Source organism: Amycolatopsis azurea DSM 43854 (genome assembly GCF_001995215.1).
Lineage (GTDB): Bacteria > Actinomycetota > Actinomycetes > Mycobacteriales > Pseudonocardiaceae > Amycolatopsis > Amycolatopsis azurea.
In genome coordinates this window covers 291,334-406,676 of the sequence record NZ_MUXN01000011.1, presented here as the reverse complement: position 1 = coordinate 406,676, position 115,343 = coordinate 291,334, and the positions used below count along the sequence as shown (strand labels likewise).

Annotated in this window: 104 protein-coding genes and 2 pseudogenes (2 of these 106 only partly in view); 63 read left to right on the top strand and 43 right to left on the bottom strand. The window is 68.5% G+C overall.

What is annotated here, in order from left to right; genetic code table 11:
* On the bottom strand, positions 1 to 637 hold the 5' portion of the coding sequence (locus B0293_RS16520) for an anti-sigma factor family protein (RefSeq protein WP_005159187.1). The gene continues 74 nt to the left of window position 1, outside the view; the window shows 637 of its 711 coding nt (coding positions 1-637); the start codon lies at positions 635 to 637; its stop codon lies off the left edge, out of view.
* Positions 634 to 1,185 (bottom strand): sigma-70 family RNA polymerase sigma factor, encoded by a 552-nt coding sequence (locus B0293_RS16515; protein WP_005159188.1) that lies wholly within the window; start codon positions 1,183 to 1,185, stop codon positions 634 to 636. The genes B0293_RS16520 and B0293_RS16515 overlap by 4 nt, the downstream gene beginning before the upstream one ends.
* A gap of 259 nt (positions 1,186 to 1,444) precedes the next feature.
* Between B0293_RS16515 and B0293_RS16510 the strand changes: the two genes are divergently transcribed.
* Positions 1,445 to 2,083, top strand: coding sequence for a fibronectin type III domain-containing protein (locus tag B0293_RS16510; RefSeq protein ID WP_005159189.1), 639 nt, complete (start codon positions 1,445 to 1,447; stop codon positions 2,081 to 2,083).
* Between the two features lie 25 nt (positions 2,084 to 2,108).
* Here B0293_RS16510 and uvrA read toward each other — a convergent pair whose 3' ends face one another.
* Positions 2,109 to 4,964, bottom strand: a complete 2,856-nt coding sequence (uvrA, locus tag B0293_RS16505; protein ID WP_005159190.1) for an excinuclease ABC subunit UvrA — start codon at positions 4,962 to 4,964, stop codon at positions 2,109 to 2,111.
* Positions 4,965 to 5,041: 77 nt separating this feature from the next.
* A complete protein-coding gene (locus tag B0293_RS16500; RefSeq protein ID WP_005159191.1) occupies positions 5,042 to 6,265 on the bottom strand; it encodes an acyltransferase family protein in 1,224 nt (407 codons plus the stop codon).
* 108 nt (positions 6,266 to 6,373) lie between these two features.
* Here B0293_RS16500 and B0293_RS16495 point away from each other — a divergent pair, with 108 nt between their 5' ends.
* Complete coding sequence (locus B0293_RS16495; protein WP_005159192.1) at positions 6,374 to 7,051, top strand: MBL fold metallo-hydrolase; 678 nt, start codon at positions 6,374 to 6,376, stop codon at positions 7,049 to 7,051.
* Positions 7,052 to 7,105: 54 nt separating this feature from the next.
* On the opposite strand, the gene B0293_RS43075 is transcribed toward B0293_RS16495, so the two are convergent.
* Both B0293_RS43075 and B0293_RS44860 read right to left on the bottom strand, forming a co-directional pair.
* The gene (locus B0293_RS43075) at positions 7,106 to 7,330 is read right to left on the bottom strand and encodes a hypothetical protein (protein WP_143254577.1); all 225 of its coding nucleotides are present in this window, start codon (positions 7,328 to 7,330) and stop codon (positions 7,106 to 7,108) included.
* Positions 7,331 to 7,344: 14 nt separating this feature from the next.
* Positions 7,345 to 7,596 carry an HNH endonuclease gene (locus B0293_RS44860; RefSeq protein ID WP_407640099.1) on the bottom strand — a complete coding sequence of 84 codons (252 nt, stop codon included), beginning with the start codon at positions 7,594 to 7,596 and terminating at the stop codon, positions 7,345 to 7,347.
* 479 nt (positions 7,597 to 8,075) lie between these two features.
* Here B0293_RS44860 and B0293_RS44295 point away from each other — a divergent pair.
* Together B0293_RS44295 and B0293_RS16480 are read left to right on the top strand one after the other, a co-directional pair.
* Positions 8,076 to 8,267 (top strand): annotated as a pseudogene (locus B0293_RS44295) (MBL fold metallo-hydrolase); the annotation flags it as partial.
* 445 nt (positions 8,268 to 8,712) lie between these two features.
* Positions 8,713 to 9,879: an HAF repeat-containing protein gene (locus B0293_RS16480; protein WP_143254575.1), complete on the top strand. Its 1,167-nt coding sequence runs from the start codon at positions 8,713 to 8,715 to the stop codon at positions 9,877 to 9,879.
* A gap of 216 nt (positions 9,880 to 10,095) precedes the next feature.
* Here the strand turns inward: B0293_RS16480 and B0293_RS16475 are convergent, their stop codons facing one another.
* Entirely contained in the window at positions 10,096 to 11,334 is a 1,239-nt protein-coding gene (locus tag B0293_RS16475; RefSeq protein WP_052014487.1) for a hypothetical protein, read from the bottom strand.
* A 173-nt stretch (positions 11,335 to 11,507) separates the two neighbouring features.
* Between B0293_RS16475 and B0293_RS43720 the strand changes: the two genes are divergently transcribed.
* From B0293_RS43720 to B0293_RS16440, 8 genes are all read left to right on the top strand, one after another.
* Positions 11,508 to 11,675, top strand: a complete 168-nt coding sequence (locus B0293_RS43720; RefSeq protein WP_005159197.1) for a hypothetical protein — start codon at positions 11,508 to 11,510, stop codon at positions 11,673 to 11,675.
* A 44-nt stretch (positions 11,676 to 11,719) separates the two neighbouring features.
* A complete protein-coding gene (locus tag B0293_RS16470) occupies positions 11,720 to 12,739 on the top strand; it encodes a DUF6734 family protein (protein ID WP_245191976.1) in 1,020 nt (339 codons plus the stop codon).
* A 78-nt stretch (positions 12,740 to 12,817) separates the two neighbouring features.
* Positions 12,818 to 13,312 (top strand): AMIN-like domain-containing (lipo)protein, encoded by a 495-nt coding sequence (locus B0293_RS16465; RefSeq protein ID WP_005159201.1) that lies wholly within the window; start codon positions 12,818 to 12,820, stop codon positions 13,310 to 13,312.
* A 190-nt stretch (positions 13,313 to 13,502) separates the two neighbouring features.
* On the top strand, positions 13,503 to 14,228 hold the full coding sequence (locus B0293_RS16460; protein WP_005159203.1) for a HEAT repeat domain-containing protein: 726 nt from the start codon (positions 13,503 to 13,505) through the stop codon (positions 14,226 to 14,228).
* A gap of 36 nt (positions 14,229 to 14,264) precedes the next feature.
* Positions 14,265 to 14,951 (top strand): hypothetical protein, encoded by a 687-nt coding sequence (locus B0293_RS16455; RefSeq protein ID WP_005159205.1) that lies wholly within the window; start codon positions 14,265 to 14,267, stop codon positions 14,949 to 14,951.
* Positions 14,952 to 15,109: 158 nt separating this feature from the next.
* Positions 15,110 to 18,010: an alpha-L-fucosidase gene (locus tag B0293_RS16450; RefSeq protein ID WP_005159207.1), complete on the top strand. Its 2,901-nt coding sequence runs from the start codon at positions 15,110 to 15,112 to the stop codon at positions 18,008 to 18,010.
* Positions 18,011 to 18,056: 46 nt separating this feature from the next.
* Positions 18,057 to 18,860, top strand: coding sequence for a MerR family transcriptional regulator (locus B0293_RS16445; protein ID WP_005159209.1), 804 nt, complete (start codon positions 18,057 to 18,059; stop codon positions 18,858 to 18,860).
* Positions 18,857 to 19,852 (top strand): BtrH N-terminal domain-containing protein, encoded by a 996-nt coding sequence (locus B0293_RS16440; RefSeq protein ID WP_005159211.1) that lies wholly within the window; start codon positions 18,857 to 18,859, stop codon positions 19,850 to 19,852. Before B0293_RS16445 ends, B0293_RS16440 begins: the two co-directional genes overlap by 4 nt.
* On the opposite strand, the gene B0293_RS16435 is transcribed toward B0293_RS16440, so the two are convergent.
* Together B0293_RS16435 and B0293_RS16430 are read right to left on the bottom strand one after the other, a co-directional pair.
* Positions 19,834 to 20,631 carry a DUF1684 domain-containing protein gene (locus tag B0293_RS16435; RefSeq protein WP_005159215.1) on the bottom strand — a complete coding sequence of 266 codons (798 nt, stop codon included), beginning with the start codon at positions 20,629 to 20,631 and terminating at the stop codon, positions 19,834 to 19,836. The genes B0293_RS16440 and B0293_RS16435 overlap by 19 nt on opposite strands.
* A gap of 81 nt (positions 20,632 to 20,712) precedes the next feature.
* Complete coding sequence (locus B0293_RS16430; RefSeq protein WP_005159217.1) at positions 20,713 to 21,009, bottom strand: antibiotic biosynthesis monooxygenase; 297 nt, start codon at positions 21,007 to 21,009, stop codon at positions 20,713 to 20,715.
* Positions 21,010 to 21,248: 239 nt separating this feature from the next.
* On the opposite strand from B0293_RS16430, the pseudogene B0293_RS44290 reads away from it, so the two are divergent.
* The 11 genes and pseudogenes from B0293_RS44290 to B0293_RS16370 all read left to right on the top strand — a co-directional run.
* A pseudogene (locus tag B0293_RS44290) lies at positions 21,249 to 21,626 on the top strand (hypothetical protein); the annotation flags it as partial.
* A 99-nt stretch (positions 21,627 to 21,725) separates the two neighbouring features.
* Positions 21,726 to 22,979, top strand: a complete 1,254-nt coding sequence (locus B0293_RS16415) for an HNH endonuclease signature motif containing protein (protein ID WP_039918655.1) — start codon at positions 21,726 to 21,728, stop codon at positions 22,977 to 22,979.
* A gap of 196 nt (positions 22,980 to 23,175) precedes the next feature.
* Positions 23,176 to 23,805, top strand: coding sequence for a hypothetical protein (locus tag B0293_RS16410; RefSeq protein WP_039918589.1), 630 nt, complete (start codon positions 23,176 to 23,178; stop codon positions 23,803 to 23,805).
* Between the two features lie 22 nt (positions 23,806 to 23,827).
* The gene (locus B0293_RS16405; RefSeq protein ID WP_005159224.1) at positions 23,828 to 25,789 is read left to right on the top strand and encodes a UvrD-helicase domain-containing protein; all 1,962 of its coding nucleotides are present in this window, start codon (positions 23,828 to 23,830) and stop codon (positions 25,787 to 25,789) included.
* A 69-nt stretch (positions 25,790 to 25,858) separates the two neighbouring features.
* Positions 25,859 to 26,236 (top strand): DUF1801 domain-containing protein, encoded by a 378-nt coding sequence (locus B0293_RS16400; RefSeq protein WP_005159225.1) that lies wholly within the window; start codon positions 25,859 to 25,861, stop codon positions 26,234 to 26,236.
* A 19-nt stretch (positions 26,237 to 26,255) separates the two neighbouring features.
* Entirely contained in the window at positions 26,256 to 26,642 is a 387-nt protein-coding gene (locus B0293_RS16395) for a YchJ family protein (protein ID WP_005159226.1), read from the top strand.
* A gap of 132 nt (positions 26,643 to 26,774) precedes the next feature.
* On the top strand, positions 26,775 to 29,873 hold the full coding sequence (locus B0293_RS16390; RefSeq protein WP_005159236.1) for a glycosyl hydrolase 2 galactose-binding domain-containing protein: 3,099 nt from the start codon (positions 26,775 to 26,777) through the stop codon (positions 29,871 to 29,873).
* A 61-nt stretch (positions 29,874 to 29,934) separates the two neighbouring features.
* Complete coding sequence (locus B0293_RS16385; protein WP_005159237.1) at positions 29,935 to 30,402, top strand: helix-turn-helix transcriptional regulator; 468 nt, start codon at positions 29,935 to 29,937, stop codon at positions 30,400 to 30,402.
* A gap of 5 nt (positions 30,403 to 30,407) precedes the next feature.
* A complete protein-coding gene (locus B0293_RS16380) occupies positions 30,408 to 30,803 on the top strand; it encodes a VOC family protein (protein WP_005159238.1) in 396 nt (131 codons plus the stop codon).
* Between the two features lie 10 nt (positions 30,804 to 30,813).
* A complete protein-coding gene (locus B0293_RS16375; RefSeq protein ID WP_005159239.1) occupies positions 30,814 to 32,712 on the top strand; it encodes a Na+/H+ antiporter in 1,899 nt (632 codons plus the stop codon).
* A gap of 18 nt (positions 32,713 to 32,730) precedes the next feature.
* Positions 32,731 to 33,417, top strand: coding sequence for a histidine phosphatase family protein (locus B0293_RS16370; protein ID WP_005159241.1), 687 nt, complete (start codon positions 32,731 to 32,733; stop codon positions 33,415 to 33,417).
* Here the strand turns inward: B0293_RS16370 and B0293_RS16365 are convergent.
* From B0293_RS16365 to B0293_RS16355, 3 genes are all read right to left on the bottom strand, one after another.
* The gene (locus B0293_RS16365) at positions 33,380 to 34,147 is read right to left on the bottom strand and encodes an ABC transporter permease (protein WP_005159243.1); all 768 of its coding nucleotides are present in this window, start codon (positions 34,145 to 34,147) and stop codon (positions 33,380 to 33,382) included. The genes B0293_RS16370 and B0293_RS16365 overlap by 38 nt on opposite strands.
* Positions 34,148 to 34,164: 17 nt before the next feature.
* Positions 34,165 to 34,659, bottom strand: a complete 495-nt coding sequence (locus tag B0293_RS16360) for an MmpS family transport accessory protein (RefSeq protein WP_039918593.1) — start codon at positions 34,657 to 34,659, stop codon at positions 34,165 to 34,167.
* Between the two features lie 201 nt (positions 34,660 to 34,860).
* A complete protein-coding gene (locus B0293_RS16355; protein ID WP_005159246.1) occupies positions 34,861 to 35,265 on the bottom strand; it encodes an NUDIX hydrolase in 405 nt (134 codons plus the stop codon).
* Positions 35,266 to 35,295: 30 nt separating this feature from the next.
* On the opposite strand from B0293_RS16355, the gene B0293_RS16350 reads away from it, so the two are divergent.
* Positions 35,296 to 36,012 carry a helix-turn-helix domain-containing protein gene (locus B0293_RS16350; RefSeq protein WP_085939684.1) on the top strand — a complete coding sequence of 239 codons (717 nt, stop codon included), beginning with the start codon at positions 35,296 to 35,298 and terminating at the stop codon, positions 36,010 to 36,012.
* On the opposite strand, the gene B0293_RS16345 is transcribed toward B0293_RS16350, so the two are convergent.
* Positions 35,955 to 37,442, bottom strand: coding sequence for an FGGY-family carbohydrate kinase (locus B0293_RS16345; protein WP_039918666.1), 1,488 nt, complete (start codon positions 37,440 to 37,442; stop codon positions 35,955 to 35,957). The two genes, B0293_RS16350 and B0293_RS16345, sit on opposite strands and share 58 nt — an antisense overlap.
* 130 nt (positions 37,443 to 37,572) lie before the next feature.
* Here B0293_RS16345 and B0293_RS16340 point away from each other — a divergent pair, with 130 nt between their 5' ends.
* The 3 genes from B0293_RS16340 to B0293_RS16330 all read left to right on the top strand — a co-directional run bounded on the left by B0293_RS16340 (position 37,573) and on the right by B0293_RS16330 (position 40,224).
* Positions 37,573 to 38,553, top strand: coding sequence for a LacI family DNA-binding transcriptional regulator (locus B0293_RS16340; protein ID WP_005159249.1), 981 nt, complete (start codon positions 37,573 to 37,575; stop codon positions 38,551 to 38,553).
* 334 nt (positions 38,554 to 38,887) lie between these two features.
* On the top strand, positions 38,888 to 39,469 hold the full coding sequence (locus B0293_RS16335; protein WP_005159250.1) for a hypothetical protein: 582 nt from the start codon (positions 38,888 to 38,890) through the stop codon (positions 39,467 to 39,469).
* 98 nt (positions 39,470 to 39,567) lie between these two features.
* Positions 39,568 to 40,224, top strand: a complete 657-nt coding sequence (locus tag B0293_RS16330) for an RES family NAD+ phosphorylase (protein WP_005159251.1) — start codon at positions 39,568 to 39,570, stop codon at positions 40,222 to 40,224.
* Between the two features lie 220 nt (positions 40,225 to 40,444).
* Here B0293_RS16330 and B0293_RS16325 read toward each other — a convergent pair whose 3' ends face one another.
* Both B0293_RS16325 and B0293_RS16320 read right to left on the bottom strand, forming a co-directional pair.
* On the bottom strand, positions 40,445 to 42,406 hold the full coding sequence (locus tag B0293_RS16325) for a S9 family peptidase (protein WP_005159252.1): 1,962 nt from the start codon (positions 42,404 to 42,406) through the stop codon (positions 40,445 to 40,447).
* A 30-nt stretch (positions 42,407 to 42,436) separates the two neighbouring features.
* Positions 42,437 to 43,411 carry a TerC family protein gene (locus B0293_RS16320; RefSeq protein ID WP_005159253.1) on the bottom strand — a complete coding sequence of 325 codons (975 nt, stop codon included), beginning with the start codon at positions 43,409 to 43,411 and terminating at the stop codon, positions 42,437 to 42,439.
* A gap of 317 nt (positions 43,412 to 43,728) precedes the next feature.
* Here B0293_RS16320 and B0293_RS16315 point away from each other — a divergent pair, with 317 nt between their 5' ends.
* The 5 genes from B0293_RS16315 to B0293_RS16295 all read left to right on the top strand — a co-directional run bounded on the left by B0293_RS16315 (position 43,729) and on the right by B0293_RS16295 (position 50,598).
* On the top strand, positions 43,729 to 46,638 hold the full coding sequence (locus tag B0293_RS16315) for an alpha/beta fold hydrolase (protein WP_005159254.1): 2,910 nt from the start codon (positions 43,729 to 43,731) through the stop codon (positions 46,636 to 46,638).
* Positions 46,631 to 47,590: an ABC transporter permease gene (locus B0293_RS16310; protein WP_052014488.1), complete on the top strand. Its 960-nt coding sequence runs from the start codon at positions 46,631 to 46,633 to the stop codon at positions 47,588 to 47,590. The genes B0293_RS16315 and B0293_RS16310 overlap by 8 nt, the downstream gene beginning before the upstream one ends.
* Before the next feature lie 258 nt (positions 47,591 to 47,848).
* Positions 47,849 to 48,271 carry a hypothetical protein gene (locus B0293_RS16305; protein ID WP_005159275.1) on the top strand — a complete coding sequence of 141 codons (423 nt, stop codon included), beginning with the start codon at positions 47,849 to 47,851 and terminating at the stop codon, positions 48,269 to 48,271.
* 44 nt (positions 48,272 to 48,315) lie between these two features.
* The gene (locus B0293_RS16300) at positions 48,316 to 49,086 is read left to right on the top strand and encodes an enoyl-CoA hydratase/isomerase family protein (RefSeq protein WP_005159279.1); all 771 of its coding nucleotides are present in this window, start codon (positions 48,316 to 48,318) and stop codon (positions 49,084 to 49,086) included.
* A gap of 102 nt (positions 49,087 to 49,188) precedes the next feature.
* Positions 49,189 to 50,598, top strand: a complete 1,410-nt coding sequence (locus tag B0293_RS16295; RefSeq protein WP_005159286.1) for a S28 family serine protease — start codon at positions 49,189 to 49,191, stop codon at positions 50,596 to 50,598.
* Between the two features lie 72 nt (positions 50,599 to 50,670).
* Here the strand turns inward: B0293_RS16295 and uvrB are convergent, their stop codons facing one another.
* On the bottom strand, positions 50,671 to 52,827 hold the full coding sequence (uvrB, locus tag B0293_RS16290) for an excinuclease ABC subunit UvrB (RefSeq protein WP_005159288.1): 2,157 nt from the start codon (positions 52,825 to 52,827) through the stop codon (positions 50,671 to 50,673).
* Positions 52,828 to 52,881: 54 nt separating this feature from the next.
* Positions 52,882 to 54,192 (bottom strand): DUF5685 family protein, encoded by a 1,311-nt coding sequence (locus tag B0293_RS16285; RefSeq protein WP_005159290.1) that lies wholly within the window; start codon positions 54,190 to 54,192, stop codon positions 52,882 to 52,884.
* 142 nt (positions 54,193 to 54,334) lie between these two features.
* Here B0293_RS16285 and B0293_RS16280 point away from each other — a divergent pair, with 142 nt between their 5' ends.
* From B0293_RS16280 to B0293_RS16260, 5 genes are all read left to right on the top strand, one after another.
* Positions 54,335 to 54,850 (top strand): DUF402 domain-containing protein, encoded by a 516-nt coding sequence (locus tag B0293_RS16280; RefSeq protein WP_039918670.1) that lies wholly within the window; start codon positions 54,335 to 54,337, stop codon positions 54,848 to 54,850.
* 138 nt (positions 54,851 to 54,988) lie between these two features.
* Complete coding sequence (locus B0293_RS16275) at positions 54,989 to 56,521, top strand: ArnT family glycosyltransferase (RefSeq protein ID WP_005159309.1); 1,533 nt, start codon at positions 54,989 to 54,991, stop codon at positions 56,519 to 56,521.
* An 89-nt stretch (positions 56,522 to 56,610) separates the two neighbouring features.
* A complete protein-coding gene (locus tag B0293_RS16270) occupies positions 56,611 to 58,131 on the top strand; it encodes an ArnT family glycosyltransferase (protein WP_005159310.1) in 1,521 nt (506 codons plus the stop codon).
* A complete protein-coding gene (locus B0293_RS16265; RefSeq protein ID WP_005159311.1) occupies positions 58,128 to 59,390 on the top strand; it encodes a sensor histidine kinase in 1,263 nt (420 codons plus the stop codon). The genes B0293_RS16270 and B0293_RS16265 overlap by 4 nt, the downstream gene beginning before the upstream one ends.
* On the top strand, positions 59,387 to 60,013 hold the full coding sequence (locus B0293_RS16260; RefSeq protein WP_005159312.1) for a response regulator: 627 nt from the start codon (positions 59,387 to 59,389) through the stop codon (positions 60,011 to 60,013). Before B0293_RS16265 ends, B0293_RS16260 begins: the two co-directional genes overlap by 4 nt.
* Here the strand turns inward: B0293_RS16260 and coaE are convergent.
* On the bottom strand, positions 60,010 to 61,194 hold the full coding sequence (coaE, locus tag B0293_RS16255) for a dephospho-CoA kinase (RefSeq protein ID WP_005159313.1): 1,185 nt from the start codon (positions 61,192 to 61,194) through the stop codon (positions 60,010 to 60,012). The genes B0293_RS16260 and coaE overlap by 4 nt on opposite strands.
* Positions 61,195 to 61,391: 197 nt before the next feature.
* Between coaE and B0293_RS16250 the strand changes: the two genes are divergently transcribed.
* Complete coding sequence (locus B0293_RS16250) at positions 61,392 to 61,616, top strand: hypothetical protein (RefSeq protein WP_039918600.1); 225 nt, start codon at positions 61,392 to 61,394, stop codon at positions 61,614 to 61,616.
* Positions 61,617 to 61,759: 143 nt separating this feature from the next.
* Here B0293_RS16250 and rpsA read toward each other — a convergent pair whose 3' ends face one another.
* Positions 61,760 to 63,259, bottom strand: coding sequence for a 30S ribosomal protein S1 (gene rpsA, locus B0293_RS16245; RefSeq protein WP_005159322.1), 1,500 nt, complete (start codon positions 63,257 to 63,259; stop codon positions 61,760 to 61,762).
* A gap of 304 nt (positions 63,260 to 63,563) precedes the next feature.
* Between rpsA and B0293_RS16240 the strand changes: the two genes are divergently transcribed.
* From B0293_RS16240 to B0293_RS16215, 6 genes are all read left to right on the top strand, one after another.
* The gene (locus B0293_RS16240; protein ID WP_005159325.1) at positions 63,564 to 64,415 is read left to right on the top strand and encodes a class I SAM-dependent methyltransferase; all 852 of its coding nucleotides are present in this window, start codon (positions 63,564 to 63,566) and stop codon (positions 64,413 to 64,415) included.
* Entirely contained in the window at positions 64,412 to 65,314 is a 903-nt protein-coding gene (locus B0293_RS16235; RefSeq protein WP_005159328.1) for a GNAT family N-acetyltransferase, read from the top strand. The genes B0293_RS16240 and B0293_RS16235 overlap by 4 nt, the downstream gene beginning before the upstream one ends.
* A gap of 32 nt (positions 65,315 to 65,346) precedes the next feature.
* Positions 65,347 to 66,276, top strand: coding sequence for a GNAT family N-acetyltransferase (locus tag B0293_RS16230; RefSeq protein WP_005159331.1), 930 nt, complete (start codon positions 65,347 to 65,349; stop codon positions 66,274 to 66,276).
* A 156-nt stretch (positions 66,277 to 66,432) separates the two neighbouring features.
* Complete coding sequence (locus tag B0293_RS16225; RefSeq protein ID WP_005159335.1) at positions 66,433 to 67,140, top strand: ATP-binding cassette domain-containing protein; 708 nt, start codon at positions 66,433 to 66,435, stop codon at positions 67,138 to 67,140.
* Entirely contained in the window at positions 67,137 to 69,032 is a 1,896-nt protein-coding gene (locus B0293_RS16220; RefSeq protein WP_005159339.1) for a YhgE/Pip domain-containing protein, read from the top strand. Before B0293_RS16225 ends, B0293_RS16220 begins: the two co-directional genes overlap by 4 nt.
* Complete coding sequence (locus tag B0293_RS16215; protein WP_005159342.1) at positions 69,029 to 69,607, top strand: TetR/AcrR family transcriptional regulator; 579 nt, start codon at positions 69,029 to 69,031, stop codon at positions 69,605 to 69,607. Before B0293_RS16220 ends, B0293_RS16215 begins: the two co-directional genes overlap by 4 nt.
* Here B0293_RS16215 and B0293_RS16210 read toward each other — a convergent pair.
* The 8 genes from B0293_RS16210 to polA form a co-directional block, all read right to left on the bottom strand.
* The gene (locus tag B0293_RS16210; RefSeq protein WP_005159345.1) at positions 69,604 to 69,933 is read right to left on the bottom strand and encodes a CU044_2847 family protein; all 330 of its coding nucleotides are present in this window, start codon (positions 69,931 to 69,933) and stop codon (positions 69,604 to 69,606) included. The two genes, B0293_RS16215 and B0293_RS16210, sit on opposite strands and share 4 nt — an antisense overlap.
* 10 nt (positions 69,934 to 69,943) lie before the next feature.
* Entirely contained in the window at positions 69,944 to 71,233 is a 1,290-nt protein-coding gene (locus tag B0293_RS16205) for an ABC transporter substrate-binding protein (RefSeq protein ID WP_005159347.1), read from the bottom strand.
* A complete protein-coding gene (locus B0293_RS44285) occupies positions 71,230 to 71,775 on the bottom strand; it encodes a hypothetical protein (RefSeq protein WP_005159353.1) in 546 nt (181 codons plus the stop codon). Before B0293_RS44285 ends, B0293_RS16205 begins: the two co-directional genes overlap by 4 nt.
* Positions 71,772 to 72,317: a hypothetical protein gene (locus B0293_RS44280; RefSeq protein WP_245191977.1), complete on the bottom strand. Its 546-nt coding sequence runs from the start codon at positions 72,315 to 72,317 to the stop codon at positions 71,772 to 71,774. Before B0293_RS44280 ends, B0293_RS44285 begins: the two co-directional genes overlap by 4 nt.
* Positions 72,314 to 73,726, bottom strand: coding sequence for a VWA domain-containing protein (locus B0293_RS16195; RefSeq protein ID WP_005159357.1), 1,413 nt, complete (start codon positions 73,724 to 73,726; stop codon positions 72,314 to 72,316). The genes B0293_RS44280 and B0293_RS16195 overlap by 4 nt, the downstream gene beginning before the upstream one ends.
* A 57-nt stretch (positions 73,727 to 73,783) precedes the next feature.
* Positions 73,784 to 76,006 (bottom strand): serine/threonine-protein kinase, encoded by a 2,223-nt coding sequence (locus tag B0293_RS16190; RefSeq protein ID WP_039918603.1) that lies wholly within the window; start codon positions 76,004 to 76,006, stop codon positions 73,784 to 73,786.
* On the bottom strand, positions 76,003 to 77,607 hold the full coding sequence (locus B0293_RS16185) for a S1 family peptidase (protein WP_005159362.1): 1,605 nt from the start codon (positions 77,605 to 77,607) through the stop codon (positions 76,003 to 76,005). The genes B0293_RS16190 and B0293_RS16185 overlap by 4 nt, the downstream gene beginning before the upstream one ends.
* A gap of 64 nt (positions 77,608 to 77,671) precedes the next feature.
* Positions 77,672 to 80,416 (bottom strand): DNA polymerase I, encoded by a 2,745-nt coding sequence (gene polA, locus B0293_RS16180; RefSeq protein WP_005159365.1) that lies wholly within the window; start codon positions 80,414 to 80,416, stop codon positions 77,672 to 77,674.
* Positions 80,417 to 80,478: 62 nt separating this feature from the next.
* On the opposite strand from polA, the gene B0293_RS16175 reads away from it, so the two are divergent.
* Together B0293_RS16175 and B0293_RS16170 are read left to right on the top strand one after the other, a co-directional pair.
* The gene (locus B0293_RS16175; RefSeq protein ID WP_005159367.1) at positions 80,479 to 80,907 is read left to right on the top strand and encodes a PaaI family thioesterase; all 429 of its coding nucleotides are present in this window, start codon (positions 80,479 to 80,481) and stop codon (positions 80,905 to 80,907) included.
* Between the two features lie 75 nt (positions 80,908 to 80,982).
* Entirely contained in the window at positions 80,983 to 81,951 is a 969-nt protein-coding gene (locus B0293_RS16170; protein ID WP_005159376.1) for a LysR family transcriptional regulator, read from the top strand.
* On the opposite strand, the gene B0293_RS16165 is transcribed toward B0293_RS16170, so the two are convergent.
* Complete coding sequence (locus B0293_RS16165; RefSeq protein ID WP_005159378.1) at positions 81,917 to 82,738, bottom strand: alpha/beta fold hydrolase; 822 nt, start codon at positions 82,736 to 82,738, stop codon at positions 81,917 to 81,919. The genes B0293_RS16170 and B0293_RS16165 overlap by 35 nt on opposite strands.
* 470 nt (positions 82,739 to 83,208) lie before the next feature.
* Here B0293_RS16165 and B0293_RS16160 point away from each other — a divergent pair, with 470 nt between their 5' ends.
* The 5 genes from B0293_RS16160 to B0293_RS16140 all read left to right on the top strand — a co-directional run bounded on the left by B0293_RS16160 (position 83,209) and on the right by B0293_RS16140 (position 88,058).
* Positions 83,209 to 84,363, top strand: a complete 1,155-nt coding sequence (locus B0293_RS16160) for a branched-chain amino acid ABC transporter substrate-binding protein (RefSeq protein WP_039918605.1) — start codon at positions 83,209 to 83,211, stop codon at positions 84,361 to 84,363.
* A 114-nt stretch (positions 84,364 to 84,477) separates the two neighbouring features.
* Positions 84,478 to 85,449, top strand: coding sequence for a branched-chain amino acid ABC transporter permease (locus tag B0293_RS16155; protein WP_005159385.1), 972 nt, complete (start codon positions 84,478 to 84,480; stop codon positions 85,447 to 85,449).
* Entirely contained in the window at positions 85,446 to 86,585 is a 1,140-nt protein-coding gene (locus tag B0293_RS16150; RefSeq protein WP_005159388.1) for a branched-chain amino acid ABC transporter permease, read from the top strand. The genes B0293_RS16155 and B0293_RS16150 overlap by 4 nt, the downstream gene beginning before the upstream one ends.
* Positions 86,582 to 87,355 carry an ABC transporter ATP-binding protein gene (locus tag B0293_RS16145; protein WP_005159390.1) on the top strand — a complete coding sequence of 258 codons (774 nt, stop codon included), beginning with the start codon at positions 86,582 to 86,584 and terminating at the stop codon, positions 87,353 to 87,355. Before B0293_RS16150 ends, B0293_RS16145 begins: the two co-directional genes overlap by 4 nt.
* On the top strand, positions 87,345 to 88,058 hold the full coding sequence (locus tag B0293_RS16140) for an ABC transporter ATP-binding protein (RefSeq protein ID WP_005159391.1): 714 nt from the start codon (positions 87,345 to 87,347) through the stop codon (positions 88,056 to 88,058). The genes B0293_RS16145 and B0293_RS16140 overlap by 11 nt, the downstream gene beginning before the upstream one ends.
* A gap of 47 nt (positions 88,059 to 88,105) precedes the next feature.
* On the opposite strand, the gene B0293_RS16135 is transcribed toward B0293_RS16140, so the two are convergent.
* Entirely contained in the window at positions 88,106 to 88,636 is a 531-nt protein-coding gene (locus tag B0293_RS16135; protein ID WP_005159393.1) for a DUF4352 domain-containing protein, read from the bottom strand.
* Entirely contained in the window at positions 88,633 to 89,226 is a 594-nt protein-coding gene (locus B0293_RS16130; RefSeq protein WP_005159395.1) for a DNA gyrase subunit B protein, read from the bottom strand. Before B0293_RS16130 ends, B0293_RS16135 begins: the two co-directional genes overlap by 4 nt.
* Positions 89,227 to 89,257: 31 nt before the next feature.
* Between B0293_RS16130 and B0293_RS16125 the strand changes: the two genes are divergently transcribed.
* Entirely contained in the window at positions 89,258 to 90,136 is an 879-nt protein-coding gene (locus B0293_RS16125; protein ID WP_005159398.1) for a LysR family transcriptional regulator, read from the top strand.
* 88 nt (positions 90,137 to 90,224) lie between these two features.
* Positions 90,225 to 90,527 carry a DUF6506 family protein gene (locus tag B0293_RS16120; RefSeq protein WP_005159401.1) on the top strand — a complete coding sequence of 101 codons (303 nt, stop codon included), beginning with the start codon at positions 90,225 to 90,227 and terminating at the stop codon, positions 90,525 to 90,527.
* Here B0293_RS16120 and B0293_RS16115 read toward each other — a convergent pair.
* The gene (locus tag B0293_RS16115) at positions 90,524 to 91,003 is read right to left on the bottom strand and encodes a MarR family winged helix-turn-helix transcriptional regulator (protein ID WP_005159404.1); all 480 of its coding nucleotides are present in this window, start codon (positions 91,001 to 91,003) and stop codon (positions 90,524 to 90,526) included. The genes B0293_RS16120 and B0293_RS16115 overlap by 4 nt on opposite strands.
* Positions 91,004 to 91,086: 83 nt before the next feature.
* On the opposite strand from B0293_RS16115, the gene B0293_RS16110 reads away from it, so the two are divergent.
* Entirely contained in the window at positions 91,087 to 91,728 is a 642-nt protein-coding gene (locus tag B0293_RS16110) for an FMN-dependent NADH-azoreductase (protein ID WP_005159406.1), read from the top strand.
* Between the two features lie 74 nt (positions 91,729 to 91,802).
* Positions 91,803 to 92,273 carry a hypothetical protein gene (locus B0293_RS16105; RefSeq protein ID WP_005159408.1) on the top strand — a complete coding sequence of 157 codons (471 nt, stop codon included), beginning with the start codon at positions 91,803 to 91,805 and terminating at the stop codon, positions 92,271 to 92,273.
* A gap of 110 nt (positions 92,274 to 92,383) precedes the next feature.
* Here the strand turns inward: B0293_RS16105 and B0293_RS16100 are convergent, their stop codons facing one another.
* The 10 genes from B0293_RS16100 to B0293_RS16055 form a co-directional block, all read right to left on the bottom strand.
* Complete coding sequence (locus tag B0293_RS16100; RefSeq protein ID WP_245191979.1) at positions 92,384 to 95,515, bottom strand: TIM-barrel domain-containing protein; 3,132 nt, start codon at positions 95,513 to 95,515, stop codon at positions 92,384 to 92,386.
* A gap of 198 nt (positions 95,516 to 95,713) precedes the next feature.
* Positions 95,714 to 96,499, bottom strand: a complete 786-nt coding sequence (locus B0293_RS16095; protein ID WP_005159412.1) for a DeoR/GlpR family DNA-binding transcription regulator — start codon at positions 96,497 to 96,499, stop codon at positions 95,714 to 95,716.
* Between the two features lie 126 nt (positions 96,500 to 96,625).
* Positions 96,626 to 98,482 carry a DUF5107 domain-containing protein gene (locus B0293_RS16090; RefSeq protein WP_005159422.1) on the bottom strand — a complete coding sequence of 619 codons (1,857 nt, stop codon included), beginning with the start codon at positions 98,480 to 98,482 and terminating at the stop codon, positions 96,626 to 96,628.
* Positions 98,479 to 99,546, bottom strand: coding sequence for an ABC transporter ATP-binding protein (locus B0293_RS16085; protein WP_005159424.1), 1,068 nt, complete (start codon positions 99,544 to 99,546; stop codon positions 98,479 to 98,481). The genes B0293_RS16090 and B0293_RS16085 overlap by 4 nt, the downstream gene beginning before the upstream one ends.
* Positions 99,547 to 99,552: 6 nt before the next feature.
* On the bottom strand, positions 99,553 to 100,482 hold the full coding sequence (locus B0293_RS16080; RefSeq protein WP_039918609.1) for a carbohydrate ABC transporter permease: 930 nt from the start codon (positions 100,480 to 100,482) through the stop codon (positions 99,553 to 99,555).
* 19 nt (positions 100,483 to 100,501) lie between these two features.
* On the bottom strand, positions 100,502 to 101,449 hold the full coding sequence (locus tag B0293_RS16075; protein ID WP_005159430.1) for a carbohydrate ABC transporter permease: 948 nt from the start codon (positions 101,447 to 101,449) through the stop codon (positions 100,502 to 100,504).
* Positions 101,449 to 102,840, bottom strand: coding sequence for an ABC transporter substrate-binding protein (locus tag B0293_RS16070; protein WP_005159432.1), 1,392 nt, complete (start codon positions 102,838 to 102,840; stop codon positions 101,449 to 101,451). Before B0293_RS16070 ends, B0293_RS16075 begins: the two co-directional genes overlap by 1 nt.
* An 81-nt stretch (positions 102,841 to 102,921) precedes the next feature.
* Positions 102,922 to 103,803 (bottom strand): class II fructose-bisphosphate aldolase, encoded by an 882-nt coding sequence (locus B0293_RS16065; RefSeq protein WP_005159435.1) that lies wholly within the window; start codon positions 103,801 to 103,803, stop codon positions 102,922 to 102,924.
* 10 nt (positions 103,804 to 103,813) lie between these two features.
* On the bottom strand, positions 103,814 to 104,716 hold the full coding sequence (locus B0293_RS16060; RefSeq protein ID WP_005159437.1) for a 1-phosphofructokinase family hexose kinase: 903 nt from the start codon (positions 104,714 to 104,716) through the stop codon (positions 103,814 to 103,816).
* Between the two features lie 7 nt (positions 104,717 to 104,723).
* On the bottom strand, positions 104,724 to 105,605 hold the full coding sequence (locus B0293_RS16055; protein WP_005159439.1) for an SIS domain-containing protein: 882 nt from the start codon (positions 105,603 to 105,605) through the stop codon (positions 104,724 to 104,726).
* 142 nt (positions 105,606 to 105,747) lie between these two features.
* Here B0293_RS16055 and B0293_RS16050 point away from each other — a divergent pair, with 142 nt between their 5' ends.
* The 5 genes from B0293_RS16050 to B0293_RS16035 all read left to right on the top strand — a co-directional run bounded on the left by B0293_RS16050 (position 105,748) and on the right by B0293_RS16035 (position 109,805).
* Complete coding sequence (locus B0293_RS16050) at positions 105,748 to 106,596, top strand: cobalamin-binding protein (RefSeq protein WP_005159442.1); 849 nt, start codon at positions 105,748 to 105,750, stop codon at positions 106,594 to 106,596.
* Between the two features lie 78 nt (positions 106,597 to 106,674).
* The gene (locus B0293_RS16045) at positions 106,675 to 107,148 is read left to right on the top strand and encodes a carboxymuconolactone decarboxylase family protein (protein WP_005159447.1); all 474 of its coding nucleotides are present in this window, start codon (positions 106,675 to 106,677) and stop codon (positions 107,146 to 107,148) included.
* A 102-nt stretch (positions 107,149 to 107,250) separates the two neighbouring features.
* Positions 107,251 to 107,700, top strand: coding sequence for a MoaF C-terminal domain-containing protein (locus B0293_RS16040; RefSeq protein ID WP_005159450.1), 450 nt, complete (start codon positions 107,251 to 107,253; stop codon positions 107,698 to 107,700).
* Between the two features lie 121 nt (positions 107,701 to 107,821).
* Positions 107,822 to 108,061, top strand: a complete 240-nt coding sequence (locus B0293_RS43535; RefSeq protein ID WP_039918611.1) for a hypothetical protein — start codon at positions 107,822 to 107,824, stop codon at positions 108,059 to 108,061.
* 292 nt (positions 108,062 to 108,353) lie between these two features.
* Entirely contained in the window at positions 108,354 to 109,805 is a 1,452-nt protein-coding gene (locus tag B0293_RS16035) for an APC family permease (RefSeq protein WP_005159456.1), read from the top strand.
* Here the strand turns inward: B0293_RS16035 and B0293_RS16030 are convergent.
* A complete protein-coding gene (locus B0293_RS16030; RefSeq protein WP_005159457.1) occupies positions 109,785 to 110,534 on the bottom strand; it encodes a GntR family transcriptional regulator in 750 nt (249 codons plus the stop codon). The genes B0293_RS16035 and B0293_RS16030 overlap by 21 nt on opposite strands.
* A gap of 110 nt (positions 110,535 to 110,644) precedes the next feature.
* Between B0293_RS16030 and B0293_RS16025 the strand changes: the two genes are divergently transcribed.
* Both B0293_RS16025 and B0293_RS16020 read left to right on the top strand, forming a co-directional pair.
* Positions 110,645 to 111,514, top strand: a complete 870-nt coding sequence (locus tag B0293_RS16025; protein WP_005159460.1) for a Cgl0159 family (beta/alpha)8-fold protein — start codon at positions 110,645 to 110,647, stop codon at positions 111,512 to 111,514.
* A 20-nt stretch (positions 111,515 to 111,534) separates the two neighbouring features.
* Positions 111,535 to 113,019: a CoA-acylating methylmalonate-semialdehyde dehydrogenase gene (locus tag B0293_RS16020; RefSeq protein ID WP_005159462.1), complete on the top strand. Its 1,485-nt coding sequence runs from the start codon at positions 111,535 to 111,537 to the stop codon at positions 113,017 to 113,019.
* Positions 113,020 to 113,076: 57 nt separating this feature from the next.
* Here B0293_RS16020 and B0293_RS16015 read toward each other — a convergent pair whose 3' ends face one another.
* Positions 113,077 to 114,468 (bottom strand): amino acid permease, encoded by a 1,392-nt coding sequence (locus tag B0293_RS16015; RefSeq protein ID WP_005159465.1) that lies wholly within the window; start codon positions 114,466 to 114,468, stop codon positions 113,077 to 113,079.
* A gap of 171 nt (positions 114,469 to 114,639) precedes the next feature.
* On the opposite strand from B0293_RS16015, the gene B0293_RS16010 reads away from it, so the two are divergent.
* Positions 114,640 to 115,343, top strand: the 5' portion of a protein-coding gene (locus B0293_RS16010) for a glutaminase (protein ID WP_005159466.1). 202 nt of this gene lie beyond the right edge of the window; the window shows 704 of its 906 coding nt (coding positions 1-704); it begins with the start codon at positions 114,640 to 114,642; its stop codon lies off the right edge, out of view.

Sequence of the window (115,343 nt, the reverse complement as noted above, 5' to 3'; positions counted from 1 at the left end):
CCAAAGCGGAACCGTCGATCCCGGTGCCTTCCTTCTCACCCTTCGCCGAGACCAGCCAGCTGCCCGCGTTGACGCGTTCACCGCTCTTGGTCACCACGACGAGCTGGCACTTCTCGCCCTCACGGACACCTTCAGCCTTCGCGTGGAGCCGGACCCAGCCCGCCGCCGGGACGACCCGGACCGCCAGCTGCGCGCCGGTGTCCCGGTTGGTGGCCGCGAGATCGCGGGTGCCGGGGACCGGGGCGGTCGCCGTCGGCACCGGCAAGGCCACCGTCGACGGTTCGGGCGACGTCTGCCGTCCGACCAGCACCCCCGCGCCCAGCGCCACGACCACCAGCACGGCCGCACCGGCCAAGGCCAGGGCTCGCCGCGGTTTGCGCTCCTGGCTTCCTTCTTCTTCACGAACCTGACGCAGCGTGCGCTGCAGGAGCAGGTCGCCTCCGTCAGGAGGTCCTTCGAGGAACGCCTCCGGCGGAACCTCGTCGAGGTGGTACCGCAGTTCCGAGAGCTCGCGCACCTCACGACGGCACGCGGGGCAGCTCGCCAGATGTGTCTCGAACGTGGCCGCTTCCGCCGGGGTGAGCCCGCCGAGGACGTAGGCGGCGAGCTGGCCCTGGTCGTGTCCCACCGCACTCATCGCGCTACCTCCTTCCCGGTTCCCGACATCACGGCTCTGAGCGCCCGTAACGCGTAATAAGATCTCGACTTAACGGTACCCGGGGCCACTCCCAGGGATCGCGCCGCTTCGGCCACCGTCCGGCCCCGGTAGTAGATCTCCACCAGGACGTCACGATGTTCCGGGGAGAGGCCGTCCATCGCCCCGAGCACGGCCATGGAATCCACGACGCTCTGCGCGTGGTCCCGCTCCACCGCCGGGGTCGGCGCGCCTTCCTCGGGCTCCGGCACTTCCGGCGGCCGCGCCGCCCTGGCCCGCGCACGGTCGGTGATGATGTTCCGGGCGACCGTGAGCAGCCAGCCCCGCACCGATCCCTTCGCGTCGTTCTCCAGGTCCTCGGCATGTTTCCACGCCCGGACCAAGGTTTCCTGCACGACGTCCTCCGCGGCCGCGCGGTCCCCGGTCAGCCTCGTCGCGTACGCCAGCAGGCTTCGCCCGTGTTCGGCGTACAAGTGCCGGACCAAGTCCTCGCCTTTGGCCTTTTTGGGCCGCCAGCCTCCGATCGCCACTCGTGTCCTCCCGACGGTCTTCTGGGTCGGCGAGGACAGTACTGCAACCCGCAGGGGCAGAGTGGATCGTTCGGCGCCCGCCGCGATCGAACTGTGCATCGGCACCGGCCTCTCCTCGGTTCTCCATGGCCGCCTCCTCTTGCCTCCCACACGGACGGCGCGGGGATCCGGTTCAGCCGGGTCTTGTCGATCACCGGACGCGCTCGTATGCTGGCGCCTCCGGATCCCGCCGCCGCCTGATTCCCGGGAGGGACGAGGCGTGCCAAGGAAACTCGCGGCCGTTCTGCTGGCGGTCGCCTTCGTGTCGGGATGCGGACAGGAGCCCGGTTTCACCGCGACGCTGACCGATCCGGTGAACGTCGACCTGAGCTGGCCGGACGACGATCCGAACGTCGCGGGCCGGATCGTCGAGTACACCACCGATCCGCATGGCGAATACACGATCCTGCGGTTCGTGCCGCCGCGGCAGACGACCTACCGGCATCCGGATCTGATGCCGGAAACGCGGTTCTACTACCGGATCCGGCCCTTCTACGGTGTCGTGTCGGACGCCGTCACGGTTTCCGGAGCCGGCACTCCGGCGGAGTCCGGGCCTGCCGTGTCGCTGCGGACGGGCGATCGCTCGGCCGCTCCGGCGGCGTTCCGGGCCGAGCCCGCGCCGGAGGCGATGGTGCGGTTCAGCTGGGCGGACCACTCCAGCGACGAGGACGGTTTCCTCGTGGAGATCAAGAAACCCGGCGCGGACGGGTTCGTGCCGATCGAGGTCGCGGATCCGGGGACGACGTCGGCCGGGCTCGCCACGATGCCGGGTGAGGAAGGCGCCTCGTACAGGCTGCGCGCCTTCTACTACGGGCCCGCTTCGCCGGTCCTGGACCTCGTGAGTGGTAAGTCGCGTTAGAACGCGACTTACCACTCACGAGGCCTCACGCGAGAACGGTCTTCAAGAACTCGCCGGTGTAACTCTCCGCCACCGAAGCGACGTGCTCCGGCGTGCCCTCCGCGATCACAGTGCCACCGCCCGAACCGCCTTCGGGGCCCATGTCGATGATCCAGTCGGAGGTCTTGATGACGTCGAGGTTGTGTTCGATGACGATCACCGTGTTGCCCTTGTCCACCAGGCCGTTGATCACGCCGATCAGCTTGCTGATGTCCTCGAAGTGCAGACCGGTGGTCGGCTCGTCGAGGATGTAGACCGTCTTGCCGGTGGACCGCTTCTGGAGTTCGCTGGCGAGCTTGACGCGCTGCGCCTCACCGCCCGACAGGGTCGGCGCGGGCTGCCCGAGCCGGACGTAGCCGAGGCCGACGTCGACGAGCGTGGCCAGGTGCCGGTGGATCGCCTTGATCGGCTCGAAGAACTCGGCCGCCTCCTCGATCGGCATGTTCAGCACGTCGGAGACGGTCTTGCCCTTGTAGTGCACCTCGAGGGTCTCGCGGTTGTACCGGTCGCCCTTGCAGACCTCGCACGGGACGTAGACGTCCGGCAGGAAGTTCATCTCGATCTTGATCGTGCCGTCACCGGCGCAGGCCTCGCACCGGCCGCCCTTGACGTTGAAGGAGAACCGGCCCTGCTGGTAGCCGCGCACCTTCGCCTCGGTGGTCGCGGCGAACAGCTTGCGCACGTGGTCCCAGACGCCGGTGTACGTCGCCGGGTTGGACCGCGGGGTGCGGCCGATCGGTGACTGGTCGACGCGGACCAGTTTGTCGACGTTCGTCAGACCGTTCACGCGGGTGTGACGGCCGGGCACCTGGCGGGCACCGTTCAGCTTGTTCGCCAGCACCGTCGCGAGGATGTCGTTGACCAGCGTGGACTTCCCGGAACCCGAGACACCGGTGATCGACACGAGGCAGCCGAGCGGGAACGACACGTCGAGGCCGCGCAGGTTGTGCTCGCGCGCGCCGACGACGGTCAGCTGACGCTTCTTGTCGATCGGGCGCCGGATCGCCGGGACCTCGATCTTGCTGCGGCCCGACAGGTACGCGCCGGTGATCGAATCCTTGTTCCGCAGGATCTTCTTGTACGGTCCACTGTGGACGATGTGGCCGCCGTGCTCACCGGCGCCGGGGCCGATGTCGACCACCCAGTCGCTGGAGCGGATGGTGTCCTCGTCGTGCTCGACGACGATCAGCGTGTTGCCGAGGTCGCGCAGCCGGACCAGCGTCTCGATCAGCCGGTGGTTGTCCCGCTGGTGCAGGCCGATCGACGGCTCGTCCAGCACGTACAGCACGCCGACCAGACCGGAACCGATCTGCGTGGCGAGCCGGATGCGCTGCGCCTCGCCGCCGGACAGCGTCCCGGAGGCGCGGTCGAGCGAGAGGTAGTTGAGGCCGACGTCGAGGAGGAAGCGCAGCCGCGCCTGGATCTCCTTGAGCACCGCGCCGGCGATGACCTGCTCGCGCTTGCCGAGCTCCAGCTCGTCGAGGAACTGCGACGCCTCCGCGATCGAGAGGGCGCAGACCTCGGCGATCGACCGGTCGCCCTGCGTCTTGTGCTCCAGGGTGACCGCGAGGATCTCGGGCTTGAGCCGGGTGCCCTGACAGGCCGGGCACGGCACCTCGCGCATGTAGCCCTCGTAGCGCTCGCGCATGTACTCGGACTCGGTCTGCTCCTGGCGCCGCTCGAGGAACGGGATGACGCCCTCGAAGCTCGCGTAGTACGACCGCTGGCGGCCGTAGCGGTTCTTGTAGCGGACGTGGACCTGCTCGTCGACGCCGTGCAGGACGGCCTTCTGGACCTTCGCCGGCAGCTTGCGCCACGGGGTGTCCATCCGGAAGCCGATGGTCTCCGAAAGCGATTCGAGGAGCCGGATGAAGTAGTCCGCGCTCTGGCCGCCCGCCCACGGCGCGATGGCGCCCTCGCCGAGGGACATCTCGTCGTCGGGGACCACGAGTTCCGGGTCGACCTCCTTGCGGACGCCGATGCCGGAGCATTCGGGGCAGGCGCCGTAGGGAGCGTTGAAGGAGAACGAGCGCGGCTCGAGGTCCTCGATCGCCAGCGGGTGGCCGTTGGGGCAGGCGAGGTTCTCGGAGAAGCCGCGCACGCGGTGCGGGTCGTTCTCCGGCAGGTCGACGAACTCCAGCTCGATCAGGCCGTCGGCCAGCCGCAGCGCGGTCTCGACCGAGTCGGTGAGCCGCTGCCGCGAACTCGTCTTCACCGAGAGCCTGTCGATGATGACGGCGATCTGGTGCTTTTCCTGCTTCTTCAGCTTCGGCGGGTCGGTGAGCGGGTGGATCGTCCCGTCGACCACGACGCGCGCGTACCCCTGCTGCTGCAGGTTCTCGAAGAGGTCGAGGTACTCCCCCTTGCGCCCGCGCACGACCGGCGCGAGCACCTGGAAGCGGGTGCCCTCCTCCATGGCGAGCACCTGGTCGACGATCTGCTGCGGGGTCTGCTTGCTGATCGCCTCGCCGCACTGCGGGCAGTGCGCCTTGCCGGCGCGGGCGTAGAGCAGGCGCAGGTAGTCGTAGACCTCGGTGATGGTGCCGACGGTCGAGCGCGGGTTGCGCGAGGTGGACTTCTGGTCGATCGACACCGCGGGCGACAGGCCCTCGATGAAGTCGACGTCCGGCTTGTCCATCTGGCCGAGGAACTGGCGCGCGTACGCCGACAGCGACTCGACGTAGCGGCGCTGCCCTTCGGCGAAGATGGTGTCGAAGGCGAGGCTCGACTTTCCGGACCCGGACAGACCGGTGAACACGATCAGGCTGTCGCGGGGCAGGTCGAGATCCACACCGCGGAGGTTGTGCTCGCGGGCGCCGCGAACAACGAGGCGATCAGCCACGCCAGGGTCCCTTCAGGTTTCATTCTCAGCTGCGGTCGCCGTCCCGGTCGAAAGCTGCACGGGCGGCCGCCTCCATGCTACGAGGGACCACCGACAGAAACTGGTTCCGAGTCTTTGACCTGCGGTTTTCCAGACTTCTCGCGTCGATCCCGGCGAGTGGTGAGCCACCGGTGGACCGGCCGCTCCACGCCCGCGGTGACCGCCCAGCCCCCGAGTACGGCGGCGGCCAGCACGATGGGGAGACGCAGCCAGCCGGGGACGCCGACGTTCAGCAGGGCACGGGCCAGGATGTACCCGAGTTCCTGGTGCACCAGATAAAGACCATACGAGATGCCCGCGAGCCAGGTGACAGCCGGGGCGATCCGGGACAGCCCGGGGAACCGCCAGTCCGGCCCGCGCGCGGCCAGGCACACCAGCAGCAGCATGATCGCGAACCCGATGAGCGAAGGCCAGCGCTCGGGATCGTTGGGCAGGACCTGGTGGAACGGGAAGACCTGCAAGTCCTGCGCGGCGCAGGCGGCGAGCACGAACAGCGCGACGTGCCAGTGCGCCAGCCGTCGTTTCGCCCACAGCCAGATCGCGATCCCGATGGCGAACACGTGCACGCGATGCAGGCCCAAGCCGTAGTAGAAGGTCTCGACGAGCTTCGGCGTGGAAACCGGGTCGAACACGACGAACCGGAGGAAGAGCGGGACCAGGATCAGCGCCCAGAGCAGCCCGACGGTGAGCCGGTGGGTGCGCCAGCGGCGGGGCCACAGCAGGGCCGCGGCGGTGAACGCGAGGAGCTGGACCGGCAGCGTCCAGTAGGCGCCGTCGAGGTAGTAGAAGAGCTCGTACCGCCAGCCCCATTCCTGGACCATGCCCAGGTTGGCGAGCAGATCGGCGCCGGTGGGGATGTACCAGGGCGACGGGTCGGTCGGCGGCCCCTGAGGGACGCCGAACAGGAATCCGGAGAGGCCGGGCGGGAACGGCAGGCCGCTGAACCGGATCGTCGCGTACCGGGCGACGACGTAGGTGACGGTGACCACCACCAGGTACGCGGGCACCAGCCGCGCGACCCGGTTCCACCACCACCGCCGAGGTTCACCCTTTCGAAGGCTCGCGCACACGAAGAAGGCGGAGATCACGAGAAGGATCGCCGCACCGAACTGAGCGGTGACCCGAAAGGGGTACCCCACCAGTTCTGGGTGCAGGAGGGCACCCTGGTGGGTGATGTGCCCGAGCATGACCGCGAAGACGGCCACAACGCGAAGGACGTCCCAGCTGATCTTGCGCGGGGCGCGCGGCGAGGCGTCGGGCACGGGCGTCCTGTTGGTTCGTCTGGCGGGGCGACGCGAGCCTACGGCCTGCTCCTGTGCGCCGCCTGTGCGGGTGGAACCGATTGCAGGCGAACGACTACCGTGTGCGCTGTGAACATCGTCGAGACCTACACCGGGCACGTCGAACCCGGCGGTGACGCCACCCGTCGCACCCTGGACGCGCTCACCATCACGAAGCTGTCGGTCGGTCCGATGGACAACAACGCGTACCTGCTCGTCTGCCGCGCCGAGAACGAGGCGCTGCTGATCGACGCCGCGAACGATCCGGAACGGATCTCCGACCTCATCGGCCACGGCCCCGACCGTCCCGCGCTGAGGACCGTCGTGACCACGCACCAGCACCAGGACCACTGGCAGGCCCTCGGCGCCGTCGCCGGCGCGAACGGCTCGAACACCGCCGCCCACCCGCTGGACGCCGGACCGCTGCCGATCCCGCCGGACTTCCTCGTCGAGCACGGCGACACGGTCAAGGTCGGGCAGATCGTCCTCGAGGTGATCCACCTGCGCGGCCACACCCCCGGCTCGATCGCGCTGCTGTACCGCGACCCGGCGGGACACCCGCACCTGTTCACCGGCGACTCGCTGTTTCCAGGCGGTGTCGGGAAGACGGGCTCGCCTTCGGATTTCACGTCGCTGCTGGACGACGTCGAGTCGCGGATCTTCGGCGAGCTGCCGGACGAGACTTGGTTCTACCCGGGGCACGGGGACGACTCGACGCTGGGTGAGCAGCGCGGGCACCTCGCGGAGTGGCGCGAACGCGGCTGGTGAGCTGCGGATCTACTCGGATGGGCCACCCACGAACGGCAGGTGGCCCATCCGAGTTCACCGTTCAGGCCGGCGCAACAGTAAAGTCCGAAGTACCTTGATCGCCGCGTTACGACGCGCCTTCTTATCGGAGAACATCGCAACAGCTGCACTGAAGGCAATCATCGCCAGGTAGCAGGCACCCGCACAGAAAATAACCAAGGCCGACGTTGGTGTCTGCATAGTGCTCAGGAACCCGATCAAGTAATCACCAGTGAGCTGCGAGCCTGAATCGGCAATCACAGACCGACAGAAGCTCATTCGTGCCCTCCCCCAACAAGGGCGGCCGACTGCACGCGCTGCCACGGCACAAGTCGTTCAACGGAATAGCTCGCAACGTCACTATCGATGAGCCGGTGACAACTCGGGCACAACACGATCAAGTTTTCAACTACGTCACGACCACCCACAGGGCCGAACCGGGGCCCGAAGGGCGAAAGAGACTGGATATGCGCGACCTCGCCGAGGAAACGTGGATGACCGTCACACACAACGTGTAGTGGCGACATGCAATGTGGATTGGCGCACTGAGCGGCCCGCGAAAAATATTCAATCAGCCTTGAATGACGCCTGATGCGGCCCCTGCGAGGCGTCACCATCCGCAGCGCTTCGGTGTATGAACATCCATGCTTGGCCTGGTACACCCTGGCCTGCCGTTTGCGCGCGCGGTCCATGCCCGGTTTGCGCGACTCGTCACCCATAACGACCTCCACGAGGTTCCACGCCCCTCATACGAGGTGTGTGGCGCTGAGTCGGAGACGTCTTGTCCTCTACGCCACCAGCAGCGTGGATGCCTGTGGCTCGGAGTGGGGCCTGCGCTGTGCCCGGCCTGAGCTTAGCAACTCCGCGTCCAGCACTGGCAGTCCCACCCGTGAGCTCGTCCCGTTCGTAGCATCACCGCGCACAAGCCTCAACAACCTGCTCGTCGCGGTCGCGGGCGCGATCGCCTTCGGACACGCGGGCACGTGGACGTGTTCACCGTTACCGTGATTCCCTGCTCCCTGGCGGCGTCGGGTAAACCGGTTCGCCTTCGGACTTCACGTCGCTGCTGGACGACGTCGAGACGCGGATCTTCGACGAACTGCCGGACGAGACGTGGTTCTACCCCGACCACGGCGACGACTCGACGCTGGGCGCCGAACGCCCGAAGCTCGCGGAGTGGCGCACCCGCGGCTGGTGAGCTGAAACAGCCTTCATCCCGAGCGCGCCTGACCCGGACGCCCTGAAGGCCCCACTTTGAGACGATGAACGTCCCGAAGGGGCCTTCACGGCATCGCTGTGACTACCCGGTGTCGCCAGAGTCCACACGGTCCTCAGTAGCTACGTGTAGCTCACTGAGTCGCGCCGCCTGCTTGCTGCCGTGACGCACCGATATTTCTCGAAGTTCGCGTACCGCCGACCTATCCTCACCTTTTCCGGCGACATCCTTCATATTTACCAGCTCTCCCTTGTTTCGGGTGCGTTTTTCCTACTCACAACGTGCCCACCTGAATCACAAAGCCTTGGACAGCAAGGAAAGTACGTCGTCTTTTCGTGTGGACCACCGCCGCGTGAGCGCAACTCGCGAAGCGGCTGCGTTACCGTTCTTCAGATCTGGATGACCACATCCGACGCAGGGAGAAATCATGTTGAGAAATCGTGTACACGGCCGCCGAAGACCGGCGTTGTCGCTATTGGCGGCTCTCGTCATGTCCACCGGCACGGTGACCGGGACCGCACAGGCGGACACGGTCGGGCCGGTGGCGCTCGATCCGTTGCCCGGCGACGACTACAGCTCGGTCAGCGCGGTCAACGACGCCGGTGTGATGGTGGGGATGTCGCACAAAGGCCGCGATCCGCGGGTCAGTCATCCGGTGCGCTGGGACGCCGACGGCAGGATCACCGCGCTGCCGACACAGGGCGACGGCCAAGGGATCGTGAGTCACATCAACCGGCACGGGGTTTCCGCGGGCATCGCGGCGACTCCGACCGGTTCCGCGCCCGCCCGCTGGGACACCGAGGGGCGGGTGACCACGATGCAGCTACCGCCCGGCTATTACGGCGCCGGCCCGATGGGGATCAGCGACAACGGTGTCGTCGTCGGCACTTGGATCACGTCGGGTTACTGGATGGGCAGCTTCCGCTGGGACCCGGACGACAAGGTCACGGACCTGGGCACGCTGCCCGGCGGCGACTGGACCTGGGCCAAGGACATCTCCGATGACGGCCGCATCATCACGGGCGTGGCCGCCGGCCACGACAAGGTCCATCATGCCGTCCGCTGGGTGGACGGCCGGCCGATGACCCGGCTGGCGCCGGACTACCTGGCGAGCTCGCCGGACCGGACAAACGGGCACGGTGTCTCCGCGGGTTTCATCAGCGAGAACCTCGGCGCCCGCGACACGCCGGTGACCTGGGATCGCGACGGCACGATGCGCCGTCTGGAATGGAGGGAAAACCAGCTGCTCTGGATCAACGCCGTCAGCAGCACCGGCTATGTGATCGGGAGCAACAATCGCTATCCCCCGGACGACCGTTGGCTGTTGCTGTGGGCCCCCGACGGCACCCTCACCGTCCTGCCGGACGACCAGCTGAGCGCAGCCGCCGAAGGGGTCGACGCGGAAGGCACCGTGGTCGGCAGCATCCGAGGCGAGGCGACCGTCTGGTTCCGGAACGGTGAACGCAGGCGACTCGCCGGCCTGCCCGGCGGCAAGGAGAGTAAAGCCCACTTTATCAACGACCGGGGCCGCGTCGTCGGGAGCGTCACCGACTCCCAGTGGAAGACCCGTGAGGTGTTCTGGGATCTCAAGTAGCGCCCGGGCAGGGCCGCGAGGTCCAGGCGGCCGAGGTCCAGAGGGGAAACGTCGCAACAGTAGCGGATCACAGATCACGTAAAGACACGACCCGCTACTTTAAGTTGCCGTGGTCACTGTATGTAGTTTTGCCGCGTTCACATTCATTGACCCAAGGAGGTTCTCGATGGCGATACGCGGCGGCGACGACGGCAAGGGCGGCGGAAACACCGGCAACTAGCCGGAGACCGAGGCGGGCCACGTCGGGCTCCGATGTGGCCCCGCTTCGAGCGGCCAACGGAAAGCAATGCCGTACTCCTCTCGCGGATGACAGGGTTCGAGGAACGTGTGCTCGACGACGCCTCGCCGGATCTCGAGCAGATGCCGATCGCCGGCGGGCGGGCGGACCATGCGTTCGTACTCGGTCTGTTCCGCGTACCACCAGCAAGCATCGGGGACGCAATCGTCGAACGTGACGCTGACGCTCAGACCGCCGGTCACCCTGCCATCACCATCGACCACACCCGGCGCGATCCCGTGATGGTCGACGTCGACGTTGATCCATTTTCGCTCCTCGTCGAGATCGTCATCGCAGGCGAGGGAGATGAACTCGTGACGCTCGCCTTTTCGCAGCGGTTTCGGGAACCGCAACTCCACGACCAGCGGATCTCCTGGCTGCGCCCCGAGCGAAGTCTCGACGTGGCAACCGAAGATCGCTTTGATCGGGATCGACGCGAGGCCATCGTCCTCTCCGGTGAGAGCCCGCGCCATGTAACCATCGACGCCGTCCCCCCGAGCGACGACGTTCCGCACGGTCAGCCGGCGATACGCCGTTCTGCGCCGCATTTCCACGGCCACCAGCAAGCGTTCCACGAACACGGGCTGCGCTCCGTCCGACGGCACGCGGCCGCGGGGCGCCCGCGGTTCCGGGAACGCGTTCGAGTCACGGGCGATCTCGACATAAGCCCGCCAGGCTTCACCATCGAGAACCTCCAGATTCCTTGCCAGGCAAGGAGCGAGCTTGTCGCTCACCGCGCGTCGCCACGCCTTGTGCATGGGCGTGGTAGTGCTCGGCGGCGGATCCCCGAAAACCCCGGGCAGGTGTTTCAGCTGGCCGAAACGGTCATCGAGGGTCGATCTCCACGCCGCCGGGCCCAACCGGAAAGCGGCGGCCAGAACGTTGCGGCGCCGGGACTCGCTCGTCGAGCCGATCTTCTCGATCTCATCGAGCATCAGGCCCCAGACCGCGAGCGCCCGCACCTCCGGGGGCGCCGTGATCATCGACTCCGTCGGCCGGACCAGGCAACCGAGGACGGCGGCCGACTCGCTCGCCGGGTCTTCGATCGCGTACCGCAAGAACCTGAGCGGCTTTCCGTCCTTGCGGATCGCGAGCCACCGCAGCGCGGCTTCGACGTCGGCCACAGAACAGGAAACACGGTCCCTCTCCAGCTGGATTGTCACGATGCCCTCCACCATTCGCGGCAATGATCGACAATTCGCGGCGCGGCAGGACAACGACCGGCTATCGGAGAGCCCGCCCTCGACGACAAGAAACTCCTCCTGACCGTGAAAGATCAGAACCGGCGAGGGTTTTCGCCGGTCGTCGCGCCCTACGGTGTACTAGTACACCACACACGAAGGGTTCGACAATGGCCAAAGACCGCTCCGGCAGAGAACACGAGGGAATTGTCAAGCTGATCAAGACTTCATTGGCAGGCATCGGCGGCCTCTATCTGCTCACCGGATCCTTCATCGTGACGACACTCGGCACGGCAACAGTGGTCGCGGTGCTCTGCCTCAGCGGATTCCGCCGCTAATCCCGCCGTAACGTTCCCGCGCCACGACCCGAAACCACACCGCGATGCCGTACTACGGATATGGCTCCTTCCCCGCGGTCGCCATAGGCGGCCATCTGCTCGCGCCCACTACTCCGGTGCGCAGCGGATACGGCGAGATCATCGAGCCGGATTGGCGGCCCCCGCACGTCCGGGTAGTCCGTCCGGGCGACAAGGTCGCGCGGCCGATCCGCCGAGCGGTCTGGTCTTTCTGGAGCACCCCGTACCGGCGACGGCACGGCAGGCATTGGCCGAGCGACTTCTTCCACGCGCTTTCCTGGATCCTGTCGTTCCGGCTCGCGTCCCGCCTCTTCCCCACGACGGCGCTGGTGACCGACGACCGGGGCCACGAGCTACTCGTCGACAGGCTGGAGCTGCCCTTCGACGACGTCTCGCTCTCGCTGAACAGGCTCACCGGCCAGGCCCCGTCCTGGTGGGCGCTCGGGAAGCTGCACGCGTACCGCGAGCAGCGCGAACCGTTCCTGCACATCGACAACGACGTGTTCCTCTGGCCCGGCTTCCCCGCCGAAGGGCTCGACGGGGAGATCGTCGCGCAGAACCCTGAGCACGCACCTGGTTCGGACGCGGGCTACTACCGGCCGGCGGCCGTCGCCACGGCGATCCGGAACACGGGCGGATTCCTGCCGAAGGAATTCAGCGAGTACACGGGGAGACAGCGTTGTGCACCGGAGTCGTCGGAGGCACGGCGATCCCGCTTCTCCGCAGCTACGCCGACCTGGGTATCCGCATGGTGGAATCGGCCGAGAATCAAGCGGCCTGGCGACGGCTCGCGCCGCTCGAGGACTACAACCTGGTCGTCGAACAGTATCTGCTCGGCGCATTGTGCCGGGGTGGCGCGACGACGGACGTGCAGTGCGTCTTCGGCCTCGCAGGAGGACAGCCACCGGGACGATGACCGGAGATTCACGCATCTCATCGCGTCCGCGAAAAGCGATCTCCACTACACGCGTTTACTCGCGCGGCGAGTGAGAAACCATTTTCCCGCCGACTTCGAGATCGCTCGACGTCGATTCGACGATCAGTAACGATAAAGCGAAGAATACAACCTCTCCTGCGTCCCGGGCGTCTTTCCGGCACCAACTCTCCGGCAGGAGGTCGTCGCCATGACCCTCACCCTCCGGCGCGCGCTCGGGGCGCTCGCCGCCACCGCTCTCATGCTGACCGGCGCCATCGCCGCGGTCGCACCAACTTCCCTTGCGGCCCAGATGATCCCCGCGATGACGGGGATCCGCACCGGCCAGAACCCCGGATTCGACCGGGTCGTGCTCGACCTGACCGCGGGGCCCGCCCCCGCCGTCCGGTACGACCTCGTCGACGAGCTGATCGCCGACGGCTCGGGCGACATCGTCTGGCTGACCGGTGAATACTTCATCGCGGTCGCCGCGACTCCGGCGGCCGCGCACGACGACGCCGGGAATCCGACCTATCCCGGACCGCAGAAGTTCCGGACCCGGAATCTGCGCAATGTCATGGCGGTCGCGGTCACCGGTGACTACGAAGGCACGTTGTCCATCGGTCTCGGCGTCCGGTCCAGGACGCCGGTCAGCGTGTTCACCCTGACCTCACCGAACCGCGTCGTCATCGACGTCCGCCATTGATCACGAGCGGGAATCCGTTAAGGCTTTTCGTTCGTCGGACGGCTTCCGGTGATCAAAATCCTTTTCGGATTCCCGCGCTGAAAATCTCGTTCTGCCCCAACGGGCGATTTTTCCGAAATCCAGGTATCTGCCGCCCGGTATCGCGTTCCTTCCTTCCGTCAGCATCACCGCCGCTGCGAAGGAGAACCTCATGCCGACCCCACGCAATCCCGACACCCCTTCCTTGGGCCCGGGTGGCGACAACCTCGAAGCAGGCCCCGGCAGTTCGGGCCTGGGAAGCTTCTCGAACAGCGAAATCGGCGAACTGGTGACCCAGGCCGCCGAAACCATGGCCGCGTCCGGCGAGGACGCCGAGCGCAATTACCAGCGGAGCCTCGACCGGCTTCGTGAGCGCGCGGACGACGTCGTCCCGGCACTCGGCGAGCAGTACGGCGCCCTGTCCGAGGAGCAGTACCTGGAGCGCTGGGGCCTGGTCCAGTTGCTCACCGACCTGCGGCACGCGGCCGCCGTCCCGGTGCTCGAAAACGTGCTGCGCCAGCCGATCCCGCCGGAGCGTTCCGACGATCCGGCGCACGGGATCAGCACCGTCGGCGAAGAGGTGATCATCCGCACCACCGCCGTGGAAGCGTTGGCACGCCTGGCATCCGCCGGGGACAGCGCGGCCAAGGACCTGTTGCTGCGGCAGGTCCGGCACGAGGTGTTCACGGTGCGGCGCGCGGCGGTCCAGGCCATCGCCGAGACCGGTGACACCGAGCTCACCGCCCGGGTGCGCGAGGAGCTGAGCGGCACCGAGGACGAGCGTTTGCTGGACATCCGACGGGTCGACGTCCGCGGTGTCCCGCAGGCCGTCGGCGGCCGGTACGTGAAGGACAAGCAGACCGACGACGTGCCGCCGCCCGAACCGCCGCGCTCCTGAACCGAACGAATTCCTTCTACAGACAGGTGATCTCCGATGGCCACTTGCAGCTACACCGTGCCTGACAAGAATGTGACCGGGGACAATTTCTACGGCGCCTCGATCTGCAATCAGACCTACATCGACTATTTCTGGAACACCTACGGCTTCGCGGGCAACAAGGACTACTGGGACGACGGTTTCGGCTGGGAAGACGCGTGCAACACCGACAAGCCGCTGGCCCGGACGTTCAACGCGTGCTATCTGCTGACCTATTCGGCGCAGGACTACCAGAACGACGCCTATTCCGGCGCCATGCTGAACTGGGCACGCCGCTACGTCCGCGACAACTGCGACGACCTCCGCTCGCTCTGCGGTGACGGCAGCGCGATCGCGCGATCGTTCAAAGGGGCGTTCGTCGACGACCGGATCGAGTTGTACCTGGGTTTCTGGTACTCCAAGGACGTTCCCGGCCGCGCCGAGACGTTGATCCACGAGTCGCGGCACCAGGGCGGGAAGCCGCACAACGCGAACTTCCCGGCGGGTTCGGTGTTCGGCGCCGGCAAGAGCGGTGCCGACTCCACGTGGGGTTATGAGGGCGCCTGGATGTACGGCGCGCTTTACCTGTGGTGGTTCTTCGCTCAGGGAGCCCGGACGACGTCGGCGTTGCGTGAACGGGCCCGCCAGCGCGGGAACCTCGTGATCGACAACGCCTTCGCGACCCACCCCGGCTTCAACATCTGAGGCTCGATCCGACAAGCCCTCTCGCACTACCCGCGGGAGGGCTTCGTCGCGCGATACCTCCGATCACTAGAGCCGTGTCCCGCTCAACGGGGCTTGACCACCGGGATATCTGCCGCAATCATCGGATCTCTCGGCAACCATGCCCTGGATGAGAGCGGATGGTCATGAGAGTTCACCGCACCGCCTGGCTCGCCCTGGTCCTCGCCCTGGTGGCAGGCCTGCTCACCACGCCGACGGCGAGCGCGGAGGTGCACCATCCCCGCCAGAAATGGCTGCGCGAGGCCACCGCGGGGCTTTTCCTCCACTGGGGCATGTTCACCGCACCACGCCAGACCGACTGCGCCGCCTGGGAACGCGCCGTCACCGACGGCGGCTGGAGCGCCGACTACTGGGTGGACGAAGCCCGCAAACTAGGCGCCTCGTACATCGTGCTCGCCACCTTCCACAGCAGGCTGGGCTACGCGCGGCCGTGGCCGTCGGCGATCCCCGGCAGCTGCGCGACACAGCGCGACCTGCTCGGCGAACTCGTCAAGGCAGGCAACGCCAAGGGCGTCCGGACCATCCTCTACATGACCGACGATCCCCAGTGGCACAAGGAAACCGATGTCGAGTCGCTCGATTCCGCCGCGTACTCCGCCTACAAGGGCAAGCAGGTCGACCTGACCACCCGTCCCGGCTTCGGCGAATACAGCTACGACCTCTTCCACGAGGTCATGGACCGCTACTCGGACCTCGCCGGGTTCTGGATCGACAACGACAACGAGTACTGGGAGAAGAACAAGCTCTACGAACAGATCCGCGAGAAACGGCCGTCCTGGTTGCTGAGCAACAACAACGAGGACACCCCGATCATGGACACCGTCAGCAACGAACAGAAGACCGGCATCACCCCGCCGTACGACTACCCGCAGGCCGCGTTCACTCCGATGCCGCGGCTGACCGAGGCCGACTACAAGCTGCCGACCAACGGTGGCTGGTGGTACGACGGCACCGATCAGGCCGTCGACTTCCGGCTGTCGACCGGTCGCTACATCACCAACGCGGGTTCGTCGATGAAGTCGCTGATGGCCGAAACCCCCATGGTGAACGGGAAGTTCCCGCCGCAGCAGGAGGCGTACAACAACTTCATGGCGAGCTGGGTGCCGCCGATCAAATCCTCCTTGCAGGGCAAAGAGGGCGGCGGGTACATGTACGGCGGGATGCAGCCCGGTTTCTGGAACGACGGCGCGCACGGCGTCATCACCGTCGAGCCCGGCGCGGGAACGCAGTATCTGCACGTGGTCACCCGCCCGAGCACCGATCTGCTCCGCCTGCGCGACAACGGCTACCAGGTCACCAGGGTTTCCGACGTGCGTACGGGGAAACCGCTGCGCTTCAGTCAGTCCGCCGGGTATCTGACCATTGTGGACATCAAGGACTGGGACACCTACGACACGGTGTTCAAGGTGGAAACCGCCGGGCAGCGGCACTTCCTCGACTCCCGCACGATCAAAGCGACCGCTTCGTCCTCACGCGAGGGGCATCCGGCGTCGAATCTCGTCGACGGGAACTTCGAGAACTACTGGGACGCCGACGGCAAGGAACCGGTCTCGCTGACCTTGGACCTCGGCAGGCGGCGAACGGCGGCCTACCTCGCGGTGAACCAGCGTGAGATGTCACCGACGCACGCACGCGAATCGTTCGGCAGGCCGGAGGATTCGTCCCGGATCCAGGACTATCGCGTCTACGTCAGCGACGACGGGCGGAACTGGGGCAAGCCGGTGCGCACCGGCGCGATGCCGAGCGCTCGCGGCGTGCAGTTCATCGACTTCGGCGAACGGCAGACCCGCTTCGTCAAGCTGGAGGTGCTGAACACCTGGTCCGGACCGCAGGCGAAACCCTTCTACCGGCAACTGGCGATCGACGAGATCAAGGTGGCTTCCGGCTATCCGAATTCGATCTTGGGCGCCCAGGTTCCGCTGGAGGCGGAGTCCTTCCGCAACGACCACGACGGCCGTGCCCGCCTCGACTGGTGCTCGTCCTGCTCCGGATCGTTCCAGGTCACCGGGCTCGGTGGCGGCCCGCGCAACTCTGTCACCTATCCGGGTGTGACGGTCGCGGAAGCCGGGACGTACCGGCTCCAGCTCGACACCGCGGGCGGGCCCGCGACGTCGGTCGCGGTGAGTGTCGACGGCGGCGCTCCGGACGAGACCGCGATCGACGACGGCACACCGGGAACCGTGGTCTCGACAGCGATCCCCGTCGCTCTGAAGGCCGGCTCGAACACCGTCAAGGTGTTCAGCAACGCGACGTCGGGGCCGGGCCTCGACCGGATCGCGATCGCTCCCCTGCCACCGTCGTCCTACACACCGAAGACGACCCTGACCGTCGAGCCCGGCGGCGTCCAATGGCTTTCCCCGGGACGGCAGTCCTTGAAGGTGACCGCGAAGCTGCGGCTCGACGCCGATGACACGATCGGCAAGGTCACGATGGCGCCGGTCGTCCCGGCGGGTTGGAGCCTGCGGGGCGCTCCGGTGACGGCGGCGTCCATGCGCGTCGGGAACGAGCTCGAAGCCTCCTGGACGCTGGTCTCCCCCGAAGGCGTGACCGTGGCCGACATCCCGGTCACCGCGTCGTTCGACCTCCTCGGCCAGGCGAAATCCGTGAGCAAGCCGGTGCGGGTGAGCCCCCGGCCCGCGGACCGGGTCTTCATGCGGGAGGCCGAGGATTCGGCGAACGACGTCGGCAGCGCGGGAGTCACCGGCTGTGGGGTGTGCTCGGGCGGGCAGAAGGTCCGCAACATCGGCGGCGATCCGGACGCGTTCGTGCGGTTCGACGACGTGACCGTGCCCGAGGCGAAGCGCTACACCCTCTACATCGACTTCACCGTCAACGGACCGCGCTCGTACTTCGTCACGGTCAACGACGGCAGCCCGATCGAGGTGAAGGTCGACGGTGCCGGCAACAACACCGGGCTCACGACGTCGGTGCCGGTCGAGCTGAAGGCGGGGGCGAACACGATCAAGCTGTCCAACGACCACGCGTCCGCCCCGGATCTCGATAGGCTGTCACTGGGGTGAGGTACCGGCTTGACCCTCTCCCCGGGAGAGGGTTCAGGCTGATCCCATGACGACCTTGATGCCGATCGGCGTGTTCGCGCACGCCACCAGGCTGTCGGTCCGCGCGCTGCGCAACTACGACCGGCTCGGGCTGCTGGTACCCGCCAGGATCGACCCCGGCACCGGGTACCGCCGGTACTCGCTGGAACAGTTCGCGCGCGCGGGCCTGATCCGGCGGCTGCGGGAGCTGGAGGTGCCGCTGGCGGAGATCGCCGAGATCCTCGACGCGGGGTCCCCGGACGAGGTGAAGGCCGCGATCGAACGGCATCACGACCGAGTGGCGGCGCGGGCCGCGGAACTCGCGGCGATCAGCGGCGGGCTCGATTCCGTGCTCGCCGAGCCGACCCGGTGGCTGCACGTCTACGAGCGCGTGCGCACGCCGCAGCCGATCGCCTGCCTGACGATCGAGACTCCGCTGAGCGGCCTGGCAGAGCGGATCGGTCCCGCGTACGCCCGGCTGTTCGCGGCGCTCGACGCCCAAGGTGTCACGCCGGCCGGGCCGCCCGGGACCCGTTACCGCACCGATGATCCCGACGGGCTGTCCGTCGAACTGTTCGTCCCGGTGGACGGTCCGGTCCGGGACGACGGCGAGATCGGCGCCGGTGAGCTTCCCGGCGGCTTGCTCGCGGCGACGATCCACGAGGGCGGCTACGAAGACGTCGAGACCGCGTACCGATCGCTGGGCCGCTGGATCGCCGAACGCGACCGCGTCCCGACCGGGCCCGCCGAGGAGCTGTACCTGGTGGCGCCCGGCCCGTCGGTCGCGCCCGAGGGCTACCGCACCGAGATCGCCTGGCCGGTGACCGCGTGATCCTCGACGGCATCGAAACCCAGGGCGGGGAGCACTGCGAGACCAGCACCCTCGACGTCCTGCTGCGGCACGCCGGGATCGAGCTGTCCGAGCCGATGCTGTTCGGGCTCGGCGAAGGGCTGGGCTTCATCTACTGGGACGGGAAGAATCTGCCGTTCCCCTTCCTCGGCGGGCGTGCGAAACCCGCCGAGATCACCCGGAAGCTGACCGACCGCCTCGGACTCACCTTGCGAGTCAAGGAAACGACGTCGGCGCGCACGGCGTGGCGGAACGTGGCCGAGCAGATCGACGCCGGTGTCCCCGTCGGCCTTCAGCTCGACTCGTACCACCTCGACTACTTCACCTCGAAAGTCCACTTCGGAGGGCATTTCGCGGCCTTGTACGGCTACGACGACGAGAACGCCTTCCTCGTCGACACCGCACAGCAGGGTGGTTCCGTGTCGACGTCGTTGGCGAGCCTGGAGCGCGCTCGTGGCGAAAAGGGACCGATGACGGCGAAGAATCGTTCGTTCACCATCAGTGTGGACGCGCCTCCCGTCCCGCTCGCCGACGCCGTCCGCGCGGCCGTGCTGGCCAACGCGGCGGGGTTCCTCAATCCGCCCATCGCCAACCTCGGGTATCGCGGGATCGGCAAGGCCGCCGTCCAGGTGCGGAAATGGCTGGAGCGCAGCAGCGACCCGGCCCGCGACCTTCCGCAGGTCGCTGTCCTGATGGAGCGGGCGGGGACCGGCGGCGGGCTCTTCCGCCGGATCTACCGCGACTTCCTCGAAGAATGCACGACACTCGTCGACGACGCCGGTCTCCGCACCGCGTACGAGAAGTACCGCGAGATCGCTCCACTGTGGACAGAAGTCGCGCGGCTGTTCACGCAGGCCGGGGAGACCGGCGACGTCCGGCAGCTGGCCGACGCGTCCGCCGTCCTGTCCGAGCTGGCTCAGCGCGAACAGGAGGCGATGACTGCGCTGTCGACGGTTCAGTGTGAGCGTTCGTAGGGCAGCTTCTCCCCCGCTTCCACCGCGAAGGGCAGATCGTTGCCCGCCGGCGGCAACGGGCACGTGGCGAAGTCGGTGAACGCGCACGGCAGGTTCGTCGCCCGGGTGAAGTCGAGGACGACGGAGCCGTCTTCGGCGGGCGGGGGTACCGCGAGCGACCGGTTCGCCGCGTAGGTCGTGACGCCGCTCGTGGCGTCGGTGAACAGGATGAGCAGGCCGTCCTTCTTGCCGTTGAACGCGGTGAGCGTGTGCTCCACGCCATCGCGCTCGAAACGCACGATGCCCGGCGAGACGTAGACGTGGCTGAGGCCTTCGACGACCGCGCCGACCGTGGTCGGTTTCGGCTCGTCGAAGGCCTCGAAGGTCCCGGTCAGCACCCAGGCCGCGTCGGGCTCGTACGCCGGGACGCCGCGGAAAGCGTTCAGCACCGAGGCTTTCGGGTCGTGCGTCCGGATCAGGTACCCGCCGCGGCGCGCGACCTCGATCTCGATGTCCCCGGCGACGACCCGGGTCGTCGCACCACTGTTCACCAGCTCGAAGCGGCGGACACCAGTGAGTCGTTCGCCGTCGTGGGAGAGGTCTGCGCCCTGCGGGTCGAGGTACGCCGCGTCGGCGTCCTGCCACCACAGTCCGGACAGGCCCTCATACGCGCGCGGCTTGTCTTCGAGCCAGTCGAGCGAGACCAGGGCGAGCCAGCCCAGCGGGTCGGCGAGGTCGCGCTCGCGCTGGGTCTTCCAGCTCTGCCAGTCCTGCGTGAACGTGTCCAGGCTTGTGCTCATCGCCGATCCCTTCCGTGACCTTGCTCGTTCCCCCAGGTCAACGGTGTGCGGGCGGCGATATTTCGTGTCCCGGCATGTGGGCTAGGCGCGGTAGTCCTCGGTGGTGCCTTCTTCGGCGGAGATCAGCTCGGCGATGGGTGCGAAGAAGGCCTTGATCCCCGGCAGGTTCGCGCCCTTCTCCCGGGACGCGGCGAAGTCCTCGGACGACCGCCACCACACGACGTCGAGCCAGGTCTCGTCGTCGACCCGGATCAGCTGGGCGTCGAGGAAGCCCTCTCGGTCGGCCCGGAAGTCGGCGAGCATCGCGGGTCGGGCCTGGAGCAGTTCGGCCGCGCGGTCGGCGGGAACCTTGAAGCGGGTCAGTTCGACTGTCGTCATGGTGCCGATGCTAAGCGACCCGCTCCCGCAAACAGGTGACCAGTTGCGGCCTTCATGCTTCCTGGTGGATCACGACCGCGTTCAGTCCCCTCGATGCGATAGTTCGCGCTCGAATCACCGCATTTAGAGGACTAAGAGGATGATCGTGGGTGTGGGTTGATGCCGTGTCTCGTTGATCGTCTGTGAGGGGTGGGCTGAGTGGGGCAGCGGCGTCCGCGGGAGTTCCTGCCGCAGGAGATGGCTATGGCTCGGGCATGACGTGCTGGCGGCGGTTGCGGGACTGGACCGAGGCCCGGGGTGTGGCAGCAGCTGCACGAGCTGCTGCTGGCGGAGTCGCATGGGGCGAACCTGCTGGACTGGTCACGCGCGGCGGTCGACGGGTCTACGCCGACCGGGCCTACGACCACGACAAATACCGTCGCCTCGTGCGCGCCGCGGGAATCACACCCGTCATCGCCCGCCGCGGCGAAGGCGCCTTCGCGCTGCTGCACTGGTTCCGCCGCCTGCGCACCCGCTGGGAGATCCACGACGACCTCCACACAGGCTTCCTCACCCTCGGCTGCGCCATCATCTGCTGGCGCCGACTCAAAGCCCACTCATTCCGTCAGGACCCTTAGAGGACTAATTGCGACGTCACTCAAAAGTGGCGGATGCGCGGGGTTATGGTGACTTAAAATTACGAACACATGTTCGATTTCTGGGTGTATTCTGGAGAGATGTCCGAGACCTTCCTCCCCGAGTTGCCGCAGGAGTTGTGGCGTGCTGGCAAGCTGGAGCTTGCGCATGGTGTGCAGCAGTTCTTGCAGGTGATGCGGGTCGCGTCCGCCGGGTTGGGGCGATACCTGGCGGAGATCGAGTCCCGGGGCGCGAAGGACTTGTTCGGGTATGGCAGCACGATCACGTGGTTTGCCGATGTGGCGGGCCTTTCTCGCGGCGAGGCCCGGCCGGTGGTGAATCAGGCGATCGCATTGAATCCGACCCGCGCTCTCGACGGGAGTGAGGTTCCGGCTATCGCACCCACCACCGCCGCTGCGGCCGCCGAAGGGCTGGTTGGGGCTGAGCGGGTCCAGCAGGTCCTGGAGATTCTCGCGAGGATTCCTGCTGACACGTCGGTTGAGGATCGGGAGAGCGCGGAGAAGATCCTCGGCAACCTCGCCCGAGACGCCGGTCCCCGACAGTTGGCGGACGCGGAGGCGAACCTTCTCGCCTGGCTCGACCCCGACGGCAACGAACCGAAGGACCCAGAGCCGAAGGATCCGCGTCGCGAGGTCACTCTGGAGCGTCGCAGGGACGGGTTCTGGAAGCTGACCGGCCTCCTCGACGACGAGCTCGGTGCCCGGACCGCCGCCGCACTCGAGGCCTATGCGAAACCCCGCCCGGTCGATGAGTTCGGCCAGGCCGATCTGCGCATGAAATGCGAACGCCAGGGCGACGCGTGGGCTGAACTTCTCGATCTGGCCATCGCGTGCCCTGATCAACCCGGGACGAGCGGGTATCGGACCTTGGTACACGTCACCATCGGTCTCGAAGAGCTGAAGACCGGGATCGGGAAAGCCTGCCTGGACTTCGTCGGCACCATGACCGCCCGCGAAGCCCGCATGGCCGCCTGCGACTGCCTCATGCTCCCCGTCGTACTCAACGCCGCCGGAGAACCCCTCGACGTCGGACGACTACGACGGTTCGTCACCCCCGGCCAACGCCGAGCCCTCAACATCCGAGACCGGGGCTGCGCCTTCCCGGGCTGTCATCGACGACCCAAGAATTGTCACGCCCACCACATTCACCACTGGGCAGACGGCGGACCCACCGACCTCCGGAACCTCGTCCTCCTCTGCGGCTTCCACCACCGGCTGATCCACCACGGCGACTGGCAAGTCCTCATGGCGGCCGACGGGCTCCCCGAGTTCATCCCACCCCAATACCTGGACCCGCTACAACGAACCCGGCGCAACACCCTCCACCGCGCCTGACACCCCCTGCACCACCCGAGGAGCCCGCCACCCACCCGGCGACGGGCCCCTCACCATGCCCGGAACTGTTCGATACCGGCGGAAACCCGGAGATCGACTGCGCCATTCGGGCGTATTCACGCGCAAGGACTCGTTCCTTTATCTCTGTCCGGAGCAGGATCTCCCGTTCCGGACTTGGGAGGGAACGGAACGCATCATGGTGAATCAGCCACGTGGACCGGACGGTCGCTGGGTCAAATACAAGTACGGTGCGGGGGCACTGGCCACGGCAGGCGTGGTCGTGGCCGCCACCAGCGGAATCGGCGGAGGCAGCGCGGCCTCTTTGGACTCCGCCGCGAGCCAGGCACTCAAAGGCAAAAGCTCCAGTAAGAAATCCGCGCAGAAGGGCCGCCAATCCGAAGCATGGCAGCGTCTCGGCTGGCGTCAGCTCAAGAAAACCGCGAAACGGGAACTGAAATGCGGACCACATTCCTTCGGTGAGGTCCAGCGCTTCTTCCTGCGCCATCCGTGCGTCGACCTCGACCGCATGATCGTCACCATCGGCGACGGGGCCGGGAACACCCTCGCCGTGTCCGTCGCGTGGGTGAAGATGCCGAAGGCGAGCGAGGCGAGCGAGCTGAAACGGCTCATCGACAAGGACGGCACCGGCAATGTGTCGCTCTACGGCGAAGCACAGCACGGGACCCGCTTCACCGGCAAGAACTACGACTCCCGCCAGGCCAAGAAGCTGGTCGTGATCGCCGAGTCCGCTCCGGTGACCGGACGGCCGAGCGAAGCGACGTTGGAGACCGCTGTCGAAGTCGCCGTGGAATTCCCAGCACCTTGATCACCGACGGAACGGAACGCACGTGAGCAAGAGCGAACACGCCAGAAGGCGCCTCGAAACCCAAGCGAGGCAGCTGATCGAGAGCACCTTCACCGGCTTGGACTCGTTGCACCGCAACGTTCTCACCGGCCTTCTCAGCCGGACCGGCGCGGGCTGGCGGCTGCTGGTCAAAACGGCGCTGCCCTCGGACGACGGCCGGAGCGCGGACGCTTTCCTGATCGGCCGCACCGGCGTCCTCGCCCTCCTGATCACCGACAAGGGCCCGGACGGCGAAACCGCGAACCAGATCTTGCGCCAAGCGAAAGAGCGTTTCGCCGGGATACCCGGACCGCAGGGACGTTCCCTGGCCGAGAGCGCGATCCACCTCGTGGTGATCGGCTCGGGGGCAGGCGGTCCCCGGCAGGACGGCGTCTACTGGTCGCTCACCGAATCGAGTCTCGACCGCATCTTCCGGCGCGACGCGCTCCACCTCGACGGGAGGCTGGTCGCCCGCATCGCCGAGCAGGCGGAACGACGGCTGCACGGCTACCGTCCGCTGGCCGTCCGGCAACCGGATCGCGCCCCGGAAGCGGCGGGACTGCTGGACGCCGGCGAACTGATCGAAGACCAGCTCGGCGCGGCTCAACGGCGGCCGTTCGATTCCTGGCTCACTTTCCTGCACCCCCAGCAGAACGCGATCGTCAAACGCGACTACTCGGGTCCCGCGCGGATCAGCGGCCCGGCGGGCACCGGCAAGACGGTCGTCGCGCTGCACCGGCTCAGGCATCTGGCGCGGCTCAGCACCGGTCCGCTGCTCTACACCACCTACGTCCGCTCGTTGCCGCCGGTGATCAAGACGTCCTTCGACCGGCTGGCCCCGGAACTGGACGGTCGCGCCGAGTTCACGAACCTGCACGCGTGGGTCCGCCGGTTCCTCACCGAACGAGAGGTCCGGGTGAACGTGGACCGGGCCCAGATCGAGAACGCGTTCAGCTTCGCGTGGATCGCCCACCGGGACCGGCTCCAATCCATCGAGCCGAACGTCGACTACTGGCGCACGGAGCTGGACCGGGTGATCAAGGGCCGCGGGATCACGACGCTCGACGGCTACCTCGCGATCACCCGGCGGGGCCGGATCCTGCCGCTCAACGCGAGCCAGAAGGAACTCGTCTGGGGCCTGTACGAGCACTATCAACGGAGCCTCACCAAGAACGGCGCGCACGACCACTACGACCTGATCGAACTCGGCCGCGCCGAACTCGTGAGACAACCCCTCGAAACGCCGTACGCGGCGGTGGTCGTCGACGAGGTCCAGGACATCCCGCTGTGCGGCCTGCGGCTGTTACGCGAACTGGCGGGCGACGGGCCGAACAAGCTCCTGCTGGTCGGCGACGGACAGCAGCAGGTCTACCCCGGCGGCTGGCGGCTGTCCGACGCCGGCATCCCGATCCAGGGCCGCGGCGAGATCCTGAAGGTCAACTACCGCAACCGCGCCGAGGTGCTCACCTTCGCGCGGCGCTTCGACGCGACGAACCGGGTGGACGACCTCGACGGCGCGGACGGGGTCGCCCTGCGCGCGGCCGAATCCGCGAGCGCGGGCGGAACCACCGCCACCTGGCGCGGCGGCTCGCGCGATCTTCCCGACGCGCTGGTCGGCGCGGTCCGCGGGCTGCCGGTCCGCCGGGATCACTCGGCGCTGATCGTCTTCCAGCACAAGGATCTGGACCGGTGTCTCGCGATCCTGCGCGCGGCGGGGATCCCCACGCTGGCACTGGACAAGTACACCGGCGAAACCGACGGCAAGCTCAAGGTCGGCACCGTGCACCGCGCCAAGGGACTCGACTTCGAGGCCGTGCTCGTGCTGGAGAACACCCAGGAGAACGGGGCCGGGACACAGGCCGAGGAAGAACGCCGCGAGCTGCGCGGCAGGCAGCACCTGGTCGCGGCGACCCGGGCCCGCGACTTCCTCTGGTGGGGCGTGCTCGACGAACCCACCACCGAATAATTTTTTTGTCTTGACAACTTCAACCTTCGGACGGTTAGCTGAGCGCACACCGATCGAAGGGATCAAGTCATGGCCAAGTTCGCGAACGTCGACGACTACCTCGCCGCCCTGCCCGAGGGTCTGCGTGAGGTCGCCACCGCACTGCGCCCGATCGTCAACGCCGCCCTGCCGGGCTCCATCGAGGCGATGTACCACGCCTCCCCGACCTGGAGCGTGGGCGAAGCCGTGGGCAAGGGCCTCGTCTGCCTGGTGAAGGCGTACTCGTCGTACGTCACTTTCGCCCTCTGGAAGGGGCAGCTCGTCGACGACGAGTCCGGCAGGCTCGAGGCGAGCGCCCGGGAGATGGCGCACGTCAAACTGCGTTCGGTCGACGACATCGACGCCGAACTGTTCACCGGCTGGCTCAAGCAGGCACGAGACCTCGAAGCCCCAACAGCGGCACGGTGACACAATCGGCGGCGTGCCTGTGATCACCGACGAATCCCGTTGCCCGTGCGGCCTCGGCGAGCCCTACGGCGCTTGCTGCGGCCGTTTCCACCGGGGAGCCGCGACAGCGCCGACAGCCGAACTCCTGATGCGGTCGCGGTTCAGCGCGTTCGCCGTCGGCGACACCGCGTACCTCACGAAGACCTGGGATCCGACGACCAGGCCCGCGGACCTCGAACTCGACCCGGGGCAGCGCTGGACGTTCCTGGAGATCCTCGGCAAGACCGGCGGCGGCCTGCTGGAGAACGAGGGCACGGTCGAGTTCCGGGCCCACTACCGGCAGGATCGCCGGGCGGACAGCATGCACGAGAACAGCCGTTTCGTCCGCACCGGCGGGCAGTGGATCTACGTCGCGCCCGTCGCCTGACCACTGACGAACCCGGTGTAAGGGTCTGTTCTCCGCGCGAAGTGGCGGCTACTATCTCCCCCAACATTGTTAGGGAACTTTCTTAACAATTTCCGCCCAGGTCCGCCGCCGTGTGCCCAAGGAGGCGCGCTCGTGAGTTTTCGGCAGAAGAGAACCCGGATCCCGTTACTGGCCATGACCGTCACCGCGCTGGCCGCGGCGGTCTGCGGGGTGACCACCGCTCCCGCCGCCACCGGCGCGGAAGTGGCCGTCCCGCTGTCCGTCGGCGCCGCCGCGGGCAACGCCACCCCGATCCCCGGCTACGTGATCCAGTCCTCGGCACAGGTCAGCGACGACTCGGCGGTGTCGAAGCCGGGCTTCCCCACCGCCGGCTGGTACCCGGTGTCGTCGCGCTCGACCGTCTACGCCGGACTGCTGCAGAACGGCAAGTACGCCGACCCGTTCTACTCGACGAACATGAAGAACGTCCCGACGGCGCAGTTCACCGTGCCGTGGTGGTACCGCACCGACCTGAACGTCGAGGACACCTCGTCGCGGACGTACCTCGACTTCAGCGGCGTCCTCTCGAAGGCCGACGTCTGGGTCAACGGCACCAGGATCGCGACGAAGGACCAGGTCAACGGCGCCTACACCCGCCACGACCTCGACATCACCGAGCACGTCCGCCAGGGCGTCAACAGCGTCGCGTTCAAGGTGTACCCCAACGATCCCAACAACGACCTCTCGATGGGCTGGATCGACTGGGCGCAGACCCCGCCGGACCAGAACATGGGCATCGTGCGCGACGTCCTCGTCCGGCGCGGCGGCCCGGTGGCGCTGCGCAGCGCCCACGTGGTCCAGAAGCTGAACTCGGCGCTCAGCCACGCCGACCTCACGGTCAAGGCCGACGTCCGCAACGACTCGGCGAACGCGGTGCAGACCACCGTCGCCGGCACGGTCGCGGGAAAGCCGGTCAGCCAGACGGTTTCGCTGGCCGCGAAGGAACGCAAGACCGTCACCTTCCCGGTCGTCGGCCTGGACAACCCGAACGTGTGGTGGCCCGCCGGGATGGGCGGCCAGAACCGGTACGACCTCGACCTGACGGCGAGCGTCGGCGGCACGGCGTCGGACGCCTCGAAGTCGAAGTTCGGTGTCCGTGACGTCAAGGCGACGCTGAACTCCAGCGGCGGACGGCAGTACAGCGTCAACGGCAAGCCGCTGCTGATCCGCGGCGGCGGCTACACGCCGGACCTGTTCCTGCGCTGGAGCGAGACCGCGGCGGCCGACAAGCTCAAGTACGTGCTGAACCTCGGGCTCAACACGGTCCGGCTGGAAGGCCACATCGAACCGGACGAGTTCTTCGACATCGCCGACGACCTCGGCGTGCTGACCATGCCCGGCTGGGAATGCTGCGACAAGTGGGAAGGCCAGGTCAACGGCTCCGAGAAGGGCGAGCCGTGGGTCGAGTCGGACTACCCGATCGCCAAGGCGTCGATGTTCTCCGAGGCCGAGCGCCTGCGTGACCACCCGAGCGTCATCTCCTTCCACATCGGCTCCGACTTCGCGCCGGACAAGCGGATCGAGCAGGGCTACCTCGACGCGATGAAGGCCGCGGACTTCCAGCCTCCGGTGATCCCGGCGGCGTCCGCGAGGCCGTCCCCCATCACCGGTGCTTCCGGCATGAAGATGAACGGCCCGTACGACTACGTGCCGCCGGTGTACTGGTACGACAAGTCGCAGAAGGACCGTGGCGGCGCGTGGAGCTTCAACTCCGAGACCAGCGCCGGCGTCGACATCCCGACCATGGACACCCTGAAGCGGATGATGTCGGCCAGTGAGCTGGAAACGATGTGGAAGAACCCGTCGGCGGCGCAGTACCACCGCTCGTCGTCGGAGACCTTCGGCAACCTGAAGCTGTTCGGCAACGCCCTCACCAAGCGCTACGGCGCTCCGGCGGACCTGGCCGACTTCGTGCGGAAGTCGCAGCTCGCGCAGTACGAGAACGTCCGTGCGGAATTCGAGTCGCACTCCCGTAACTACACGGACTCGACCAACCCGTCGACCGGGTTGATCTACTGGATGCTCAACAGCCCGTGGACTTCTCTGCACTGGCAGCTGTTCGACGCCTACATGGACCAGAACGGCGCGTACTACGGGGCGAAGAAGGCCAACGAGCCGCTGCACATCCAGTACTCGCACGACAACCGCTCGGTCGTGGTGATCAACCAGACGTCGAACGCGGTGAGCGGGCTGACGGCGACCACGAAGCTGTACAACCTCGACGGCACCGAGAAGTACAGCAACACCAAGACCGGGCTGTCGGTCGGCGCGCTGGGCGCGAAGTCCACCGCGGTCACCGTCCCGGCGGTGAGCGGGCTGTCGACGACCTACCTGGCGAAGCTGGTGCTCACCGATTCCTCCGGCAAGGAGGTCAGCCGGAACGTGTACTGGCTCTCCACCAAGGCGGACACGCTGAACTGGGGCGGCAGCGACTGGTACTACACGCCGCAGTCGGCCTACGCCGATCTGTCCGGGCTGAAGAACCTCGGCCAGTCCGCCGTCAGCGCGACGGCGAAGTCGGTCGCCGGTTCCGACGGCACCACCACGACGACCGTGACGCTGAAGAACACCTCGGGCGGCAAACTCCCGGCGTTCTACGTCGACTCGAAGGTCGTGGACACCGCGGGCAAGCCGGTGCTCCCGGTGGAGTGGAACGACAACGCGGTGAGCCTGTGGCCGGGTGAAACGACCACGCTGACCGCGAAGTACCGCACGGCCGACCTCAAGGGCTCCAAGCCTTCGGTGCGGGTCTCGGGCTGGAACACCGGCACGCAGACCGTTCCGGCCGACGGCTCGGGCCCCGGCCCGAGCAACCCGGTCGACTACCAGGCCGAGGACGCCGCGGTCGTCCAGGGCGCGGTGGAGTCCAACCACGCCGGGTTCACCGGCAGCGGGTTCGTCAACTACGACAACGTGGCGGGCAGCTCGGTCGAGTGGACGGTGAACGTCGCGGCGGCGGGCACCTACGACGTGGTCGTCCGGTACGCCAACGGGACGACGGCGGACCGGCCGCTGGACTTCTCCGTCAACGGTTCGATCAGCGCGTCGGGTGTCGGCTTCGGCGCCACCGGGGCTTGGCCGAACTGGACGACGAGAACCGTCAAGATGACCTTGGCGGCGGGACAGAACAAGATCAAGGCGGTCGCCACCACGGCGAACGGCGGCCCCAACGTCGACAAGATCACCCTTTAGCACGGGGAGTCGCCAGAGGCCCCCTTCGCCGCCCGGCGAAGGGGGCCTTTTCCGTCACCCCGTGGGTTACGCTTTCCGGGTGACCGGACAGCGTGACCCAGGCCCGCGCCTGCGCGACCTCGCGATGCTGCGACGTGTCCGCGACCGGATCGACCGGGACTACGCCCAGCCGCTGGACGTCGAGGCGCTGGCACGCGGCGTGCACGTCTCGGCCGGGCACCTGAGCCGGGAATTCCGCGCCGCGTACGGCGAATCGCCCTACAGCTACCTGATGACCCGCCGGATCGAGCGGGCCATGATGCTGCTGCGGCGCGGGGACATGTCGGTCACCGAGGTCTGCTTCGACGTCGGTTTCTCGTCGCTGGGCACCTTCAGCACGCGGTTCTCGGAGCTGGTCGGCATCTCGCCGAGCGCCTACCGCAAGCAGGCGGCGGAAGAGGGCCGCGGTATGCCCGGCTGCGTCGTCAAACAGGTCATGCGACCGATCAGGAATAGAGAAGCGGCCTCCCGGCGCCCCGACCTACCTTGAGTCGCATGATCCTCTCGATTCACGCGTCCTTCCTCCCCGCCGACGATCTCGAGGCCGCCCTTTCCTTCTATCGCGACGTCCTGGGCTTCGAGGTGCGGGACGACGCTCCGCACCGGGTCGCCGTCGGCCCGCCGGGGCAGCCGCGGACGTCGATCGTGCTGCGTTCCCCGGCCGACGGCCCGGAGATCACCGACGAGGAACGCGCCACGATCGCCGAACTGATGGCCAAGGGCACCTACGGGGCCATCGTGCTGTCCACTTCGGACCTGATCGAGACGTTCGACCGGATCCAGGCGACCGGCGCCGATGTCGTCCAGGAGCCGATGGAACAGCCTTACGGCGTCCGCGACTGCGCCTTCCGTGACCCGGCGGGCAACCTGGTGCGTATCGAACAGCGGTAGCCGCCCCTCGATGCGCGCGCACCGAGGCCTTCGGGTGATGATGAGCGGCGTGGAGATCGCGGTAGAACTCGTGGCACTGGTGGTGGCCGTCCTCCTGGTCACCGCCGCGGCGCGGAAACTCGACTGGTCGGCACCCCTGTGCCTGATCGCGGTGGGGGTCGTCGCCTCGTACGTCCCGGGCATCCCGGAGTACGAACTGGACCCGGAAGTCGTTCTGCTGGGGCTGCTGCCCCCGCTCCTCTACGCGACCGCGATCCGCACGTCGCTGATCGACTTCCGCCGCAATCGCGGGCCGATCCTGCTGCTGTCGGTGGGGCTCGTCATCTTCACCACCGCCGCGGTCGGGGTCGTGGCGTGGCTGGTGATCCCCGATCTGCCGCTCGCCGCCGGGCTCGCGATCGGCGCGGTGGTCGCCCCGCCCGACGCGGTCGCGGCCTCCGCCGTCGCCCGCAAGGTCGGGATGCCGCGCAAGCTGACCCGGCTGCTGGAAGGCGAAAGCCTGTTCAACGACGCGGCCGCGCTGGTCGCGTTGCGGACCGCCATCGCGGCCATCGCCGGCTCGGTCAGCCTGCTTCAGGTCGGCGGGGACTTCCTGCTGGCCGCGGGCGGCGGGCTGGTGATCGGCTTCGCCGTCGGCGCGCTCGCCGCGCTCATCCGGACCCGGCTGGAGGATCCGGTCACCGACACCGCGCTTTCGCTGGTGGTCCCGTTCGTCGCCTATCTGGCCGCCGAGGCGATCCACGGTTCCGGCGTGATCTCCGTGGTCGTCGCGGGGCTGATCCTCGGGCACAAGGCGCCGAGCATGCTCTCGGGACGTTCCCGGCTGGCCAGCAGGCTGAACTGGCAGACCATCCAGTTCCTGCTGGAGAACATCGTCTTCCTGCTGATCGGGCTGCAGGTCCGCCGGATCATGACCGAGGTCGGCGACAGCGGGCTGAGCGCACTGGACCTGATCCTGATCTGCGCCGCCACGCTGGCCGCGACCATCGTCGCGCGGATCATCTGGATGGTGGGCATCGGCCTGGCGCGGCGGACGTTCCGCCGGCACGCCTGGCCGTGGCGGTACTCGGCGGTGATCGCCTGGGCGGGCATGCGCGGGGTCGTCACGCTCGCGGCGGCGTTCGTGCTGCCCGCGGACACCCCGCAGCGGGCCGTGCTGGTGCTGGTCGCGTTCGTCGTGGTGGCGGGAACGCTGCTGCTGCACGGGACGACGCTGCCGGTCCTGGTCCGCCGTCTGAAGCTGCCGCCGCCCGACCCGGCCGAGGACGCGCTGCAGGAAGCGGCCGTGCTCAACAACATGACCCGGGCCGCGCTCGACGAACTGGAGAAGATCCGGACCGTCGACGACCCGGACGACATCGTCGAACGCCTGCGCAGCCGGCTCCAGCATCGGTCGGACTCGGCTTGGGAGGAACTCGGCAGGCAGAGCACCCTGACCGAAACGCCGAGCGACGCCTACCGGCGGCTGCGGATGAGGCTGCTCGAAGTCGAGCGCGAAAAGTTCCTGGAGGCGCGGGACTCCGGGATGGCCGATGATGATGTCCTGCGGCGGATCCTCGAACGGCTCGACATCGAGGAATCCATGCTGGACAGGGAGGAGGAGACCGTGCCGGACTCCGATCGGGAACTGCGCACCCCAGCCGCGACGGCGGGATCCTGCAAACATCTGACCAAGGAGTGGCCGACCGTCGAACCCAGCTCTCCGGATGCATGCGCGATCTGCGTCGAGCACGGGATGACCTGGGTCCACCTGCGGCGATGCGTCAAATGCGGGAACGTCGCCTGTTGCGACTCCTCACCGGGCAAACACGCGACCGAGCACTTCCACGAGACGCTGCACCCGGTGATGCGCAGCCACGAGCCTGGCGAGACCTGGCGCTGGTGTTTCGTGGACAAACAGCTCGGCTGACTCGGTATCGTCCGGGGCATGAGCACGCCTGAGCAGGAAGTCGAATACCGCCAGCACCGGTTCTCTCCCCCGCCCGGCGCGACCGAGATCTTCCTTGTCCGCCACGGTGAATCGGCCCCGGCGAAGGGCAGCGATCCCTTCGACCTCGTCGACGGGCAGGCCGATCCGGACCTCGCGCCGGAGGGCCGGGACCACGCCGAACGGGTCGGCCGCCGCCTGGCGGACGAGCGGATCACCGCGCTGTACGTGACGACGCTGCGCCGGACGTCGCAGACCGCGGCACCGCTGGCGGCGAAGCTCGGGCTGACGCCGGAGGTCGAAGCCGACCTGCGGGAGATCCACCTCGGCGACTGGGAGAACGGGCTCTTCCGGCGCTACACCCACGAAGGTCACCCGATCGTCGAACAGCTGTGGCGGGAACAGCGCTGGGACGTCATCCCCGGCGCGGAGTCGATGGAGTCGTTCGGCGGCCGGATCAAGGCGGCCATCGGCAGGCTCGCGGCGGCCAACCCGGACCGCCGGATCGCCGTGTTCACCCACGGCGGTGTCATCGGCGAGGTCTTCGCCCAGGCCAGTGCCGCCGGAAACCGATTCGCGTTCCTCGGCGTGGACAACGGCTCGATCTCGCATCTGGTGGTGTCGGGCGACAACTGGATGGTGCGACGGTTCAACGACACGTCGCATCTTCAGTCGCCTTTCGGCTGATCCGGCCTGCCGCGACCAGGTGCACGACGACCAGGACCGCGACGGCCTCCGCCGCCAGCAGCCCGATGAGCACGAGCACCTGGGTCACCCCGGCCTGCAAGGGCCCGGCGCCACCGAGGAGGACACCGACGTAGGCGCCGGGCAGGGTCACCAGGCCGACCGTCCGCGTCTGGTCGAGCGCGGGGATCAGCGCCTGCCCCGCGGAGGGGCGGCAGATCTCCAGCGCGGCCGGGCGCCGGAGGAAACCCAGCGCCAGTGCGGCTTCGTACTCGCCGTGCCGGGACACGAGTTCGTCCAGGGCACGCCTCGCCGCCTGGGAGGTCGCGGACATCGCGCCGCCGATGACGATCCCGGCGATCGGCACGATCGCGATGGGCCGCCACGGGACCACCCCGGTCGCGAGCACGAGCGTCAGCACCGGCACCACACCGGACGCGATGGCGAGCGCGACCCACGCGAGATCCTTGGCCACACCGATCCGGCGTGCGGAGGTGACGGCCGCGATCGCGAACATCAGCAGCACGAAACCGCCGGTCAGCCAGCCCGATTTCAGGATTCCGACGATCACCAGCGACACGGCGGCGAGCTGCACGACGGCTCGCGCGGCCGCGAACAGCACCGCGTTGCCCTGCCCCAGCTGTCCGAACCGCACCACGGCCGCGCCGAAGATCGTCAGCAGGGCCAGGACCACGGCGAGCATCGGGCCGAAAGCGATCGCACCATCCGTCACGCGGACGATCCTGCCGTCTAGGACGTGCAGGTCACCGGCGCGCCCGGTGCGGGGGCGGTGCGGTCGCTGACGACCTCGCCGTCGACGAGGATCCGGCACCGCAACGCGCCGCTGCCCGAACCCTGCGCGGAGAGGCTGTAGAACTCGTCGCGGCCTTCCTGGCCCGTGCGCTCGAAAGTGGTGCTCCACGGCGTCAGCACGTCGGTCTTCTGCATCAGCTCCGAGCCCTGCGCGACATAGGTGACGTTCTGAGCGCCCTTCGCGCCGGAAAGTTCGTAGACGACCAGGTGGGTCACGGTGCGCACGGCGGCCGCGGCCTGCTCGACCTGTTCCACCGGCGGCGCGGGCGGGTTCTGCACCGGCCGCGAAGCCTTCGGCAGCACGTAACCGGTCAGGGTGACGGCGACGGCCATCACCCCCAGCACGACCACGATGGTCCCGAGCGGCTTCAGCCTGCCCGGGGCTCCCTGTCCCGGCGCCGATGCCGGAGGGGTCGCGGTGGGAACACCCATGGAGAGGTCTTCTCTCGTCCGAGCGCACTTCCGTCGAGTGCGTCGACTACTTCTCGTCGGAAGGTGACTCCGCGTTAGCCGTTATCGGGAAGAAACCCGATATTCACCCTTTTGGGTGTCCCGATGAGCGAAGACCGCCTGGTCATAGAGCGGTTGGCGTAAACACAGTGAGCCGAATAGCTCACTTTGAGTGATCCGGCCTCAGTCGACGAGATCCGCGTCGGCGAGCAGGCCGAGCATCCGCCTGCCCGCCGGCGGGCAGAGGTGGGCGTCGGCCGAAGACAACCAGGCGGACTCGGCGATCTCACGGCCGGGCGCGGGCTCACCACGATGGTCGGCGGTGTAACAGGTCATCCGGACGCGACGGCCGTCCGCGTAGCCGTCGGCCTGCTCGTTCAACACCGCGAAGAAGCGGAAACTCTGAGGGTCGAGCTCGACACCGAGTTCCTCCCTGATCTCCCGGCACAATCCACCGACGTCGCCTTCCCCCGGCTCACGCTTGCCTCCGGGCAAGTAGAACTTGGCCTTCCCCTCGGTCCGCACGGACAGCAGACGGCGGTCGCGGACGTGGATCCAGGCCAGTGAATCGATCTCGGCGTCGGGCACGGCCTGATTCTGTCGTAGGCCGGGGGCATCATGGCAACCGTGTATCGGGAGACGACGGCACCCGGCGAGCTGCGGGACGTGGTGCGCTGCCTGTGGGAGGACGCGGGCGAGGCACCGAAGCGGATCGTGCCCGACGGCTGCGTCGACCTGGTGGAATGCGGCGGCGAGGTGTTCGTCGCGGGGCCGGACACCACGGCGTGGACCTGGGAGACGCCGCCCGACGCCCGGGCTTCCGGCGTGCGGTTCGCCCCCGGCAGGGCGCGCGACGTCCTGGGGCTGGGCGCCGACGAACTGCGGGACCAGCGCGTCCCCCTCGGCGACCTCTGGGGAAGGGAAGGCGAACTGCTGGCCGAGCGGGTGCTCTGTGGCGGCGTTTCGCTGACCGACGTCGTCACGCGACGCCGGTCCGACGGCGCCGACCGGGAGATTTCGGAGCTGATCACCAGGCTCGACAGTGGTGTTCCCCGGGTTTCCGCCGCGCTGGGCCGGTTCGCGACCGGGGAAAGGCAGCTGCGGCGGCGGTTCACCCTCGCGGTCGGCTACGGCCCGGCGACCTACCTGCGGGTCACCCGGTTCCAGCGCGCCATCGGCCTCGCGCCCACGGCGCCGGATCTCGCCTCGCTGGCGGTCTCGGCAGGCTACGCCGATCAGGCCCACCTGAGCCGGGACTGCCGGGAGTTCGCCGGGATTCAGGCGAGGGAGTTCTTCCGCGCCAAGAAGTGCGCTATGTCCATTGTGGACCGGTAAAGGGCACGGTAGTGCGGATAGAACTCGTCGTAGACGTCGGCGTCCGCACCGGGACGGACGACCTCGGCGACCGGGTTCCAGGCTTCGACATCCGGCTCCAACCCCAGGGCGACGGACGCGAGAACGGCGTCACCGAACGCCGCGCCGACGGTTTCCACGGGAATCTCCTGGTCGATCCGCGCGACGTCGCTGACGATTTGCGTCCACACCCCGCCCTGCGTCCCGCCTCCGACGGCGACGAACCGGCGCGTGCCGCCGCCGGCCTCACGCATGGCTTCGAGGTTGTGCCGCACCCCGTAGGCCGTGCCTTCCAGTGCCGCGCGGTACAGCTCGGCACTGCCATGGGAAGTGGTGAGCCCGGCGATGACGCCGCGCGCGTCCGGATCCGGTATCGGTGTCCGTTCTCCGGCGAAGTACGGCAGCATCAGCAATCCACGGCTGCCCGCGGGGACCTCGCCCGCCGCCGCGGCCAGTTCCCCGAACTCGCCATCGACGAGTTCCCGCAGCCAGTCGGTGATCGCGCCGGACGTGGCCATCCCCGCCGCGAGTGAATAGGTGTCCGGGAACGCGCCCCTGGTCGTCCACAGCCCCGGTCCGGGGCGGGGGTCGGAGAGCACCTGGATCAGGAACATCGTGGTGCCGTACATGAGCATCGTGTCCCCGGGCGCGGTGACCCCGGCGCTCGTCGCCTCCGCCCAGGCGTCCACCGTTCCCGCCGTCACCGGGATTCCTTGCGGCAGGCCGGTTTCCGCGGCCGCCCCGGCGGTGACCGAACCGACCACCTCGGTCGGCCACGCGAGCCTGGGCAGTTCGACGCCGGGGGCGATCGCGGCGACCCGGTCCGGCGCCCACCGGGCCTCGCGCAGGTCGTACATCGGGTCGCATTGGCTCGCGGAATGATGGTCGAGAACGTATTCGCCGGTCAGCCTCAGCACAAGGAACGAACTCGCCATCAAGAACAGCTCCGCGCGTTCGAACACGTCCGGCTCGTTCTTGGCCAGCCACCGCCATTTCGGCCCGACGGCCTGCGAGCCGAGCGCGCTCCCGCCACGCTCCACAATGGATTCTTCGCCGAATTCCCGGTTGAGTTCACGGATTTCGTCGAACGCGCGGGTGTCGACGCCGTAAAGAATCGCCGGACGCAGCGGTTTCCCGGAAGCGTCCGCGGGCAGGAGCACCGGTCCGATTCCGCTGACCGACACTCCGATGATGGGATGATCCCCGGCGGCCGCCGAAAGTTCCCTTGTCAGTACCAGGAAGTCCTGCCACCAAACGGTTTCGGCGTCATGCTCGAACCAGCCCGGACGGGGCCGTGAGGTATCGTGTCGCCGGGATGCTCGCGCCGCCACGGCGCCCCGGGAATCGACGAGGACGCCTTTGGAACTCGAGGTGCCGATGTCGATGCCGAGCACCAGGCCCGGTTCGCCCACGACACCCCCGAACTTTCCAGCACCCGAACTTTCCAGCGCGAGTAGCGCGATCAGCGGATGGTAACGATTGTCGGTCAAGCTATTCTTCCCGTGCGAAGGTGTCAAGACACCTGCAGAAGGGGAGGTCACGGTGGCCACCATCAACGACGTGGCGGCGAAGGCCGGGGTTTCGACGGCGACCGTGTCGAGGACGCTCAACGGTAAGTCCACTGTGGACCCGGTGCTCGCGGCGCGGGTACAGGCCGCCGCCGCGGAATTGGGATATCACCCGAACGGGCTGGCGCGAAATCTGCGCCGTCAGGAAACCGCGGTTCTCGCGCTCATCATCTCCGACGTGGAGAACCCGTTCTTCACCGCGATCGCCCGCGGCGTGGAGGACATCGCGCAGACCGCGGGCTACTCGGTGGTGCTGTGCAACGCCGACGACAACGAGGAGAAGGAGCGGCGCTACATCGACGTCGCCCTCCAGGAGCGGGTCGCCGGCGTGGTGCTCTCCCCCACCGGCCGAGCCACCAACGTCGACCGGCTGACCGAACGCGGCACGCCCGTGGTCGCCGTCGACCGGCCGCTGCTGGAGAACACCGGGGACCAGGTGCTGGTCGACACCCGGCTGGCCGCCCAGGAGGCGACACGGCATCTGCTCGACGGCGGATACCGGCGGGTCGCCTGCGTCAGCGGTCCGCCCGGGGTGCGCACGGCCGAGGACCGGCTGGCCGGCTACACCGACGCCGTCGGCGTGGAGAACGCGCTCACGCGGCGCGCCGAGTTCCGCGCCGAGGGCGGCAGGCTCGCCGCGCTCAGCCTGCTCGACGAGCCCGAGCCGCCGGACGCGCTGCTGGTCGGCAACAGCACGATGGCGATCGGCGTCTTGGAGGCGCTGGCCTCGCGCGGCCTGCGATCGGGACAGGACGTGGGGATCGTGTCGTTCGACGACGCGCCGTGGACGACGCTGATCGATCCGCCGCTGACGGTGGTCGCCCAGCCCGCGAACGAGGTGGGCAGGGTCGCCGCCGAGCTGCTCTTGGCCCGGATCGGCGACAGCACCCGCAAGGCCACGACGACCACGCTTCAGGCGAAGCTGATCGTGCGCCGCAGTTCGCGGCGCGACTGACCCCGGAGATCCCAGGTGCACGACGTGCCTGGGCGACCGGTTCACACCGGCCGCCCAGGAACGCCCCACCCCCTTGTTCCCCCAAGCCGGCCCCACACCAGCCGGGTTCTCCGAAGCGGTGGGAAGAAATCGATTACCTTTCGGAAGGTAAGTTCCCGTATACGACCTGTCAAGCCGAATACCTGGACAAGCTCGCCCGATCCGGGCACACTGTTGCGATATTGCCTACTGCGCGTGTGTGATTCCGTGCACTCTGTGTTCGTCTCTGGTGAATTCCCCCACGAAACCGAGATGAGACCGCACGAACCCGCACAGACGAGTTACTCTAGGCGCTATGTCGATAGCGCTCGAGAACGTCCTCGCCAAGGCGGGCCTGAAGGTCGACGCCGACGAGTTCCTGACTCTCGTCGAGGACGCGGCGCGGAGGCTCTCCCCGCCGAACCCCGATCCGTCGCACTACTTCTCGGCCGACCAGCGGGCCGCGCTCACCGATGTCGGCCTGGACCTGTCCCCCCGCAGCGAGGACGAACCGGACTTCCGTGCCCGCACGGTCGCCGCGCACGCCGTGCTCGCCGATTCCGCGCTGAGCGTGCTGGAAGCGGCGAAAGCCCTCGGCGTGGACGACAGCCGCATCCGCCACCGCCTGAAGGAAGGCAGGCTCACCGGCTGGAAGGACCAGGGCTGGCGGCTGCCCGCCTGGCAGTTCACCGGCTCCGGGGTGCTGCCCGGCCTGGAGGTCGTGCTGCGCGCCGTCCCCGAAGACCAGCCCGCGCTGGTCGTCGCCGCGTTCATGAGCACCCCGCAGTCCGATCTGGTGATCAACGACCACCCCGCCACTCCCCGCCAATGGCTGCTCTCCGGCGGCGACCCCGAACATGTTGCAAGACTGGTGGCCACGCTCGGCCTCCCGTTCTAAGGTGTTCTGCCCGACGACGGAAAATTTCAGTCGGGGGTAGGCCGTAGGCTGACCCCATCGAGCAAGATCACCCGACAAGGACGGACGACTCCCGAGGTATGGCCCGGCTCCCCCTGCCGCCTGCGCGCTCTGTCCTGGTCAAGGAGCTGCACCGCACCAACGACGTGGTGACGGTGCACCCCGGTACCAGGCTGGTCAGGATCTTCACCGCGCACGGCAACCACCCCCAGCAGTGGAATTCGTTCCGCTACAGCGGCCCGCTCCCGCACGGCCGTTTCGACCCGCAGACACCGGGTCGCGGCGGACACCCGGTCACCGACCCCGGGAACGGCGTCCTGTACTTCGGCCTCACCGTGCGCACCAGCATCGCGGAGGTCTTCCAGACCACGTCGACGGTCGACCGCAAATCCCGCGGCCCGCGCCTGGTCGTCGTCCGGCCGACCCGCACGCTGCGGCTGCTCGACCTCGCCGGCCTGTGGCCGACCCGCGTCGGCGCCTCTCAGGAGATCTCCAGCGGCCCGAAGAAGATCACCCAGGCCTGGGCGCGTGCCATCCGCGCTGCCTTCGGCGACCTCGACGGCGTCTGGTACCGGTCTTCCATGGACTCCGGCGGGCCCGCGCTCGCGTTGTGGGACCCGCCCGCCGGGAACTCGCTGCCGGTCGCGCCGGACGTCCTTCTCCCCCTGGACCACCCGGGGCTCGACGTCCCGCTGGGCCGGGTGTGCGAGGAACTGAACTACACGCTTCTGTCGTGAGTGGTAAGTCGCGTTAGAACGCGACCGGTATTTACCTGCCCGCGCCTGAACTGCGCGAGGGTGGCGGTTCGATGGTTGCCCAGCCTCGGATCTTGATCAACGAGACCGAGCGTGGAGGATCTGGGACGTTCACCGTCCCAAATCCTCCACACACGACCGACGGCACACCAATCGGCAGGTAAGTACGAGTCGTGAGAACCGTCTTCACCACTCATGAGACTCAGAGGTGCCGGCCCCACCACTCCAGCACGGCGTCGAATCGCTGCACCCGGTGCCGAGGCTGCCCCGAACGCGTGAGTTCGTGCCCCTCGCCGGGGAACAGCAGGAATTCCGCCGCGACGCCGTTCTGCCGCAGCGCCACGTACATCCGCTGCGCCTGCTCCAGCGGGCATCGCCAGTCCTGCTCGGAATGCGCGACCATGAACGGGATGTCGATCTTCCCCGCGTAGTACAGCGGGCTGCGCTTGCGCCGCTCTTCGAGGTCTTCGCCGACATAACCGTCGGCGAAGAACCAGCCGATGTCGGAACTGCCGACGAACGAGTCCCAGGCGTTGACCGCGCGCTCGCTCCACGCCGCGCGGAACCGGCCGCCGTGGTGCGCGGCGAGCCAGCTGGTCATGAAGCCACCGTACGAACCGCCCATCACCCCGACGCGATCACTGTCCAAATCGGACAGTTTCAGCGCTTCGTCCAGCAGTGCCAGCAGATCGTCCGCGTCGACGGTGCCGAGGCCGTGGATGATGCTGCGACCGTGGCTCTCCCCGTAGCCCGCGGAACCGCGCGGATTCCCCAGAATCACCGCGTAGCCCGCGTCGGCGAGCACCTGCGCCTCGTCGAACACCTTCCATTCGTAGGGCGCGAACGGTCCGCCGTGGATCATCAGGACCACGGGATGCGGCCCCTCGCCCTCGGGCCGGACGACCCAGCCGTGCACCGGATAGCCGTCCGGCGCGGTCGTGTTCAGCTCGTCCAGCGGCCGGATGCCCTTGTCCCGCAACGCCTTCGAGTAATCGGTGAGCACGCTGGGCTTCTCGTCCGACAGCAGGACGACGTCGCCGGAGCTCTCGGGCGTCCCGATCACCGCGGCGATCCGGCTGCCGTCGACGACGAACGACTTCACCGCGGCGAGTTCGCCGGCCAGGCAGCGCAACGACTCAAGTTCGGCCAGTTCGCCGTCGAGCGGCACGGCGCGCAACTCGGCGGCACCGCGGGTGCGGACGACGACGAGGGCCTCGTCGCCGAGCACGACCGGAGGCCCGGCCGCGATGTCGCAGTCCACCGTTTCGACGGCGGTCAGCCGGCGCGCGGCCGAGGGCTCGTCACCGGGAGGCCACGGCGCGCGCCAGAGTCCGGTGTTGCGGGCGATCTCCTCCTGGCCCGGGAATTCGGTGCCGTAGAACAGGATCGACCCGTCCGGCGCGGTGACCGGTTTGGCCGCGGTGCCCCGGGTCCGGATCAGCAGCCGGGGTTCGCCACCCTCGGCGGGTACGGCGTAGACGTCCGTGCGGACGGTGTCCTCCGCGGCCCAGTCGCGAGGCGCGACGAACAGGACGGACTCGCCGTCGGCCGTCCACGAAGGATGCTCGACGTCGACCCGGTCGTCGGTCAGCGGCGTGAGTTCGGCGGGCTCGGCCTCGTCGAGCGCGGCGACCGCGTCCACGACGAACAGACGCTGTGGACGGTCGTTGAGGAAGCCGACGTCGTCGACACGATAGAAGAGGTTCGTGATGTGCCGCGGGGCTTCTTCGCTCGGCTCCGGGGTTTCGCCGTCCGCGTTCTCCGTGCCGTAGCGGCCCGGCTCGGGCACGCGCGCGACGAAGGTGATCCGGCGGGAATCCGGCGCCCAGACCGGGGCGCCCGCGCCGAGGGGCAGGTCGGTGATCCGCTTCGCGTCACCCCCGACCGCGGCGATCACGTGCACCTGCGGCTTGGCCTGGCGCCCGGAGCCCTCCCCCGCCCGGAGGAAGGCGACCCACCGGCCGTCCGGGGAGATGACGGGGGCGGAGTCCTTGGTCCCGTGGGTCCACGGCCCTTCCCCGCCACCGTCGAGGTCGACCCTGCGCAGGCCGCCGCGGTAGCTGTTCGTCTTCAGATCGGGCCTGCTCACCGCGGTGAGCAGCAGGTCGCCGCGCAGCGCGGGGATGCCGGGGACCGTCAGGGCTTCGATGTCAACGGGACGCACGGCCCCGACGGTACCCGATCCTTAGCAGGTCTAACTACTGATTGAAGACTCCTGATCAGCGGCCTCGTCCTTCTTCGCCTTCGCGAGGCTGGCCAGCGTCGTCACGGTCAGGACCACGACGATGACGCCCAGGGAGACCCAGTTGTTGATGTCCAGCCAGTCCGGCACGACGTGGTACTCGTGCAGCGCGTGCAGGAACAGCTTGGCGCCGATGAAGGCGAGGATCACCGCGAGGCCGTAGGACAGGTACACCAGCTTGGTGACCAGGCCACCGAGCAGGAAGTACAGCTGGCGCAGGCCCATCAGCGCGAACGCGTTGGCGGTGAAGACCAGGAAGGCCTCCTGCGTGATGCCGAAGATCGCCGGGATCGAGTCGACGGCGAACAGCAGGTCCGCGCTGCCGATCGCGACGATCACCAGGAACATCGGGGTGATCCAGCGCTTGCCGTCCTTCTTCACGAAGGATTTGTGCCCGTGCCACTCGTTGGTGACCGGGAAGAGTTTGCGCACCCAGCGGGTGAGCGCGTTCTCCTCGTATTCCTCTTCTTCGTCCTTGTTGCGGACCATGCTGATCGCGGTCCAGATGAGAACGGCGCCGAAGAGGAAGAAGACCCAGACGAACTGCGCGATCAGCGCGGCGCCCACGGCGATGAACACGCTGCGCATGGCGAGCGCGAGCAGGATGCCGATCAGCAGCACGCGGTGCTGGTGGATCGCGGGCACCTTGAACGACGTCATGATGATCATGAAGATGAACAGATTGTCGACGCTCAGCGAGTACTCGGTGATGTACCCGGTGAAGAACTCGACTCCCGGGTCGTGTCCCCCGAAGACCCAGACACCGATGCCGAAGGCGACGGCCACGGCGACGTAGAAGATGACCCACCGGGCGGCTTCACCGGTGGTGACCTCGTGCGGCTTGCGGTCGACGATGACCAGGTCGAGCGCGATCAGCGCGAGCAGACCACCGACCGTGGCGATCCATAGCCACAGGGGAACAGACATGTAACCAACCCTCCGGATAGTGCACAGCAGCAACTAACCGGAGGTCTCTTCCGCCGGTACGAAACCGGCCGACGGTGCCGGGGGCCTGTGAAGACCACCGTGCTGACGACACCGCCGCGAAGGAATACTCCCCTCACAGCTGGTCCAGTTTGACCTGTCTGTACGCATGACGCCAGTTAAGGTTGCCCTTGTCACCAAGATGGTCGCGTAACTCCCGTCACACTGACCTCTTCTCGCTCCTTGAGTACCCGTTCTGATGGCGTGGCAACCCACGCTTGTGTGGTCCGTGTGTGCTGAGGAAGCGACTCTCAGGTTCGGTGAAATACGGTCATTCCGTGCCCCGAATCCCGCTCCCTCGTACGCGAGGCGCGAAGCTCACCGCGCTCGCCGCGGTCGTGGTGGTCCTGGCCGCCGCGGCCGTCGTGTGGACGAACAGCGAACCCGCGCCGTCCGCGGTCAAAACCCAGGAAGCGACCCTCGACCTGCCCGAATCCCCGGGTTCGTCCGAGGTCGTCAAGATCGACACGACCACGTATCTCCCCGAGCGGACCCCTGCTCCGGCCGTACTGCTCGCCCACGGTTTCGGCGGTGACAAGAACAGTGTCGCCACCGAGGCCCGCGAACTCGCCGAAAAGGGCTTCGTCGTGCTCGCCTGGTCCGCGCGCGGCTTCGGCCGCAGCACCGGGAAGATCGCGCTGAACGACCCCGACCGCGAGGTCGCCGACGCCCGGAAGCTGATCGACGACCTGGCCTCGCGGCCCGAGGTACTCAGCGAGAACGGCGATCCGAAGGTGGCCGTGTCCGGCGCTTCGTACGGCGGTGCGCTGTCCCTGCTGCTCGCGGGGACCGACAAGCGGGTCGACGCGATCGCGCCGGTCATCACCTACAACGACCTCGCGCAGGGCCTCGTCCCGAACGCCGCCTCGGCCGCGCCCTCGACGGCGACCACTCCCGCCGCCGGCGCGTACACCGCGGACGGTGTCTTCAAGAGGTCGTGGGCGGGCATCTTCTTCTCGGCCGGTTCCGGCGCGGCGCAGAGCGGCTCCCCCGCCAACGACGCGCCCGAAGCCGGTGACGCGACGAGTGAATCCGGCGCGTCGCAGGGCACGGGCGCGGCGGGTGCCGCGGCGCAGTCCCTGCCGACCGGCGGCCCGAACGGGCAGCGGCCGCCGTCCGGACCGGCCGACCCTTGTGGACGGTTCACCGCCGACGTCTGCCAGGCCTACACCGAACTCGCCACCACCGGCAAGGCCAGCCAGAAGACCGTCGACCTGCTCCGCCGCGTCTCCCCCGCGTCCGTGGCGGACAAGATCACCGTGCCGACCCTGCTGGTGCAGGGCGAAAGCGACACTCTGTTCGGTTTGGACCAGTCCGACGCGACCGCCCGGCAGATCGCCGCGGCGGGCGGCAAGGTCCGCACGGTCTGGTACACCGGCGGCCACGACGGCGGGAAACCCGGGCAGAAGCTGCGGGCGCAGATCGCCGACTTCCTCAAGTTCTCCCTCACCGGGCAGGGCACCGATCCCGGCACCGGCTTCAGCTACGACATCCAGGGCACTCTGCGGGCCAACGGTGCCCCTTCGGTCCGGACCGTCACGGCGCCGGCGTACCCGGGAGCCACCGGGGACGCCACCGAACGGCGGCAGTTCACGTTGGAGGGACCGGCCCAGCCGGTCGTCCGGCCCGCGGGCGGCAACCCCGCCGCAGTGAGCGGGATCCCCGGACTGAACGGTGCGGTGGCGGGCTCGTCCCGGCTGTCCGGACTGTTCAGTGTGGACCCGCCCGGCCAGGCGGCGCAGTTCGCGACGCGACCGCTCGACGCGCAGACGATCGTGGCCGGTTCGTCCACCGTCCGCCTGCGGGTCTCGGCGGTTCCGTCCGCGGCAGCCCCACAGAAGGAAGCCGTCCTGTTCGCGAAGCTCTACGACGTCAACTCGGAAGGTGTCCGCACGCTTCCGGCCAACGCCGTCGCGCCCTTCCGCGTTTCCGGACTGCCCGCCGACGGCGGCCCGGTCGAGGTGACGGTGACCCTGCCGGGCATCGTGCGGCCGCTGGACGCGGGGCACACGCTCCGGCTGGTCGTCGGCACGACGGACCAGGCGTTCGCGACGCCGGTCGAACCGGCGGTGTTCCGCGTCGAACTGGCGGACGGCGGACAGCTCGGTGTCCCGGTCGTCCACGGCACTTCGGTCGGCGCGGGCGCACCCACCGCGCAGCTGCTCGGGATCGGCGGAACGCTGCTCGCGGGTATCGCGATCACGGTGATCGCCGCGTTCCGCCGCCGTCGCGCGCACGACGTCGACGAGAGCCTGGCGAAGACGCCGTTGGTGATCGAAGGACTGCGCAAGGCCTACGCGGGCGGCTTCGTCGCGGTGAAGGACCTGTCGTTCCGGGTCGAACCCGGTCAGGTGCTCGGCCTGCTCGGGCCGAACGGCGCGGGCAAGACGACGACCCTGCGCATGCTGATGGGACTCATCACGCCGACGGCGGGCACCATCCGGGTGTTCGGTCACCTGATCGCGCCCGGCGCGCCGGTGCTGTCCCGGATCGGCTCCTTTGTGGAGGGTTCGGGCTTCCTGCCGCACCTGTCCGGCAAGGAAAACCTGGAACTGTACTGGGCGAGCACGGGCCGTCCCAAGGACAAGGCGCATTTCGCCGAGGCGCTGGAGATCGCCGGGCTCGGCGACGCGGTGAACCGGCGGGTCCGCACCTACAGCCAGGGCATGCGGCAGCGGCTCGCGATCGCGCAGGCGATGCTCGGCCTGCCGGAGCTCATGGTGCTCGACGAACCGACCAACGGGCTCGACCCGCCACAGATCCACCAGATGCGCGAGGTGCTCCAGCGCTACGCGGCGACCGGACGCACCGTGGTGGTGTCGAGCCACCTGCTGGCCGAGGTCGAGCAGACCTGTACGCACGTGGTCGTGATGCACCGCGGCATGCTGGTCGCCTCGGGCGAGGTCGGCGAACTGGCCGCGTCCAGCGGCGAGGCGACGTTCCGGGTCGACAAGCCCGCCGAAGCGGCCGAAGCGCTGCGGAAGGTCGGCGGCGTCTCCGGCGTCGACGTCGACGGGGAGCTGGTCCACGCGGATCTCGACGGTCTCGCCCGCGCCGAAGCGGTCGCCGCCCTCGTGCGGGCCGGGGTCGCGGTCGAGCAGGCCGGGCCGCGGCGCCGTCTGGAAGACGCGTTCCTGCAGCTGGTCGGAGAGGACTCGAAGGGTGAGTAAGACCAATGGTTCCGGCCCGGCTACCCGGGCGGATCACGGCGTGCACACCGATCCGGCGGCGCTGCTGGAGCTGACCGAGGTCGCGTCGCACGAACGGACCGAGGTCGGTCCGGACGGGGCGGTGGCGGGCTACCGCGCCGACCGGACGCTGCGGCTCGGCGTCGAGCTGAAGCGGCAGCTCAAACGGCGGCGGACCCAGCTGATGCTGGGGTTCGTCGCGCTGCTGCCGTTCGTCCTGGTGATCGCGTTCGAGATCGGGCAGGCCAACCCGAACCGCCGCAGCGGCGGGTTCGTCGACCTTGCCACCGCGAGCGCGCCGAACTTCGTGGTGCTCGCGCTGTTCGTCTCCGGCACGTTCCTGCTCCCGATGATCGTGGCGCTGTTCTACGGCGACACGATCGCGAGCGAGGCGTCGTGGTCGAGCCTGAAGTACCTGCTCGCGATGCCGGTCCCCCGGCACCGGGTGCTGCGGCAGAAGGCGATCGTCTCCGGGATCCTGTCCGCGGCCGCGCTGATCCTGTTGCCGCTGGTGTCGCTGGTGGTGGGCGTCATCTGGTACGGCGCGGGCGACGCGATCAGCCCGACCGGGGACGCGGTGTCGTTCAGCGACAGCCTCGTCGCCATGGGGCTGGCCACGATCTACATCATCCTGCAGCTGGCGTGGGTGGCGGGCCTGGCGATGCTGCTCTCGGTCGCCACCGACGCCCCACTGGGTGCCGTCGGCGGCGCGGTCATCGTCGCCATCGTTTCGCAGATCCTCGACCAGATCACCGCCCTGGAAGGGCTTCGGGACTATCTACCGACGCATTTCGCGTTCTCGTGGATGGATCTCATCTCGACCGACATCGACTGGACGAACATGGCCAACGGGATGTTGTCGGCGGCGCTGTACGGCACGGTGTTCTTCCTGCTGGCGGGCCGCCGGTTCGCGACGAAGGACATCACCAGCTGAGAGCGTTTCCGCGCCGGAAAATCACCGGGGTCCACCGGGAAGACGAAATATTCTTCCCAGGTGGGCCCCGGTTTTCACTGGCCGTGGCGACCTTCACCCATTAGCGGCGGTAATCGGTGTTTCATGCGCATGCGACCATTGATTTTTCCGATCATCGACTCATTGGGTGAAAAGTTCGCATTCACCTTCGGCACTCCCTGAGAAATCCTTATCTTCAGGGGAAAGAAGCCGAACCGAGCAGAAAGCGGGGACGTGACCATGACCCAGTCACTCGAGATCCCGGTGCAGGAATTCACCCTTGCTTGGACGATGACCGCCGACAAGGGCGGCAGGGTGGGCTTCGCCGCCTCGGGTCAGGTGACGCTTCTCGACAACAAGCGCTTCTACAAGATCGACGGGGTCCTCTACATCTCCGAGGGCAGCGCCTACTGCCGCGACATCGGCAACCCGCATCTGTTCGTCCGCCGCAACGGCGTCGAGGAAAGCGGCAGGCAGTGGGGCTGGGAGACCATCTGCACCCGCAAGTCGTGCAGCAGGCTGTGCGCGATGGACGCGTACTTCGTCCGCACCGGCTACTGGGCGCCCGCCGACAAGGCCATCCAGCTGAGCATCGGCGCCGAGTCCGGCTGGAACCGCAAGCGGTCCTACAGCCCGACGATCACCGTGCGCCTCGACGACTGAGCGGTCCACTGTAGATCTCCGCCGGCTCGGGTACGGTCGGGCGCATGGCCACCTCCTCGATCCGAGTGGACGACGAAGGCGGGATCGCCGTCGTCACCCTCCAGCACGGCAAGGCGAACACTCTCGACACCGAGTTCTGCCAGGAGCTGGCGGTCCGGCTCGAAGACGTCCAGCTGGGCGGTTGTCGTGGTGTCGTGCTGACCGGCACCGGCGGCATCTTCTCGGCGGGCGTCGACCTGCGGCGGGTGCACGACGGCGGCGCGGGCTACGTCGAGGACTTCCTGCCCGCGCTGTCGGACGCGTTCCTGTCGGTGTTCGGGTTCCCCGGTCCGGTGGTCGCGGCCGTCAACGGGCACGCGATCGCCGGCGGGGCGGTGCTGGCCGCCGCCTGCGACCGGCGCGTCCTCGCCGACGGCCCGAGCCGGATCGGGATCACCGAACTGCTCGTCGGCGTGCCGTTCCCGTTGGCGGCACTGGAGATCCTGCGGTCCGGGTTCGGCGCCGACGTCCTGGCCGAACTCGCGTTCCTCGGCGAGACCCACCTGCCGGGCGACGCGCTCCGGCTCGGCCTAGTGAACGAGGTGACCGAGCCCGAAAACGTCGTGGGGCGGGCGGTGGAGGTGGCCAGGAAGCTCGCCGAGATCCCCACCGCCGCGTACGCGCACACGAAGGCGCAGCTGCACCGGCCGTTCCACGAGCGGATCGCCGAACACCGCACCGGCGACGACGCCCACGTCCTCGAACTGTGGAGCTCCCCCGAGGCGCTCGCGGCCATCAAGGCCTACGTCGACAGGGTGCTCCGCCGCCCGGCCTGAGGTGTCCCGATGATCGGGACACCGTCCGGATAGGCGATTGCCCACCGGCGGGGACTCTGTGAGTATCCGACCGCTCAACAGGTCCCGATGGGGAGGGCATGGATGCGGAAGCTCACGGCCGCGTGGTCGGTTCTGGCGACAACCGTTCTCGCACTGGCCGGGTTGACCCCGGCCGCGCAGGCGGCACCCGACGACGTCAAGGACGCGCTCGGGCGCATCCCGGGCCTGACGGTCGTCTCGGAGAATCCGGCGCCGACCGGGTACCGGTTCTTCAAACTCACCTACGCCCAGCCCGTCGACCACCGCAGGCCGGGCGCGGGCACCTTCCAGCAGCGATTCACGTTGCTGCACAAGGAATTCCGCTCGCCGACCGTGGCTTACACGAGCGGGTACAACGTGGGGGAATCGCCCAACCGGTCGGAGCCGACGCAGATCGTCGACGGCAACCAGCTGTCGATGGAGTACCGGTTCTTCACCCCCTCGCGACCGGAGCACCCGGACTGGGGAAAGCAGCTGACGATCTGGCAGGCCGCCGCCGACCAGCACCGCGCGGTCGAGGCGTTCAAGCGGATCTATCCGGGCAAGTGGCTGGCGACCGGCGGCAGCAAGGGCGGCATGACGGCGACCTACTTCCGTAGGTTCTTCCCGAACGACGTCGACGCGACGATCCCTTACGTCGCGCCCAACGACGTCATCAACTCGCGCGACCGCTACAACCGGTTCCTGGCGAACGTGGGCGACGATCCCGCCTGCCGTTCGGCGCTCAAGGCGATCCAGCGTGACGTGCTGACGCGACGCTCGGAGTTCGCGGCGCTCGCCGCCACCGACGCGGCCAAGAACGGCTACACGTTCAAGACCGTCGGCTCGGCCGACGTGTCTCTGGAGATCTCGGTGATCGACTCGTACTTCGCCTTCTGGCAGTACCAGAAGCAGTCGGACTGCGCGACGATCCCGAAGGCCGGCGCTCCGGCGGCCCAGGTCTATGCCTGGTTCGAACGCGTCGAGAGCCTCAACACCTACTCGGACCAGAACCTCGAGATCTACGTCCCCTACTACTTCCAGGCGGCCTACCAGCTCGGCGCCCCCGAGTCCTACGAAGGCTATCTCCGGGATCTGCTGCGCTACCCGGGCCGCAACGTGTCGCGGACCTTCGTGCCGCAGTCGGTCGACATCCCCCGGTTCGACCACCTGGCGATGCCGGACATCGACTTCTGGGTGAAGTCGCAGGGGAAGCGGCTGCTGTTCGTCTACGGCGGAAACGACCCGTGGGGTGCCGAGCCGTTCCAGCTCGGCTTCGGCACGAAGGACTCCTACAGCTACACAGTGCCGGGCGGAAACCACGGCGCCCGGATCTCGCAGCTTCCCGCGGCCCAGGCCGCCGAAGCGACGAACAACGTGCGGCGCTGGGCCGGGCTGCCGCCGGTCTCACCCGGCGTCAGCACGCGTTCGGTGCCCGCCGGGTTCCCGGACTTCGACGCGGACCTGAGCCTGCTGCACCGCCCGCGCCTCTGACCCCTCACGCGTTTCGTCCTCTGGTCGCGGTCCTTGCGTGTGCAAGTACCGCAACCAGAGGACGAAATGCGGTTACTTGATGCCGGCCGCGTCCATGCCGCGGAGTTCCTTCTTCAGGTCCGAGACCTCGTCCCGCAGGCGGGCGGCGAGTTCGAACTGCAGGTCGCGGGCGGCCTGCATCATCTGGTCGGTCATCTGCTGGATGAGGTCGGCCAGTTCGGCGCGCGGCATCCCGGCGACGTCCTTGTCGGCGAGCATCCCGGAGCTGCGCACGCGATCGCCCTGCTCGGGCTTCTTGCCGCGTGAGGCGTTCCGGCCCGAGCCGCCGACCGCGACGGACTCCGTGTCCTCGGCCTCGCTGTACACGCGGTCCAGGATGTCGGCGATCTTCTTCCTCAGCGGCTGCGGGTCGACACCCCGCTCCTCGTTGTAGGCGACCTGCTTGGCGCGACGGCGATCGGTCTCGTCGATGGCGTGCTGCATCGAGTCGGTGATCTTGTCCGCGTACATGTGCACCTCGCCCGACACGTTTCGCGCCGCGCGGCCGATCGTCTGGATCAGCGAGGTCCCGCTGCGGAGGAAGCCCTCCTTGTCCGCGTCGAGGATCGCGACCAGCGAGACCTCGGGCAGGTCGAGCCCCTCACGGAGCAGGTTGATGCCGACCAGCACGTCGAAATCGCCCGCGCGCAGCTGCCGCAGCAGCTCGACCCGGCGCAGCGTGTCCACCTCGGAGTGCAGGTACCGCACCCGGATGCCCAGCTCCAGCAGGTAGTCGGTGAGGTCCTCGGCCATCTTCTTGGTGAGTGTGGTGACCAGGACACGCTCGTCCTTCTCGGCCCTGTCGCGGATCTCGTGAACCAGGTCGTCGATCTGGCCTTCGGTGGGCTTCACGACCACCTTCGGGTCGATCAGGCCGGTGGGCCGGATGACCTGCTCGACGAACTCGCCGCCGGCCTGCCCCATCTCATACGGCCCCGGCGTCGCCGACAGGTACACCGTCTGCCCGATCCGGTCGCTGAACTCCTCCCAGGTCAGCGGCCGGTTGTCGACCGCACTGGGCAGCCGGAACCCGAAGTCGACCAGGTTCCGCTTCCGCGACATGTCCCCTTCGAACATGCCGCCGATCTGCGGGACCGTCTGGTGCGACTCGTCGATGACCAGCAGGAAGTCGTCCGGGAAGTAGTCGATCAGCGTGGCGGGCGCGGATCCGGCGTCCCGGCCGTCGATGTGCCGCGAGTAGTTCTCGATGCCGGAGCAGAACCCGACCTGGCGCATCATCTCGATGTCGTACGCGGTGCGCATCCGCAGCCGCTGCGCTTCGAGCAGCTTGCCCTGCTTCTCCAACTCGGCCAGCCGCTGCTCCAGCTCGGCTTCGATGCCGTGGATGGCCTTCTCCATCCGCTCCGGGCCCGCGACGTAGTGCGTGGCCGGGAAGATGCGGACCTCGTCGACCTCTTTCACGATGTCGCCGGTGAGCGGGTGCAGGTAGTACAGCTTCTCGATCTCGTCGCCGAAGAACTCGACGCGGATCGCCAGCTCCTCGTACGCCGGGATGATCTCGACCGTGTCGCCGCGGGCGCGGAAGGTGCCGCGCGCGAAGGCGATGTCGTTGCGGGTGTACTGCACGTCCACCAGCGCGCGGAGGAAGACGTCCCGGTCGAGCTGCTCGCCGACCTTCAGCTTCGTCGACCTGTCGAGGTACGACTGCGGCGTGCCGAGACCGTAGATGCACGAGACGCTCGCGACCACGATGACGTCGCGCCGGGACAGCAGGTTCATCGTCGCGGAGTGCCGCAGCCGCTCGACGTCGTCGTTGATCGACGAGTCCTTCTCGATGTAGGTGTCCGTCTGCGCGATGTACGCCTCGGGCTGGTAGTAGTCGTAGTAGCTGACGAAGTATTCGACCGCGTTGTGCGGGAACAGCTCCTTCAGCTCGTTCGCCAGCTGCGCGGCGAGGGTCTTGTTCGGCGCCATCACCAGCGTCGGGCGCTGGACGCGCTCGATCAGCCAGGCCGTCGTCGCCGACTTGCCGGTACCCGTGGCACCGAGCAGCACGACGTCCTTCTCGCCCGCGTTGACCCGGCGTTCGAGCTCGTCGATGGCCGCCGGCTGGTCACCGGCGGGCTTGTACTCGCTGACGACCTCGAACCGGCCACCGGTCCGGGGGATGTCCGTGACGGGGCGGAAGTCCGACTGGGCGAGCACGGGGTGTTCGGATGCGAAAGCCACGGGAACCAGAGTAGGCGCTGGGTCCGACAGTTTCCGGTTCGCCTGGTCGACAGCCTACGAACAGTCACAGCAGGAACAACAGTCACAGCACCCGCAGTCGCCACCACCGCAGTCGCAACCGTCACAGTTGTTGCACCAGGCCTCGTGCGGCTTCCCGCTCCACGCCCCCGGGAAGGGGTCCCGGCAGCAGAACTGGCACGAGCAGCACATGTAGGTCGCCACCGCGCAGCCGAGGAAGAACCCTCTCGGCTGGGCGGGCACCCGGAACTTCGGCGTCCAGCAGCAACCGCCCTGGCCGTCGGTCGGTGGGCCGCCGTGCTTCCGCTTCTTCTTCGGTGGCTCCTGGGGCGGACCTCCGCCACCGGGAGCACCTGGCGGAGGAGGCGGCGGCTGGTAACCGCCCTGCGGGTACGGCTGGGGCGGATGAGGCTGGTGGGGATGCTGTTGCGGCTGAGGTCCGGGCCCGATCCAGCCCGGCGGCGGCTGCTGCGGACCGTGCCCGTGCCCGATGAGCCCGTGCCCGAACGAGCGTCGCACCGCCTGACGCAGCTCGTGCACCAGCAGCGCGTGGACGAGCTTGGGCTGGTCGAACTTCACCTCGCGAAGGGCGAGTTCGACGCCGAGGACGGCGTCGTCGCACAGCCGTCGTGCCTCGGCGAGCCCGGTGCCGGTGGCCGTCAGCGGGTTCCACGCACCGGCGGCCTCGTCCTCGGCGAGGTCCTCGACGGCGTCGAGCAGATGCGCGGCCCTGCCGAACAGGCGTCCAGCCTCGGCCAACGGCGCGGCGTTCTCCGGGCGGCCCGCCAGTGTCGCGGTGTACGCGAACGCGGCCGACGTCGCCAGTTCGGCGGGTTCGGTGGCGAGCACGGCCGAATCACCGAGGCGGACGGCGCGTTCGATCTCGCCCTGCCGGTCGACGGCCTCGGTCAGGACCGCCGTGTCGAACCCGATCCGGCTGCCCGTACGGCTTCCCTGGTCCGCCCAGCGCGTCGCAACCCGCTTCGCCGCGAGAGAGACGGAACGCCTCGCGAAGGCGCCGTCGCGGTCCTCGACGTGGTCGGAGATCTTCGCCGAAGCCAACACCAGGGAGACCGCCGCCGCGAGCTGGGCGCCGCCACCCTTCGCGACCGACGTCCCCTTCATCGCCCGAAGCGGGCACGGGCCGGCGTCACGCCGTCCTTCCGCACGCGGCGACTGGGCTTCGACGAGCGCCGAGATGATCAACCCGTCGTAGTTCGTCACCATTCGGGCGAGATGTCCGTGTTCGTCCCGCAACGCCAGGCAAAGGCCACACAGATGGGCGAGCCAATCCGCGTGCAAACCCGCGGAAAGCCGGTGACGGCACGGCCTGATGATCCCGAACATACGTTGACTCCCACTCACCCCTCCGGCGGAACCAGCGCACCTTATCCGGCCGAACGTCCTTACTCCTCGAGAACGAGGAAACCGTGATCGTCCACCCGGTTGGGCGGTGTTCGCGGACGCCGCGGCCTTCCAAGATGGGCGCATGACCGCGCTGCACCCGCCCAAAGTCGAATACTTCGATCCGGCCGCGAAGACCAACACGGACCCCAAGGGCATCGTGAGGGACGTCGAGGAATACCGCGAGGAACCCTTCGGCCTCTACATGGCGCGGCCGGCCCCGGGACGGAAACAGTTCCACTACCTGGAGTCCTGGCTGCTGCCGGATCTCGGCCTGCGGATCACCGACTTCTGGTTCAACCCCGGCCACGAACGCGATCAGGACTTCTACCTCGACGTCGTCGACGTCCACCGTGAAGGCGGTGTCTGGGTCGCCACCGACCTCTATCTCGACCTCGTCCTGCGGGACAAGAAATCGGTCCAGGTGATCGACACCGACGAACTCCTCGGCGCGGTCACCTCCGGACTGCTCTCCCTCGCCGACGGCGAACGCGCGCTCGGCGTCAGTCACGCGACCGTCGACGGACTGGCCACCCACGGCCACGACCTGCGCGGCTGGCTGTCCACAAAGGACGTCACGCTCGACTGGAGACGGCACTGAGCCGTCCGCATCAACCGATCGGATGATCCGGCCTTATCTCTTGGACGAACGACTCCTGTCCGAGTGACGGATACCCGGAAGGCCGTCCTCACGGGACTCTCGATCCCGAGCGAAACCGATCGAGAGGGGGCGGAATCCATGGCCATCGAGGCCGAGGGACTCCGGGAACGGATCGGCGAACGAGAACGCGCGGGGATCGCGCCGTTCGCCAGGGCACCGGTGCTGGCGATCGCCGGGGCGATGGGGGCGGTACTCGCGGCGACGGCCGGCCGCTACGGCTATTTCGGCGACGAACTGTACTTCCTGGCGGCCGGTCGGCATCCGGACTGGGGGTATGCCGACCAGCCGCCGCTGCTGCCGCTGCTGGCGCGCCTGATGGACGCGTTCGGCGCCGATTCACCGTTCGTCCTGCGGATCCCGGCGATGCTGGCGATGCTCGCCGGGGTCGTGCTGACCGCGTTGATCGCCAGGGAACTGGGCGGCGGCCGCCGGGCACAGACGGTCGCGGCGGCTACCTTCGCGGTGTCGCTCCAGATGCTCGGCAGCGGGCACTACCTGGCGACCAGCACTCTCGACCCGTTCCTGTGGACGCTGCTGATCTGGCTGCTGGTCCGGTGGATCCGGACCCGCGCGGACGGGCTCCTGCTTTGGAGCGGTGTGGTGACCGGCTTCGCGCTGAACACGAAGTTCCTCATCGGGGCGTTCTGGGTCGTCGCTCTGGTGGCGGCGGTGGCCTGCGGTCCCCGCGACCTCGTCCGCCGTCCGGCGCTCTGGATCGGCGCGCTGATCGCCGCCGCGATGACCGCGCCCACGCTCGTCTGGCAGGCGGCGAACGGCTGGCCGCAACTGACCATGGGCGCGGCGATCTCCCAGGAGGTCTCGGCGGACTGGGGCGGGCGGGCCACGTTCGTCCCGACGATGCTGCTGACCGCGGGAGTCCCGGTGGGGATCGTCCTCGTCTGCTACGGCCTGTGGCGGCTGCTGCGCTCCGAACGCCTGCGGCCGTACCGGTTCCTGGGGTGGACCGCGCTCGGCGTGCTCGTCCTGTTCCTGCTGGCGAACGGGCGGTACTACTACGCGGCGGGGATGTTCGCCCCGCTGTTCGCCGCCGCCGCGGTGGAGATCGAAGCGGGTCAGGCGTCGAAGTACTGGCGTTGGATCGCCACCTGGCCGGTGTTCCTCGTGGCCGCGGCGATCGCGATCCCGCAGACGCTGCCGATCCTCCCGCGCGACGCTCTGGCGACCGCCCCGGAGTGGGCGCGGCCGCCCCTCGCCGAGGAGGAGATCGGCTGGCGGGAGATCACCGAGTCGGTGGCGCAGGCGTACCACGCCGTTCCCGATCCGGCCCGCACCGGCGTCGTCGCGGCGAAGTACTGGCAAGCCAGTGCCATCGACCACTATGGACCCGAGCTGGGCCTTCCGTCGCCGTCGAGCCCCAACCGCGGCTACGCGACCTTGCCGAGGCCGCCGGAATCCGCACAGGACATCCTGTTCGTCGGGAACGACCCCTCGGTGCTTGTGCCGTACTTCACGCAGGTACGCGAGGTCGGCGCGCTCGACAACCGGGCCGGGGTCCCGAACGTGAGTCAGGGCATGAAGATCTGGCTGGCCACCGGCCGGAACGGCACTTGGGACACGGTGTGGTCGAAACTCACGGACTGGGGCTTCTGACCCTCGCCGGTCCTCCCACGCCCGACGCGCCACTCCGGTGGCACGTAAGGTGCGAGAGGACCGGCACCCGAGGGATCTGCGAGGCATGGATGGAAGCCGCCAGCGCGGCCGGAACACCGACCGCGTCCGATGTGGCGTTCGCCCGGCTCCCGGTGGCGCTGCTCGCCGCCGCGGCCGCGACGGCACTGCTGGCGACGGCGTGGCGGTACGGCTACTTCGGCGACGAGCTGTACTTCCTCTCCGCGGGAAAGCGGCTGGCCTGGGGGTATGCCGACCAGCCACCGGTGCTCCCGTTCCTGGCGCTGGCGATGGATTCGCTCGCGCCGGGCAACGTCTTCGTGTTCCGCCTCCCCGCCGTCCTCGCGACGGCCGCCGGTGTGGTGTTCACCGGGCTCATCGCCTACGAGATGGGCGGAGACCGCCGGGCGCAGACCCGGGCCGCCGCCGCGTACGCGATCTGCGGGCAGTTCCTCGGCAGCGGGCACTACCTGGCCACCTCGACGATCGACCCGGCCCTGTGGGCGCTCATCGCGTGGCTGCTCGTGCGGTGGATGCGGACGCGGGACGACAACCTGTTGCTGTGGCTGGGTGTCGCCACCGCCGTCGCGATGAACGTCAAGCTCCTCGTCGCGACGTTCTGGATCGCCGCCGGGGTAGCGATCCTCGTCTTCGGTCCCCGGGATCTCTTGCGCAGGCCCAAACTCTGGATCGGCGCGGGGATCGCCGCGCTCTCGCTGGTGCCCACCCTCTGGTGGCAGGCCGCGAACGGCTGGCCGCAGCTGGAGATGGGCGACGTCATCGCGCACGAGACCACCGGCGGCTGGAGCGGCCGCGCCGGGTTCCTGCCCGCCCTGCTGACCGGGGCCGGGCTGGGCATCGGCGTGGTCGGCGTCCTTTATGGACTATGGGCCCTGATGTTCTCGGCGAAGCTGCGGGAGTTCCGGTTCCTCGGCTGGACCACCGTCGGCGTGATCGCGCTGTTCATCCTGTCCAACGGCCGGTACTACTACGCGGCGGGCATGTTCGGTGTCCTGTGGGCGGGTGCGGCCGTCCACTTCGGACAGCTGAAGCCGTCCCCGTGGTTCCGCTGGATCCCGACCTGGCCGGTGTTCCTGCTTTCCGCGCTGTACACCCTCCCCTACGCGCTGCCGGTGTGGCCCGCCGCCTGGCTCGCCGAAGGCCGGGACGTCCCACGCCCGGCGTACGCGCTGGAAGAGATCGGCTGGCCGGATCTCGCCCGCTCGGTCGCGGACGCCTATCGCCGGCTCCCGCCGGAGCAGCGGGCTCGCACCACGCTCGTCACGGCCGGGTACTGGCAGGCCGGAGCGCTGGACCGGTACGGCGCCGACTACGGGCTTCCCGCCGTGTACAGCCCCAGCCGGGGCTTCTGGTACTTCGGCCACCCGCCCGAGACCGCGGACAGCGTGCTGTTCGTCGGTCCCGATCCGGCACGGCTGCTGCACTCCTTCACCGACGCCCGGATCGTCTCCCGCGTGGACAACGAACTCGGCGTCCGCAACGTGAGCCGCGAAATGCCGATCTGGCTCGTCACCGGCCGCACCGAATCCTGGGCGTCCGCGTGGCCGGGATTGCGGGAATTCCGGGTATGACCAGCTGGATCCGGTGGCAGGACTCGCTGTGGCCGTCGCCCGGCGAGGGGGATTCGCCGTGGCGGCCGTGGAGCGGCCGGATCGAGAAGTTCCTCCCGTACGCGCTGCTGGCGCTGAGCACGGTGCTCAGTCTCCTGCTCTCCGGCAGCGATCCGGCGGTCACCCTGGGGCTGGTGGGGATCGCCGCGGTCTGGCTTCTGCTCACCTTCACGCTGCTGCCGGAGCGGTGGGCCGAGCATCCCGTCGTGGTCGCGGCGTCCTTCGCCGGGCTGGTCACGATCGCCGCGGTGCTCGAAGGACACGAGACGATCTTCCTCATCTTCATGATCACCGGGTTCTTCGACGCGATGCGGCTGCGGCCCGCCCCGCTGGCACTGGCCGGGATCTTCGTGGTCTCCGCGCTGATCAACACGATGCCCGACGGCGGCCCGCTGCGGGCGTTCGCCGAGCAGCCCGCGCTGTGGACCGTGATCACGCTGGTGCAGACGGCCGCCGTCGGCGGAGGCGGGCTCGCCTCGGCGGCGATGGCGCGGCAGCACGCGGAACGCAAGCGCGTGCTCGACGAACTGGCCGCCGCGCAGGAGGAGAACGCGGTCCTGCAACGGCAACTGCTGAGCCAGGCGCGCGAAGCGGGCGTCCTCGACGAGCGTCAGCGGCTGAGCCAGGAGATCCACGACACGCTCGCCCAGGGTTTCACCGGGATCATCACCCAGCTGGAAGCGGCGGACGAGGCGAAGAGCGACCCCGTGGAGTGGCAGCGGCACGTCGGTTCCGCGATGGCCTTGGCACGAGAGAACCTCACGGCCGCCCGGCGTTCGGTCCGCGCGCTCGGCCCGCAGCCGCTGGCAGGCGCGACCCTGCCGGACGCGCTCGACGAGGTCTCCCGGCTGTGGAGCGGCAGGACCGGCGTCGAAGTCCGGTTCACCACCACCGGGACCTCGCGGGCGCTGCATCCCGAGATCGAGGCGACGCTGCTGCGGATCACGCAGGAGGCGTTGGCCAACGTCGAGAAGCACGCCGCCGCCACGATCGTCGGGCTCACGTTGTCCTACATGGCCGATCAGGTGACCGTCGACGTCCGGGACGACGGCCGGGGCTTCGAACCCGGCACCGCGCGCCCGGCGGGTGACAGCGGCTTCGGGGTACCCGGGATGCGCGCCCGCGTCGCCCGGCTGGCGGGAACACTGCACCTCGAATCGGAGCCGGGCGGCGGGACCGCCGTCTCGGCCAATCTGCCCGCGCTGGAGGTCCGGCCATGACGATCACGCTGCTGATCACCGACGACCATCCCATAGTCCGCGACGGGCTGCGCGGGATCTTCACCGCGGATCAGGGGTTCGAGGTGCTCGGAGAAGCCTCGTCCGGCGACGAAGCCGTCACGCTGACGGAGAAACTCCGCCCCGACGTCGTGTTGATGGACCTGCGGATGCCCGGCTCCGGCGGGGTGGCGGCGATCGCGAAGCTGGCGAAACTCCGCAATCCCGCGCGGATCCTCGTGCTGACGACCTACGACACCGACACCGACGTCGTCCCGGCGATCGAAGCGGGCGCGACCGGCTACCTGCTCAAGGACGCGCCTCGCGAGGAACTCTTCCGCGCCGTCCGGGCGACGGCGCGCGGCGAGGCGGTGCTCTCCCCCGCCGTCGCCGACCTGATCCTGGGCAGGATGCGCGCGCCCGCGCCGGAACCGCTGAGCCGCCGCGAACTCGAAGTCCTCACCCTGATCTCGCGCGGTTCGACCAACAAGGAAGCCGCGAAGCTGCTGTTCATCAGCGAGGCCACGGTGAAGACGCACCTCGTGCACGCCTACGCCAAGCTCGGGGTGAAAGATCGCGCGGCAGCCGTCGCGACCGCGTTCGAACGGGGACTGCTCGGGAGCTAGGGGGTCCAGCCGGTCGACGCCGCCCAAGCGTCGGCCCGGGTGAAGGCCGCGTCGACCCACACCTGCTTTTCGTCGGTGTACCGCTCGACGGTCCCGTCGCCGGCGTGCTTCGTGGCCATGGCGTTCTTGACCGCCGCGTAGGCGTCGCGTTCGTCCGGGTTCTGCCGCAGCCACTCCGGGAAGAGCAGCGCGAGACGCCAGGCAGGCGTTTCTTGGGACCGGACGTGCAGGTTGACCGGACGGCGCGGGTCGCCGCCGAAGTGGAACCGTTTCGGCCAGGTGCCCTCTTCACCGTGCGCGTCGTCGAACCACTCGCCCTCCGCGCGCGGGAACCCGGCGTCGGAGAGCACGGCGGCCAGCTCGTCGGCCTTGTCCAAAGTGGACACCGTCAGCTGGAGGTCGAGGATGTCCTTGGCGGGCAGACCCGGCACGGAGGTCGAACCGATGTGGTCGAGGCGCACCGCGTTGTCACCCACGACCACGCGGATCCGGGCGAGTGCCCGCTCGGCCTGTACGGGCCACGTCGGGTCGTACTCCGCGATCTTCGGCGACATCGGCGCCCGCGGCTTGCGGAGCCGCACGTTCGCTTCGAACGGGGTCAGCCTGTCCGCCCACAACGCGTCGACGTCGGCGAGCACGATGTCGGGTGCTCCGCTGTTGTCGAACCAGACGTCGGCCACCGCCCGGCGCTGATCGGTCGTGGCCTGCGCCTTGATCCTGGCGCGCGCGTCGGACTCGGCCATCCCCCGCGACTCGACCAGACGGCGCACCCGGACCTCCTCCGGCGCGTCGACCATGACGACGAGGTGGTACATCGGCGCGAGTCCGCCTTCGACCAGCAGCGGGATGTCGTGGACGATGATCGCGTCCGGTGCGGCGGCCGCCATCAGCTCGGCCGTCCGGGCGCCGACCTTCGGGTGGACGATCGAGTTCAGCCGCTTGCGGGAGTCCTCGCCGGCGAACGCCTTCGCGGCGAGCGCGGCGCGATCGAGCGAACCGTCGGACGCGAGGATGTCCTCCCCGAACGCCTCGACGAGCTCGGCGAGCCCCGGGGTCCCCGGCTCGACGACCTCCCTGGCGATCTTGTCGGAGTCGATGAGGACGGCGCCGTGCTCGGAAAGCCGGTTCGCCACCGTCGATTTTCCGGCGCCGATCCCGCCGGTCAGGCCCACACGCAGCATGTCGATCAGCCTAGTGGCGCAATCCAGGGTGACCGCGCAGGGTCACCGGATAGGCACATCGGGCACAGAAGGATACAAAAGGCAAGATCATCGTGACGCGCGACTCAACCATTTCGAGTGACACGCCGGGCGGTTACGCGTCTTCGGGAGCTTGATTGCGTACCGTGCGCGGCGAAGGTAGCCCACACGGAGGAAAGATGGCAGACGGCAAGCACGTCGGAAGGCACCGGCTCGGAACGCCGGGCCTGATGCACTGTGTCCTCCATCGTCCCGTGGCCGAAGCCCTCGCCGAATATCGGCGTACGTGGCTGAGCGCGCTCCTGGTCCCCGCCAAGCACAGCTTCGCCGGGCTCCGCCGCAAGGCCCGCGCGGCCGCCCTCGAACGCATCTGGGTGCCGGCCGTCCGGCCCGCCACCTCCTGACGTTCTCCCCCACACCCCCGCGTTTAGTCCTCTGAATGCGGGGTTTCTTGCATGCGTTTAGTCCTCTGGATGCGCAAAGACAGCGGCCCCGGTCCGAAGTGGACCGGGGCCGCTGTCTGTCAGCTACTGGCTGAGCGCCTGGATCACGCGCCGCCCGACAGCTTCTCGCGGAGAGCCGCGAGCTGCTCGTCGCTGGCGAGCGTGCCACCGCTCTTGGCCTCGGCCGGAGCGGAGGTGTAGCTCTGCTCGCCCGAGTCGCCGGAGGTGACACCGGTCGCGGCGTCGGCCGCGGCTTCCGCGTCGGCCTCGGCGGCCTTGACGACCTGCTTCATGTGAGCCTCGTAGCGGGTGTGAGCCTCGGCGTACTGACGCTCCCACTCCTCACGCTGCTTGTCGAAGCCTTCCTGCCACTCCTGGGTGTCCGGGTCGAAGCCTTCGGGGTAGATGTAGTTGCCCTCGGCGTCGTACTCGGCGGCCATGCCGTACTGAGTGGGGTCGAACTCGGTCTCCGGCGTGACGCCCTCGTTCGCCTGCTTCAGCGACAGCGAGATGCGACGACGCTCGAGGTCGATGTCGATGACCTTGACCATCACGTCGCCGTTGACCTGGACGACCTGCTCCGGGATCTCCACGTGGCGCTCGGCCAGCTCGGAGATGTGCACCAGGCCCTCGATGCCCTCCTCGACGCGCACGAACGCACCGAACGGGACGAGCTTGGTGACCTTACCCGGCACGATCTGGCCGATCGCGTGGGTGCGGGCGAACTGACGCCACGGGTCTTCCTGGGTCGCCTTCAGCGACAGCGAGACGCGCTCGCGGTCCATGTCGACGTCCAGAACCTCGACCGTGACCTCCTGGCCGACCTCGACGACCTCGGACGGGTGGTCGATGTGCTTCCAGGACAGCTCGGAGACGTGCACCAGGCCGTCGACGCCACCCAGGTCCACGAAGGCACCGAAGTTGACGATGGACGACACGACGCCCTTGCGGACCTGGCCCTTGGCGAGCGCGTTGAGGAACTCGCTGCGCACCTCGGACTGGGTCTGCTCCAGGTAGGCGCGGCGGGACAGGACCACGTTGTTGCGGTTCTTGTCCAGCTCGATGATCTTCGCTTCGAGCTCGCGGCCGACGTACGGCTGCAGGTCGCGCACGCGGCGCATCTCGACCAGCGACGCGGGCAGGAAGCCGCGCAGGCCGATGTCCAGGATGAGGCCGCCCTTGACGACCTCGATGACGGTGCCCTTGACGGGCTCGTCCTTCTCCTTGAGCTCCTCGATCGTGCCCCAGGCGCGCTCGTACTGCGCACGCTTCTTGGACAGGATCAGACGGCCTTCCTTGTCCTCCTTCTGGAGGACCAGGGCTTCGACCTCATCGCCGACGGTGACAACCTCAGCCGGGTCGACATCGTGCTTGATGGAGAGCTCACGCGAGGGGATGACACCCTCGGTCTTGTAGCCGATGTCGAGCAAGACCTCATCGCGATCGACCTTGACGATCGTTCCTTCGACGATGTCTCCATCGTTGAAGTACTTGATCGTCTTGTCGATCGCAGCGAGGAAGTCTTCCTCCGACCCGATGTCGTTGATAGCGACTTGCTGGGGCCCGGCGGGGGCGGTCGGGGCGGTGGCGGTGTCGGTCGTCATTAGGCGGGTTGCTCCGGTGGATGGGAAGTAGTGGGTTTGCAGTTAGGGCACCATGGGCTCTTCCGGCATGAGGCGACCACATTTGCAAACGTCCACAGGGAACGACCGCGAGCATCACCGCATACGGTGCGCGACCCCCTGACCCGGACGCTGAGCGAACCGGGGGAAAGAGTAGCGCGAACCCACTGCGCTAACAGATATCCTACGCGGCCCCCTGTACACGGCACAATCAGGGTGCCTACCGCGATCACGCCGGGCGGATAAACTCTCCTCCACAGCCCTGACCTGGGGAAAGGATACCGGTTTGAGTCAGCAGTCCGTCACGGAGCCCGAACGGCACGCACAGGCCGAGGAGCAGCTCGGCACCGCGGGGGTCGCCTATCGGGCGGTCTCGGCGCCGGAGGCGACGGCCGCGAACCTGGCGTGGTGGGACGCCGACGCCGACGACTACCAGGCGACCCACGGCGGCTTCCTCGGCGACGCGGACTTCGTCTGGTGCCCGGAGGGCGTCCGCGAGGCCGATGTCGCGCTTCTGGGTGAAGTCGGCGGCAGGCGGATCCTCGAAGTCGGCTGCGGGCAGGCGGCCTGTTCGCGCTGGCTCGCCGCGCAGGGCGCCGAGGCGGTGGCGACCGATCTGTCGGCGGGCATGCTGCGGCACGCGCGGGAAGGCAACGAGCGCACCGGCACCCCCGTCCCGCTCGTGCAGGCGACGGCGGAGTCGCTGCCGTTCGCCGACGCGAGCTTCGACGCGGCGTGCTCGGCCTTCGGCGCGGTCCCGTTCGTGGCTTCGGTGGACGTCGTGTTCGCCGAGGTGCACCGGGTGCTCCGGCCGGGCGCCCGCTGGGTGTTCTCGGTGACCCATCCGATGCGCTGGATCTTCCCCGACGACCCCGGGCCGCAGGGCCTCACCGTCACCCAGCCGTATTTCGACCGGACGCCGTACGTCGAGGTCGACGAAGAGGGTGTCGCGACCTACGTCGAGTACCACCGCACCATCGGCGACTACGTCCGCGCGCTCGCCGACGCCGGTTTCGCGCTGACGGACCTCATCGAGCCGGCCTGGCCGGAGGGTCACTCCCGCACCTGGGGACAGTGGAGTCCCTTGCGCGGCAAGCTCTTCCCTGGCACCGCGATCTTCTGCACCCAACGGGGATGACCTCGGCGGCGGAGTGGCAGAAGGCGCGGTTCGCCGCGCTCGACCCGCTGCTTCCGCCACCACCCCCGCTCCCGCGCGGCGAGCTCGTCGAGGCGGGCGGTGCCACCGGGACGATCGCGCACGTCCGGTTCGCGGCGGGTTCCTGGCAGCGGCTGTGGAGCCCGGCGCAGCTGCAGATCCTGTCCGCGGTCCTCCCCCGCGACGCCCGCGCGGGGATGAGCGCGCTGCTGTCCGCCTGGCGTGAGCGGGTCGCGCTCGCCGACGCCGAACCCGATTCGTCGTGCTCGGTCACCTGGCCCAGCCGCGACGTCGAGGTGGCGCGGACCCTGCTCGACCACGGGCTCGCGCCGCAACTGGCGCTGGCCGTCCGCGCGCCCGCCAAGGGTGAGGCGTATTCCGTGCCCGGCGTGACCGTCCGGAAGTCCTCCGGCGGTGATCTGGAGGAGATCGTCGCCCTTCGTTTCGAGGAACTTCGGTACACCTCGTTCGTCGGTCACGGTGTCGTCCGGCCCGGGGCCGAGGCCCTGCTCGCGGAAGAGATCCGGCGCGGCTCGCAGTTCGGCGGCCGGATCTGGCTCGCCGAAGAGGAAGGCGTCACGGTGGGGATGGTGACCAGCGGAAAACGGTCGCCGGTCCCCGGAGACGCGCTCGCCGGACGGCTGCCGCCAGGCGAGTGGGGCTACCTCGGCACGCTCGCCGTCACCGCGGCCGCCCGGGGGCGCGGGATCGGGCGCGCGCTGACCGCCGCCGCGCACGATGAGCTGTTCTCGCCGTCGTTGCGCGGTACCTTCGTCTCGTACAATCCGGCCAATCCGCTTTCCCCGGTCTTCTGGCACCGGCAGGGTTATCGTCCTCTGTGGACGACGTGGGCGGCCAGCCCCGCCGCGGCCCTGCGGTAGCGGTGACGGGCGCGGCCGAACCTGGGGACTGAATGGAAATCGAGAAGACGTTGTTCGACGCGCACCGCGCACGGTTCGCGACGATCGACAGACTGCTGCCCGAAGCGGCCCCGCCTCCGGTCGTCGGCGAGCGGGTGGACGCCGCGACCGCGTCGGGTGTCCAGGTCACCGGCGTGGTCCAGCGCCAATTGCATGGTCCAGACGACGTGCCGCTGCTCTGGTCGGCCGCCGACGTGCGGCAGCTGTTCCCGTTCGTCGGGAGCACCGGCACCGAGGGCATGGACGTGCTGCTGCGCGCGTGGCGGACGTGGATGGACGCCGAATCACCCGGCGAGGATTCGTCCTGCGTGGTGAACTGGCCGAGCCGGGACGCCGAGGCGATCCGCGCCTTCCTCGACCACGGGCTGGTGCCGATGTCCGCGCTCGCCGTGCGCACCGGAGGCCGGCCCGACGACACGGCCGACGCCGGCGCGGGCGTCCGGCGGGCCGGGAAGGACGACTTCGACGGCGTGCTCGCGATGGCCGTGTCGACCCACGACTACATCGGCCAGGTCGCCACCCGGCACCGCCCGAACGCCGCCGAACTGCTCGCCCCGGCGCTGGAACGCGCCCTCGACAAGGACGCCCCGCTGCTGTGGCTGGTCGAACGGGACGGCGCGATCGCCGCGTTCGCGCACGGCGCCTGGATCACCTCGTCGCCGGGGTCGGCCGAGGCCGAACTGCTCCCCCACGGCCGCTGGGGTTACGTCAACAACGTGGTCACCGTGCCGGGCCTGCGCGGGTCCGGCCTCGGCCGGAGCCTGATGTCCGCGGTGCACAGGGAGTTCTCCGCCGACGGCGCGGACGGCACGTACCTCTACTACAACCCGACCAACCCGCTCTCCTCGGTGTTCTGGCACCGGCAGGGTTATCGTCCACTGTGGACGTCCTGGGAGGTCCATCCGGCTTCCGCCCTGCGTTAGCCGAAATGCACGGTCAGCCGTCCGGTTTGCGGAGGTTTCGTCACTCTTGTGTGTGACGTGGGCCCCCCGCGGTTGTGCGCCTCCCAGGTCAGGGCTAACTTTTGAACTGACCAGTCAGTTTAAAAGTTCCACGAGTCGCCGACCTGGGAGTTCTTCGTGCGGGTTCAAGCCGACAGGGTGTCCGTGACCGGACCCCACGGCACATTGCTGTCGCCTACTTCGCTCACCGTTTCGGGTGGTGAGCTGGCGATCGTGCACGGCGAGCCAGGGGTCGGCGTCACCGCTTTCGGGCTGGCGCTCGCGGGCAGATTGAAGCCGGCCACCGGGACGGTGACCGTCGAGGGCGGTGACCCGCGGAAGGTCGTGGCCGTCGTCGACTCCCCCGGCGTGAGCGAACCGGACGGCGCGTTGTCGCTGCAGGTCGTCGTCGGGGAGGAACTCGAACTGGCGAAACGCCCGGCGAACAAGGCCGCCGTCGCGACCTGGCTGGCCGAGCACGACGCCGCCGCCTTCGCCACCACCCGCTTCGAAAACCTCGAAGCGGTGACGCGCACCCGGCTGCTGACCGCGCTCGCCGCGAACCGCAAGGATGTCGGCGTCCTCGTGCTCGACACCCCGGACAGGCACACCAGCGACGTCGACAGCTGGGCGCGGCTCGCCCGCGAGTACGCCGAGCGCGGCCTCGCCGTCATCGTCCTGACCGCCACCACCCCGGTTTCGGCCCTGCCGGAGAAGCCCGCCCTGTGCGGCGCTCTCGACCAGCCCGATCCCGTGCGCTGCGCACCCGTCGAAACCCCGGCGGAGACGACGCTGGAAGCGACCGTGGCGGACGACACCGAGAAGACTTCAGGAGACCAGGAATGAACCCCGTCCGGATCGCCGCCAACGAGCTGCGCCGGCTGAGCAGTGGCGTCCTGCCCAAGCTCGCCATGGTCGCGCTCGTCCTGGTGCCGCTGCTCTACGCGTCCTTCTACCTCTACGCGAACTACGACCCGTACTCGCGCCTGGACAAGCTGCCCGCCGCCGTCTTCACCTCCGACGCGGGCGCTAAGGACTCGGCGGGAGTGGAACGCAACGTCGGCCGCGAGGTCACCGACGAACTGGTCAAGTCCGGCACCTTCCAGTGGCACGAAGTGTCGCAGGACGAGGCCCTCAAGGGCGTCCGCGACGACAACTACTCGTTCGCCATCGGCATCCCGCGCGACTTCTCCACCGCGCTGCTGTCCTCGGGCAACCTCCAGCCCCAGCAGGCGACGATCACGCTGACCACCAACGACGCCAACAACTATCTGTCCGGCACCATCGCGAAACAGGTGGCCGAACAGGTCCGCAAGACGATCGCGGAGAAGGTCGGCAGCGAGGCGGCGGACAAGTTCCTGGTCGGTTTCTCCACGATCTACGGCAAGATCCAGGAGGCTTCGACCGGCGCTTCGCAGCTCGCCGACGGCGCGGGCAAACTCAAGACGGGCCAGCAGCAGCTGGCCGACGGCGCTAATCAGCTCGCCTCCGGCAGTTCGCAGCTCGCGACCGGGCTCGGCACCCTGAAATCCAGTACCGCCCAGCTTCCCGCCCAGACCCAGAAACTCGCCGACGGCGCCGGTCAGGTCGCCGACGGGAACCAGAAGGTGTCCGACGCGGCCTCGCTCGCGGCGACGGCGTCCGGCGACATCCAGGCCAAACTCGACGGTTACCGCACCCAGCTCGCGCAGGACCTGCGCGCCGCCGAGGTCCCCGAGGCGAAGGTCCAGGAGATCCTGAGCCGCCTCGACACCCTCCGCTCGCCGGTCGACCAGGCGAACACGAAGATCCAGGGCGCGAACGGCCAGCTGATCCAGCTCGCGTCCGGCGCGCGGCAGGTGTCCGACGGCGCGCACCAGCTGGCCTCGGCCACCCCGCAGCTCACCAGCGGGATCGCGCAGGCCGCCGACGCGTCGGCGCAGATCCGGGACGGCGCCGCGAAGCTGAACGACGGCGAGAAGTCCGCCGTCACCGGCACGAACCAGCTCGCCGACGGCGCCGTGCGACTGCGCGACGGGCTCGCCGCCGGGCTCAAGGAGATCCCGAACCCCGACGACCCCACCCGCGCGGCGACCGCCAACACCATCGCCGACCCGGTCGCGGTCAACTCCTCCGGCGTCGCCTCGGCCGGGACCTACGGCGCGGGCCTCGCCCCGTTCTTCATCTCCCTCGCCACCTGGATCGGCGCGTTCGTGCTGTTCCTGCTGCTACGCCCGCTCTCCACCCGCGCGCTGACCGCCGGCGCGTCGCCGTTCAAGGTCGCGCTCGGCGGCTGGCTCTCCTCGGCGCTGCTGGGGATCGCGCAGGTGATCGTGCTGTTCGGCGCGGTGACCTGGCTGGTCGGCATCGACGTCGCGCATCCGCTCGGCGCGATCGGGTTCGCGATCCTGGTGTCGCTCACGTTCACCGCCGTGGTGCACGCGCTCAACTCGTTCTTCGGCGCCGTCGGGAAGTTCCTCGGCCTGGTACTGCTGGTGCTCCAGCTGGTGAGCGCGGGCGGCACGTTCCCCTGGCAGACCATCCCGGACGCGCTGTACCCGTTGCACATCGTGCTGCCGATGGGTTACGCCATCGACGGGTTCCGGCACCTGCTCTACAGTGGCGCCTCGATGGAGATCCTCGGTGACATCGGAGTCCTGGTGGCGTATCTGGTCGGCGGGATCCTGGTTTCGACACTGGCGGCACGGAAGAAGCGCACCTGGACGGTTTCCGCGCTGAAACCCGAGCTCGCGTTGTGAGTCCCCGGGGTGAGGCGACGAAGCAGAAGTTGTTCGAGGCGACGCTGCGGCTGTCCGCCAGCCGCGGCCTCGTCGGGCTGACGGTGGACGACATCGCGGCCGAGGCGAAGGTCGCCAAAGGCACCGTCTACTACAACTTCGGCAGCAAGGACGGTCTTGTCGACGCACTGCTGCGCTACGGCGTCGGCGTGCTCGCGGACCGGCTGCGCGCGGCCACCGGCGACGGCGATCCGATGGACGTCATCTCCGCGCAGGTGGACGGCGCGCTGGAGTTCATCGCCGAATACCCCGGTTTCTCGCAGATCCTGGTGAGCGAGATGTGGCGTACGCCGGGCACCTGGCACGAGACGCTGACCTTGCTGCGCGAGGAGATCATCTCGATCGTGCGCGAACAGCTGCACCGGCTGGACGCCGCCGGGCGGCTGCCCGACGGCGTCCAGATCCCCACGGCCGCGGCCGGGTTGTTCGGCACGATGCTGGTGGTCGCCCTCGATTGGCAGGTGTTCCAGCCGAAGCGGACGCGGGCCGATGTCCGGGAATCGGTGATGGTGCTGGTCCGGGGGCTCGGCCGCTAGGCGCTGTCGCCGGTCTCCCGGACCCACTTCAGCTTGACCTCGAAGTTCCCCTCCAGCCCCGTTTTCGCGATGACCGCGCCCGCCTGCGCGGTCAGCTTGACGCCGAACTTGAGCTCGACCTCGTCCGGTCCCTTGGCCATCGACCGGAAGGTGTCCAGCGCCGCCGCGGCCGCGTCCCGCACGTTCGCCAGCGCCGCTTCGAAGGATCCCTTGGTGTCCTCGATCAGGTCGTCGCGCCGGGAGACCCGGGAGGTGCCCCGGACGGGGTCGATCTCGACGATCACCGAACCGCCGCCTTCGAGCGGGAACCGCGCCAGATCGTTCACCGATGCTCCTTCACTGTCCACAGTGGATTTTCAGCCATTCGCCGGGCTGGATGCTCTTCTGGACGTCGTCGAGCTGCTTGAGCAGGATGTCCAGCCGGTCCCGGTTGCTCAGGTACTCCAGGACGGCGCGGTGGAACGCGCCGGTCATCGTCGCGGGCATCAGGTCGGAGGCGTCGAAGCACGGGGCGGACGCCGAGGTGATCGTGTCCGCGACCCGCCTGCTCACCTGGTCCGGATAGACGTCGAGGCCGACCTTCCGGTTGGCGGAGAACGCGTTCGCGCGGGGGATCGACGGCCAGATCCGCTGCGCCTTCTCCGAGGCCAGGTACTCGATCAGTTTCCGTGCCTGGGGAGTGTTCTTGAACATGCCCGCCAGGTCGGCCGCGACTTCGGAGACGTCCCGCCCGGGAAAGGAGAGGAAGTCGAAATCGATGCCGGGCTTGGGAAACGACCCGTCGGGCCGCTTGAAGTTCTGGTAGCGGCTCATGATGAACGATGCCTGGTGCTCGAGCGCGCAGCCCGGCGGGTCGGTGAACATCCGCTTGCCCGCGTCGCCGAAGTCGGTCAGCAGCGCGGCCGCGGTGCCGCCTCGGATCGCGGCGGGTTCGAGTACGGAACCCCAGTCCAGCCAGGCCTGTTTGACCTCCGGCGAGGTCCACGCCAGGCTGCCCGACGCCCACCGCCAGTACTTCTCGGGACCCGCCGAATGCAGCAGGATGTCCTCGATCCAGTCCGTTCCCGGCCAGCCCGAGGTGGGCGGGGCACCCATCCCGACACACCACGGCGTACCGCCCGCCGCCGTCAGCCCGGCGGACAACGTGCGGAGGCCTTCGAACGTCGTCGGGCGGATCCCGGTCAGCCGGGCCGGGTCGTACCAGATCAGGCTCTTGAGATCGGCCTTCACCGCGACCGCGTGCACCTTCTCGGTGCCGATCTTCTGCAGGCTGACCCATTGCGGGCTGAAGGACCGGTCCACGACGGCGGAGAGGTCGTCGTCGAGCGGCAGCAGGTCGCCCGACTTCTGGTACTTCGCCAGCACTCCCGCGTTCGGCAGGACGGCCACGTCCGGCGGGGTACCGCGCTGGACGTCCGAGGCGAGCACCTGGTCGACGGCACGCGTTCCCTGGTAGAGGTAGTCGATCCCGGTGTCGGCCTTGAACGCGTCCAGCACCTGCCGGAACGCCTTCTCCTCGTCCCCGCTCCACGACGCGACGACGACGACCGGCCCGTCCTCCGCCGACGCCGAACAGCCGCCCGCGACCAGCGAAAGCGCCATCACCGAGGCCACCAGGCGTTTCACCGGCGGTACCGGTATTCGTCGATCCGGGCGTGCAGCCCGAGCAGGACCAGTCCGCCCGCGAGCAGGGTGCCCGCCGGGATCAGGAACTCCCGGCCGCCGGATTCGGCCGCGTCGGAGGCGTCGGCCGCCACCGCCTTCGCGCCCGCCGTGACCACCCGGGTGTTGTCCGTCGCCACCGTGGTGGTCCTTCGCGTCTTCTCCCGGAAATCGTCGGCGGTGAGACCGCATCCCTGCTCCTCGTCGCAGTACTCGGTCAGCAGGTCCGCGAGCCGTCGCTGACCCGCGTCGTCGGCGGCCTGGATCTGCGCGCCCCGCGCGGCGGCGACACCGTCGAGCCGCTCCCCGACCGAATCCAGCCGGTCGCGGCTGATCAGGGTGAACACCAGGGCGGCCCCGATGGCGGCGACGAGCACGGTCGCCGCGAGCAGCGGGACGTTCGCCACGCGGCGGAACCGTTTCTTCAGGTACAGCTGGGTGAGCACCAGCAGCACCAGGAGGGCGAGCACCGGCAGGAGCCACAGCGGGAGCAGCGCGAGGCTCATCCGGTGGACGACAGCTGCCGGTCCAGCGCGTCACGTTGCCTGCCCTGCAACGTTTCCAGCTCCTCCATGACCCCGCCGGGGGCGTGCAGCAGCCGTGAGGCGTGCCAGAGGTCGACCGCGCCCAGCACGGCGGCGTCCGGCTGGCGGAAGTGCACGTCGGCCTGCCCGATGGAGCCCGAGTAGGCCGCGACCTGGCTTTCCACCACCTGCAGTGCGTTACCGCCGTCCTCCCCCGCCTGGTTGAACTCCGCGACCCGCGCGAGGCTCTGGCTCGCCAGAGCCAGCTGATTCGCGTACTCCTGCCCCGGACCGGCGAGTTTCGCCTCGCCGGACGCGAAACTGGCGACCGCCGCGGCGTCCGCGGCCACCAGCGCGGCGCGGGCGGCGGTCACTTCGAGCACCGCCTGCGAAGTCCGGTCGCGGACGGTCTCAGCCGTGTTCTGCACGCTGTGGAACGCCCACAGCGAGACCACCAGGACCGTGAGGGTGAGCGCCAGCAGCGCGGTGCGGAGCCGGACCAGCCGCACCCGGGTCGGCGTCACGAAACCGCCTCGCCGAACGGTCTTCCGCAGCCGACGCAGAAGTTCGCCCCGGCGGGCGAAAGCGCGGGGCAGGTGGTGCAGGCGATCGGTGACGCGTCGGGCATCGGCCGATCTTCCTGCGGACGAGCGATTTCGGAAACCCTCGACGGGATGACGACGTGCAAAGCGTGACTGCGCGTCGCGTCCGAGCGCAGGCGCACGACCCCTTTCTCCGCGTCGACGATCTCCACGACCCCCGAGAGACGGCTGAGCGTCTCGTCGTCACTCGCGGCGGTGGCCAAGGCGACCGCCCGGCCCCAGTACCGTTCGGCCTCGGCCTGGTCACCCGCCGCGTAGGCGTCGCCGCCGGCGGTCAGCATCTCGCCGAGATCGGCCTGGGCGGCGTACTTCGAGACCATCGGGTGAACCAGCGTCGGCGGGATCGGGTCGTGCGTCCACCGCCCGGCGATGGGCAACGCGTCCTCGTCGGCCGTCGCCCCGGGAACGGGCACGAGTTCCGTCCACGCGAGCTGACGGTCCTGTCCGTGGCTGGGTTCGAGGTCGGGATCGAGGTCCAGGATCAGCTGGTAGTCCCGCGTCTCCTCGTTCGCGAACGAACCGAGCGACAGCTCCAGTTCGCGGACGGCGACCTCCTCGCACCGATCGGTGAGGTCGTACTCGTCCGGGAACACCTGCTTGACCGACCGCAGCCTGCTGAACGGCATGGTGCCGATGCGCAGCCGGACCTCGGGCAGCACCTTCGTCAGCGCGCTCTCGACGAGCTGCCGGAAGTCGTCGGCGAGCCGGTCGTCCTCGACGACGGAGTCGACGTTCCCGCGCAGCACCCGGCCGATCTGGGTGAGTTCGGCAGGCTCCCAGCCGTCGCCGATTCCCCTGGCGTCGCAGACGAACCTGCCCTCGCAGCTGTTCAGCACGGTCATCAGGGCGGCCCTGGTCTGCGAATCGTTGCGGCCGTCGGTGAGGAGGATCGCGTGCCGGACGGCGTCGGGTTCCCGTTCGAAGAGGTCGCGGGCCTTGGTGAGCCAGGCGCCCATCGCGGTGCCCCCGACCGCCACGAGCCGCTCGACCGCGGCGCGGGCCTCCGCCCGGGTGTGTTCGGAAGCGGTCACCAGACCGTCCTCGGCCGGATAGACCACGGTCGCGTGCTCGGTGCCCTGGACGACGGCGAAACGCACGCCGTCGGGGAGGACGTCGATGGCCGCCGCGGCGGCTCGCCGGGCCTCGCCGATCTTGGTGCTGGGGAAACGCATCGAGCTGGAGCAGTCGATCATCAGCACCTCGGCGGCCGTCCTGGCGGCGGTCACTTCACCGCCGCGCGAAACGACCCGGACGATCGCGGTCATCGACCGGTCGCCCTCCGCGAGGAACTTGTTCTGGTGCACCTCGATGCCCAGACTCGGCTGCGTCATCAAACCTCTTTCCTCCCAGGTGAACCCGTGACCCCGATCGACCTCGGCAAGGCACTTTCACACGAGGGTCACCGGTCTCACCGCGTTGGCCAGGTCGATCAGCACGTCGTGCGCCTCCGACGAGGGCGCGTGATGGGCGAGCCGCCGGTACGACCGGTCCAGCACGGTGCGAGCGCCCGGTTCGGTGGACCGCAGGGTCTCGCCGTCGGTGATCCCGTCCTGCCCGAGGAGCACGCCGGCGAGCCCGGTCTCGCGCACGGCCGTCACGAGCCTGTCGAGGGCGTCACCGTCGAGGTCCAACGCGGTCAGCCGGACCACCGCGTCGTCGAGTTCGGCCGACGCCGGGAGATCCCCGGTCCCGGGCATCGGCGCGGACAGCACCCGCACCCCGGCGATCCGCGCGGCCTCGTCGTAACGCGAGAATTCCGGGACCTGGTCGAGGATCTCGACGGCGGCGGCGCGAGCGCCACGCGACAACCGGACCCGCGCGAGCCCGAACGCCGCGCTGACCTGGGACCGGTCGCGCACCCACAGGGCGTCGTAGTACCGCTCGGCGGCGGCCGCGCCGTTGAGGTGCTCCTCGCACAGCCCCAAGGCGAGTTTCGGCGGCTCTTCACCGGGGATGTCCCGGTACACGGCGGTGAACTTCTCCTTGGCCGCGGCGAAATCGCCTTCGCCGAGCGCGAGCAGACCCCGATGCCACGCCACCCGCCAGTCGTAAGGGGCGCGGTCACCGAGGAGGCGTTCGGCCTCCGCAACCGCCAGCGCGCCTTCGACCGTCGCCCCCAGTTCCAGCCGCGCCCGGCACCGGCGGAACTCGACCTCGACCGAGCCCGACACCCTGTCGAGTTTCTTCAGCAACCGCGCCGCGTCGGGAGCGCGGACGGCACGGAGGAAGTTCGCCTGCGGATCGTCCGGATCCTCGCGCGGTACCGGCAGGCCGACGGCGATCTCCGCGGCGGCCGGGCGCGCGCCGAGCGAGACGGGTGTCCCTCGCGTCCAGTGCTCCAGCGGCGGCGCCTGGCCGAGTCCCGCGTCGAGCAGGACCGCCCCTTCGGCGAACAACGTCGAGCCGGAGGGGCGGGACTGCTTGTCCCGCAAGGAAAGGATCTCGCCGAGCACCCCGTCGAGCTGGACCAGCATCTCGCGCGCGCTCGCGAATCGCTGCTCGAACGAGGCGGTCGCGCGGTCGAGGACGCGGAGGAACGACTCGATGCCGAACCGGACGCCGCGCGCGTCGGTGGTGACCGACCAGCCGTCGCTGGCCTGGAAGAGTTCCCGCAACGTCACGCCGACGGTGTGGATGTCGGACCGGACGGTGAGCCCGTGTTTCGCCCGTTCCCGCGGGGAGACCTGGTAGTGCTCGGTTCCGACCAGCGGGCTTTCGTCGTCGGCGATCTTGCGGATGGCGCCGAAATCGATGAGCTTGATCCGCTTCTCACCGTGGATCACGTTGTCCGGCTTCATGTCGCAGTACAGCAGGCCCTCGCCGTGGAGGTAGTCGAGCGCGGTCAGGATCTCGCGCCCGTAGGCCACGACGTGTTCGACCAGCAGCCGTCCCTCACTGGAGTCCAGCCCGGCCCGGCCGCGGTTCTTGATCTCCCGCAAGGAAAGCCCGTCGACGAACTCCATGACGATGTAGCGGAAGTCCTCGTGCTCGACCACGTCGAAGATCCGGACGACGTTCGGATGCTCCAGCGCGGTGAGCACCTGGCTTTCGGTCTCCGCGATCCGCACGGCGGCGGTGTTGTTCGTGTTGATCAGGCCCTTGAGCGCGACGTACCGATCGCCGAGCCCGGAATCCGTTGCCAGGTAGACGAAACCGAGTCCGCCGCGCGCGACGCAGCCGAGCACGTGGTAGCGGCCGTCGACCACGTCACCCGCCGCGAGCTTGGGCGCGAAGGAGAACGGCGTCCGGCAGACCGGGCAGAATCCCTCGGCGGGCGCGGGCCCGCCGCCGATCGAGCGGCCGACCGGGGTGGCGGTGCACCCGTGCTTGCCGCAGAACCGTTCCTCCTCCGGGACGTGCGGCTCGGTCAGCAGACGGCCCGCGACGTCGGGGAGTTCGACGATCGGGAGCGGGACCCGGTCGTCCGCGGTCGCGTGCCCCGCGATCTGCTGGGAGCGGGTCACGACGGTGCCGGTGATCCGGGTCGGCGCGTCGGGGCCGGGGATCACCAGAGTCGGCTCTTCCGGCGTTCCGGGCGGCAGCCCGCAGACCTCGCAGAAGCCGGTCTTGCCGAGCATCCCCGGACAGCCGTCCCGTCCGCAAGCCGTCATCCGTCGATCCGTTTCCGTACGGTGTCCGCGTACCGCTCGACGGCGGCCGCCGCGGCCGCGAGGTCGCACGGTCCTTCGAAGAGCATCCGCCAGGCCGGCGCGTAGGCGGCATCAAGTTCGACGTCTTCGACGAGCCCGCTGTTACGGGCCATCTCCCCGTACGCGTCGAGCCGGGCACGGAGTTCCGCGCGCCGGGCGAGGTTCTCGTCGAGGTGACGGCGGAGTTCGCGGGCCCGCTCGACGGTTTTGGCCACGGCCCGCTCGCAGACCGGAAGCTGCCGTTTCACCCAATCGGTTTCGCCTTCTTGCTCCGCCGAACGCAGCTGCGTCAAGCCTCCCCTCAACCGTCGTGTCTTCGGATGGATGTCCGGAGCGCCGGAAAAACGGAGCGCGTCGCTCAAACTGTCCTTCTCCAGCCGGTCGAGTTCGACCAACCGGGAGTCCAGCAGGGCGAGGCGGCCTTCGATGTCGTCCTCGTCCGCGGGCAGGACGTCGGTGCTCGACCGGACCACGTTCACGCCCGGCGAGGTCTCCTCGCGGAACGCCAGCGCGAGCCGCAGCCCGAGCTCGTGCGCGCGCTGGGCCAGCGGCACGAGCACCTCGCCGACGAGTTCGTCGGGTTCGGCGGACTCGTCGACCCCGTAGACGACGACGGTGCGGCCGGCCCCGTGACGACCGGCCGGCGAGTCCGCGGCGACGTCGAGCCGGTCGGAGATGCGGCGGCGGACCGCGTCGGCGGTCTTGCCGACCGCGTCGACGGCGAGCACGACACTGCCCACCGGCGGGACCGTCGGCCCGGACACGCTCCGGCCCGCGCCGTGTTCGCGGTCGGCGAGGACGACCGCGCGGCGCAACGAGGCCGCGACGGCGGAATCGTCGTCGCCCATGATGATCACCCGGACGTCCGACCGGCCGTGCCCGCCGAGCCAGCGCGCGAATTCGCGGGCGAAGAGCCCGTCGATCGCGGGTGGTTCCGGGTACTGGACGAAACTCGGGTCGATCGCCGGGCTGCCCTCGGCCCAGCGGCGCAGTTCCGGCAGGTACCCGAGCATCGTCTCGACCGGGATCATCCAGGAGACGCGGGCGGCCTCGGTCGCGTACCGGGTCGCGACCATGCCGACGACGTGACCGGTCTTGTCGGCGATCACCGCGGAACCGCTGAAGCCGTGGGTGATCGGCTCGGCGTCGGGGCTTCGATGCAGCTGGACGCGCTCCAGGCCGTGCCCGCCGTCGCCGACGACGGTCGCCAGCGACCACATGCCGTCCGAACCGCACGGGAATCCGTACGCGCGCACGTGCCGGCCGTCTTCGAGGGCCGTCCGGTGGAGCGGCGCACCGGTGATCTGTTCCTCGGGGTCACGCAACCGGAGCAGCGCGACGTCCCCGCCGTCGTCGCCGATGGGCGCGGCCTGCGCGACGATTTTCGCGATTCCGGATTCGACACCGGGAAGCGCCACGAAATCCACCGTGATTTCGTCGTGGCCTTCGATCACGTGAGCGCAGGTGAGGAGGTGTTCGCCGTCGAGCATGGTCCCGGCGCCCAGGATCCGCCCACGACGATCGCGCAGCCGCACCCGCCAGCGTCTGCGCTCGGAAGTCACCCGAAAGACCCTACCGATCGTGAGTGGTAATGACGGCCGGAACCGCCATTACCACTCACGAGGCCTAATGCGCGGCGTCGTTCCAGGACCGCCCGTATCCGACCGAGACCTCAAGCGGCACGGCCAATTCGTACGCCGAGCCCATTCCCTTGCGCACCAACGCTTCCAGCTGCTCGCGCTCACCGTCGGCGACTTCGAGGACGAGTTCGTCGTGCACCTGGAGCAGCACACGGCTCTTCAGCTTCGCTTCGGTCAACGCCTTGTGCACGTTGAGCATGGCGACCTTGATGATGTCGGCCGCGCTGCCCTGGATGGGGGCGTTGAGCGCCATCCGCTCGGCCATCTCGCGGCGCTGGCGGTTGTCGCTGTTGAGGTCCGGCAGGTACCGGCGGCGGCCGAAGATCGTTTCGGTGTAACCGACCTTCGCCGCGTCGCCCACGACCGAATGGAGGTAATCGCGCACGCCGCCGAAGCGGGAGAAGTACGCCTCCATCTGTTCTTTGGCTTCCTCGGTCGAGATCCGCAGCTGCTGCGAAAGGCCATACGCCGAAAGCCCGTACGCCAGGCCGTACGACATCGCCTTGACCCGGAACCGCAGTTCCGGCGTGATCTCCTCGGGCGGCAGCGAGAACGCGCGCGACGCCACGAAAGTGTGCAGATCCTCGCCGCTGTTGAAGGCCTGGATCAGCCCTTCGTCCTGCGAGAGGTGCGCCATGATCCGCATTTCGATCTGGCTGTAGTCCGCCGTCATCAGCTCGGCGTACCCGTCGCCGACGACGAACGCGTCGCGGATGCGTCGGCCTTCCTCGGTGCGGATCGGGATGTTCTGCAGGTTCGGGTCGACCGACGAGAGCCGCCCGGTGGCGGCGATCGTCTGCAGCAGCGTGGTGTGGATGCGGCCGTCGTCGGCGACCGCCTTGATCAGGCCTTCGACCGTGGTGCGCAGCCGGGTCGCGTCCCGGTGCTCCAGCAGGTGCTGCAGGAACGGGTGCTCGGTCTTCTCGAACAGGCTCTGCAGCGCCTCGGCGTCGGTGGTGTAGCCGGTCTTGGTGCGCTTGGTCTTCGGCATGCCGAGCTCGTCGAACAGGATCACCTGGAGCTGCTTCGGCGAACCGAGGTTGACCTGCTTGCCGATGACCGCGTACGCCTCGTCCGCGGCCTGGGTGACCCGGCCGAGGTAATGCGATTCCAGATCCGTCAGGTGCTCGATGTCGACCGCGATACCCGCCGCTTCGAGTCCGGTGATCACCTGCAGCAGCGGCAGTTCCAGCTCGACGAGCAGCTGCGCGCCGCCGAGTTCCTCCAGCTCCTTGGTCAGCGCGCCGGCCAGTTCGGCGACCGCGCGGGCCTTGACCAGCTCGGCCTGGATCTCCTTCTGCTCCAGGTCCTCGGCGCCGCCACCGTCGAGCAGCGAAAGCTGCCCGTCCCCGGTGTCGGCCTCGGACCGCAGCTCGCGGTGCAGGTACCGCAGGGCCAGGTCGTCGAGTTCGAAGGTGCGCTGCCCCGGGCGGACCAGGTACGCCGCGAGCGCGGTGTCCATGACGAGCCCGGCGAACGCCCAGCCCCGCGCCTTGACGGCGTGCAGCGCGACCTTGAGTTCGTGACCGATCTTCTGGATCTTCTCGTCGGCGAGCCAGGCGGTGAGCGCCTTGTCGTCCTCGGCGTCCATCGTGGTGACGTCGACATACGCGCCTTCGCCGTCCGCGGCCGCGAAGCTGATGGCCTTCAGATCGGAGCGGACCGACGCGCCGGTGGTGCGGAACGCCAGGCCGACCGGCGCGTCCTGGCCGGTGTGCGCGGACAGCCATTCCGTGAGGGCGCCCGGAGCGAGCTTCGCGCCGCTGACCTCGAAGCCCTCCTCGGCCTCGGGCTCGGCGCTCTGCAAGGTGGCGAACAGCCGGTCACGCAGGACGCGGAACTCCAGCTCGTCGAACAGCGCGTGGACGGCCTCGCGGTCCCAGGGACGCAGCTCGAGACCCGTCGGGCCGAGCTCCAGCTCGACGTCGCGGATCAGCTCGGTGAGCTGACGGTTCAGCATGACCGCGCCGAGGTGCTCGCGCAGCGCGTCGCCGACCTTGCCCTTGACCTCGTCGACCCGGTCGATCAGCTCGTTGAAGGACCCGAACTGCCTGATCCACTTCGCGGCCGTCTTCTCGCCGACGCCGGGGATGCTGGGCAGGTTGTCCGAGGGGTCGCCACGCAACGCGGCGAAGTCCGGGTACTGCGCCGGGGTGAGGCCGTACTTCTCCTCGACGGCCTCCGGGGTGAAGCGGGTCATCTCCGACACGCCGCGCTTCGGGTACAGCACGGTGACCTGGTCGGTCACCAGCTGGAGCGCGTCGCGGTCGCCCGTACAGATGAGGACGTCGAAGCCCTCGGCGGTCGCCTGTGTCGTGAGCGTGGCGATGATGTCGTCGGCTTCGTAGTTCTCCTTGGTCAGCGCTGGGATGCCGAGGACCTTGAGCACGTCCTCGACCAGGCCGACCTGGCCCTTGAACTCGTCCGGGGTGCTGCTGCGGTTGGCCTTGTACTCCGCGAACGTCTCCGACCGGAACGTCTTGCGGGAGAGGTCGAACGCCACGGCGAGGTGGGTCGGCGCCTCGTCGCGCAGCAGGTTGATGAGCATCGAGGTGAACCCGAACACCGCGTTCGTCGTCTGCCCGGTCTTCGTCTTGAAGTTCTCCGCGGGCAGCGCGAAGAACGCGCGATACGCCATCGAGTGGCCGTCGATCAGCAGCAGTTTGGGCCGCTCGGCCTGTGCGGTGGCGGGTGTGGCGTTGGCAACGGTCGTGTTCTCACTCGGGCTCACGGGAGCGAGTCTAGGGTGAGGGTCTGACAGTCCTACCTGTCGTGTCTGTTAAGGAGCTTTGCGTGACCGAACAAGCCCTCGAATCCTTCGCCGGGATCGACCCGGCCTTCGCCGGACAGCAGCTCAACGACAAGCTCGGGCTCGAGATCAGCGAACTCGGTCCCGAACGCGTCGTGGGCAGCATCCCGGTAGAGGGCAACCTCCAGCCCTACGGCCTCCTCCACGGCGGGGCGAACGCCGTCGTCGCCGAGGCGCTCGGCTCGATGGTCTGCGCGCTCAACGCCGGAGCCGACAAGGCGACGATGGGCCTCGAACTCTCGTGCACCCACCACCGGGCGGTCCGCTCCGGCCGGGTCACCGGTGTCGCGACCCCGGTGCACGTCGGACGCGGGACCGTCACCGCCGAGATCGTGCTGACAGACGACCAGGGCCGTCGTTCGTGCACGGCCCGTCTCACCTGCGTCGTGCGGGAGCGGCCGCCGGGCGCCTGAGCGCCCCGGAAGTACATGAAGGCCCCCTTCCTTGCGCCTGGGTACAGGAAGGGGGCCTTCACGTACCTTGACGGCGTGGATCTCGACACGGCTCAGGTACGGGCGTTCGTCGCGACGGCCGACCACGGCCATTTCGGTCGTGCGGCAGAATCTCTCTACCTGACGCAACAAGCACTGTCGAAGCGGATCCGGAAGCTCGAGGACGCCCTGTCGGTCCAGCTGTTCCGGCGCACCAACCGGTCCGTCGAGCTGACTCCCGACGGCGACCGCTTCCTCCCGCACGCGCGCGAGCTGATCCGCGCGGCGGATGCCGCCGTCGCCGCGATGGGCCTCCAGGACCGGCCGCCCCGCCTCGACATCATCGATCCGCGCCTCTCCCCCATGTACATGCTGCGGCGCGTCGCCCAGCGGGACCCGGCGCTGGCCGTCGAACGCGTCGCCGGGCGCGGGCTCGTCAACGCCCTCGACCCGCTGGTCCGCGGCGAGATCGACCTCGCGTTCGGCCGCGTCGCGGACCTCGGCCGCGACGTGCCCGCGGAACTCGAACATCGCCTCGTCCGGCTCGAACCGCTGGTCGCCCTTCTCGCTCCGGAACATCCGCTCGCGGGCAACGCTGTCCTGAAACTGTCCGATCTCCAGGATGAGGGCATCTGGATTCCGCAATTGGGCGGCCCGGTCGAATGGCTTTCTTATTTGCAACGCCTATGCAAAGAATTCGGCGTGCCGATCGACGACTCCGGAGTCAGTTACGACCTCAGGCACACGCTGGAACAGACCCGTTACGGGAAGCAGCGGGTCACCCTCGCCGGCGCCGACATGGATCTCGCCTCCGACATCGACCTGCGGGTCCTGCCCTTCGAGCCGTCGCCGCTGTTCCCGTGGTCGGTCGTCTGGCGACGCGGCGAAGGCCCGGCCCTGCGGCGCCTGCTGGCGCTCGTGGGCCGGACCAGCCACGAAGAAGGTTGGTGCGACTACGATCCCGGCCGATCGTGGCTGCCGGACGACGACCTCAAGCCGCTAGGTGCCGGGCGAACCAGCGCGTGAGCTCGGCGTCGACCAGCTTCGCGTGGTCCGTCTGCGGAGCGGGCTCGATACCGGGCGCCTCGGCGAATTCGTGCGCCATCCCCGGGATCGTGACGAGCTCGGATCGCCTCTCCCCCAGCGCCTTGTGCAGCGCGGCGGCCGGTTCGGTGATCGAGACGTCGTCCTCCTCGCCGATGACCAGCAGCACCGGCGCGGTCAGTTCGCCGGCCCGCCGCACGTAGTCGTACTCGTTCGCGACCGCGCGGGACCGGTCCGACCAGGGGTAGGTGACGTCGTAGATCCGCTCGTTCGCCGCGATCACCGGCGCCAGCTGGGTCACCGGGTTCACCAGCGCGGCCGCCGCCACGGGAATCTCGGCATGGGTCAGCATCTGCAACGCGACGCCGCCGCCCTGCGAACCGCCGACCAGCCCGACCGGACTGTCCTCAATGGACAAGCGGGAGCGCAGCTCCGCCACCGCCTCCGGGAATTCGGCCTCGACCTGCCTGGTGAGCGGCTCGACGACGTTGAGCACATTGTCCTCACTGGCGAGGCGGAAGAAGCCCTCGAAACCGCCCTCGGGGAAGCGTTTCCCGGTCAGCGGCAACCCGAGGTGCACCCGCCACGCGTGCAGTTCCCGCATCGGCAGCGCCGCCGCCATGGCAGCCTCGCTGAACGGCGCGCCGAGCAGGTGCCAGGTCAGCACCAGCGGTGCCGGGCGCTCCCGGTCCGACGGCGGCAACGCCACGAACGGGACTCCCGCCGCCACGCCTTCGATCGCTTCGCTCAGTTCGACGCTCATCGTCATGTTCTCCCAGGTCCTTCTCGGTTTTTCCGGCTCTGGGAACAGCTAACCGCGAGGTCCGGGCCGGGATCCAACAGCCGTTCGGACCCCGATGACAACCATCGGTTGTCGTGACACAAGAGAAGCGAGGGCACGCTTGACGCCCTTTGGGGCAGCATTGCTACGGCGAACGGACGCCTTCGAAGCAGGGAAAGGTCGCAAGATACGCGGCCGAAACATGATCATTACCCACGAGCATGATCGACGTGGTAGCGGTGAATCCCCAGCGTGACCAGCGAAGACTTGTCAACAGGCAACATTCGCCTTTTCGTGCAATTCGTTCTGGTTTCGACCGTCACGATGTGGACACAGAGTGATGGGCGTCTGGGCAGATCATGGCATAGGGGGATATCTTCCTGCCCTAACCTAGCCCCTGTGTCGGGGGCAACGCCTACCGGCGGCTGGTTGGTCATGGGAGGTAGTCGGTGTCAGGAGTGCGTTTTGGACGGGTATTCGCCGTCGCGGCGGCTGCGTCGCTGGCGCTGGCGGGCTGCGCGGGCGGCAGCAGCTCGTCCGGCAGCGGTGACAGCAGCACGCTGAAGATCGGGTTCATGGGTGACCTCACCGGTGAGAACTCCGGGATCGTGATCCCGCCCCGCAACGGCGCCAAGCTCGCTATCGACGAGTACAACAAGACGAACCCGGCGACGAAGCTGGAGCTCAAGGAATACGACAGCCAGGGCAAGCCCGAGCAGGCGACGTCGCTGATCACGACCGCCGTCGGCCAGGACAAGATCACCGCCCTGATCGGCCCGGCGTTCTCCGGTGAGTCGAAGGCCATCGGCGGTCAGCTGGAGCAGAACAAGATCCCGAGTGTCTCGCCGTCGGCGACGAACGCGGGCCTTGCCTCGAACGGCTGGAAGTACTGGCACCGTGTCGTCGCGAGCGACGCCAGCCAGGGCCCGGCCATCGCCAACTTCCTCATCACGGCGAAGTCGCCCAAGAAGGCGTACGTCATCTCGGACGACCAGGAATACAGCGTCGGCCTGGCCGACAATTTCGAGAAGACCTTGAAGGAGAAGAACGTCCCGACCGAGCGCGACAAGTTCGCCAAGGACGCGTCGGACTACTCCTCGACCGTGCAGAAGGTCAAGGCCGCGAACCCGGACATCATCCTCTTCGGTGGCTACTACGCCCAGGGTGGCCGTCTGCTCAAGCAGCTGCGCGACAGCCAGGTGACCGCGACCTTCGCCACCGGTGACGGTTCGCTCGACGCCCAGCTCGTCAGCGGCGCGGGTGCCGCGGCCGCGGAGAAGGCCGTCGTCGGCTGCCCCTGCAACATCCCGGACCCCGGCTCCAACGACGAGTTCAGCACCAAGTACAAGGCCGCGTACAAGATCGACCCGGCGATCTACTCCAGTGAGGGCTACGACGCCGCGACCGCCATCATCAACGCGGTCAAGGGCGGGGCCACCACCTCGGAGAAGATCAACGAGGCCCTCAAGACGATCGACTTCAAGGGTGCCTCGAAGCAGATCAAGTTCAAGGAGAACGGCGAACCGTCGACGGACGCGATCAACATCTACCAGGTCACCGGTGGCGTCCTCAAGAACCTCGGCGTCTCGACCGAAGCCAAGCTCAACGGCTGACGGAGCAGGTAAGAACACCTAACGGAAGCGGGGGCGCTGTGCGGGCACAGCTCCCCCGCTTCCCGTAAATGTGGCGAAAGAAATCCTCGCCCCGTCCCGTAAGGCATCCACGTCATGCTTCAAGATCTGCAAGCCCAGTTCCTCGGTAGCACCATCGGCGGACTGGTCGCCGGAAGCATCTACGCCCTCATCGCCCTCGGCTACACAATGGTCTACGGCGTACTCCGGCTCATCAACTTCGCACATTCCGAGATCTTCATGATCGGGACGGTCACGTCCCTATTCATCCTGATCACCATCGCGGGCGGTACCGCCCCGATCACGCTCGGCGTGTTCGGGATGATCGCCGTCCTGCTGCTGATCATCATCGCCTCGGCCGCCGTGTCCGGCGGCGCGGCGGTCGTGCTGGAGCAAGTGGCCTACCGGCCGCTCCGCAAGAAGGGCGCGACCCGGCTGGCCGCCCTGATCTCCGCCATCGGCGCCTCGCTGTTCCTGCAGGAACTGTTCGGCCTCGAGATCATCGAATGGATCACCGGGAAATCCGGTCGTGTGCAACAGAACGCGCCGCGGTTCATCCCGCACGAGGAGCTGTTCCACATCGGCAACGGCGTGGTCCGCACGGATCACGTGTTCGTCGTCGTCGGCGCCGTGATCATGATGATCGGTCTCGACCAGCTGGTCAGCCGCACCCGCATCGGCCGCGGTATCCGTGCCACGGCGCAGGATCCCGAAGCCGCCGTGCTGATGGGCGTCAGCATCGACAAGATCGTGCGCCTCACCTTCCTGCTCGGTGGCGCCATGGCCGGCGTCGCCGCGGCGTTGTACGTCATGGAATACGAGAACACCGATTACCGCATCGGGTTCCTCCTCGGCATCAAGGCGTTCACCGCCGCCGTGCTGGGAGGTATCGGCAACCTGCGGGGCGCCTTGCTCGGTGGCATCGTGCTCGGCCTGGTGGAGAACTGGAGTTCCATCTTCTTCGGTTCACAATGGAAGGACGTCACCGCCTTCGTGGTCTTGGTGCTGGTCCTGATGTTCCGTCCCACCGGCATCCTCGGTGAATCGCTGCAGCGGGCACGCGCATGAAGGGCAACGAAGAAGTGGCTGAAAAGTCCTCAGAGAACGGAAAGCCCGCGCGCGCCGGGTTCCACCCCCTCGACGGTCTGCGGGATTGGTGGGCCGATGCTCCGCATTGGCAGCGTTATGGCGTGTACCTCGCCTTGATCGTGGGCGCGCTGATCCTGCCCGCACCCGCCATCGGTTCGTTCATGTCCCCGGATTCGGACTGGACGAGCGTCCTGATCTTCCCGATCGGGATCTACATCCTGCTGGCGATCGGCCTCAACATCGTGGTCGGTCACGCGGGCATGCTCGACCTCGGTTTCGTCGCGTTCTTCGCGATCGGCGCCTACACACTCGCGACCATGGGCGTGAACTACGGCTGGTTCGTCTGGCCGACGTTGCTGGTCGGCATCTTCCTCGCCGCGATCTCCGGGGTCATCCTCGGCGCCCCGACGCTCCGGCTTCGCGGCGACTATCTGGCGATCGTCACGCTGGGCTTCGGTGAGATCGTCCGGATCACCGCGAACAACACCGACGCCATCGGTGGTGCGCGCGGTATCACCAACATCCCGCACCCGGAGCCGGTGTTCGGCACCGAGTTCCTGCTGGACGCGGCGCCGTACTACTACCTGATCCTGGCCGCGATCGTGATCGCGATCGTGTTCTCGGTACGGCTCCAGAAGAGCCGGGTGGGACGTGCGTGGGCCGCGATCCGCGAGGACGAGGACGCCGCCGAACTGATGGGCGTCCCGACGTTCAAGTTCAAGCTGCTGGCCTTCGCCATCGGCGCCATGATCGGTGGTTTCGCGGGCGGTATCCACGCCAGCAAGGCCGTCTTCATCGCGCCGGAGAACTTCCCGTTCATCCTGTCGGCGACCATTCTCGCGGCCGTCGTGCTCGGTGGCGCGGGGAACCTGCCCGGCGTGATCCTCGGTGCCTTCCTCGTCGCCTGGCTCCCGGAGCGGTTCCGGTTCCTGTCGGAATACCGGATCCTGATCTTCGGCGCCGTGCTCGTGGTGATGATGGCGCTGCGGCCGGAGGGTCTGCTGCCGTCTCGGCAGCGCAAGGCGGAACTACGAGAAGGAACGGGCGGGATGGGTGCCCTTGGCGCCGAAGTCGCGGGTCCGGATTCCGAGGCTTCGGCGGAGGTGACGAAGTGAGCGCGCTGCTCGAATTCGACAACGTGACCATGCGCTTCGGCGGTGTCACGGCTTTGAAGGACGTCAACCTCGCCATCAACGAGGGTGAGATCTTCGCGCTGATCGGGCCGAACGGCGCCGGCAAGACCACGGTGTTCAACGTGGTCACCGGTGTCTACCAGCCGACCGAAGGCCAGGTGCGGTTCGACGGCACCAAGGTCAACGGGATGAAGCGGTTCAAGATCAACCAGACCGGGATCGCCCGCACGTTCCAGAACATCCGGCTGTTCCACAACATGTCGGCGCTCGAGAACGTGATGGTCGGTGCCGACTCGCACCACAAGACCGGGGCGATCACCGCGACCCTCGGTCTTCCGACGCACCGCAAGGAAGAGAAGCGGGGCCGCGAGCTGGCGAGGGAGCTGCTGGACTTCGTCGGCATCGGCCGGGTCGAGCACAACACCGCGAAGAACCTCTCCTACGGCGACCAGCGCCGCCTGGAGATCGCGCGTGCGCTCGCGACCGACCCGAAGCTGCTGCTGCTCGACGAGCCCGCCGCCGGGATGAACCCGGCGGAGAAGAACTCGCTGCAGCAGCTGATCCGCAAGATCCGTGACGACGGCCGGACCGTCCTGCTCATCGAGCACGACATGGGCTTGGTCATGCAGATCGCCGACCGGCTGGCCGTGCTCGACTTCGGCCAGAAGATCGCAGAAGGGCTCCCCCACGAGGTGCAGAACAACCAGAAGGTGATCGAGGCTTACCTGGGGGTGGCGGAAGATGCTTCTTGAGGTTCAGGACATCAACGTCCACTACGGGAAGATCGCCGCGCTCAAGGGAATGACCATCGAGGTCGACGAGGGCGAGATCGTTTCGCTCATCGGGGCCAACGGTGCCGGCAAGACCACGACGCTGAAGACGATCTCGGGCCTGCGTCCGCTGACCAGCGGCCGGATCCTCTTCGACGGCAAGGACATCTCGAAGACGCCCGGGCACAAGCGGGTCGAGCTCGGGATCGGCCAGTCACCGGAAGGCCGGGGCGTGTTCCCCGGTATGACGGTGCAGGAAAACCTCCTGATGGGTGCCTACACCCGCAAGGACGACCTGAAGGCCGACCTCGACGAGGTCTACGAGTTGTTCCCGCGGTTGAACGAGCGCAAGACCCAGTTCGGCGGCACGATGTCCGGTGGCGAGCAGCAGATGATCGCCATCGGCCGCGCGCTGATGACCAAGCCCAAGGTGCTGCTGCTCGACGAGCCGTCCATGGGCCTGGCACCGATGCTGATCGCGCAGATCTTCGACATCATCCGCGAGATCAACAAACGCGGGACCACGGTCCTGCTGGTGGAGCAGAACGCGCAGCAGGCGCTGAAGCTCTCCGACCGCGCGTACGTGCTGGAGACCGGTGAAGTGGTCAAGAGCGCCCGCGGTGCCGAGTTGCTGGACGACCCGCAGGTGCGGGCCGCCTACCTCGGTGGCGACCTGGGCGTCTGACGCCTTCGAAGAAAGGGGCCCCGTCGCGTTTCGCGGCGGGGCCCCTTTCAGGTCAGCTTGACGTCGGTGCCGGTGAGGTTCTTCATGTCGGTCAGCGTCGGACCGCCGAAAGCCCGCAGCACCAAGGGTTTCGCCTCTTTCGGAAGGTCGAAGTAGAGGTCGAACTCGACCCGCACACCGCGTCCGAGCTCGAACTTGTCCGGCTGCCGCTTGATCGTCATCGCCTGGTTGTCGACGGCGATCACGGCGCCGGACTCGGTGACGAGCTGCTGGCGCCTGGTGTCGAAGATGATCCCGGACACTCCCTTTCCCGTGACCACCAGCCGGAGCCGGACGAACTGTCCTTTCGCCTCGAACTCGGTGTGGCTGCCGGTGAGGCTGGGCAGCCCGGCGGCAAGGCCGATGACGGAGAACTCGGTCTCCCCGTTGAGCGCCGGCGGCAGATGCAGCGCGGTCTCGTCCGGCCGGACCTCCCGTGCGGGCAGGTCGTACACGGGTTTGGCGGGCGGCTGCGCCTGCTCGCCGGAACAACCGGCCAGCAGGAGGACCGCGGCCGCCGCGATCAGGCACTTCCTCATCGGGTGACCTCCACGCTCAGGTACCGCCACCCGCCGACATCCGGCAGCCGTACCGGGCCGACTTCCTCTCCTGGCAGGAAACGCACTGTCGTGCCGGTCGTGCCGTCGTCCGCGATCGGCGTCAGATCGGTGACCGGGACACCGCGTTCGTAGCGCTGGGTCCACGAGCCGTTGCCGCGACGGTTGGTGTGCACGAGCCAGTCGCTCAGCGCAGCGACGACCGACACCCCGCGACGCGGATGACCGTCCGGCAGCGTTTGCGCGCCGGGGGAATCGAAGAAGCGCAGATCTTTGGTCGACATGACCGGCTTCTTCACGAAGCCGCCGTGCCCGTCAGCGCGAGTGTCGGTGCCTCGCCCATTGTCCGCCACGGACACCGAGCCGTCGGGATGGACCGTGACGACCGCATGCCCGCCACCGGCGCTTTCCGCTTCCTCCGCGGCATAGGCGAGCACTTCGAGGACGAGATGCGGCACCCCGCCAGGGGTGAACTCCCCTGGGTTCCGGCGAATGTGCGCCAGATGGTCGTGGTCCACGGAAGCGGCCCAATCGTGCGTGGTGTCGCGCCATCGCGCGCTCGTGTCACTCACACTGCCATTCTCCTACGGCTACTGTGCGATTGTGGAGTTACGACGTCTTCGATATCTGTGCGCCGTTGCGGAGGAAGGGCATCTCACCCGCGCCGCCGAGCGCCTCGGCATCCGGGCATCGTCGCTCAGCCAGCAGATCATCGCGCTGGAACGGGAACTGGACGCGCCCCTGTTCGTCCGGACCCAGGCGGGGATGACACCCACCGCCGCCGCGCTGGCGCTGCTTCCCCACGCCCGCCGGATACTGGAAGAGGCCGACCTCGGCGCGCGGGCCGTCCGTGACGCCGTGGACCGGCCGCTCCGCGTCGGCGTGACACCGGGCGCGCCACCGGCGGTACTCCCCGTCCTGCACGCGGAAGCGGTGGAGATCGACGACCTCTCCGCCGCGCGCCAGCTCGGACTTCTGCGCCGTGGCGCGCTCGACGCCGGCTTGCTCGCGCTGCCGGAAGACGTGGAAGGCCTGCGAGCCGTCGTCGTGAGCGAGAGGCCGTTGGGGGTGCTCGTCTCCGAAGTCCATCCCGTGGCCCGGCTCGATCACGTGGGTTGGGACGACCTCGGCGGGCTGGATCTCCTCCTGTACGACCGGGAACTGGCACCGGGCTATCACGACAAGCTGCTCGCGACGGTCGGCTGGCGGCCGCCTCGGGTGCGGATCGGGCCGCCTCGGCGGTCGCTGTTCGCCGCCGAACTGCGGCACGGCGGAGACGTCGTCGCCCTGCGGCCCCGGGAAGAGCCGGCCGAAGGCCTGCGCTGGGTTCCGCTGCGGGAGGCGCCCGTCGTCCGGCACGCCCTGGTGTGGAACCCGGCGCACGAATCCTCGGGCCGGATCGGGGAGCTGGCGTCGCGCCTGGGTATGACAACGCCCACAACGGATTCCCGGGGCGCACGCTCGACGTCGTCTCTTCGGTGATCCCGAACGGCCATACGGCTCCGCCTCGTGGACGGCTCGCTTCGTTTCGCGATTACCTCACGGTGTTCGATAACGAAGGAGGATTGTCATGCGACAGTGGGGTTTCGTGTACTTGGCCGACGGCTGCGACCCGGCGCGGGACGTGTCCCGTGTGGATACCGGGAAGTGCCTGACCGTGCTGGTCGGGGTCGGCGAAGTGGGCCAGGTCGTAGCCGCGGCCGAACGACTTGTCGCCGAAGGCGCGCAACTGATCGAACTGTGCGGCGCGTTCGGTCCCGTGTGGACGGCGCGGGTGATCGACGCGGTGGGAGCCCGAGTTCCGGTCGGAAGCGTCATGTACGGCGGCGAAGCCACGAAACAGCTTCACGACCTGTTCGGCCTCGGGGCCTAGCAGTCGTCGTCGTGGACGGCTTCGACGCAGGCACCGGCCTCGGCGTGGCCCGCGGCCTGGTACAGCAGGTTGTACAGCGTTTCGCGCTGATCGTTGTCGAGCGCGCCGAGGACCTGGTCCTCGACCGCGGCGAGCGCGAACTCGGCTTTGACGAGCTGCTTGACGCCGACGTCGGTGAGTTCGACGATGTGCCGCCGCCGGTCCTGCGGTGACCGCTTGCGTTCGATCAGGTTCGCGGATTCGAGGTCGTTGAGCAGGCCCACGACGTTCGTGCCGTCCATCTCCAGCGTCTTCGCGAGGTCCTGCTGCGAACAGCCGCCGAGATCGCGCAGCACGGTGAGCGCGACGAGATGCCGGGGGCGCAGGCCGAGCGGGGTCAGGACGGTCTCGCTGCGCAGCCGGATCCGGCGGGTGACGTGGTCGAGCAGCGCGCCGCAGCGGTGCGGGGGCTGGTTCACGACCGGGAGTTCGGACACACGTCAAGTGTACGTTCCCAGATGATGACCGCCACAGCATCAATGGTTTGCGTTACACAAACTATCTGTGCAAGATGATGGGTATGACGCATCTGCTGCACATCGACTCGAGCATCACGGGCGAGCACTCGATCAGCCGCCACCTCACCGCGCGGGCCGCCGCGGCCTGGCGCGCCGCGCATCCGGAAGGCACCGTCACCTACCGCGACCTGAGCACCGACCCGCTGCCGCATCTGGACACGGCGACCCACATCTCCAGGATCGTGCCGCCGGAAGAGCACACCCCGGAGCAGGCCAAGGGCTGGCGGCTCATCAAGGAGCTGATCGACGAGGTCAAGGCGGCCGACACGGTCCTGCTGGGCCTGCCGCTGTACAACTTCGGCCCGCCGAGCACGGTCAAGTCCTGGGTCGACCACCTGATCGCGCCCGGGCTGTCGATCGACCCCGAGACCAACCAGGGCCTGCTCGGCGGACGGGACTTCATCGTCCTGGCCTCGCGCGGCGGCGGTTACGGCGAAGGCACCCCGCGCGAGGGCTGGGACCACGCGCAGTCGTGGATCCCCCACGGCGTCTCGCTGACCGGGCTCGAACCGCGGTTCGTCACCGCCGAGCTGACCATGGCGAAGACCAACCCGGCGATGGCGGACCTGATCCCGCTGGCCGAGGCGAGCCAGGCCGAAGCCGAACGCGTCATCGACGCTCTGTGGGCGCCCGTCGCGGCTTGACCGGGGCGCAACCCTCGGGAGTGATGAGGACGGTTCCAACCGTTCTTGCCGCTCACGGAGGTTAGGCTCGCCGGATGGGGTTCAGCGAACGGGCACGACGGGTGCGCGACGGGCGTCTGGCACACGGCCGCCGGGTCGCGGCGTTGTGTTCGTGCGTGAGCCAGTACCACCCGATCGGCCACCGCGCGACGTTGAGCTTCTTGGAGGAACTGGCCGGGCCGTACCAGCGGCACGAACTGGCCCTGTTGCGCGCTTTGGCGGCGCTGGAAGCCAGTCGCGCGGTCTGGCTTTCGGAGGTCGCCGAGTACAAGAACCTGCGGGTGAAGGAAAAGCGGCTCGGTCGTCGGGTGCCGACGCACGCCGGTCCGCCGCCGGGAAAGCTGGGCGGCCACTGGTACTCGACGGTCCCGCATCTTTCGGAACGCGCGGCCTCGCACGCACGCAAGATGCGGGGGGGGCGTGAGTGGCGTTGGGGTGGCCGGGTCAGTGGCTCTGCGCGACACCAGGCCCTTTGGCGCCGACTGTGTGGATTTTTGGGGCGTTAGATGACCAGAAATCCACACAGTCCCTTCGTGACCGGCCCGGTCGCGTGGGTCGTGAGTGGTAAGTCGCGTTAGAACGCTACTTACCACTCACGACCAGCTGGACCGGCCGGTCAGCCGATGCCCGCGGCGAACACGTGCATAGCGGAGTTCGACGGCAAGGTCACCGCGACGACCTCCTTCCCCGCGGTCAGCGGGACGGAGTTCGCGAACACCCGGTACGGCGTGGTCGGATAGGCCGCCCCGGCCCGGGTGTTCTTGCCCATCACGGTCGCCACCGTCGTCGCGCCGTACTGGGCGGGATCGGCGCAGCACCAGTTCGGGAAGCCGAGTTCGGCCTGGCTCGTGGTGCCGTCGGCGTAGCGGACGACGACCGTGCCCTTCGCCGTGCCCGTGCCGGTTCCCGTCAGCACCAGTTTGGCGCCCGTCCCCCGCACGGCGATGGTCTGACCGGACGCGAGGACGTTGTCCTTCTGCCCGGTGCCGGTCTCCGGCCAGGTCAGCCGGGCGCCGAGGGCGGTGAAGCCGGCACCGGGTTTGAGACCGGCCTCGGCGAGGCCTTCGGCCCGGAAGCTGCTGCCGCCACCGTCGATGTCCCCCACCGCGACGTGCGCCGCGTCGGTGACGCCGACGTTGCCGTACGCCGCGGCCAGCGAACCGTGCGGGACGGTGACCGTCACCGAATCGGTGACCCGGTTCTCCCCGAGCCGCGCCTTGTACGACGCCGACGCGGTGAGCTGGTAGTCGTCCGGTTCGATCCCCGCGTCCGGCGTCACCTTGACCGGGACCTGGACGGTCTTGCCGGGCATCACCAGTCGTGGGCCTGCCGGCACCTCGACCCGGAAACCGTTGGCGGGCAGGGAGAACGCGACGTCCCGGACCGGCAGCGGCGTGCCGTTGGTGAAGCTCAGCGTGCCCGTCGCGGTCTGCCCGGGACCGGCGACCGCCGGCACGGACAGGGTGACCGACCCGTTGCGGTCCTCGGGGAAGATCCCGCCGACCGCGCTCGTGCCGAACAGCCGGACGTCCTGGCGGTCACCGGCGCCGATCTTGCCGGTCTTGACCCGCGCGACCCCGCCGGTGGCCGGATCGAACCACCAGCCCGACGGCGCCGCGTCCAGTTCGGCCTTGCTGCCGTACTGCCGCAGGATCGAGGTCCCGGCCAGGACCATCGCGGGCTTGCTTCCCGAGTGGACGGACAGCTGATAGTTGCGCGAGGCCGGTTTTCCGGCGTAGGAACCGGAACTCGCGCCGATCCCGACCGTCACCGTGCCCAGCCCGGACGTCGGCGCGTCGACGGTGAAGGTCTGCTTCGCCTGGTCACCGTTCTTGTACGCCCTGGTCACGCCGTCGTCTTCAGTGAGCGTGAACGAACCCTTGCCCTGCGGGTAGACGTCGAGGTCGAGCACGCCCTTGTCCCGGGTCTGCCACGACTTCGTGCCCTCGGCCCACATCGGCACCACGGCACCGGCGCGGACGAACAGCGGCAGCGTGTCGAGCGGCGCGTCGTAACCGTCCACAGTGGTCGGTCCGGTGTAGGTCTTGCCGCTCCAGTAGTCGACCCAGGTGCCCTTCGGCAGGTAGATGCCGTTGCGGACGGTGGAGTTCTCGTACACCGGCGCGACCAGGAAGTCCTTGCCGGACAGGAACTCGTACTTCGCCTTCTCGCCCCAGACGTTCGGGTCGTCGGGGTATTCGAGCGCCAGCGGGCGGACCTGGCCGACGCCGGTGGCGTGCGCCTCCACCGAATGGCTGTAGGTGTAGGGCAGCAGCCGTTCCTTGAGCAGCAGGTACTTGCGGTTGATCGAGGTGTACGGCTCGCCGTACTTCCACGGCTGCTTGTCCGAGGCGGCCCAGCCGTCCATCGTCATCGAAACCGGCAGGAACGCCTTCCACTGCAGGTCGCGGACGTAGGTCTGCGGGCTGCCGCCGAAGATGCCGTCGATGTCGCCGGTGTTGTACGCGATACCCGAGTTCGTCGCGCCGGCGTAGGTCGGGATCTGCCACTTGATGTAGTCGTAGGACCCGGCCTGGTCGCCGCTCCACAGCACGCCGCAGCGCTGCGCGCCCGCCCAGCTGACCGGCGTCCAGACGAACCCGCGCGCGTCGCTGTTGTCCTCGATGCCCTTGTGCGCGGTGTCGCAGGCGTCCAGCGCGAACTGGTATCCCGGGCCGACCCACGCGACGTCGAGTTTGCGGACCCGGACCCCGGCTTTGACCTCCTCGACCTGGTTCGGCACGCCGTTCTCGGTCCACAGCCCGAGCTGCATGTTGTTCTTGCGAAGGCCTTCGCCGGTCTGCTGGAGGTTTTCGTACCCGCAGCCGTAGCCGTCGTTGACGAGCATCCAGCCGTTGGGCATCCCGTGTTCGGTGTACCCCTCCGCGACCTTCACCGCGTCCAGCGTGTGCCGTTCGCCCCGGTTGGCGTTGTGCAGGTAGCAGTCGGCGTCACCGTGCTCCAGGCCGTAGAGCGGTGGCAGGAAAGGCTTCCCGACCAGGTCGGTGTAGCCGGCGATGACGTCCTTGAGCCCGTCGCCGACGACGTAGGTCGCGTCGAAGCGGCGCTCGTCGTGGGTGGTGCGCACCGGCTCGGTGAAGGCGTAGGTGCCCTGCGCGAAAGTGTTGCGCAGCACGCCGTATCCCGCCGTGGAGGCGTAGAACGGCTGCGAATTCGGAGCCCCGCCGTCATTCCAGTTGTAGTCGGCGAAGATCCGGATGGTCTGGTCGCGGTGGCTGAATCGGCCGTTCTGCTCACCGCCGCCGACGAACTGCTCGGTCGCCGTCCGCGCCAGGGTCTGCGTGGTCGCTTTGTCGGTCCAGGAAAGCGGCGCGGACTCCTCCCAGAGCCGCTTGCGGTCCGCGCCGTCGTACAGCGCGAGCCGCATCGGGTGCTTGTACGCCCGCAGCGTCGCCTTGCCCGTGGAAACCGCCCAGTAGTCCCCCTTGTCGGTCTTCTTCGGCGTGACCTCACCGGTGCGCGGCAGCACGATCTTGCTCCCGGCCGGATCGGTGAACTTGCCGTCCGGCCCGAGCCAGACCCGGACGGCGCCTTCGGCCGGGAAGCTGACGCGGACCGCGTCGCTCCCCGAATTCAGGGTGACCGTGGGGCCGTCGGCGGAGATCCCGGTCAGATCGCCCAGCTTGCCCGCCGCGGCCGCGGCCGGATCGGCGTGGGCGGCGACCGGGGAAAGCCCGAGCAAGGCCACTGCGGCCAAACCACTCAGGGATTGCGCAACTCTGCTCATTCGAGACACCTTTCGCGCATGAATACGCAATAGGATCTCTGTATAGCGCACGGTTCGCGCAAAGTCATCCGCCGAAGCGGTGCTGCCGACTTTCGTCGGGTCGGACGAAGATCCTTATGTCACAACGGGTGCGCGAAAGACGTGAAGGCCCCCTTCCTGTACCTAGGCGCAAGGAAGGGGGCCTTCACGTACTTGGGACTAGACGGCTTGGACCTCGACCCCGGCGGCCTCGAAGGCACGCAGCGCCTTCGGATCGGCGTTGGAATCAGTGACCAGGGCGTGCACCTGCGGCGTCGCACAGATCCGCGCGAACGCGCGGCGGCCCAGCTTCGAACCGTCGGCGACGGCGACGACGCGTTCCGCGCGCTCGACCATCAGCCGGTTGATACTCGCCTCGCCCTCGTGATGGGCGAACGCGCCGGCCTCGGCGTCGAACGCGTCGACCCCGAGGAACAGCAGGTCGATCGTCAGTTCGCTGAGCACGCGGGTGGCCAGCGGACCACTGAGCTCGAACGACTGCGGGCGCGCGACGCCGCCGGTGACCACGATCTTCACATGCGGCCGCACCGCGAGTTCGTGCGCGATGTTCAGCGCGTTGGTGACCACCGTCAGCCCCGGCGAATCACCCCGGCCGGCCAGATCCGACCGGGTGGCCAGTGACCGCGCGACCCCGGCGGTCGTCGTCCCGCCGTTGAGGCCGACCACCATGCCCTGCGCCACGAGCGACGCCGCGGCGACGCTGATCCGCTGTTTCTCGGGCACGTGCCGCGCGGTCTTGTACCGCAACGGCAGGTCGTAGGCGAGGTCGTTCGCCACCGCACCACCCCGGGTGCGGGTGAGCAACTGCTGCTCCGCCAGGTGATCGAGGTCGCGCCGGATCGTGGCCGCGGAGACGTTCAACTCCTCGGCCACGTCCTCGACGTCGATTTTCTCCCGCTGCCCCAGCAGGTCCAGCAGGGTGCTCAGCCGTTCGTGCCGGGCCATCCGCGCCACTCCTAGCTCGCTGCGGCCTATCGCGCATGGCGTTGCGCTGTTGGCCACTGTTTCGAGCAGTATGCTGCATCGCGGTTGTCCGCCGCGAGCGGCACGCCGCACGAGTGGCCCGGCCGGTCACTTCATCCGGAAGTCGTGCTGTTCCGGCAGCGGTTCTTCCGAAACCGCCGCCCAGGTGTCCGAAAGAGACGTTTCCCCTTCCCTGATGTTCGCGACCTCGAAACCGGTGTCGTAGACGGCTTTGGCCCCGGCGAGGTCGCCATGGGCGAGCCGGGTGCGGGCGGTCAGCAAGGCGATCCGCCCCTCCACGGGGAGCCCGTCCAGCAACTCGCTCGCCTCGTCCGGAAGCCCGGCGGCGAGTTGTGCCGCGATCGCCTCGACCACCAACGGCCGCAGCGACGGCGCGAGCGCGACCGCACGCCGGTACAGCCAGGCCGCTTCGTGCCCGGACGTGGCGACCGCGAGATTCCTCAGTGCCCAAGGGTTCTCGTCCGCCGAGACGGACTCGCGCCAGGCGCGGACCGCGTCCGACTGCCGTCCGGCGGCCCAGTGCGCGACGCCGCGGTGATACCAGGTCAGCCAGTTCTTCGGGGCGTACTCCATGAGATCCGCCCAGTACCGGTTCACCAGCGTCGGCGGCGGCACGGCGAGCGGATCGCCGTCCGGTGGCGTCCCGTCGAGCAACGCGAGCCACGGTTCCTGGTCCGGCCCGAGCGAATCGTCCGGGAACGGCGTACCGGGCAAGCACATCGGCGCCCGCCGGTTCTCCAGCGCTCCCCAGCCGGAACCGGTGGCCAGCAGGGATTCCGGGGTGACGTCGGCGATCTTCCGCCAGGCGTCGTGGTACTCGTCCAGGGTCTCGGCCGACGGCAGACCGGCGGCGACGGCTTCGCGCGCCGCCGTCCAGTCGTCCCCGTGCACCGCCACGGGATCCGCGGTGACCGGACCGTAGGCCTCCAGCCAGTCCCAGCTCTCCCCCGGCGGTAACCGCAGGTGTTCCAGCTGGGTTCGCGCCAGACCGGCTTGGATCTCCAGGTAGCCGCCGGCACCGGGGGCCAGCCACTCCTGCCAGCGACGCCCGCCCGCGGACTCGCCCCACAGGAAAAGCTTCCGCCCGCGCAACCGGGCGGTGGACAGCTGGGCGAGTCCCGTCCCGTCGCTCTCGACGGCGGCGACCCACGGTCTCCCCGTCACCTCGAAGAAGTAGTCCGCCGCGGCTTCGGCGCGGGCCGGGTAGGTCAGCTCGCCGGGGACGTCGACGAGGTCGAGCCGTCCCGAATAGCCGTAATGCCACGCCTGGGTGGCGGGAGCCAGCACCCGGGTGCCCTCGTTCTGCGGCACCGCGATGTTCGACCACCAGTACACCGGGACGTCGTAGGGATGCGGGTTCCGCACCCGCACCGCCACCAGCAGCTGTTCCGAGTCGTCGGGCAGCCAGAAATCGACCTGATACGGCACGTCGCGGGTGCGTTCCCATTCCCACAGGCGCAGCACCGGCGTGCCGTCCGGGCCTTCGATCTCCGCGGCGAACATCGGTTCGCAGGTCAGCGTCGTGTGCCCGGTGCTCCCGAGGTTCCACTCGACACCGCCCGCGAACCAGGCGTCGCGCAGGGCGAGGTTCGCGGGCTGGAACACCGGGTTTCGATAGAGCAGCTCGCGGCCGGTCGGCTTGTGGATCAGCGAATACAGGCGCCCGCCCAACGACGGCAGCACGGTGGCGCGGATGTTGTCGTTCTCCAGCACCATCGCCGGGAGCTCACGTTCGGCGCGCTCCCGGGTGTAGCCGTCCTGCAGCAGGCACGGCAGCGTGGTGTCCAGGCGGCCGTACCCGATGTTCTCCGCCAGCTCCGGCGGCAGCTCGTCCACATTGGACACCTTCGCCACCGCTTCGGGTTTCCGGAGCGGTGGCAACGGGTTCTCCGGCCCCAGCTCGGCGGCCGGAAGCACCAGCCCGGTGCGGTACAGGCGGGTCATGCGTCCGGGAGCCGATCGCCGGTCGCGGCGTCGAACAGGTGCACCGCACCCGGTTGCGGGGTCAGCGAGATCGGCTCGCCGCGTTGCCACGGGGCCATCCCCGGGGTGCGGACGGTCAGCACGCGGTCGCCGTCCCGGCAGTAGAGGTACTGGTCGCTGCCGAGTTCTTCGACGACCTCGACGACCGCTTCGAATCCGCCGTCCCCGATCGTCCAGCCCTCGGGCCGGACGCCGACGACGATGCCGGGACCGGTCAGCGCCGAACGCTGCGCCGGGGTCAGCGGCAGCCGCGTGCCACCGGCGACGGCACCACCGGCGTCCACTGTGGTCTCCAGCAGGTTCATCGCGGGCGAGCCGATGAATCCGGCGACGAACACGTTGACCGGCTTGGCGAACAGGCCGACGGGGGTGTCGCACTGCTGCAGGATCCCGTCCTTCAGCACGGCGACCCGGTCTCCCATGGTCATCGCCTCGACCTGGTCGTGCGTGACGTAGAGCGTGGTGATGCCCAGCCGTCGTTGCAGGGAGGCGATCTGGGTCCGCGTCTGGACCCGGAGCTTCGCGTCCAGATTGGACAGTGGTTCGTCCATCAGGAACACGCTGGGCTCACGCACGATCGCCCGCCCCATCGCGACCCGCTGCCGCTGACCGCCGGACAGCTTCGCGGGCTTGCGGTCCAGGTACTCGGTCAGGTCGAGCACGGCGGCGGCCTCGGCCACCTTGCGTTCGCGTTCGGCCTTGGGCATCTTCGCCAGCTTCAGGTGGAAGCCGATGTTCTCCCCCACCGTCATATGCGGGTAGAGCGCGTAGTTCTGGAACACCATCGCGATGTCCCGGTCCTTCGGCGGCAGCTCGGTGACGTCGCGGTCGCCGATGTGGATGGAGCCGTCGTCGACGCCTTCCAGTCCGGCCAGCATCCGCAGCGTGGTCGACTTCCCGCAGCCGGACGGGCCGACCAGCACCAGGAATTCGCCGTCGGCGACTTCGAGGTCGAGGCCGTCCACGGCCGGGCGTTCCACCCCGGCGTAGAACCGGGTGGTGTCGGAGAAGGTCACGGTGGCCATCAGGTCCTACTTTCCGGCGCCGAGGGTCAGGCCGGTGATGATCCGGCGGGCTAGCACGAGGTAGAGCACGAGCATCGGGAGCACGACGATCGCCACCCCGGCGATCAGGCCGCCGTACTCCGACTGGTAGCTCGCGGCCCCGTAGAAGGTGAAGAGCGCACGGGAGAGCGTGAAATGCGCCTGGTCCTTGAGGAACACGATCGCCAGCAGCGTCTCGTTCCACAGGCCGATGGCGTTCAGCGTCAGCGCGGTGATCATGCCGCCGCGGGTCAGCGGCAGCATGACCGAGAAGAACGTGCGCATCGGCGACGCGCCGTCGAGCGCGGCCGCCTCCTCCAGTTCGTCCGGCAGTGACCGGAAGAAGCCGGTCATCAGGAACACCGTGAACGGGATGGACAGCGCCACGTACAGCAGGAACAGGCCGTACTCGTTGTCCAGGTGGACTTTGCTGAGCACCACGAACAGCGGGATGATCACGGTCTGGAAGGGCACGCCCATCCCGATCGCGACGACGTTCGTCATCGGCCCGGCGCCGCGGACACCCAGCCTGGTCAGGGCGTAGGCGCACGGTGCCGAGACGACGACCGTCACGACCGTCGCCAGCCCGACCAGGACCACCGTGGTGAGCACGGCGTCGCCGAAACCGGCGTTGTTCCAGGCGTAGATGAAGTTCCGGAACGGCTTGCCGACCTTGAACCACTGGTACGGCAGGTCGAACGGCTTGGTGAAGATCTCCACCGGTGTCTTGAACGACGCCGTGAGCAGCCAGTACAGCACCAGGATGTTCCCGGCGGTGAACAGCCACACGATCGTGGAACCCACGACGCGCAACGGACTGAACCGTTTCGAGCCGGGCGCCGGCCGCGGTTTGCGCGGCGGCTTGCGCACCGGTTTCGCCGGTCGCCGCGCGGGCGCCTCGACTTCGGTGACGGACATTTCGTCTCCCATGGACAACTCAGAACTGGATCGCGTCACGGCGCATCAAACGACGGAGCAGGACCACGAGCACGGACACCAGCGCGATCATCGCCACCGCGCAGGCGCAGGCGGCACCGAAGTCCGGGGTGCCGTTCGAGCCGAAGGTCCGGTCGAACACGTAGATCCCCAGCGTCCACGCCTCGTTGGGCGGGGCGTAGGTGCCCGGACCGGCCAGCACGAACACCAGCTCGAAGATCTTGAGCGCGTTGATCGTCCACAGCACCCCCGCGACACCGACGACGTCCCAGGTCATCGGCAGCGTGATGTTCTTGAACTTCTGCCACGGCGACGCGCCGCCCAGTTCCGCGTCCTCGTAGAGGTACGGCGGGATGCGGTCGACCGCGGCCATCAGGATGGTGATGTAGAAGCCCGAACTGGCCCAGATCAGCGAAGCCGTCACCACACCGGTCACATTGGACGGTGCGAGGAACTTCGCCGCGTCCGCGCCGAGGCTTTCCAGCACGTAGTTCGCCAGGCCCTGTTTCCCCGGCTGATACTTGAAGACGAAGCCGAGGAACATGCCGAGCGCCACCGGCGCCACGATGTTCGGGAAGAACAGGATGGCGCGGACGATCTTGCCGCCCTTCATGTCCCGCAGCACCATGGTGAACAGGAACGCGAGCGCGAACGTGCCGATCCCGCCGAGGAACACGTAGATCAGCGTGTTGCGGAAGGCGTACTGGAACGAGTCGCTCGAGATCATCTGCGTGTAGTTGGTGACGCCGTTGGGTTTCGGCGTGTCCCCGGCCCCGGCCCAGCTGGTGAAGCTCAGCACCACGGTCGCGATCGTCGGCAGCACCAGGAAGGCCAGGTACAGCACCAGCGCCGGCGCGGCGAACGGCCAGAACAGCCGTTTCTTGCGGCTCAGGTGAGCCCCGGCTTTCACCGCCCTCGCCGACGGTGTCGGCGTCGTGACCGTGGCCATCAGCCCTGGTTCTTCCAGAACTCGGCGCCCTTGGTGGCGAGCTGCTCCACGAACTGCTGCGGGGTGATCTGGCCCTTCAGCAGCGCGATGTCGGCGGGGTCGAAGACGTCGGTCTGCCACTTGCCGCCGGCGATGCCGTCGATCCCGTCGTACTGCAGGACGTGCTCCTTCTTCGGGTCGTCCAGCGCGGCCTTGACCTGCTTGAGGTCGTCCGGCACGGCGAGGTCGGCGCGCGGGACGAGGTTGTCGGCCACCGCGGGGATCCCGGAAAGCAGGTCCTTGTTGAGGAAGTAGGCGATGAACGCCTTCGCCGCCTCGGCGTGCTTGGCCTTCTTGGTCACCGAGAACCCGATCGACATCTGCTCGACGGTGTCGTGCGTGGCGCCCTCGGGCATCGGGAACTGGAAGGAGCCGTAGTTGATCTTCGTGCCGGCGCCCTGCTTGTCCAGGTACTCGCGGGTCTCGCTCGGCGCCCAGCTGCCGACGTAGAGGAAACGGGAGTCGCCGTCGGCCCAGCGCTGCTGCACCTGCGGGAACTTCGCCGCGTCCCAGCCGTCGATGAAGTACTTGGGCAGCTTCGCGGTCTCGGTGGCGGCCTTGAGGAAACCGGGCTCGGTCTTCCACGCCTGGCCGGTCTTGTCGGTCGCCGCCTTGTAGATCCCGCCCGCGCCGACGTAACGCTCGGCGAGCTGGGTGTAGAAGTACATGTTGTAGAACGGGATGTCGCCGTCGAGGCTGATCGCGGCCTTGCCGTCGGACTTGGCCTTGTCGAACAGGCCGATCAGCTCGTCCATCGTCTTCGGCTGCTGGACGTCACCGGCGGCGTCCTTGTTGAACCACCAGGCGCTCGACTGGATCGTGTACGGGACCATGAAGTTGTGGCCCTCGCGGTCCTTGTTCTGCGGGAAGTCGTACGAGCTGGGCGAAAGCACGTCCTTGACGGTCTTGTCGCCCTCGCCGACCTTCATCGCGAACACGTCGTCGACGCTCTGCGTGCCGCCGGGCGTCATGATCGCGGCCCCGACCTTGCTGACGTCCTGGTCGAACAGGTCCGGCACGGCGTCGGTGTTCAGCGCGGGCACCAGGTTCTGGGTGTAGGCCTTGCGGCCCAGCCACTGCACGTCGACCTTGACGCCGGTCTTCTCCTGGAAGCACTTGAAGGCCTTCTGCAGGACCTTGCCCTGCGGTTCGTCGGCCGTCCACATGGACCAGTACGTGAATTCCTTGTCCGTGGCGGGTTTGACCCCCGCCTCCGGACAGGGAGCGTTGAGGAACTGGTCGACGCCCGGGAGGGCGTTCTCGCCGGTTCCGCCTGCCGCGTCCCCGCCGCCGCATCCCGCGAGCAGGAGCGCCGCCCCTGCCGTCAATGCCGTGAGCCTGCCTACCCGCATCCGCCACCACCTGGATCGAAGATCACACAAGTTCTGCTTGTTCTTGCGCAGTTTTGTGAGGTTTCACGCACATGTCAACACTCAATCGCGCAAAGTCTGCTCAATCGTCACCTTGACCGGTTCAACATGATCAAGCTTGAGCACTCCCAAGAGCCGCCGCACCTCGACGGCGACCGCGGCGCGCCCGGCGCCGAGGTACTTCCGCGGGTCCACGCGGTCCGGATGCGCACGCCAATCGTCCGCGACGGCCGCCGTGAACACCTTGTTGAGCTGGGTGGCGATATTGATCTTCGTCATCCCCGCTCGCACCGCTTCGGCCAGCCCCTCGTCGGGCACGCCGGACGAGCCGTGCAGCACCAACGGCACCGGCACCCGCTCCCGAAGCCGCGCGATCAGGTCGAAGTCCAGCGCGGCGTCACGGGTGAGCATGGCGTGCGAGCTGCCCACCGCCACCGCCAGCGCGTCGACACCGGTGGACGCGACGAACTCCGCCGCCTCGTCCGGATCGGTGCGCGCACCGGGCGCGTGGACGCCGTCCTTGCCCCCGACCTCGCCGAGTTCCGCCTCGACCCACACTCCGTGATCATGGCAGTACGCGGCGACTTCACGCGTCGCGCGCACGTTGTCGGTGTAGTCCAGTTTGGACGCGTCGAACATGACCGATCCGAAGCCGAGCGCGACGGCCTCGCGGACGAGGTCGGCCGATTCGGCGTGGTCGAGATGCACCGCGACCGGTATGGCGGCCTCCCTGGCCGCGGCCAGCGCCGCCGTGCCGACCGGTGCCAGCGAGCCGTGGTACTTCACGGCGTTCTGGCTCAGCTGCACGATCACCGGCGCTTCCGCCGCCGCGGCGCCGTCGATGATCGCGGTGATGTGTTCGAGCTGGATCGCGTTGAACGCGCCACAGCCGTGCCGGGCCGCCGCGGCGGCTCCGACGATCTCCCCGGTTCCCACCAGAGGCATGACTTTTCTCCTAGGTCGTGTCCTGGTCCGGCCGGGCGCGCACGGCGACCAACCCCTGTTCCACTTGGTAGTGCGCGAGGTCGACGTCGCCGGCGAGCGGGCCGAGCACGGCCGCCCCGGACAGCGCGACGGCCCGGCGCAGGATGTCCGGCCAGGATTCGGCGCGGCTCAGTCCCAGCGCGAGCGCCGCGACGACGGCGTCGCCCGCGCCGGTGGTGTTGCCGGTGAGCACAGTGGACGGTGCCGCGTGCCAGGTACCGGATCCGGTCACCGCCAGCAGCCCCTCGGGGCCCAGCGAGACGACGACCGCGGCCGCCCCGGCCTTGCGGAGTTCGTTCGCGGCGGCCACCGGGTCCCGCAGGCCGGTGACCTCGCGCAGTTCGTCGGCGTTCGGCTTGACCACCGACGGCTTCCCGGCGAGTCCGGCGATCAGCGCTTCGCCGGATGTGTCCAAGATGGACGGTGCGTCACCGAGCAGACCGGCGTATCCCCCGGCCCCCGGCGGGAGGCTGCCCGAACAGACGAGTACGTCTGGTTTCCGGGACCGGACGGCCGCCGCAAGCGTTTGCCATTCGTTTCCGGTGAGCCGTGGCCCTGGCTCGTTCAGCAGCGTGACCGAGCCGTCGTCCGCCAGGACCGTGGTGGTGCGCCGGGTTTCCCCGCCGATCGGGACGACGTCGGCCGGGATACCGGCCGCCACGAGATCGCTCTCGACGAGGGCTCCCGTCGCGCCGCCCGCCGTGAGGATCGCGTGGACGTCGGCACCGAGCGTGCGCAGTACACGAGCGACGTTGACGCCTTTGCCGCCCGCCCGGTGCCGTACTTCCCTCGCCCGGTGCACCCCGCCGGGCCGGAGGCCGTCCACTGTGTACGTGACGTCCAGCGCGGTGTTCGGCGTGACGGTGACGATCACGACGGCCTCAGGTCAGGACGACGGAACGGGTGAGGCTGCGCGGGTTGTCCGGGTCGAGGCCCTTGCGGGCGGCGATCGCCCCGGCGACGCGCTGCGCGCGGACCAGGTCGGCGAGCGGGTCCAGGCCGCTCTCGACGAACAGGCCGCCCGCGCGGGCGACGTCGTCGGACAGGCCTTCGGGGGCCTGCCCGAACATCCAGGTCACGCGGCCGGGTTCGCTGATGCTGATCGGGCCGTGCCGGTAGTCCCACGCCGGGTACGACTCCGTCCACAGTAGACAGGCCTCGCGGAACTTGAGCGCCGCTTCGTTCGCGATGCCCACGGACCAGCCGGTGCCGAGGAAGCTGAACTGCTCCGCGTTCACCAGTTCGCCGGGCAGCGGTTCGGCGAGCACGCGTTCGGCCTGGTCGGCGACCGCGCTCAGGTCCTCACCGAGGTGGGCCCGCAGCATCGCGAGCGCCGTCGTCGCGAACCGGGTCTGCACGACCGAGCGCTCGTCCACGACGGACAGGTCGACGATCGTGTCCGCGGCGTTCTCGATCTCGCCCGGCACGCCGGTGATCGCGATGGTCGGCGTCTTGCCCCGCAACTTCGCCAGCAGGGCGTGGACCTCGGTCGTCGTACCCGACCGGGTCAGCGCCACGACGTGGTCGTAGCCACGGCCCTCCGGAAACTCCGACGCCGCGAAGGCGTCGGTCTCGCCGAGCCCCGCGGACTCGCGAAGGACGGCGTACGCCTGGCCGATGAACCACGACGTGCCGCAGCCGACGATCGCGACCCGCGCGCCCGGCGGCGGCAGCAGATCACCGTTCGCCGAGGCCAGGGCCGCCGCGTCCCGCCAGCAGCCGGGCTGGCTCGCGATCTCCGCCGCCATGAAGGTCCCGCTCATGAACTCCCCATCCGTGCCAGTTGTGCGCAATAGCTGTCACGTTAGGTGCAGTTTTCTGCAACGTCAATGCTCTGTTAGCGCACTTTCACGCAATCGACTCGCTCAGATGTGCAAGGAAGTGCAGGTCGCCTACCGTGGAGGGATGCGCATCGTCTCGCTGCTCCCGGCCGCGACAGACTTCGTCGCGACCCTCGGGCTCCTCGGGTCGCTGACCGGCCGGACCCACGAATGCGACTGGCCACCCGGCGCCCTCGACGACGTCCCGGTGGTCACGAGCAGCGCGATCGACCACGACGTGCTGTCGAGCCGGGAGATCTCGGCGGCCGTCGGCGGCGAGCACCGCGGCTCGAGCCTGTACGCCCTCGACACCGGCCTGCTCGCCACCGCCAGGCCCGACGTCGTCCTCACCCAGGACCTCTGCGACGTCTGCGCGGTGTCCTATCGGCAGGTGTCGGACACCGTGCGCGCCATGGACGGCGACATCCAGGTCGTCAGCCTCGAACCGCGAACACTCGACGGCGTCTTCACCTGCTTGACCACGCTCGGCGAGGTACTGGGCGTCCGCGATCGGGCGGCTGTTGAGACTCGACGCCTTCAGGAGCGACTGGAGGCGGTCCGCGCCCGGGTCGAGGGGCGGCCTCGGCCGCGCGTGGCGGCCATCGAATGGCTCGACCCGCTCTGGCCCGCCGGACATTGGGTCCCGGAGCAGATCGAAGCCGCCGGTGGCATCCCGTTGCTGGCCGCCGCGGGTGAGCACACCCGCCCGATCACTTGGGAGACTGTCGTCGAGGCGCGACCCGACGTGCTGCTGCTCATCCCCTGCGGCTTCCCGCCCGAACGGACCGAAGCGGAGTTGCCGCTGCTGACCGGCCTGCCCGGCTGGGGCGACATCCCGGCCGTGCACATCCTGGACGGCCCGGCCCACTTCAACCGGCCGGGACCCCGCGTCGTCGACGGCGCCGAGATCCTCGCGGACGTTCTTCACCAGTGACCGGCGTCACTCCGAAAGCTGTCACAACCTCTCCGTCCCAGTCGTCATGTGTGCAGAAACTTACGGAGAGGAAAGATCATGGAAGCGCGATTCAACCTGTTCGAGAACGAGGTCGCCCTCAAGTTCGTCAAGCGCCTCGGCGCCGCGAGCCGCCCGATCGAGGAGTCCTCGCTGCCGCACGCGACCCAGGAACTGGTGAAGCTGCGCGCCAGCCAGATCAACGGCTGCGGCTTCTGCACCGACATGCACAGCAAGGACGCCGCGCACGCCGGCGAGACCTCGGTGCGGCTCAACCTCGTCGCCGCCTGGCGGGAAGCGAACGTGTTCACCGAGGCGGAGCGCGCGGCACTGGCGCTCACCGAGGAGGGCACCCGCATCGCCGACGCGCACGCCGGTGTCAGCGAGGAGACCTGGGCCCAGGTGCGCAAGAACTACAACGACGAGGAGATCGGCGCGCTGATCTCGCTGGTGGCCACGATCAACGCGTACAACCGGCTCAACGTCATCGCGGGAACCCCGGCCGGCGACTACCAGCCCGGCATGTTCGGCTGAGCCCCGCGTTCACGGACAACAGGGTTGCCTCGCCGGACAACGATTCCGGGAGTTCCCGGTGCTAAACCTTCGGAAACAGCGATCCTTCCGGAGGTTCAGCCCGTGGAACTCGATGTCCGCTTCTTCCCCGTGACCGGCACCCATCAGCTCACCTCCGATCTGGTCGGGCTGCGCGCGAACTTCCACTACGGCTCGGGGAACGTGCTGGAGCAGCACTACGCGGACCGGACGACGATGATCTGGACCGGCGTGTCCGGCGATTTCACCGGTGTCCGGCAGAAGGAGAAGACGCTGCGCGTGTTCGCGGTCGGCCCCGCTCAGTACTTCGTGACCTGGTACGAGACCGGGACCGTCGCGACCGCCGCGCACGGCGAGGTCTTCGACGGCGGCTACCCCATCGCGGTGATGGCGGACTTCGAGCGCCTGGTCGCGACGGCGGCTTACACGAACCCTCGCGAGGACGGTGGGCAGTACTTCCTTGTCGACCAGGCGACCATCGAGATCCTGGAGAAGCCGCACGGGTGGCCCTCCTTTCCCGCTGTCCGTGGTTGAGACTTCCCTTACGACTGGACCGCGCGTTGCACCCCGCGCCCACATCGACGACTGCGGCGAGATCGACTGTCCACAAAGGACACATATTGACCAGAAAGGCAAAGGTGTCCCGTCAGGCGCCATGCCCGTGAAGGCCTCCTTGAGGGACCCAGAGTCCCTCAAGGAGGCCTTCACGGACCAGTGTTCGGTGGCGATCAGCGTGATGAAGGGGACTTTCCCCTCACCGCACGAGCGGAAAGTCCCCTTCACCACGAGGCTTGCGTCCTCGTGGGCGGCGGAGTCCCCGAGCGTTGCGAAAGCCACTTTCACAACCTTCAACGTTGCGGAAGTGGCTTTCGCAACACCCGAGGTCGGCGTGTGAGCAGGCGAATGAACACGCCACCTTTGCCTTACCTCTCAATAGAACCCTCTTTATCACTCACGACCCCTTCATGAAGCCACACAAAGCGCCCAAAACGGGCACCCCACCGGGAATTAGGTCCTTTGTGGATAGTCAGGGGTCGCGATCGGCTTCAGCGGACCGGTTCAGGCCGCGCTACTAAGGCTCTGCCCCGAAGCCCGGCGCGGGCGAACAAGCACCGAGCGCGCAGAGCCAAAGCCCACCTCCCCGGCCGCTCCCATACTGGCCGTCCAGCCGAGAAGAGGAGCACCGCATGAGCCGAGACGACACGTCGCTCGCCAAGAACGTCCTGGGCGTGCCAGGCATCGTGTTCCTCGTGCTCGCCGCTGTCGCGCCCCTGACCGGGATGATCGTGATCGCGGCCATCGGCATCGCGGTGGGCAACGGCGGCGGCATGGTCGCGGCCTTCCTGCTGGCCACGGTCGTGCTGCTGTTGTTCGCGGTCGGCTACGCGCAGATGTCGCGGGTGCTCACGAGCGCGGGCGGGTTCTACGCGTTCGTGGTCAAGGGGCTGGGCCGGACCCCGGGGCTCGTCGCCGGTTTCGTCGCGATGCTCGGCTACAACTGTTTCGTGGCGGGCGCGATCGGCACGAGCGGGTTCTTCACTTCCACCGCGATCGACGACGTCTTCGGCCTGAAGCTCGATTGGCTGTTCTGGAGCGCGCTTTCGGTCGTGCTGGTCCTCCTGCTCAGCCGCCGGGGCATCGCGGTCAGTGCGAAGGTGCTGGGCGTCTCGTTGATCCTCGAAGTGTCGATTCTGCTGATCATGGACTTCAGCGTGCTGTTCCGGCACGGTTTCTCGTTCGCCGCGTTCAGCCCGTCCGTCATGTTCCAGGGGGCCGGCGGTCTGGCGTTGTTGTTCGCCGCCAACGCTTTCATCGGGTTCGAGGCGACGGCGTTGTTCGGCGAGGAGGCGAAGGACCCCAAGCGGACGATCCCGCGGGCGACCTACATCGCCATCGGGTTCATCGGGGTGTTCGCCGCGTTCACGACGTGGGCCGTGGTCAGCGCGATCGGCGCGGAGCAGGCGCAGGACGTGGCCGCCGCGCACCTGTCGAGCGGGGATCTCGTGCTTTCGGTCGCCCAGGAGTACCTCGGCGGTCCGCTGACCAAGGTGATGTTGCTGCTCCTGGTGGTCAGCCTGTTCGCGGCACTGCTGGCACTGCACAATTCGGCCACCCGCTATCTGTACGCGCTGGGCCGGGTCGGCGTGCTGCCGCGGCTGCTGGGCAAGACCAACCCGCGCAACGGCGCGCCGCGCTACGCCTCGATCGTCCAGCTGGTCTTCGGTTCGCTGGTGGCACTGGCGTTCCGGCTCGCCGGGCTCGACCCGGTCGCCGACCTCACCGCGAGCATGACCGGCTTCGGCACACTCGGCATCCTCACCCTGCAACTGTTCGCGGCGGTGGCGATCCTGGTGTACTTCCGCCGGACACGGGACCGCCGGGTCGTGAAGACGCTGATCGCACCCGGTCTCGGCGCCGTGGGGCTCGGGCTCATCGTGACGCTGGCCATCCTCAACTTCCCGACGCTCGCCGGGTCGAGCAACGGCGTCGTCCCGCTCCTGCCGTGGCTGCTCCTGATCGTCGCGCTGGCCGGGCTCGCGCTCGCCGGCTGGCTGCGCCGGTTCCGTCCCGCGGTGTACGCGGCGCTGGAGGACGACCTGGAACGCGATCCGGCGTCGTCAGACGTTGTTGGTCAGTGAAAGGTTGAAGGAGTAGCGCGAAGCCCGGTAGACGTGCCAGCCGTGCTCCACGACCCGGCCGGAGTCGTCGTAGGTGGTGCGCCGCATGGTGAGCAGCGCCGCGCCGGGCTTCTCGTCGAGCAGCTCGGCGTCTTCCTCGGTCGCCTGCCGGGCGCCGACGTTCTGCTGCGCGGCGTGCAACCGGACACCCGCCGAGCGCAGTAGCTGGTAGAGCCCCTTGTCGCGCAGTTCGTCGTCGCCCGGGTCGATGAGACCGTCGGGCAGGTAGTTGTTCATGATCGCCAGCGGTTCGCCGCCGGTCGACCGCACCCGCTTCAGCCGGCGGACGCGGGTCAGGCCCGGCGTCTCGAGGTGGTCGATCGCCTCGTCGTCCGCGGGTTCGACCCGGTTGATCAGGACGACGGACTCCGGTCTGTCCCCGAGTTCGCTGAGGTCGTCGAAGAGGCTGCTCAACCGCAACGGGCGGGCGACCTTGGTGCGGACGACCTGCGTCCCGACGCCGCGTTTGCGCACGAGCAGCCCCTGATTGACCAGCGACTGGATCGCCTGGCGGATCGTCGGGCGGGACAGATGCAGCCGCGCGGCCAGGTCCAGCTCGTTGTCCAGCCTGGCGCCGTTCGGCAGCCTGCCGTCTTCGATCGCGGCGCCGATCTGCCGGGCGACCTGGGAATACAGCGGCTCCGGGCCGTTCGGATCCACCACGATCTCGCCGGGCGCCCACGGTTTCATGCGCGGAGCCTACCGCGACCGGCGACTATGACCTTATGTCCATATGTCTTGACAAAGTCTTCGGGCTCTTGCGATGGTCGAGGGACCACGCGAGCCGGGAGGTAGGAAAGGTGTCGGACACAGTGCGCCGGATAGTCGCCGCGAGGGTGCGCGATCCGGAGGCCGTCGCGGCGGCCGCGACCGCCCGGGTCCGGGCGAAATCGCCGTTCAACGACAAGGGCCGCACGATGATCATCGCCGCGGACCATCCGGCGCGCGGGGCGAACGGAGTCGGCTCGGACCCGCTGGCGATGGCCGACCGCGGCGAACTGCTGGACCGTCTCGGCCTCGCGCTGGAGCGGCCCGGCGTCACCGGCGTGCTGGCGACGCCGGACATCATCGACGACCTGCTGCTCCTCGGCGCCCTCGAAGGCAAGACCGTCATCGGCTCGATGAACCGCACCGGGCTCTCGGGATCCAGTTTCGAGATCGACGACCGGTTCGCCTGCTACGACGCCGAAACGATCGAGCGGATGCGGTTCGACGGCGGCAAGACGCTCACCAGGATCTGCCTGACCGACCCGGCGACCCCGAGCGTCCTGGAGAACACCGCGAAGGCGGTCAACGACCTCGCCGACCGGAAACTGATCGCGATGGTCGAGCCGTTCGTCGCGGACTGGGTCGACGGGCGCCTGCGCAACGACCTCTCCCCCGAGGCCGTGATCCGCTCCATCACCATCGCCTCCGCGCTCGGCCGTTCTTCGGCCTACACCTGGCTGAAACTCCCGGTGGTGCAGGACATGGAGCGCGTCCTGGCCGCCTCGACGCTGCCCGCCGTCCTGCTGGGCGGCGAGGTCAAGGATCCCGACGCCGCGTTCGCCGCCTGGCAGCGCGCGCTCGCGCTGCCGACCGTGCAAGGCCTCGTGGTCGGCCGTTCCCTGCTCTACCCGCACGACGGCGACGTCGCCAAGGCCGTCGACACGGCCGTCGGACTGCTGTGAACACCCGTGGAGGACAACGCGTGAAGACCATCGACCACTGGATCAACGGCACCGCGACCACAGCCGGCTCCACCCGTACCGCTCCGGTGTACGACCCCGCCGCGGGGCAGGCACGCGCGAAGGTGCTCCTGGCGGAACCGTCCGATGTGGACACGGCGGTGGCCGCCGCAGGCAAGGCGTTCGAGTCGTGGGGCGATTCGTCGCTGTCGCAGCGGACCAGGGTGATGTTCGCCTTCCGCGAGCTGCTGGTGAAACACGAAGACGAACTCGCCAGGATCATCTCCTCCGAACACGGCAAGGTCGTCGACGACGCGCGCGGCGAGATCGTCCGCGGCCGCGAGATCGTCGAGTACGCCTGCGGCATCGCCGACGCGCTGAAGGGCGGCTTCTCCGACCAGGTCTCGCGGGACGTGGACGTGCATGACTTCCGGCAGCCGCTCGGCGTCGTCGCCGGGATCACGCCGTTCAACTTCCCGATCATGGTCCCGCTGTGGATGCACCCGATCGCCATCGCGACCGGCAACACGTTCGTGCTCAAGCCCAGCGAGCGGGTCCCGTCCGCGTCCCGGCTGGTCGCCGAGTTGTACGCCGAGGCCGGACTTCCCGACGGCGTGTTCACCGTGATCAACGGGGACAAGGTCGCCGTCGACGCGATCCTGGAGCATCCCGGTATCGCCGCCGTGTCGTTCGTCGGGTCCACGCCGATCGCCAAGTACGTCCACGAATGCGGGACGGCCACCGGCAAACGCGTGCAGGCGCTGGGCGGGGCCAAGAACCACGCCGTCGTCCTGCCCGACGCCGACCTCGAATACGCCGCGAACCATCTCACGGCGGCCGCTTTCGGCTCCGCCGGGCAGCGCTGCATGGCGATCTCCATCGGCGTCGCCGTCGGTTCGGCGGGTGACGGGCTCATCGAGATCCTCGAGCGCAAGGCGGCCGAGATCAAGGTCGGCCCCGGCTACGACGAAGGCAACGACATGGGCCCCGTCGTCACCGAGGCCGCGCGGCGACGGGTGATCGACTCCGTCGCCCTCGGCGCGGAGCAGGGCGCGACAGTGGTGGTCGACGGCCGGGAGCTGCGCGTCGCCGGGCACGAGGGCGGCTTCTTCGTCGGACCGTCCCTTTTGGACAACGTGACCACGGAGATGTCCGCCTACCGCGAGGAGATCTTCGGTCCGGTGCTCGGGATCGTGCGGGTGGACACCCTGGACGAGGCGATCGCACTGATCAACGCGAACCAGTACGGCAACGGGACGGCCGTCTTCACCGGCAGCGGCGAGGCCGCGCGGCGGTTCCAGCGGGAGGTGAAGGTCGGGATGATCGGGGTGAACGTGCCGATCCCGGTGCCGATGTCGTACTACTCCTTCGGCGGCTGGAAGGACTCCCTCATCGGGGACAGCCCGATCCACGGCCCGGCGGGCGTCAACTTCTACACCCGGGCGAAGGTCGTCACGACGCGATGGCCGCAGTCCGCGGCGGGGTTCAACTTCCCCACTTCGAGCTGACCCGCGCATTTCGTCCTCTAAATGCGCTATCGCATTTAGAGGACGAAATGCGGGTCGTCAGCCGACCTCGTGCCGCTGCCGCCGTTTCCCGACGATCCGCCAGCCGACGGCCAGGACCACGGCCAGCACCGGGATCGAGTAGAACGCGATCTTCTCCGCACCGTCGGAGAAGCCCATCAGGACCACGACCAGCGCGAGGAAGCCCAGCGTCGCCCAACCGCTGTAGGGCGCCCACGGCATCCGGTAGGACGGCCGTTCCAGCTCCCCGCGCAGCGCCGCCTGGCGCAGCCGCATCTGGCAGAAGATCAGCGTCGCCCAGGTGGTGATCACGCCGAGCGAGGCGATCGCGATCGCGATGTCGAAGGCGTCCTTCGGCACCAGGTAGTTGAGCACCACGCCCAGCACGTAAGCGGCGGAGGTGAACAGGATGCCGCCGTAGGGCACGTGGCGGCTGCTCATCTTGCCCACGAACTTCGGCGCCTCGCCCTTTTCGGCCAGTGCCCGCAGGATACGGCCGGTCGAGTAGAGGCCGGAGTTGCAGCTCGACAGCGCGGCGGTGAGCACGACCGCGTTCATCACGTCGCCGATACCCGGGATTCCGAGGCGGGTGAAGACGGTGACGAACGGGCTCTCGCCGCCGTTGTAGAACGGCCACGGCAGCAGCATCGCCAGCAGCAGCACGGATCCCACGTAGAACACGCCGATCCGCCAGACCACGCCGTTGATCGCCTTCGGCAGCACCTTGCGGGCGTCCTTGGTCTCGCCGGCGGCGATGCCGACGACCTCGATCGCCGAGTACGCGAAGATGACCGCCTGGAGCGTCATCAGGGCGATGCCGATGCCGGCCGGGAAGAATCCATTGTGGGCGGTCAGGTTGTGCACGCCCGCCGTGGTGCCGCCGATGTCGGCGCTGGTGAGCACCAGCCCGACGGCGGTGACCAGGAAGACCACGATGGCCAGCACCTTGACCACCGAGAACCAGAATTCCAGCTCGCCGAACAGCTTCACCGAAAGCAGGTTCACCGCCAGCAGCACGCCGAGGGCGACCAGCGCGGTGATCCACTGTGGAACGTCGGGCAGCCACTTGTGCACGTAGATCGCCACCGCGGTGATCTCCGCGATACCGGTCATCGCCCAGTTCACCCAGTACATCCAGCCGGAGACGAACCCCGCCCACGGTCCGATGAACTTGCGGGCGTAGGTGACGAAACTTCCGGAAGTCGGCTGGTGCAGCACGAGCTCACCGAGGGCGCGCATCACGAAGTACGCGGCGATACCGCAGAGCGCGTACGACAGGACCAGCGACGGCCCGACCTGGTGGAGCTTGCCACCGGCACCGAGGAACAGCCCGACGCCGATCGCGCCGCCGATGGCGATCATCTGCACTTGGCGGTTGCCCAGTGCTTTTGAGTAGCTTTCACCTTTTTCGGTGAGCAGCGAGGAATCCATGGTTGCCAGACGCTAGAGCGTGTGCGGCAGGTCACCAACAGTGCTAAGGAAGACTTAAGGTGTGCGGGACGTCACTCTGGTGGTTTTACTGGAATTTCCCTTTTCGATTTGACAAATTCACGCGCGAACCCCGATCTTCGCGCGCGCGTGCGGCCTCCTACGCTACGGCGCGTGGACCTCGCAGCGTTGCTGGACCGGATCGCCGACGACGTCGCCCCGGAGATCGGCCGCGGCGCCGTCGCGGACTACATCCCCGCACTGGCCAGGGTCGAGCCCCGACGGTTCGGCATGGCGGTGGCCGAAGTGGACGGTGGGGTGCACGGGGTCGGCGACTGGGAGGTGCCGTTCTCCATTCAGAGCATGTCGAAGGTCTTCACCCTGGCGCTGGCGCTCTCGCACGGTGACGGCCTGTGGGCGCGGGTGGGGCGTGAGCCGTCCGGCAACCCGTTCAACTCGCTCGTGCAACTGGAGAACGAAGACGGGATCCCCCGCAATCCCTTCATCAACGCCGGCGCGCTCGTGGTGACCGACGAGCTGGCACACCACGGCGACGCGGCGGAGAAGCTGCTGCGCTTCTTCCGCGACGAAAGCGGTCGCACGGACATCGGGATCGACGCCGAGGTCGCCGCGTCGGAGGCGGAGAACGCCGACCGCAACCGCGCGCTCGCGTACTTCATGGCGTCCTACCGCAACATGCGCCATCCGGTGCCCGCGGTCCTCGACCAGTACGTGCGCCAGTGCTCGATCGCGATGACCTGTGCGGACGTCGCGCGCTCGGCGGTGTTCCTCGCCCGCCACGGCGTGCGCAACGACGGCACCAGACTGCTCGGCCTGAGCGCGGCCAAGCGGGTCAACGCGGTGATGCTGACCTGCGG

Bases quoted from the DNA above. Each gene is read 5' to 3' on its own strand.
- B0293_RS16455 (WP_005159205.1), top strand. From the start codon at position 14,265: ATGGCCACTTGCAGCTACACCGTGCCTGACAAGAATGTGACCGGGGAC.
- B0293_RS16065 (WP_005159435.1), bottom strand. From the start codon at position 103,803: ATGCCTCTGGTGGGAACCGGGGAGATCGTCGGAGCCGCCGCGGCGGCC.
- B0293_RS16150 (WP_005159388.1), top strand. From the start codon at position 85,446: ATGAAGGGCAACGAAGAAGTGGCTGAAAAGTCCTCAGAGAACGGAAAG.
- B0293_RS16330 (WP_005159251.1), top strand. From the start codon at position 39,568: ATGGCCCGGCTCCCCCTGCCGCCTGCGCGCTCTGTCCTGGTCAAGGAG.
- B0293_RS16360 (WP_039918593.1), bottom strand. From the start codon at position 34,659: ATGGGTGTTCCCACCGCGACCCCTCCGGCATCGGCGCCGGGACAGGGA.
- B0293_RS16320 (WP_005159253.1), bottom strand. From the start codon at position 43,411: ATGTCTGTTCCCCTGTGGCTATGGATCGCCACGGTCGGTGGTCTGCTC.
- B0293_RS16110 (WP_005159406.1), top strand. From the start codon at position 91,087: ATGACGCATCTGCTGCACATCGACTCGAGCATCACGGGCGAGCACTCG.
- B0293_RS16055 (WP_005159439.1), bottom strand. From the start codon at position 105,605: ATGAGCGGGACCTTCATGGCGGCGGAGATCGCGAGCCAGCCCGGCTGC.
- B0293_RS16155 (WP_005159385.1), top strand. From the start codon at position 84,478: ATGCTTCAAGATCTGCAAGCCCAGTTCCTCGGTAGCACCATCGGCGGA.
- B0293_RS16295 (WP_005159286.1), top strand. From the start codon at position 49,189: ATGCGGAAGCTCACGGCCGCGTGGTCGGTTCTGGCGACAACCGTTCTC.
- B0293_RS16195 (WP_005159357.1), bottom strand. From the start codon at position 73,726: ATGACGCAGCCGAGTCTGGGCATCGAGGTGCACCAGAACAAGTTCCTC.
- B0293_RS16190 (WP_039918603.1), bottom strand. From the start codon at position 76,006: ATGACGGCTTGCGGACGGGACGGCTGTCCGGGGATGCTCGGCAAGACC.
- coaE (WP_005159313.1), bottom strand. From the start codon at position 61,194: ATGCTGCGTGTGGGCCTGACCGGCGGGATCGGCGCCGGAAAATCGACG.
- B0293_RS16450 (WP_005159207.1), top strand. From the start codon at position 15,110: ATGGTCATGAGAGTTCACCGCACCGCCTGGCTCGCCCTGGTCCTCGCC.
- B0293_RS16435 (WP_005159215.1), bottom strand. From the start codon at position 20,631: ATGAGCACAAGCCTGGACACGTTCACGCAGGACTGGCAGAGCTGGAAG.
- B0293_RS16445 (WP_005159209.1), top strand. From the start codon at position 18,057: ATGACGACCTTGATGCCGATCGGCGTGTTCGCGCACGCCACCAGGCTG.
- B0293_RS16465 (WP_005159201.1), top strand. From the start codon at position 12,818: ATGACCCTCACCCTCCGGCGCGCGCTCGGGGCGCTCGCCGCCACCGCT.
- B0293_RS43720 (WP_005159197.1), top strand. From the start codon at position 11,508: ATGGCCAAAGACCGCTCCGGCAGAGAACACGAGGGAATTGTCAAGCTG.
- B0293_RS16375 (WP_005159239.1), top strand. From the start codon at position 30,814: ATGCGCGCGCACCGAGGCCTTCGGGTGATGATGAGCGGCGTGGAGATC.
- B0293_RS16275 (WP_005159309.1), top strand. From the start codon at position 54,989: ATGGCCATCGAGGCCGAGGGACTCCGGGAACGGATCGGCGAACGAGAA.
- B0293_RS16415 (WP_039918655.1), top strand. From the start codon at position 21,726: ATGTCCGAGACCTTCCTCCCCGAGTTGCCGCAGGAGTTGTGGCGTGCT.
- B0293_RS16230 (WP_005159331.1), top strand. From the start codon at position 65,347: ATGGAAATCGAGAAGACGTTGTTCGACGCGCACCGCGCACGGTTCGCG.
- B0293_RS16235 (WP_005159328.1), top strand. From the start codon at position 64,412: ATGACCTCGGCGGCGGAGTGGCAGAAGGCGCGGTTCGCCGCGCTCGAC.
- B0293_RS16070 (WP_005159432.1), bottom strand. From the start codon at position 102,840: ATGCGGGTAGGCAGGCTCACGGCATTGACGGCAGGGGCGGCGCTCCTG.
- B0293_RS44285 (WP_005159353.1), bottom strand. From the start codon at position 71,775: ATGAGCCTCGCGCTGCTCCCGCTGTGGCTCCTGCCGGTGCTCGCCCTC.
- B0293_RS16165 (WP_005159378.1), bottom strand. From the start codon at position 82,738: ATGACGATGAGCGTCGAACTGAGCGAAGCGATCGAAGGCGTGGCGGCG.
- B0293_RS16250 (WP_039918600.1), top strand. From the start codon at position 61,392: ATGGCAGACGGCAAGCACGTCGGAAGGCACCGGCTCGGAACGCCGGGC.
- B0293_RS16030 (WP_005159457.1), bottom strand. From the start codon at position 110,534: ATGAAACCGTGGGCGCCCGGCGAGATCGTGGTGGATCCGAACGGCCCG.
- B0293_RS16265 (WP_005159311.1), top strand. From the start codon at position 58,128: ATGACCAGCTGGATCCGGTGGCAGGACTCGCTGTGGCCGTCGCCCGGC.
- B0293_RS16350 (WP_085939684.1), top strand. From the start codon at position 35,296: ATGGCAACCGTGTATCGGGAGACGACGGCACCCGGCGAGCTGCGGGAC.
- B0293_RS16400 (WP_005159225.1), top strand. From the start codon at position 25,859: ATGGCCAAGTTCGCGAACGTCGACGACTACCTCGCCGCCCTGCCCGAG.
- B0293_RS16075 (WP_005159430.1), bottom strand. From the start codon at position 101,449: ATGGCCACGGTCACGACGCCGACACCGTCGGCGAGGGCGGTGAAAGCC.
- B0293_RS16370 (WP_005159241.1), top strand. From the start codon at position 32,731: ATGAGCACGCCTGAGCAGGAAGTCGAATACCGCCAGCACCGGTTCTCT.
- B0293_RS16045 (WP_005159447.1), top strand. From the start codon at position 106,675: ATGGAAGCGCGATTCAACCTGTTCGAGAACGAGGTCGCCCTCAAGTTC.
- B0293_RS16460 (WP_005159203.1), top strand. From the start codon at position 13,503: ATGCCGACCCCACGCAATCCCGACACCCCTTCCTTGGGCCCGGGTGGC.
- B0293_RS16220 (WP_005159339.1), top strand. From the start codon at position 67,137: ATGAACCCCGTCCGGATCGCCGCCAACGAGCTGCGCCGGCTGAGCAGT.
- rpsA (WP_005159322.1), bottom strand. From the start codon at position 63,259: ATGACGACCGACACCGCCACCGCCCCGACCGCCCCCGCCGGGCCCCAG.
- B0293_RS16095 (WP_005159412.1), bottom strand. From the start codon at position 96,499: ATGGCCCGGCACGAACGGCTGAGCACCCTGCTGGACCTGCTGGGGCAG.
- B0293_RS16480 (WP_143254575.1), top strand. From the start codon at position 8,713: ATGTTGAGAAATCGTGTACACGGCCGCCGAAGACCGGCGTTGTCGCTA.
- B0293_RS16475 (WP_052014487.1), bottom strand. From the start codon at position 11,334: ATGGTGGAGGGCATCGTGACAATCCAGCTGGAGAGGGACCGTGTTTCC.
- B0293_RS16090 (WP_005159422.1), bottom strand. From the start codon at position 98,482: ATGACCCGCCTGTACCGCACCGGGCTGGTGCTTCCGGCCGCCGAGCTG.
- B0293_RS16135 (WP_005159393.1), bottom strand. From the start codon at position 88,636: ATGAGGAAGTGCCTGATCGCGGCGGCCGCGGTCCTCCTGCTGGCCGGT.
- B0293_RS43535 (WP_039918611.1), top strand. From the start codon at position 107,822: ATGCCCGTGAAGGCCTCCTTGAGGGACCCAGAGTCCCTCAAGGAGGCC.
- B0293_RS16035 (WP_005159456.1), top strand. From the start codon at position 108,354: ATGAGCCGAGACGACACGTCGCTCGCCAAGAACGTCCTGGGCGTGCCA.
- B0293_RS16080 (WP_039918609.1), bottom strand. From the start codon at position 100,482: ATGTCCGTCACCGAAGTCGAGGCGCCCGCGCGGCGACCGGCGAAACCG.
- B0293_RS16285 (WP_005159290.1), bottom strand. From the start codon at position 54,192: ATGTTCGGGATCATCAGGCCGTGCCGTCACCGGCTTTCCGCGGGTTTG.
- B0293_RS16280 (WP_039918670.1), top strand. From the start codon at position 54,335: ATGACCGCGCTGCACCCGCCCAAAGTCGAATACTTCGATCCGGCCGCG.
- B0293_RS16105 (WP_005159408.1), top strand. From the start codon at position 91,803: ATGGGGTTCAGCGAACGGGCACGACGGGTGCGCGACGGGCGTCTGGCA.
- B0293_RS16410 (WP_039918589.1), top strand. From the start codon at position 23,176: ATGGTGAATCAGCCACGTGGACCGGACGGTCGCTGGGTCAAATACAAG.
- B0293_RS16305 (WP_005159275.1), top strand. From the start codon at position 47,849: ATGACCCAGTCACTCGAGATCCCGGTGCAGGAATTCACCCTTGCTTGG.
- B0293_RS16050 (WP_005159442.1), top strand. From the start codon at position 105,748: ATGCGCATCGTCTCGCTGCTCCCGGCCGCGACAGACTTCGTCGCGACC.
- B0293_RS16430 (WP_005159217.1), bottom strand. From the start codon at position 21,009: ATGACGACAGTCGAACTGACCCGCTTCAAGGTTCCCGCCGACCGCGCG.
- B0293_RS16260 (WP_005159312.1), top strand. From the start codon at position 59,387: ATGACGATCACGCTGCTGATCACCGACGACCATCCCATAGTCCGCGAC.
- B0293_RS16015 (WP_005159465.1), bottom strand. From the start codon at position 114,468: ATGGATTCCTCGCTGCTCACCGAAAAAGGTGAAAGCTACTCAAAAGCA.
- B0293_RS44860 (WP_407640099.1), bottom strand. From the start codon at position 7,596: ATGTCGCCACTACACGTTGTGTGTGACGGTCATCCACGTTTCCTCGGC.
- B0293_RS16335 (WP_005159250.1), top strand. From the start codon at position 38,888: ATGTCGATAGCGCTCGAGAACGTCCTCGCCAAGGCGGGCCTGAAGGTC.
- B0293_RS16120 (WP_005159401.1), top strand. From the start codon at position 90,225: ATGCGACAGTGGGGTTTCGTGTACTTGGCCGACGGCTGCGACCCGGCG.
- B0293_RS16380 (WP_005159238.1), top strand. From the start codon at position 30,408: ATGATCCTCTCGATTCACGCGTCCTTCCTCCCCGCCGACGATCTCGAG.
- B0293_RS16270 (WP_005159310.1), top strand. From the start codon at position 56,611: ATGGAAGCCGCCAGCGCGGCCGGAACACCGACCGCGTCCGATGTGGCG.
- B0293_RS16300 (WP_005159279.1), top strand. From the start codon at position 48,316: ATGGCCACCTCCTCGATCCGAGTGGACGACGAAGGCGGGATCGCCGTC.
- B0293_RS16085 (WP_005159424.1), bottom strand. From the start codon at position 99,546: ATGGCCACCGTGACCTTCTCCGACACCACCCGGTTCTACGCCGGGGTG.
- B0293_RS16100 (WP_245191979.1), bottom strand. From the start codon at position 95,515: ATGAGCAGAGTTGCGCAATCCCTGAGTGGTTTGGCCGCAGTGGCCTTG.
- B0293_RS16140 (WP_005159391.1), top strand. From the start codon at position 87,345: ATGCTTCTTGAGGTTCAGGACATCAACGTCCACTACGGGAAGATCGCC.
- B0293_RS16470 (WP_245191976.1), top strand. From the start codon at position 11,720: ATGCCGTACTACGGATATGGCTCCTTCCCCGCGGTCGCCATAGGCGGC.